Below are 113,023 nucleotides of genomic sequence, written 5' to 3'. Positions count from 1 at the left end.
GACAGATTCAGGTACCCAGCCGTGTTCTATCTGAGGAAGTATATTCTTTTCTGCTTCTTCACCGAGTCCTTCGTCTACAGCTTCTTTTAAGGATGCCAGAGCAGAGCTGGAGTCGGGACCTCTACCGTGAATACGGATGGTTTTACCGCCGGAAACGCCTAGTTTAAGCAGGGACGCAAGGCTCTTGCCGTTTCCTGAGCGTCCGTCGAATTCAACAACTATTTCAGCCTCGAACTGTTTTGCAATATCCACAAAATGTGTGGCAGGGCGTGCGTGCAGCCCATGTTCTCCTCCAATTGTTACATCTAATGATACATCGAAATCTGAGGTGTCTAATGTCGGAGCGGGACGTTTAGCGGTGGTTGAATTACCCTTAAGAGCATCAATGATTTCATTAACATCTTTTGTTTTGGCTAGTTTTCCAGCTGTTTCAGAATCATCCAGCACATTCGTCAGATTGGTTAAAACTTCAATGTGCTCGTCAGATTTGGCGGCAATACCTACAACTAAATGTACTATTTCACCGGAGTTCCAGGTTACGCCCGCAGGGATTTGAAGAACGGCAATGCCTGTTTTGTTTATTTCATCTCGGTTTTCCGGCAACCCATGCGGAATTGAAATTCCGTTACCTAAAAAAGTATTGGCAACCGATTCTCGTCGTTTCATGCTTTCTATGTATTCAGGAGCGATAAAACCATCGTGAACCAGTATGTTTCCCACCAATTCAATGGCTTCAATTTTTCCGGAAGCTTGTCCTCCAAGGACAATATTTCTTTCATTTAAGTCAATCATGGATTGCCTCCTCAACAATAAGTTGGACGTTTTAAGTTATTTTGTAATCGATTACAAATAATGCGTCAAGAGGGGTGTTCATTTAGCTTCAATGCTATATAATGACATAAGAAAACTAATTTTCCAAATTTTATATAAAATTGTTTCATCCCTTTTAATTAGTGAATTATTAGAATGGTTATTGTTGCCCATAACTGTTTAAATATTAAGTTTAGAATTGATTGTTATTGAAAATAATATTGAAATCGTTTACATTTTATAAGTAATAAAGTGTGAGGAAAATATGAAACTTAAAGATATTGCCGAAGCTGCCGGAGTCTCGACAGCTACAGTTTCCAGAGTGCTGGGAGATAAGCCCAATGTCAGACCTGAGCTGCGAAAACAGGTAATGGATGTTGTTGATCGTTTGAATTACAGGCCCAACCGCGCAGCGCAGAGACTGCGTTCAAAGCAGTCTTCGTTTATCGGGTTGATTGTTGCAGATATACAAAGTCCTTTTTTTGCATCCGTAACCCGTGCTGTTGAGGATGTTGCGCAAGCTAATGATTACAGTGTCATTTTGTGCAACACTGATGAAGATCCCGTTAAGGAAAGAATGTATCTGGAAATGATGCAAAGTGAGAATGCTGCCGGAGTTATTCTGGCACCAACACTTCGTCTGTCCGAAAATTTTACGTTAAATAAATTCGGATCATTCCCTATGGTGGTAATCGATAGGCAGATTAGCGATCACTCTGTAGATATGGTTCTTATTGATAATAATCAGGCTGCGCGGGATTTAACTGAGCACATGCTCTCTCACGGATATAAACGCATTGCCGGACTTTTCGGGGAGAGCAGTGCAACAGGTCAGCAGCGTCGGGCAGGCTTTGAACAAGTCATGAAAAAAAACGGGATACCAGCGGATGATAAATTGGTAATAAGTATGCCTGCAAAAGAAGAGGCTGCGCATGCAGTAGTGAGCAGGTTGCTTGAAATGGATGAACCGCCCGAAGCGATAATTACCAGTAACGGTTTGCTCGGGGCAGGGGCTTTCAGGGCTATCCGTGATAAGGAATTGCCTGTTCCTGAGTCTGTGGCTTTTGCAAGTTTTGATGAAACTCCTTGGAGTTCCATGACCCGTCCGGCAATAACCGTAGTTAAACAGCCCACATATGCTATAGGTCAAACAGCGTGTGAGATGCTTCTTAAACGCATAGCCGATCCTGAACGTCCAACTCGAAAAGTTGTGCTGGAAAGTAAATTAGTCGTCAGACAATCTTGTGGCGGTATTTTATAGGGTTGTTTGATGATCAGATCTTTTCCGGCTTGACCTTTCTCATATTTTTTGAATATTATTAAGTTTATATAACAACAAGGAGTTAGTATGTATCGTCAGTTTGAAGAGCTTGTGCCCCGTGTTATGAAAATAAAGGGCGATTCACAGGTTTAAACTGCTTACCGACCGCACTTTTGTGTGGTTTCATCTGGTTTTGTTAAACCTGCCTGAATATGTTTCTTTCGAAACAGGTCTATAGTCATGCCCTTATTCTCATAACACCTTCACCGTCGTATATGTTCCGTGGCCCGTAAACTCTGACTGTTTTCCGGCTACGGTTAAAGCATCACGTTCGATGTATTCCATCGACACTCAAAACTGGTGAAACACATGACTACTTTAATCAATAGAAAGCCCATTTCCGATCATATAGAACAGCTTCGCCGACTCGGCCTGGATGACCATCTTGAATCTCAGTTAGAATTAAGCGGTATTTTGCACGATAACATTGCCCGGGTTCTCAGTGTGCAACGAAACCTGTTCCTCGTTTCAAACGGACGCGATGAATGGCTTTGTACACCGTCAGGCAGAATGCTTCATCAACAGCAAGAATATCCCGTAACAGGAGATTGGGTGCTCGCTGACGATGGCGTTGTGAAACGCGTTCTTCCTAGGCGAACTTTTCTTTGTCGCGGTGAATCAGGATCGCGTGGGAAAAATAAGGTGACAGTATCGCGCGAGCAACCCATAGCTGCTAATATAAACGCGGTATTCATAGTCTGCGGCTTAGACCGTGATTATAATTTACGGCGCATAGAGAGATATCTCGCATTGGTATATAATTGTGGTATTAAACCTGTGGTTGTGCTGACCAAGGCAGATTTGCATGAATATCCTGAATCCTTTCGGGATGAGGTCGAGAGCATCGCTTTCGGTGTTTCTGTTGTGCTGACTTCCATGATTGACGGAAGCGGCACAGACGAACTTCATAGCTACCTCGGATGTGGGCAGACTGTTGCTATGCTAGGCTCTTCCGGAGCAGGCAAATCAACATTGACGAACCTGCTTTATGGCAGCGACATTCAAGCTACAGCGGCAGTCAGCCGAAGTGTCGGCAAGGGGCGTCACACAACAACAGTTCGGGAACTGATACACATGCCGCAAGGCGGGATGCTGATGGATAATCCCGGTATCAGAGAGGTTTCTTTTTATGCAGACGGAGACGGCGTAGACACAGTGTTTTCCGATATACAGGAGCTATCCGGACTATGCCGTTTTGCAGACTGCTCACACATGCGCGAGCCGGGATGTGCAGTACTTAAAGCGGTTGAAAACGGAGAGTTGCCTCTAAGTAGATTGGAAAGTTACCGGAAGATGAAACGAGAAATGGAGTATGTTTCAGCGCGCAGCGAAAAGAGTGCTGATCGTATTGAAAAAGAACGCTGGAAAGATGTGACTCTTAGTATAAAACGTATGAAGATAAGAAAATAATATAACAAGAAGGGTGCCCACAGGGCACCCTTCTTGTATGATGGAAATAAATGAGTCGTTAGCCCGTCTTGTGGCTGGCAGTTATTTTGATTTTGAAATTATTCGTTAAAATAGTGAGTTGAGAATGAAATGGGAAAAGCCGCCAATAGTTGAAAAAGATGACGGAACTCTGCGTCATGTAGGTTTTGAATTGGAATTTACCGGTGTAGACCTCACTCGCGTGGGGCACACGGTTTCTTCCTTATATGGAGGAGTGTTGAAAAGCGAATCGCCTTTTCAGCATAGGGTTGAGGGTACTGAATTCGGTGATTTTATTCTTGAAGTTGATTCCATTCAACTAAAAGAACGGAGTTATAAACAGTTTATTGAGGGACTTGGTTTAAAACTTGATGAGAAGACTACGGAAAAAGTTGATGACACCGTTTATGACATTTCAAAAATAGCTGTTCCGTTCGAGTTGGTTACGCCTCCGATTCCGATAGATAGAATCAGTGAACTCAGCAAGCTCAAGGAGGCTTTGTTTAAGATGCATTGCAAGGGAACGAGAGCCTCGTTTCTGTACGGTTTCGGAATGCAATTCAATCCGGAGTTACCTTCGCTCAAGGCAAAGACCATCCTTTCATACATGCGTGCATTCTTTCTACTTCAGGATTGGCTTAAAAGTGAAATCAATGTAGATATGACAAGACGTGTTATGCCATTCATAAATGATTTTCCTCAAACATATATAATTAAAATACTGCAACCTGACTACGATCCTTCGATGTCGCAGTTAATTGATGATTATCTGGCAGAAAATCCGACCCGTAACCGTCCGTTGGATATGACATGTCTGTTCGCACACATTGATAAAGAACGCACTTTCAGTATGGTCGAAGACTATAAACTTATAAAGCCACGTCCGACATTTCATTACCGACTACCAGATTGTCGCATTGATGAGGAAGTGTGGTCATTGGCTCTGGAATGGAATCGATGGGTTAAAGTTGAAAAACTTGCTAATGATAAAAAGGCCATTGTCGAAATGAGCAAAGCGTATCTTCAAAAAAGCAATACATTTAAAAGTTTGCTAAATTCTTTTATAGAATTTTTTAAAAATGAAAAAAGTTAGAATAGGAGTGTGTACTCCCGGCAAAGGCGGGGCGATACCGTGGCTGTTTTTTGGACTGAATGTCTTTCTGGCAGGGGGCATTCCGTTTAGAATAACGCCGGATAAACCTGCTGCGATTGACGATATGGACGGGTTGATCATCTCCGGTGGTGCTGACATTGCTCCCAAACTGTACGGCGCACAATCACATTCAAAAGAAATTGTGAAAGAGGCAAAACAGGCCGTTGAAGGGCAGTTTTGGTTTCGGAAACTGATAAGGTTTGCAACATGGGGTTGTATATATGCGTTGCGCCGTATGTTCGGGCTTAAGCATGCACCGGAGGAAGCTGTAAAAAGGGATGGTCTTGAATCTGCGCTGATAAGCTCTGCACTGGAAAAGCGGGTCCCGTTACTTGGTGTCTGCCGTGGCATGCAGCTGCTTAATGTAGTACAGGGAGGGACGCTTCATCTGGATATTGCTGATGCGTATGAGGATGTAAGCAATCCTTATACAGTGTTTCCTTACAAAGAGATCAGTGTGCAGGAGAATAGTAAGCTTGGAGCGATTCTCGGCCAAAATAAAATACGTGTTAATTCGATGCATCATCAGGCTGTGAATCGTATAGGTTCTGGACTTAAAATAGTTGCCGAAGATGAACACGGTATTGTGGAAGCGATTGAAATAGAAGGTGGTAACTTTGCGTTAGGAGTTCAGTGGCATCCTGAATTTTTAGTGCAATTCAAATCTCAGAGAAATATATTTAAAGAGTTGGTAGCTGCCTGTAAATTGAAATAAATGGACCGTCTTGTGGCGGTCGTTTATAATAGTTAATTGGTTAATATTCTAATTAGTTGCTGTCACTTATTTTGACCAGTTGCGGGGTGCACATGAATAGATTGGCCATAGCAAGAATTTCGCTTTTGTTATTCACTCCCGCAAGAATAACACTGAATCCGGCACCTTCCTTCTGATAAGACAAGGAATATCCTTTTAGCTTGTCGGAATAGATCTTTTCATAATGCGAGATTGCATGCTGTGCACTTTTGGCAGAGGCGAAGACGTCTACAATCAGTGCATAATTGGTAATAGGCTCTCTATTGTTGACAGTTTCTTGTGGTGATGGAGCCTCGTTGGTGGCAACTGCATTCGAATTTGTGTTGCCGGCTGTTGTTTCAGCATCAAGGTCTTCAGCGTTTCCTTCATTTATCTGAGTCAGCAAATTGGAAATTCTGGATTCTGTCGACATTACACTGGTTTCTTGAGGTGTATCAAGATCTGCATAGTTAAAGAATTTTTGGGCATCATCTCCCATTTTAAGTTTTGCAGTGAATTTATCTTTTAACAATGTGATAACTTTATTTTCTCCAAAAAGAAGAAAAGCATCTGAAACTATGTTTCCGTCTCTATTTATTTCAATATCATCGACAGTTGTTCCTGAAAGGACTGTTCCGGAATACGATTTTTTTTCTAAATATTCAGGATCAATGCGTAATTTATAGCGTCCCGGAAGTATTTTAGCTATGGCAAAAAAACCGTCTTGTTCAGTCCATGCATGATCAATTACTTTATTATCTTTGTCGAGAAGTTGAATCGGAACCTGGCTTCTTCCTTTGGTTTTATCATCAACAATACGGTAAGCATATCCGTCTATTTCACCGCATACATGCAATGGAAACTCAAGATCGTACACTTTCCCTTCGCGAGGAGTTATGGCAACTCCTCCTTTTGGGGCAAGGCGGATGTCTTTAAGCATGTCTTCATCCACAGAGATGTCAGTGCTATGCAAAGGAGGTAACTGGTATAAGAAAGCTCTGCCGTTTTCATCTGTGATAGTATGCTTGTTTGACTGGTATGCTTTGAGGGTGACATCTTCAAGAGGTTCATCTCCGTTATCAAAAATATTATTATAATTTTTATCGTTATATACCAGACATGCAGCTCCTCCTGAGCTGGACCCTCCGCCAGACAGTTGCGGTAAATATGTCGAAGGATCAAAATCAACACTCAGTGAAAATCCGGCATATAGAAAATATGAGTCGTCGTTATACCATGTTCCCTGTATGTATGGAGAAATTTTACCAAGTGAGTAACTCCAAGTATTTCCGACGGAAAGTAGTTCTTCTCCTGTAAGATATTTGCTTACCGTAACAGATGTGTTTATTTTTGGAGATATACGTAAATTACCAGTAGAACTTAGTGTTTTTAAATATGACTCATCTGAATCGTCCACTCCGAACTCTGCATTGGCGCGAATACTGCCATCTTTAAAGCCCCTGTAAAATGCAAAAGAACCGTACAGGTTTGGCTCTTCAGAAGAAACTTTGTTTTCGTATAGTCTGCCGCCAAGGTTAGAACTAAAATGTCCGATATCTGAAAAAAAGTTTAAAGATCCGCTAAGATCATAATATATAGAATCTTTATTAAAATTAGTATGTTGTGTTGTGCGAGCAATATTAGCACTGTAAGACATCTTTAAAAATTTGGTAAAATCTGCGGTGTCAGAAAGTCCAAATTGCAGATTGTTTTTAGTACTACTTTCTATATATTGGTCAGAAAATTGATACGATGCTCCCATATTTATACTTTGTCCGCCTTCAAGTTGTCCACGAACTGTACCTTGCAGTATTGTTGAGTCTAATGTGGAGTACCCAATGTCAAGTTGTCCAAGAAAAACATCGTATCCGCCGCTTAAACCTACAGATCCTACGGTTCGCTGCTTGCCGCTAAAAGTATCCATTGTCAGCCCTGCGCGTGCACCGAGACCATTTCCTATTCCGACATTTACACCAGATTTTACAAGTGTTGTGCCTTTCAAGGGAGTATTTGTATCGTCAACTTTGCTTATATCTTCGTTAAAAACGCCCACTCCCTGTTGTGAAAAAGAAGTGTCATATTGAACTTCACCTAATGTAAGCGGTGAACCGATTGTTACAACTTCTTCTCTGGTTTCTTGCTGTCCCTCTGTTCCGTATAAAATAAGTTTAAATCTGTTAACACCGTAATTAAGAGTGACATCTTCAAATAAGTAATTGCCGGAAACGTCAATTGTCTGGAAACCAATCAGTTGATTGTTTCGGTACAGCTCCACATCCCACCCAGGAATTCCCTTGCCTGCAAATGTTCTAGTGTCACTTGTAGACGAACTCATTGGATTTATGTTTGAAACTCTTACACCGCGTTGAAGGTTTCCTGAGGACCCAAGTGGTGTAGACGCAGGAATAATATCACCTATGGTTATTTTCTCTATATATGGGTTGTCTAGAAAAAGTCGCTCTGCCGTTAATGAAAAATCATGCAAATCAAGCTTTGATTTGTCTTTAGTCTGGTCATAGGAAACTGCGCCGTAAAGCGAGCTGGACATATAAAACAGATCCCCACGATAGAGGCCGGCAGCAGAAGTGCTTGTTGATTGTGCTTTGTTTTTATCTTGGTAACTTATGCTCATTTTTGCATCAAGACGTGGAGGAGCAATTGAAGCATAGTCCAGATCGCGTAGGGGATAGCGTAATCCGTTTTTTGCCTGATAAATTCTTCTCTCATCCTGACGCATTTTCATAAGCTCTTTGGGGAGTCTTTCTTGAGGCGTAATCCATAATATCAAATTTTGAAAATCAGGTTTCATCTCCACCGGGAAAAGGCTGTTGAATTGTTCTATTTCCATGTAAATATCACCTTCAAAATAGAAAAATTTGTCCATCGGAAGGATATAAGGTTTTCCGTTCGAAAGGGTTTCACCTGTACTTAAAGAAAATGAAAATTTTCTTCTCTCTTTTATAAACCAGCCTTCAGCTCCTTGTGGCGTAACCTCAATGGCAAATCCCAAAATATTAAAAAGTTCACCAATAGGTACAAAAAGATTTCCTCCTCGTCCTTGGCAAAATAATCCTCGATAGACCAATTGATGCCGTAAAAAGACATCAAAAATAATATCTCCTTCGGCTACCGGTTGATTTTCATTGGCGAAATTTTTGTTTGTATAAACCGGAGTATCCAGTTCAGATACCTTCGTCGGTTCTCTATCAACAGTAGTTTCTTGTGTAACAACCGGAGCTGGGACAACAGCAGGGACAACGCTTGGTGCTTCTTTCTCTGCCTTGATCGCAGGAGTTGGACGTACTGCATTTTTCTTTTTTGGTCGCGTACGCCTTACAGTCGGCGCAGGAATGACTGGACTTTTTTTCCTACTTACAGTTGTACGTGGTTTTTGCGATTTTTTTTGTGGTATCTGTTCAGTATCTTTTTTTCCGTTATTCAATGCTGCTTTTGCAAGCTCATAATTTGAGTCTGGATTAATGCCTACGCCAGAATCAGTGTCGGCCGCTGGACCGGATTCCGTTGCGGGAGAGATTGAAGGCTGAACCGTTTTGTCTGCAGCAGGCGGCATTACCGGGGTGCGAATAGATGAAGAGTCTGGACGTTTCGCCTCTTCAATCTTTTTGTCAGAATTTTGACTTGGGTTGTCACGGTTAAGAGCTTGCATCACTAATAGCGCTATACCAGCTGCTACTAGCAATCCTATTCCGCTCTTAATAAGCAATCTTGTGACATTTGTATAACGCATATAAATTTTGTTTAAAATTATTAAATAGTTCCGCCTGCATGACTCTCTAGCAAAAAATATGCCGTAAAAAAGCCCCGTGCATTTCGTGCACGGGGCATAATATAAAAATCAACTTATGGTGATTCTTTTAATTATTTTATCGTATAGCTTTTAGAATCAATAATTTTCTTATCGCGATCATTGAAGTCTGTTAATTCTACCGTAACTTTCCCATTTTTAAAAGATTTGTCCAGTTTAGGTAAAACAACAAATCTGGTCTCTTGCGGAAGATAGGTTACAATTCTCGGCTTGCTGGCAATAATCTTTTTTTCACCATTTACCATGGTATATATGGACACTCCGACATAACTTGAGCGATTTCCTTTGCATTTCAATTTTAACTCTATTGAGTCTTCAGTCTGCCCTTTGACCATTTTTAGGCCGTCGATAGTCGTCGTAACTTTTGGTTCACCCTGATAAATCATAATAGGTATGCGCATGCCTACTTTCATATCAATAATGATACCGCTTGCATCTGTGTTTAAATCAGGTGGTGAATCTTTTTTGTCTTTTTTAGCAGTATCATAAATGGGACCAACTCTCATATATGTAAAATATTCGCCTTCAGGAAGATTAGGCGGTTTGCGGATTACTACTCGTACAACTTGTTTGCCGTCCGGCTCTATCGTAGCGGTACGTGGTGAGAATTTGACCATGGACTGAGCCAACATTTCTCTTTTGGTCATTTTTTTAGGAATATAAAGTGTACCGTCTTCTCTCATGCGCATAGGCAGAGTAGATATGCTATATGTGACAGGTTCTTTTCTGGATTGGTTAAAGACAGTCACTACTGCATAGCGGTTATTACCATCAAGCTCGACGCGCATAGGGTCAATCATTATTCCACTGACGGCATATGCTGATGAAGCAAAGGAAAAAAATAAAAAAAATGATATAAAAGTTTTTTTGAGTAGAGCTGGCAAGGTGTATGTTCTCCAATATGATCTAGTAGGTTGAAATTTCGACATTGACTGTTCCTGACAAAGTCTTTCCATAAGCCTTGTAGTCAGTAATCAATTCTCCACCTAAGTATGCTTTTTGCCTGGTTCCTTCAATAAAGGCTTCTACGTCACTGAACATGTGCATGCGTTGTAACGTGGCACCCTTTGAACCGCCTTCGGTATACAAATCAACTGAAGTCGGAAAGTCCAAGCTGATATGCACATTCCCAAAATCATAAAAATAAAGACAGCCCGCATAGCCTCCTGTAACATCACAAGAGTTCGAAGGTGCACAGGCAGGTAGTTTTGAACCTAATGCATCAATAATTATTGTTAACGTTTTAGCACGAGGAATTACCCGACCAAATTCTAAGTTCTGCGCAACATATATACGAGGGTCCGCGTGTGAAGTACTAGGACAAAGCAACACGTAAACAGCTATATTCACCCACACCAGTATGGCTAAAATGAATATAGCTGTTTTATTAATTGTTTTGGAATTAAATTGCAGTAACATCAACAGTTACAGTTCCAGTATAAGTACCGGTTTCAGCAGCTGCTGGTACGCTAAGAACTGGTCCTACCATAAGTGTTGCAAATTGAGTTGCAGGAATGGCCAGACTGTTGAAGGCTGTAACATTAGTTGTGATGCCGGAAACGGTGATAGGAGTAGCTGTTCCAGTATAGAAACCTTTGTCCAGAGTAGGTGTGCCGACCAGAGAAACCGCTAGATTCACATTTGCTTGTGTTGCAACAACATAGATAATACCAGGTGTTTCGGTTGTTATTGCTACTGGAGCAGATGTTCCACGGATAATTTCTCCAGTTGTTAATGTTGGTGCAGAACCACCACCAGCGCTAACAAGTACTAATGTAGTGTCAGTAACAGGTACGATTGGAACAACATTCATTGTGATTGTTTCAGCTGAACCTGTTGTGTAAAGGGTGCCGAAGTTCGCATTCGCTGTGCTATCAATCGAGAATGGCTGGGCTAAAGTAATCGATGCCTGAAAATTAGTATTTTCAGCAAAGGCCATACTGGCACACAATAACGCAGTACAAGTTATTAACAGAATTAGTTTTTTCATTTAATTACTCCATGTTGAATATAGTTGTTTTATTATTTAGGAATTAAATTGCAGTAACATCAACAGTTACAGTTCCAGTATAAGTACCTGTTTCAGCAGCAGCGGGTACGCTGAGGACTGGTCCTACCATCAGTGTAGCAAAATCAGCTGCAGTAATAGCCAAGCTATTGAAGGCTGTTACATTAGTTGTGATGCCGGAAACGGTGATAGGAGTAGCTGTTCCAGTATAGAAACCTTTGTCCAGAGTAGGTGTTCCGACCAGAGAAACAGCTAGATCCACATTTGCTTGTGTAGCCTTAACGTAAATAATACCTGGCAGCTGTGTGGTTAATGCTACTGGAGCAGATGTTCCACGGATAATTTCTCCAGTTGTCAAGGTTGGTTTTGAAGCACCTGTACTGATAAGTACTACGGTAGCGGCTGTAGTCGGAACAATGGGCACAACGTTCATTGTGATTGTTTCAGCTGAACCCGTTGTGTACAGGGTTCCAAAGTCAGCATTAGCTGTACTATCAATCGAGAATGGTTGGGCTAAAGTAATTGACGTCTGAAAATTGGCATTTTCTGCAAAAGCCATGCTGGCACACAATAACGCTGAACAGGTTAGTAAAAAAACAATTTTTTTCATCTAATTCCTCCCCGTTGAATGTTGTTTTAAAATTTAAATCGCCTAAGTCTCTTATTTCGTTTCATCGGACATTATGTTTGGAACTTTATAGAGCTAATAAATACTTTTTAAAATAATAATAATTAACAATGGGTGTTGGGATTGTGACGTATAATACTTTTGTCAGCTGTCTCTGTCATAAAATATGTAAATATTATAATATATTAAGCTTTATAAGATACTGTAAAGATATAAAGTTTTATCCTCAGATAATAGCGTCAGTCTTTTATTTTATAGCCTCATTAAGATATAATTGCGAGTAAACATAACAAGCTCTCTTTCAAAACTACTCTCCCAAGTGTCTATACGGCTATTTCAGAGGCCGCTCTTGATATTAAACTATGTGCAGGTCATATAAATTGGTCCCAATAAGTTAGCGCACGTAGCGGCGGATGTCCATTGCGGTTGTTAAAGGATTTTGTGAGTTAAATGGTTTGACTCCCACTTCCACAAGTGCGAATTACTTCGCACTGATTCAGTAGTGTAGATAGCTTGAGTTGTGTCTTTGTATAGGAAATGAAAATGATGAATTGGAAATTAGACACAAAAAAAGGGTTACAAGTTTTAACTCGTAACCCTTTGAATTATCGGTGGTGCGGCAGGAAAGATTCGAACTCTCGGCCAACGGCTTAGAAGGCCGTTGCTCTATCCAACTGAGCTACTGCCGCTCAAGAGAAGATTCTTTTATGCGAGCTTTTAGATTCGGTCAAGTAAAAAATGAATGGTGATACCTTGAAATTTAATAATTTTTTAGAATTTAGCGATTATCTGGATAAACTGGGCCTTTTTCATATGGATTTAAGCCTAGGTAGAATGGAAGAATTTGTATGTAAATGGGGGTCTAAAGGGGATTTTCCTGTTATCCATGTGGTTGGAACTAACGGGAAAGGCTCAACCTCAACTTATTTAACAAATATAGCTATGGAGTACGGTCTAAAAGTCGGGAGTTTCACTTCTCCGCACTTTGTGACTCCTCGCGAGCGGCTGACGATTGATTGTCAGATGCTGTCAGAAGAGGAGTGGTGCCACCTTGCGAACAGGGTAATGGAAATAGGGCCTGATCTCGGGCTGACATATTTTGAACTGCTTACCTGTATGGCATTAGTAGCATTTAAAGAACACGGTGTTGACCTTGCGGTGATGGAAGCAGGGCTTGGCGGACGTTATGACGCGACTACTACTATAGATCCTGATATGACAGTGTTCACTCCTATCGGTCTGGACCATGAAAAAATACTTGGCGCGACTATCGAGCTTATTGCCGCTGATAAGGCTGATGCAATGCAACGATGCGGTCTTGCTGTTACATCTATACAGACAGATGAAGCTATGAATGTTCTGCGCTCTCGCGCCGCGCAGCTTGGGGTTAAATTCTATCTTGCCGAGAAAATGGGCGGAGTTTCTGATTTATCACCTACTTTAACAGGCGTTCACCAAATGCAGAATGCTCATTTAGCTGCATGTGCATGGTCTGTTTTTTGCGATAAAAAAGGTCTGGAGTTTAATGAAACTCATGTCCGCGAAGGTGTTAAAAAAGCATTTATTCCCGGAAGATTGCAAATTGCCAAGACTGATCGAACATATATTCTGGATGGTGCGCATAATTTCCATGCATTTAAAGCTCTTGAGCATGAATTAAAAAGATCGGAAATTGTGCTCGATGCGATTGTGTTTTCCTGCATGAAAGATAAGAATATAGCACCCGTGAAAGACATCTTATTAGGATTGACCAAAGGGCCGATCATAACTTGTGGTCTGCCTGAAAATGAAAGAGCCTGTTTGCCTGAAGATTTTACAGAGCGGCTGGGGCCGACTGTGATAACAGCAGAGTCGCTTGATGAAGCTTTATCCTTGCTGCCGTCCGGTGACGGTACGGTACTAGTATGCGGTTCCTTGTATTTACTCTCAGCTTTTTATACAAAGTACCCGAGTTTTTTAATAAAGCAGTAATATACGCCCCTTTGGACATCAAAGATTTTAGGAGTAATAATTGTCTAATCTTTTTAAATTGTTGCCGTCAGTTGACTCAGTTCTTACCAGACTGGAGCAGGAAGGGGAGATGAGTAAAGCCCCGCGTCCTCTTATTAGAGATCTGGTTAACGGTTTTCTTAATGTGTGCCGCGAAGAAATCAAATTTGCAATTATTACAGATGAGGATCAGCTCTCGCTTGATGCTCTTTTTCCGCGTTTGATTTGCCATGTTCGCGCGGGTGTACGTCCGCATTTTCGTAGAGTGCTGAATGCTACCGGCGTGGTTGTTCATACTAATCTGGGCCGCTCAATACTTGCGGACTCTGCGGTTAAAGCTGTTACGGAGGCTTGCGGAGCTTATTCAAATCTTGAATTTGATCTGAAAACAGGCGAGCGGGGCAGCCGCTACAGCCACGTTGAAAAGCTTATCTGCGATATTACCGGCGCAGAATCCGCACTGGTTGTGAATAATAATGCCTCGGCAGTTCTTATCACTTTAGAAACTCTTGCCGCGGGCCGTGAAGCTGTTGTTTCACGCGGTCAACTGGTTGAGATCGGCGGATCATTTCGCATTCCTGATGTAATGGTCAAGAGCGGAGCCATTCTGCATGAAGTAGGTGCTACCAATAGAACTCACCTGCGTGATTACGAAAGTGCAATCAACGAAAAAACCGCTCTGCTTATGAAGGTTCATACCTCGAACTTCAGGGTGATCGGTTTTACTAAGGAAGTTTCCGGCGGTGAGCTGGTAGAACTGGGTATTAAGTACGACCTGCCTGTTTATGAAGACCTCGGTAGCGGTAATCTTACAAACTTTGCAGGTCTTGGTTTAATGCGTGAGCCGACAGTGCAGGAAGTCGTTTCAGAAGGCGTGGATGTTGTTTCCTTCTCCGGTGATAAAGTCCTTGGCGGCCCGCAGGCCGGAATCATTGTCGGTAAAAAGAAATATATCGATATGATCAAAAAGAATCCGCTGAACAGAGTGGTTCGAATCGATAAAATGACTCTGGCGGCTCTGGAAGCCACTTTACGGCTTTATCTGGACCAGGAAACCGCTATGCAAGAAGTCCCCACCTTACGCATGATCATGGAAAAGCCGGAATCGCTTAAGCTTAGAGCGCAATCTTTATCCCGTGTTTTAGATAGATTTCTGGGTGACAGTGTTGCTATTGATGTTCGGGAAGGCGTTTCCAGAGTCGGAGGCGGCGCATTTCCTGAACAGGATTTAAAAACATTTCTGGTAACGGTTGTTCCGCAGGGCGATATGTCCGTGCCGGAACTGAAAGAACGGTTGCTTTCATCAGAACCGCCGCTTGTAGGGCGCATTGAAGATGAAGCTTTTTGTCTTGATCCAAGAACTCTTACACAAATTGAATATCATATGGCGGCTGAATCTATTGCACAGGCCCTTAACCTCGATAAATAAAAGGATTAGATATGAACAAATTGCTTGAACATAAAACTAAAAGTTGCTGGGAATTATATCAGGATGAAGAACATCAGCAGGGCATGAATGATCTTGCTGCGCGGTACATTGATTTTCTAAGCCGCTGCAAAACTGAGCGTGAAACTATTAAATATGTAGAAGAAGTTCTGATTGAAGCCGGATTCAGTGATTACATCGGTTCCGACAGCTGCTTCCGTTCATTTAAAAATAAGACCATCTTTATTGCACGCAAAGGTAAAAAGACTCTTTCCAATGGATTCAGACTAGTCGGTGCTCACGCAGACACTCCACGCCTTGATCTGAAACAGCATCCTATTTATGACGACCTCGGCATCGGCATGGCTAAAACCCATTATTACGGCGGAATCAGAAAATATCAGTGGCTTGCCCGTCCGCTGGCTCTGCACGGATTAGTCGTAAAAACTAACGGTGAAAAAGTTAATATTGTAATAGGTGAAGATCCCAGCGATCCAGTCCTTACAATTTTAGACCTTCTGCCTCACCTTGCTTACAAGCAGGTTGAAAAAAAGGTCACCGATGCCTTTGAAGCTGAAAAATTAAATATCGTCATGGGACATTCCCTTTCTTTCACCAAAGAAGAAGGTGACGACAGCACTGAAACTTTCGCACCGTCCGTTAAACTCAAAATGCTTGAAATTTTGAATGAGAAATACGGCATTGTCGAAGCTGATCTTTTCAGCTCTGAAATGCACATCGTGCCTGCCGGACCTGCCCGCTACGTGGGACTCGATAAGTCCATGATCGGCGGATACGGACAGGATGACCGCTCCTGCGTATTTTTAGCTCTTGAAGCATTTCTTTCCGAACCTGAGCCGGATCATGCACAGGTCGTATTGTTCTACGATAAAGAAGAAATCGGTTCCGAAGGTTCAACCGGAGCTAAATCCCTTTTCTTTGAATATTGCATGGAAGATCTCATTGAAGCATGGGAACCGGGCATGAAGATGTCCCGTATTATGATGGCGGGTAAAGCTCTTTCAACCGATGTACATGCCGCTATTGATCCAGACTATCAGGATGTGCATGAAAAGCTTAACTCAGCTTATCTCGGTTTCGGGCCGTGTTTCTGCAAATTTACCGGACACAGAGGAAAGGTCGGGGCAAATGATGCTCATGCCGAATATGTGGGCTGGTTGCGCAACATCCTCGGCGAAGCAGAAGTTCCATGGCAGATGGCTGAACTCGGCAAGGTCGATATCGGCGGCGGCGGAACTGTTGCGAAGTTCTTAGCTGTTTACGGAATGGATGTTATCGATTTCGGGCCTCCGGTTCTCTCTATGCACAGCCCTTTTGAACTGACAAGCAAAGCTGATATTTATGCAACAAAACTTGCTTTCAGTACTTTTTTGAGGAGCTAAAATGCCTGTAGTTATGGGGACAGCCGGTCATATTGACCATGGTAAGACCAGCTTGATTAAGGCTCTTACCGGAACAGACTGTGACAGACTTGCTGAAGAGAAAAAGCGCGGAATCACCATAGAACTCGGGTTTGCAAGCCTTGATCTTGGCGGCGACCGTCAGCTCAGTATTATTGATGTTCCCGGCCATGAGAAGTTTGTTAAAAATATGGTCGCCGGAGCGGCAGGTATTGATTTTGTTCTGCTGGTAATAGCCGCGGATGAAGGGGTGATGCCTCAAACCCGTGAGCATTTGGAAATATGCACTCTGCTTGGAATTGAGCGCGGCTTTGTGGTGCTCACTAAAGTTGATATGGTCGATGAAGAATGGCTTGCGCTGGTTAAAGAAGATGTTCGCGAATTTCTGGCCCCCAGCTTTTTAGCTGAGGGGCCGATTTACGGCGTTTCATCCCATACCGGACAAGGGCTTGATGAACTTAAAACCGCGCTTGCGGATTTTATGGACAGCTTTGAACCTAAAAGAAGAACCGACCTTGCGCGGCTTCCCATAGATAGAGTCTTTACCATGAAAGGGCACGGCACTGTAGTAACTGGCACGCTCATTTCCGGTCAGCTTTCAGTGGGGGATGATATAATCATCTATCCTGCCATGACAGAAACGAAAGTGCGCAGTCTGCAATCGCATGGCGGAAGCGTTGAAACCGCTCCTGCCGGACGCAGAACCGCGGTTAACCTGCACGGCGTAGAAGTAGATGACATTGAACGGGGTGAAGTGCTGGGCAGACCGAACACGCTGTTCCCGTCAACCGTCTGGGATGTCGAAATTACCTGCCTTCCGTCCTCGCCTAGGTCACTTAAGCATCGTAAAGAAGTTCATTTTCACCACGGTTCAAAAGAAACTATGGCGAAAGTTTATTTTCTGGACCGCGAAAAACTTGCCAAAGGTGACCGCACCGTCTGTCAGATTCGTTTTGATCAGCCCATGACCGGAGTTTATGGCGACAGAATCGTTATTCGCTCATTTTCGCCGCTGAGGACCATTGCAGGCGGAAGTATTATAAATCCTATGGGAAGGAAGGTTAAACGGTTCTCAGACGATGTTAAACGCTTAGAATCACTGATTGAGGCTGAACCGGAAGATCTTATTCTCACGCAGCTTGAACTTGCGGGTAACGCAGGGCTTAATTTTCAAGAACTTTCCATCATGACCGACGTGGCATCTAAGCCCCTTGAAAAGATGTTGCAGTCATTAGGCGGTCAGCAGAAAATATTCCTGTTTGATAAAGAAGAACGCAGTTTTATTTTCGGCGGTCATTATGAAAATCTTGTGAGCGGATTCATAAAATATCTCGAAGATTTTCATAAGAAAGATCCCATGAAAGCCGGAGTAACCAAAAGTGAAATCGGCTCCGCATGGGGCAAAAAGCTTTCTGCCAAGCTTTTTCATTCCATAGTTGAAAGGCTGACTAAAAAGAATGAAATTATTGTAGCGCAGGATATTATACACCTGCCCGGACATAAGGTTTCAATGGCATCCGACCAGCAGAAATTGCGGGATATCCTGCTTGAAGCTTACGAAAATGGCGGGCTGACTCCTGCCAATGTTAAAGAGATTCTTGAGCCGCTGGACCTGACATTTAAAGAGGCCGCGCCTGTATATAAACTTTTACAGAACGAAGGGCTGATCGTCAGGATCAATGACAGTTTATATTTTGCCACGTCCGCAATTGAAAAACTTAAAGCAATTCTTGAGGGTTACTTCGCAAACAATTTAGAACTGGGACCGCCCGATTTTAAAGAGCTTACGAATCTATCCAGAAAATTTGCCATTCCGCTGCTTGAATTTATGGATAAAGAAAAGTTCACCATGCGGGTGGGGGATAAGCGCAGGCTTAGAAAGCAGGTGTAGTTTTAGGTTAGGCTGTTTATGAATTGTTACATATTAATATGATCGGAATCAGGTTTAAACTTGGTTCCGATTTTTTTTGATTTTTTGCGCGGTTTTCGTTCTGGATTAGTCTATGTCTAATAGTGTATGAACCTTTAATCTTAAGAATAATAATTTAGGCAGGGGGTCATATATGGGGTGTTGTATCGGGGCGGAGCATAGTAATTGGTGTGCTGATTATGATGTTGTTTATGTTGATGGGGAGGGGGAAGAGTATTGCATTTTCCATGCTCCGGCTGATTGTAAATTTGTAGAAAAGTATGTTGAGGGCGTGGGGGAAAAGCCTGAATTAATATCTGGTGAAGAATTTAATGAGTTGGTTTTTGCTCGGATTCAGGCGGTTATTGATGCTGGGGAGGATGAGGAGCGGAATAAGTGGGGTTGGGTAGATTGGAATCCTCGTTGTAATTTTGCCGGAACTATCTTTTTTGCTGATATTTCTTTTTCTGAGTTTAATGGAGAAGAAGGTAAATATTTACCTTCGATAAATTTTATTTCTAGCCAGTTCCGTGGTTCTGCCTATTTTATTTCTAGCCAGTTCCGTGGTGATGCCTATTTTAGTTCTAGCCAGTTCCGTGGTTATGCCTATTTTCGTTCTAGCCAGTTCCGTGGTGATGCCTATTTTCGTTCTATCCAGTTCCGTGGTGATGCCTATTTTCGTTCTATCCAGTTCCGTGGTGATGCCGATTTTAGTTCTAGCCAGTTCCGTGGTTATGCCTATTTTCGTTCTATCCAGTTCCGTGGTGATGCCGATTTTAGTTCTAGCCAGTTCCGGGGGGGGGGAGATTTTAGTGATGCAGAATTACACAAGCAGATTAAATTTAATGATTCAATTTTTCATAACATGTCATTTGATAATATGGAATTTAAAGGTCCTGCGTATTTTGATAATGTCACATTTGAAGAACCTGTTTCGTTTGTTCGATCTATTTTTCATGAATATTCAAATTTTGAAAAAGCAAAATTTTTAGAAGGAGCAAAGTTTAAACATGCTTTGTTTAAGGAATGGACATATTTTAGAAATGTAGTTTTTGGTGGTAAAATTTCTTTTGCCGGAACAATTTCTAAAGAGAAGATTTTAATTGAAGCTACTAATCTTTCAAATATGTTTTTTGCCGAGACTAATATTGAATCTTTTAAATTTATAGAATGTGAATGGGACAAAGGCGAAGATGGAATTAATCTAGTTTATGATGAAGTTAATCAAGAGGAATTAAAAACTAAAAATTCAACTCTTGAAGAAATTTATCGTCGCCTTAAAAAAGTCGCCCGTGAGAACGCGGATGAAGAACAAACATCTGCTTGGCATTACAAAGAAAAGGAAATGAAAAAAAGAGAAGCGGATTCTGCCTTCTTTTTCCCTGCAATCATAACAACATTCCTCACATTTGTAGCCTTCTTAATTTGCTGCGGGTTGCTGGAGAGTACTGCTCCTTATTATTCTTTAATTGTTTTAATTCCTACGGCATTAGCTGTTCCTTTTTTGCTTATTCAAAATCAGTATAAAAAATTTGAACTTAAGTATAATGATGTTCCGAAAAGCAAAAAATGGTTCTCAAAAATTTATCTCAATATTTATTACTGGATCAGCGGATACGGAGAGAATCCTCTTCGTGCCGGAGTTCTTCTCGTTGCGCTGATCGCACTGCCATTTATGATTAATTTTTTTACAGGTTTTAAAGATGGAGCGGATTGGGTTAAACACGCAATATGGTACATGCCTTTGCTTAAAGTGCAATTAAGCGATGGAATTAGGGGAATACAGTATTTCTGGAAAGGAGTATCCGTTTCGCTTATCACCATCCAAGCCGCCTTATTCGCCTTTGCCCTGCGAAACAAGCTTCGCCGTTAATTAAGAAGATAACTTAAATTAAAAAAGCCCTCCGTTAACTTAATCATAGTTAATGGAGGGCTTTGACGTACGTAAGCACTGGTAAGACTTTTGCGAGAATATTTCATGAAATTATTGAGACAGGTAATAATGTACAAAAAAAGGGATCAGATTTAAATCTGATCCCTTGATTATTCGCTGGGGTGAGTGAGGGGACTTGAACCCCCGGCCACTTGGGCCACAACCAAGTGCTCTACCAACTGAGCTACACCCACCGTGTCGAGAAACAGTGTCTATCGAAGCCCGGGAGAATCGTCAAGAAGTTTTTGAAAAAAAATGAAAAATATTGCATAAGAGTTTTCGCCGGACGGCAAAAATAAAAAATAAGGAAATATCAATGGATAAATTAGTAATTGAAGGTGGAGTCGCATTAAAGGGGCCTATTCGCGTAAGTGGTGCAAAGAATGCGGCGTTGCCGATTCTGCTCGCGTGTCTTCTGCCCGAAGGACAGGTTAATCTGACCAATGTGCCTCGCCTTAGAGATATTCACACAACTCTTAAACTTTTAGATATTCTGGGTTGCGAAACTTCGTTCGACGGAAACAACGTCACAAGTATCGTTAAAGATCTTAAAGTTGAGGCCCCGTATGATCTGGTTAAGACCATGCGTGCCTCTGTGTTGTGCCTTGGGCCGCTTCTGGCTCTAAAGGGTGAAGGGAAGGTCGCTTTGCCCGGCGGATGCGCTATCGGGGCACGTCCGGTCGATTTACACCTATCCGCATTTGAAAAGATGGGCGCGGAGTTTGATCTGGAATCCGGTTATATTCATGGGCGTTGCGCTCATCTCAAGGGCGCGCATATTAATTTTGATTTTCCGACTGTGGGCGGCACGGAGAACGTGCTCATGGCGGCGGCTCTTGCCGATGGTCACACCACAATCGAAAATGCCGCGCGTGAACCGGAAGTTGAAGATCTCGCAAATTTCCTTATTGCCTGCGGAGCGAAAATCACAGGGCAGGGAACAAGCGTAATTGAAGTTGATGGTGTTTCATCGCTTAAAGGGTGTGACTATAGAATCATGCCGGACCGCATTGAGGCCGGAACTTACATGGTCGCCGCCGCAATGACTGACGGGGAACTGCTTATTGAAGATTGTCCGTTTCAGGAACTTGATGCAGTGGTTTATAAACTGCGCGAAATGGGCGTGTGGATTGAAGAAAAAAAAGAAGGCGTGCTTGTGCGCAGGCAGGGCGATTTGGTGGGTGTTGATATCACAACTCAGCCTTTCCCCGGCTTCCCTACAGATATGCAGGCTCAGCTGATGACTTTGATGTGCCTTTCCAAAGGGGCCGGTACTATCGAAGAAAAAATATTTGAAAATAGATTTATGCATGTTCAGGAACTGCTCAGAATGGGCGCGAATATTAAGCTCAAAGGGCGCACTGCTATGGTTCGCGGTGTTGAAGGTCTGGCCGGAGCACCTGTAATGGCTTCCGATCTGCGCGCCAGTGCCTCGCTTGTTGTCGCCGCTCTTGCCGCATCCGGCAGAACGGATATTCAGCGTATTTACCATCTGGACAGAGGATACGAACGCCTTGAGGAAAAACTTTGCGGTGTCGGTGCTAAAATCTGGCGTGAGAAAGAGTAGTTTTTTATAAATATCGATTATGAGTAAAAGTGATCTTAAATCATGTTCAGCAGGCAGGCCCGGAATTCCGGGCCTGCTTTTTTGGCAGAAGCTGGTTCCGGCTTTTGTTTTCGGAATATTATCCATCAAGTGGCTGGTTCCGTGCGTTGCCGCTTTTTTAGTTTATGTTGTAATTTTATTTTCGTTCAGACTTCAAAAGGGTGCGGTTGTCCTTTTGCTGCTGCTGTTTGCGCTGGGCAGTTTTTATGCATCGTCCGTGCTGCCGACTCCGCCGGACGGTATGCCGGACTGGATGGCACAGAAGGAAAAAGTTCATGTTAATGCGGAAATTTCCGCCATCAAGGGCGTTCCCGGTAATCGGCTGAAGATTTTACTCAAAAATGTATTTTGCACCACTTCGCATGAAACTTCCGGCAAAAATATTTCCGAAAAGATTAACGAGACAATAAAACTCGCTGGCAATTTAATCTGGACATGGGATTACCCTGATGTTTTTCCTGTTAAGGGGCAGAAAGTAAATTTTTTTATAAAAGTTAAGCCCGTTCACGGTTTCAAAAACGAAGGCGTGTGGGATTATGACTTCGATCAAAGAATTAAAAATATTTTTTATCGGTTCTATACACGCGGGGAACTAAAAAACGGTGAGTTGCAACCTGTAAATCCGGATTTTTTGGAACGGGTGCGGGCTGATTTACGCAGTAGAATTGTCCGCAACTCTCCTGATACGCAAGGCGGCGCAATTTTTCCGGCATTGCTTACGGGGGACAGATTCTTTTTATCGCAGGATACCGTTGAACTTATCCGCAGAGCCGGAATTTCGCATCTGCTGGCTCTTTCAGGTCTGCATGTGGGGTTTGTGGCTTCAATCGGTTTTGCGCTGGCTTGGTTGATCGGCCTGTTTTTTCCGCGAATTTATTTAAAAATTCCTCGTGTTAAGCTGGCTGTTATTCTGGCGTTTCCTTTTGTACTCTTTTATTTATGGCTGGGACAATTTTCGCCGTCTCTTTTGCGCGCAGTGTGCATGTTCGGATTCTGGGGGATACTGCTGCTTATGAACAGGGGCAGGGTGCTGTTAGACGGCCTCTTCTTAGCCGTAGTCGTGATACTCGGCTTTTCTCCGCTTAGTGTTTTCGATCTCGGCTTCCAGCTTTCAGTGCTTGCTGTCGGCGGGATAGCTGTTTTTTTCCCCTATTTCCAAGCTGTCATTCCTGCCGGAAAGACTTTTGTCGGCAAGGGGGTTCACTTTGTGCTGGCTGTATTGGCGGTCAGCTTCTGTGCGAATATCGCAATCATGCCGATTACAATCTGGAATTTCGGTGTATTGATTCCCAATTTAATTTTTAATGTTTTGTGGATTCCGTTTTTAGGATTTTTTCTCATGCCTGTTTGCGGAGTGGGCGGCCTTGTTATGTCTTTTGTCAGTACAGCCGTTTCGCAGAAGCTCTTTTTATTAGGAGCAAGCTGTTTCGCTAAAATGCTTGCCCTTGTGCAACTGGCCGTATCCGCTGGATTTTTACCGGAATATGCTTTTTATCGGCCGATGTGGGAAGAATTTATAATATATTATCTCATTTTATTACTTTACATTTCTGTTAATAAAAATCGGCAGGCTAGGCTTGCAATTATTTTTTTAATCATTATACTTTTGGCTGTCCGCGTAGAAGGAATGTATAAGGCCGGAGAGCTGTCCGGATTCGGGCCTGAGTTTGTAAAGGTGGATGTTCTTGATACCGGACAATCGCAGTGTATTGTCATTACAGGTCCGAAGGGAACCCGCACAGTTGTTGACGGCGGCGGAGCGTTCGGAGATTCATTTGACGTAGGCCGCGCTATTGTCGGCCCATGGCTGGCATGGGGGCATTTGCCAAAAGTTAATAATATTTTTCTTACTCATCCTGATAGCGATCATTCAGGAGGTTTGGCTTTTCTGCTCGAAAAATTTGATGTTGATCATTTTTATTCCAATGGCGATTTGCCGGATGGAATTATAGGTGAAAGGTTCCAGAAAGCGTTTGCGGAAAACAGAGTGGTTTCTTTGAAAATTGAACGGGGTGATGTAATCCAGTTGGAACCGGGGTTGACTTTACAGGTCCTTCATCCTTACGCTGATTTTAATGGAAAACAAAATGATTGTTCACTTTTTTTACGATTAGTTTGGAATGGCAAAGGGCTGATCTGCATCCCCGGCGACATTGAGAAAAAAGGGATTAAGGCATTGCTTCGCCATAATGATGATCTTTTTGCCGATGTTTTAGTTTTGCCGCATCATGGAAGTGCCGGAGCTTTTTCTCCTGCATTGTATGATAGAGTAAATCCCGAAATTGCCATTGCCGCATGCGGTTTTTTAAACAGGTATAATTTTGTTGCAGCTAAGGTTGAGCAGGAATTTCAGACCAGAAACATCAAGGTGTACAAAACGGCCGATAAGGGGCTGATTTCAATTAAATGGAATAAGTCTGACAAAATCAGTATTCAACCTTGAATTTAATTATTTTCTCTGGTTTTGATTGTTATCATAACTTGATTTTCGTGTTCAAAGGTGACAGAGTTTGCTTATAGTTTGTCGTTTTAATTTCAGCTAGCCTTAATGGAGGTCCGTCTGCATGCGAATGCTTATTGTTGACGATGATTTTTACTGCCGCAATATGTTGCATGAGATCATGAAACCTTACGCTCAATGTGATATTGCTGTTAATGGGGAAGAGGCTGTATGTGCCTTTAAACAGGCTCTCGAAGATGGAAAAGGGTATGATTTAGTCTGTTTAGATTTAGTTATGCCGGAAATGGATGGACAGCAGGCTTTACGTGAGATCAGAGCTATTGAAAAAGATTTCAATATCCATGTGGACAATGCTGCAAAGGTTATTGTTACTACAATGCTTGATGACCGTAAGGAAACACATGATGCCTTTTTCCTCGGAGGGGCGACGTCTTATCTGGTAAAGCCTATTGAAGAAGACAAACTGATAAAAGAAATGAAAAATTTAGGTTTTTCAATGTAGCTCTGGATAATTTCAGAGGCTGGATATATAAATTGATGGGTAAGATATATATTTTGTAGAATTTTTTTAGTTGAAAAAATCCTAAATCCGCAGCTTAAGTTGCGGATTTTTTTTGCGTTAAATTTTATTATGTATTATTTAAAGATGTTATAAGTGTAGAACTGAATTGAAGTTCCTTGGGAAGTGGTCTATTGTACCCTATTCAAATTAAGTTTTATCCGTCATTATTGACGATTTATATAAGGTTCTTAAATAATGTCTCAAATTTTAGGTGTTAAATTTAATGACTTCGGTCAAATATATTATTTCTCTTCCGGGCCGTTCGTTGTTCGCGAAGGGCATTCTGTAATTGTTAAAACTGAACAGGGAATGGGGCTTGGTAAAGTTTTTGTTGTTCAGCAGGATTTGCCGGAAGATGTAACTGAAGAATCAGTTAAAACCATATACAGGCTGGCTGCCGAAGAAGATCTTGTTATCGATGCCGAGAACAGGGATTTATCGCGCAATGCACTCAGGTATTGTAAAGGGTGTATCGACGGTCAAAAGCTTGAAATGAAGCTTGTTGATGTTGAGGTTTTCTTTGATCGAAGCAAGATGATTTTTTATTTTACAGCTCCTGGCAGAATTGATTTTCGCGAGCTTGTTAAAGATCTGGTTAAAGAATACAGAACTCGGATTGAACTCAGGCAGATCGGTGTCCGGCATGAAACGCAGATGCTTGGAGCAATCGGCAACTGCGGACAGATTTGTTGCTGTAGACGCTTTATGCGTAAATTTATGCCTGTTACTATCCGCATGGCAAAAGAACAGAACCTTTTTCTGAATCCGACAAAGATTTCCGGTATATGCGGTCGCCTCTTGTGTTGCCTGTCATTTGAGCAGGATAATTACGAGCAGTTTCACAAGCGTTGCCCTAAAATCGGCAAACGTTACACAACTGCTCATGGTAATGTAAAAGTTACAAGAACGAATTTTTTCAGTAATACCGTTACCATCCAGCCTGATGATGCAGAAGAAATTGAAATTTGTCTCGATGAATGGCCGGATGTTTTAAAAGCGACTTCTCCTGATCAACTCGTTAAAAAGGAACTTCCGAAAGAAGATTTGGAATTCGGAAACCGTGAACCCAGCGTTAGAAATAATTATAGCGGGCGGTCAGGATCAGTAAAAGCTGCGGATGCAGGGCAGACTAGCCGGCCCGAACGGCCTAAACCAGTTAGACCGGAACGTCCTCGCCCTGAGAAAAAGAAGCGTCCTTTCGTAAGTTGTGACAGTCTTGAACTGCTTGAGGATATTGAGCCTGAAGAAGTTTTTTCAGAACCAGTAGAGGCTCCTGAATCAGAATCGCAAGCTAAAAAGCCGTCTTCCAGAAATCGTCGTCCGTCACGGCGTAGACGCAGGAAAAAATCGTCCGGTGGGTCGGATTAAAAACACAAAAATCTAGAATTGATTATCTTCGGGTTGTCGGCTATATGGCGTTCAGCCCGTAAGCAGTGAATAATTTTGCGGCCGGTTGAAAGTATCAAAGTTCATCCGGCTGCATGTTTTTATATGTAGTGTATTTTTCAGCTTAATTTTAACGCGGAATTTTTAACACGCTGGATTTAAAGCTGTTAATTGCGCTGTTTTTGTCACCGTAACAGGAGAGATCGATTTTGGATTCGTTTTTTATTACAACTCCCATCTACTACGTTAATGCCAAGCCGCACCTTGGTCATGCCTATACGACAATTCTTGCTGACTCGATGAATAGGTTTCATAAGTTAATGGGAGACGAAACTTTTTTCCTCACCGGAACAGATGAACACGGTGATAAAATAGTTCAGGCAGCAGAGAAAGGCGGGCTGACTCCGAGCGAGTACGTTGACGAAATAAGTGCTTTGTTCAGGAATCTCTGGCCTGATTTACAGATTGAAAATGATGATTTTATCAGGACGACCGAAGCTCGCCATATCAAATGCGTTACGGAAGTTCTGCAAAAAGTTTATGATAAGGGCGACATTTATTTCGGGGAATACGGCGGTCATTATTGCTTTGGCTGTGAAAGATTTTATACCGAAAAAGAGCTTGTTGACGGCAAATGCCCTCAGCATGAAACTGTGCCTGAATATATTGCTGAAAAAAATTATTTCTTTAAAATGGCTAAATATCAAGATTGGTTGATCGGACATATTAATGCCAACCCTGACTTTATCCGTCCAGAAAGATATCGTAACGAAGTGCTAAGCCTTCTTAAGTCCGGTGAACTTGAAGATTTATGTATTTCACGTCCCAAAAGCCGTCTTGAGTGGGGAATTGAACTTCCTTTCGATAAAGACTTTGTTACATATGTCTGGTTTGATGCTTTAATCAACTATATCACCGCACTTGATTACCCGAAAGGTGATAAATTTAAAAAATTCTGGCCGGCAGCAAATCATCTTGTTGCCAAAGATATTCTTAAGCCGCACGCTATTTTCTGGCCGACCATGCTTAAAGCTGCTGAAATTGAGCCGTACCAGAATCTTAATGTGCATGGTTACTGGCTCATTAAAGATACCAAGATGTCTAAATCTCTTGGAAATGTAGTTGAACCTCTTGAGATGGCACAAAAATACGGAGTTAACGCTTTCCGTTATTTCCTGATGCGTGAAATGGTTTTCGGTAATGATTCAAGCTTTTCAGAAGAAGCTCTTGTTACCCGTCTTAACGCAGACCTTGCCAATGATCTCGGAAATCTTTTCAGCAGAACACTGTCCATGACTCATAAATATTTCGGGGGACTGGTTCCGCCGGAAGGAACCGAAGGCGAAGAAGACTGCGAAATTAAACGTATCGGACGCACCGGTATGGCAGATTTTCAGCAGTGCTTTTTGGATGCCAAATTTTCCAGAGGCTTAGAAGCTCTCTGGGAACTTGTTCGCGGTTTGAATAAGTATATTGATACGACTCAGCCTTGGACTCTTTATAAAGAAAAAAATATTTCACGTCTTGGAACCGTAATGTATGTTCTTCTTGAGAATATGCGTAAAATTGCAGTTCACTTGTGGCCGGTAATGCCTGAAGCCAGTGAAAAAATGCTGGCTGAGCTTGGAATAACTTTCCGCCCTGAGAAAATTAATCTTCAAGGTGAAGTCGATGTATGGGGACTGCTTGAGCATGGTTCAGAAGTCGCAGCATCTTCGAATCTTTTCCCAAGAGTTGAGTTTGAAAAAACTCCTCCGGTAGAAAAGAAAAAAAGTGCTAAGGCTGCAAAAAAGAATAAAGAATTAAAGACTGAAACTGAAGTTGAGGGTGTAATCGAATTCCCTGACTTTCAGAAAGTGGATATGCGGATAGGAACAGTCCTTTCCGTTTCCAAGCATCCTGATGCAGATAAATTGCTGATAGTTAAAATTGATACCGGAGACGACAAACCCCGGCATGTTGTTGCCGGACTCGCAGAATTCTTTTCTCCTGAAGAACTTGAAGGAAAGCAGGTTGCAGTTGTTACCAACCTTAAGCCTCGTAAACTTCGGGGCGAGGTCTCAGAAGGTATGATTTTAGCCGTTCGCAATGGCGAAGGGATGGAACTTTTGACCGTTACAGCCGGTGTTGCTAACGGGTGTAAAGTCTCCTAGAGTAATTAATATTATGTAATTCAGATAAATAAAAAAAGGCAGATCATTTTTGATCTGCCTTTTTTATGATCTAGAAAATTCTAGATAAAAAGATTTTTATGAAACATAAAATCAGCTGTAATGCGGCGGCGGGGCATCTTCTACATTTCCAGATGCAGAAGCCATATCTTTCAGGTCTTTCATCTGCCCGGCGAGAATATCAATTTTCTTTTCAAGTTCTGAAATTTGATTCTGCTGAGCAATGATGAAGATGTTCATTTCTTCAATTGTCCTATCCTGCATTGCAAGACTGGTTTCCAAAACTTCAATCCGGTCTTCTAGTGTGTTAGGGGTGTTCATGGGGGCAAAATGCCAGAACACTCCGTAATAGGCAATTGGGTAATAGTGATTATTTTGTATTCTGCTGAAATAATGAATTAAAATAATTGTAGAAGAAATGTTTGGTAATCAGTAGGTGATAAATTGAAAGAAAGTCGGAAGCTTGGGGAAGTGTTTAAGCTTTTTTTTCCGCAGGAAGATCGTAAGGAACTGAAGCTCCTTCTATAATGATGTCTACAAGTCTTCCTTCAGTTCTTTCAATAAATTCTTTGTAACTTTTAAGTGAATTCATGGTAGAAACAGTATCCTGAGTGTTGGACCAGACTCCCAGCGACTGTTGCAACTGGTCATGCATTTTTTTCATTTGGCGAAGATCTGCTGAAAAGGAAGAAGAATCATTGGCTAAAATTTCAACTGATCTCCATTTGGTATTTGAATCCATAATCTTCTCTCTTAATCACAACATCCGCATATCGGGATTGCCAGGATATTTTTAGCCATTTCTTTGCCGAGTGCATATTCAGAGGAGCGAATTCTGATGGTCATTCTTCCGTAATTACTAAGTATATTTATAATAGTCCCGGGAATAATCCCCATGGAAAGCAGTCGTCCACAGAAGCACCTGCCTCCGTCTAAACTGATAACTCTTACTGACACGCCTTCCTTATAACAGGAGAGTGGTCTTGGTTTTTTTGTGTCTGGAATTATGTTCATTGCAATTGAAATTTAAATTCATTTAGACCATTTGTCAATGTCAGAACTTGTATGGAACCAAAAAAGACGGAAATTAGAGACTTGCTCATCTGCAAGGAATGTTTTATGGCTTTCTGTCTCGTAACAAGTCCTAAAGATAATATCTCAAACCAATATTTGGGTGGAGTTTATGCCTAAACGCACTGATATCAAGAAAATTATGCTCATCGGCTCAGGGCCGATTGTAATCGGTCAAGCCTGTGAATTCGACTATTCCGGAACTCAGGCTCTTAAAGCTCTTAAAGAAGAAGGTTACGAGGTTATCCTTGTAAATTCTAATCCTGCAACAATCATGACCGACCCTCATCTGGCCGATCGTACATATATTGAACCGATTGAGCCGGAAACGGTTGCTAAAATTATTGAAAAAGAAAGACCTGATGCTCTGCTTCCGACTCTCGGCGGGCAGACAGCTTTAAATACTGCCCTTGCAGTTGCCGAGGCCGGCGTTCTTGAAAAGTACGGCGTTGAGCTTATAGGTGCATCCGTAGATGTTATCGAAAAGGCGGAAAGTAGAGAACTTTTCCGCGCAGCAATGGAAAAAATCAATCTTAAAGTCCCTTTCAGCGGTATTGCCCGCAATATTGATGATGTCCGCTACTGGGGTAAGAAAATAAATTTCCCGATTATTATCCGTCCTGCTTTTACTTTAGGCGGTACCGGCGGTGGTGTTGCTTATAACATGGAAGATCTTGAAAAGATCGCCATGCGCGGAATTGCAGCAAGTTTACAAAGTGAAGTTATGCTCGAAGAATCCATTTTAGGATGGAAAGAATACGAGCTTGAAGTAATGCGCGATAAAAAAGATAACTGCGTAATTATTTGCTCCATTGAAAATATTGATCCTATGGGCGTTCACACCGGAGACTCCATAACCGTTGCTCCGGCTCAGACTCTGACAGATTCTGAATATCAGACTCTTAGGGATGCTTCGCTCGCGATCATGCGTGAAATCGGTGTTGAAACCGGTGGATCAAATGTTCAGTTTGCAATCAATCCGGCAAATGGTGAACTTGCAGTCATTGAAATGAATCCCAGAGTTTCAAGATCATCTGCTCTTGCTTCCAAAGCAACCGGATTCCCTATAGCCAAGATCGCAGCTAAACTTGCAATCGGTTATACTCTTGATGAAATTCCAAACGATATCACCCGCGAAACAATGGCTTCGTTTGAACCGACCATTGACTATTGCGTAATTAAAATACCTCGTTTCACCTTTGAAAAATTCCCCGGAGCCGAAGATTATCTCACCACTTCTATGAAGAGTGTCGGTGAAACCATGGCAATCGGGCGTACATTTAAAGAAGCGTTACAGAAGGGGCTTCGGTCTTTAGAAGTAGGAATGCCCGGTTTCGGTAAAAATTTTGAAAAACCGGAAATTGAACGCGATACTTTAATCGGTCTCCTGCGTAAGCCGAATTCAAAACGTATTTTTGCTATTCGCGATGCATTGCTCTGTGGGTTCACTACAGAAGAGATATTTGAAATTACTAAAATTGATCCTTGGTATTTAGATCAGTTTGAAGAGCTGGTTCGCTTTGAAGGAGAACTTAAAAAGTTCACTCTTGAAGTCGGCATGTATTCCGGAAATGAAGAAATTCCGGCAATGCTGAGAAAAGCTAAAGAGTACGGTTATTCTGACCCGCAGTTGGCAACTCTCTGGAAACAATCCAACGAAGAGGTCAGAGCGTTCAGGAAAAGTCTTGCGATCGAACCGACATATTATCTGGTTGATACTTGCGCTGCTGAATTTGAAGCTTATACTCCTTACTTCTACTCAACTTATGAGTCCGGTCAGGAAGCTAAACCGATGGAAGGCCGCAAAGTCATGATTCTGGGCGGCGGTCCTAACAGAATCGGACAGGGAATTGAATTTGACTATTGTTGTTGTCATTCCGCTTTTGCTCTTGAAGAGCTTGGCGTTAAGTCGATAATGGTCAACTCCAATCCTGAAACAGTATCGACTGACTATGATACCTCAGATCGACTTTATTTTGAGCCGCTTACTTATGAAGATGTGCTTAATATTATCGAGTTTGAAAAACCTGATGGAATTATTATCCAATTCGGCGGTCAGACACCGCTTAATCTGGCGATTCCATTACTTAAAGCAGGGGTTAAGATTCTTGGAACTTCACCGGACAGTATTGACCGCGCTGAAGACAGAGAAAGATTCCAGGCTCTTCTTACCAAGCTTGATCTTAAGCAGCCTGCAAACGGAACAGCCCGTTCCCTTGAAGATGCTCAGAAAATAGCAACTAAACTTACTTATCCTCTGGTTCTCCGTCCTTCCTACGTTTTAGGCGGACGCGGAATGGATATTGTGTACAGTGATGAAGAATTTGAATCGTATTTCCGTGAAGCAGCGATAGTTTCTCCTGAACATCCTATTTTAATAGATAAGTTCCTCGAGAATGCTGTTGAAGTAGATGTTGATGCTCTTTCCGACGGTGAACAGACATATGTTGCAGGTGTTATGGAGCATATTGAAGAAGCTGGAATTCATTCCGGTGACTCCGCATGTGTGCTTCCTCCTCACACACTAAGTCCGGCAATCGTTAAAGAGATTGAACGTCAGACAATCGCTCTCGCCGCAGAGCTTGATATTGTCGGGTTAATGAATATTCAGTTCGCGGTTAAAGATGATGTTGTATATATCATTGAAGTTAACCCCAGAGCTTCCAGAACAGTTCCTTTTGTAAGTAAGGCGACAGGAATTCAGCTGGCAAAGTATGCAACCAGAGTTATGCTCGGTGAAAAACTTGCTGATTTGGATCCGTGGTCTCAGCGTAAAGAAGGATTCTACTCTGTAAAAGAAGCTGTATTCCCGTTTAATAAGTTCCCGAATGTTGATGTAAGACTTGGACCCGAAATGCGTTCTACAGGTGAAGTTATGGGTATGGATGTTCTGCCCGGACTTGCTTTTATGAAAGCTCAGCTCGGCGCAGGGCTGAGGTTGCCACTTGAGGGAACAGTGTTTATTTCTGTTAAAGACAGAGACAAAGAAGCGATTGTTCCGACAGCTCAGATTTTCAAAGAACTTGGATTCAAGATCCTTGCAACTGGAGGGACTGCTGAATTCCTCAATGCAAAGGGAATTGAAACTGAGAGAATTCTGAAGGTGAATGAAGGGCGACCCCATGTTGTTGACTACATAAAGAACAACGACATTGATCTTTTGATAAACACGCCATCCGACAGGAAGACGGTTTCTGATTCTAAAGAAATCAGGCAGACCACCTTGTTGTACGGTTTAGCATATACAACGACAGTAGCCGGAGCTCATGCCATGGCCTTAGCAATAAAGGATCACCGGGGCAGAGGTCTGGATGTAAGGTGCTTACAACACTACCATAACATGATTTAATAAATCGGAAATGTCGGGCCGGAGTTATACTCCGGTCCTTTCCTTTTTGAATACAAGAGCAGGAAATATGAAAAAAGACTATTGCGGCCTCTTTGGAATATACGGTCACCCCGAAGCAGCTAGAATGACTTATTTCGGTCTTTATTCTATGCAGCATCGCGGTCAGGAATCTGCTGGAATTGTTACATGGGATGGCGAAACCATTCGTGAACAGAAAGGTATGGGACTGGTAGCTGACGTTTTCAACGAGCGTCACCTTGCTAAGGAATTGAAAGGTGATATAGCTTTAGGGCATGTCAGATATTCTACTACCGGTGCATCTCTGATAAAGAATGCTCAGCCTTTTGTTGTTCATTTCGGAGGCTTACGTCTCGCTATTGCCCATAACGGCAACCTTGTGAATACAAAAGAACTTCGTGATGAACTTGAAGCTCAGGGATCAATTTTTCAGACAACAATGGATTCAGAAATTTTTGTCCATCTGATTGCAAAAAGTCTGAATGGCAATACCATTGAAGATGCAGTCATGAAAGCCTGCAAAAAGGTTAAAGGATCTTTTTCACTTTTAATTCTTGCAAATGATAAAATGATTGCTGTGAAAGACCCTCACGGATTCCGTCCGTTAGTTCTTGGTCGTGTAGGCGACAATTATGTTTTTGCCTCTGAAACATGCGCATTTGATTTGATTGATGCTGAATCCATTCGTCCGATCAAACCCGGTGAAATGGTTGTTGTAGAAGATGGCAATCTCTCATCTTATATTTATGATGATAAGACTCCTAAAAGACAGTGTATCTTCGAATTAATATACTTTGCACGTCCTGATTCCATTATTTTTGATGAAGTCGTATATGAAAGACGTAAAAAAATGGGACAGGTTCTAGCCAAAGAAATGCCCATGGATGTAGATTTTGTTATGCCTTTTCCGGATTCAGGTAACTACGCCGCCGTGGGATATTCTCAGGAATCGGGACTTCCTCTTGAACTTGCTATGATTAGAAATCACTATGTAGGCCGTACTTTTATTCAGCCTTCACAGGATATGCGCGATTTCAGTGTTAAAATGAAACTTAATCCTGTTCGCAGTATGATAAAAGGCAAGAGGATCATGATTATTGAAGATTCCATTGTTCGCGGCACAACAATCCGCGCAAGGGTTAAAGAGCTCAGAGCTCTCGGCGCACGTGAAATTCATATGCGCGTCAGTTGTCCGGCAATTCGTTTCCCTTGTTATTATGGAATCGATTTTTCATCCAAAGGTGAACTTATCGCTGCCAATAGTACTGAAGAAGAAATTGCACGTTTTATCGGCCTTGATTCTCTCCATTACCTTTCAATTGATGGACTTTTGGAGTCGGTCGAAGATAAAGATTCTTACTGTCTGGCATGTTTTAACGGAGATTATCCAATTCCTCCTTGCGCAGGTTCCGGTAAAATGTGTTTGGAAGATAAGTGCTAGCAACGTCGTAATGGAGTATTTTCGTTTATGAATGATCCTTTTGTTTGCGCACGTTGTGCCGCTAAGGGCCCTACATGTTGCGAATTAACTCCAGGCTGTGAAGAAGTCTGTTTTCCTGTTTCAGAATACGAACGGGAGCGCATCAGAGAATGCGCTCCCGATTTAGGCGGGTTCGTTTTACAACCGAACACCGCCCTTTTTATTGATAATTTATTTAGGTTGTTTCCCGATCAACGCAGAGCTGTTAAAGAGTTGTTTCCTCCGGGAGGAACTCATTATCGCTTAGCCGTTGATGAACGTGGAAAGTGTCTTTTTCTAGGACAGCACGGTTGCCTTATTCCTCAAGATGCTCGGCCATGTTATTGCCGTTTATTTCCTTTTTGGACAACTGAAGACGGCAGAATCAATGTTCTCGAAGTCGCAACCTGCCTTGCCCAGCTTGAAAATAAAAGTCCGGGAAAATTGCTTAAAGCTCTTAATGTTTCTCAGGTTACTGTTCGGAATCTTCATGAAACGCTAAGGCGTGCATGGGGATTTGATCCTCACCATGATTAGTTTTTTGAGCCGATTGATATCAGTATCTAATTTTAGATTAATTATTATCCGGAAACAGTTATCCTACTTGATAACTTACGGGATTTGTAGATGAAGAAAGTTTATAAAATAAGTCTGATTGTAATACTTGTGATGGCCATTTTCGGTGTATCTGCTATGGCAGGTCTATATTACTGGGCTTCCAGAGATTTACCCGGGTTTAAAAATATCACTGATTACAAACCGCCTTTAGTCACAACTATTTATACGCATGATAAGAAGGTGCTTGGATATTTCTATAGAGAAAAGCGTTTTTTGGTAAGAATGGATGAAATGACTCCACTTCTTCCTAAAGCTTTTTTAGCTGCGGAAGATGCTTCTTTTTACGAACATGACGGTGTTGACTTCTCAGCTATTTCAAGAGCTTTTGTGGCCAACCTTAAAGGCGGCTCCATTAAGCAGGGCGGTAGTACCATAACACAGCAGATCATTAAACGTTTGCTGCTTTCGCCTGAAAAAAGTTACAGCCGTAAAATTAAAGAAGCAATTCTTGCCTTCAGGCTTGAGCATTATCTGGATAAAAATGAAATTCTTACTATCTATCTGAATCAGCTGTATCTTGGTGCAGGTGCGTATGGTGTTGAAGCCGCAGCCCGTATCTACTTCGGAAAACATGTTAATGAATTAACTGTTGCCGAATGCGCACTGCTGGCCGGGCTGCCGCAGTCTCCGAGTCGCTATAATCCCTACAGGCATCCTGAAAAAGCAAAAGCTCGTCAGCTTTACGTTCTTGGACAAATGTACGAACGCGGGTGGATTGACAGCGACCAGTATAACACGGCTATAGATCAACCGCTCGTTTATAAAAGTATGGATGATCCATCTTGGCAGAACGGTCCATATTATCTGGAAGAAGTCAGACGCTGGCTGGTTGATCAATACGGCGAAGATGCTGTTTATACCGGTGGCCTGAGTGTTGTTACCGCTTGCGATCTTAAACATCAGGAAGCCGCTGATGCCGCAGTCAGAGCCGGACTTGAAGATTCATCAACCAGAAGGGGATGGCACGGGCCTTTGGCTCAGTTGCAACCTGCGGAATATCAGGAATTTTTAACAAACGAAATTGTTCCTGTTACGAACCTTAGGCCGGATTACTGGGTAAAGGTATTAGTTACAAAAGTTTCTAAAACAGAAGCCTCAGTGAAGTTCGGCAATTATTCTGCTAAAATATCTGTTGCAAGCATGGCGTGGTGTCGTACACCGGATATTCATAAAGCACATGAAGAAGTTCGTCCTGTTAAAGATGCAACAATAGTTTTAAAAGTCGGCGATGTTGTATGGGCTAAACTTACCAAAGCATTCTTTAAAGATGGCAGTGAAGTTAACTTCCATCAGATAAGTGCCGATTCATCTGAACTGAATGATGTCAGCTGGACTGCTGATTTGGTTCAGAAGCCTGTTGTTCAGGGAGCCTTGGTTTCCATGGACCCTAGGAACGGTGAAGTTAAGGCCATGGTTGGCGGATATTCATTTCATGAAAGTCAGTTCAATCGTGCCACGCAGGCAAGAAGACAGCCCGGTTCGTCGTTTAAACCTATTGTCTACTCAACAGCAATGGATAATGGTTTTACCCCGGCATCAATTTTAATGGATGCCCCGTTTGTATATACTGATATGTCAGTAGGTAAACTTTGGAAGCCTGAAAATTTTGAAGGCGTTTTTTACGGACCGACATTACTTCGTACTGCTCTTGTAAAATCACGAAATCTCGTGACAATCAGACTTGCGCAGAAAATAGGCATTAGTAAAATTATAGAGCGGGCGAAAGCCATGGGTCTTGAGAGTGATTTTCCGAATGACCTGTCCGTTGCGCTTGGTTCAGCATCCGTTACTCTGATGAATCTGGTCGAAGCTTACTCTGCCTTTGCGCGCGGTGGTACGACCGTTAAGGGACGTCTGGTCTTGACTGTGAATAGTGCATGGGGTGAACTTCTCTATGAATCCAAACCTGAAGTGCATGATGCAATCAGCCCGCAGACTGCGTACATAATGTGTAATCTTCTTAAAGAAGTTGTTCAGCACGGTACCGGCTGGAGAGCAAAAGTTCTTAACCGACCTGTTGCAGGTAAAACAGGAACTTCAAATAATGAACAGGATGCATGGTACATGGGATTTTCGCCGTATCTGCTGACCGGTGTTTATATCGGTTTTGACCAGTTGACCCCTATGGGCAAGTGGGAAACCGGATCACGCGCCGCAAGTCCTGTTTGGGTTGATTACCGCCTGAAAGTAGAGAACGATTATCCTTATATGGACTTTCCCCAGCCTGACGGTGTTGTTATTGCCAAGATTGATGCTGCGTCCGGCTTGCTTGCAGGTCCTTCATCGAAGGAGACTTTTTTCCTTCCGTTTAAAGAGGGGACTCAGCCGACTAAGACGGCTTCAGGAGCTGGTGAAGATTCTGAAAGTGGAGGAGGCTCCAGTGAAGATTTATTCAAGCAGACGTTCTAAAATGTTAAGATAGTTTGAAATAATATAAGTTAAAAATAATCAAAAAAAGGGCAGATCTTTAATAAAGATTTGCCCTTTTTTGTGTTCAAGATGTCCCGTTCTAGAATAAATTTATTCCGGGTAGGTTGAAATTCCGCCGTGTGCTCCAGACCATTCTACTGGATTGTTGAGGAATTTTTCTACTTCATCCAAAGATTTGGAATCGAAGTATCCTTCTTTTTTGCAGACATTGAGAATATCCCACCAAGTTGCAAGAGACAGCATTTTGAGTCCTGCGTCAGCGAGAGTCTGTGTTGTGTTAGGGAAAATTCCGTAGTGGAAAAGGACAAAGGTATGCGTGACTTCTGCGCCTGCACGGCGGAGAGCCTCAGCAAAATTAATTTTACTGCGACCGTCAGTTGTCAGGTCTTCAACAAGAAGAATTCTTGAACCGTCACTGAAATCACCTTCGATCTGTGCATCGCGTCCAAATCCTTTTGCTTTTTTGCGTACATACTGCATAGGAAGCATCAGTCTGTCGGACAGCCATGCGGCAAAAGGGATACCTGCTGTTTCTCCGCCGGCAATACAATCAATTGATTCAAAGCCTACTTCTCTGAGGATGACAGAAGCTCCGAAATCCATGAGAGTCTGACGAACACGCGGATAAGAAATAAGTTTGCGACAATCAATATATACCGGGCTGGCCCAGCCGGAGGTAAATTTGAAAGGCTCATCCGCTCTGAAGTGAACAGCCTTAACTTCGATAAGCATTTTAGCTGTGATTTCAGCTATTGTTTCCTTGTCTGGAAAACTGGTAGGACCCATTGTCTCTCCTTTGTTGTTTTATACGTAAAAAAAGCTGAACTTAAAAACAGTTCAGCCTTTATCAATCAACCAATTCCCAATAAAGGGGAGTGTCAGGGTTAAATATTTTAACCGTGTTCTCTCCCGCTTTGAAGAGCCAGTCCATTGAAACGGGTATATCTCGTTTGGCTAAAGTAATTGTGCTGCCATTGGGAGAAAGCCCGTAAAATCTGGCTCCATATATGGAAGTAAAACCTTCGAGTTTCTCGAGTGCGTTATTTCCTTCAAAAATTTGAGTTACATAACCTATTGAAGTCGGTGCATTAAAAATTCCGGCGGCCGCTCCGGCTTTTTCTTTTTTGGAACATGGGTGCGGCGCGGAATCTGTACCGAGAAAAAATTTTTCATTACCGGATGTTGCTGCGTCGCGTAATGCTGCTCGGTCATCAAACGTTTTCGCAACAGGCAGGCAGTACATATAAGGATTCATACCACCCTTAAAAAGATCGTTACGAGTCAGCACCAAATGATGCGGTGTTATGGTCGCAACTGTGAATTCATCTTCCTCAATAACATAGTCGACCGCGGTTTTGCAGGTCAAATGCTCGAAAATAATTTTCAGCTCAGGAAAATCTTTGCGGAGAGGTTTTAAAACCTTATCGATAAAAACAGCTTCACGGTCGAAAATATCAACATCCGGATCAACAACTTCACCATGTACAGATAGCGGCAGTTTAAGTTCTTGCATCACTTCAAGCACGGGGTAAACTTTCTTTATGGAAGTAACGCCGCTTTCAGAATTAGTTGTAGCTCCTGCCGGAAACAGTTTTACTGCGTTGAAAGCTTTAACTGCGCACGCTTCCCGAATATCGTCAGGGTCAGTTGTATCTGTGAGGTAGCAGGTCATAAGCGGTTCAAAACGTGAACCTTCAGGACGAGCGGCGATAATCCGTCTGCGGTATTCCTCGGCTGTCGCTACTGTGGTCACAGGAGGCGTGAGGTTCGGCATAACAAGAGCTCTGCCGTATATTTTTGCAGAGTATGGGAGAACTGCCGCAAGCATATCGCCATCCCTGAGATGAAGATGCCAGTCATCAGGTCTAATTATGGTTATTTCATCAGTATTCATTATTTGAAGTCCGTAATTGTGCGGTAAAGTACAGATGTGCCTTTGATGAAATCTGCAATATCCATTTCTTCTTCAGGATTATGCGAACCGTTGCGGTTTCTCACAAAGATCATTCCTGTGGGAACTCCTGCATTTGCGAAGAGTGACGCATCATGTCCCGCTCCGCTGGGTATAGCTTCTATTGGCAAACCTTCATCCCCACAAGCTTTATTTATGCGCTCAACAATACTTTGGTCAAGCACTGCGGGGGGAGTTTTTACAGGTTTATCGAATTCAAATTGAACTTTGCGGTCATAAGTAATTGTGGCGCATTCAGAATGTAGCAAAGCTTCAATGGCGGCAAGGGTATGTTCGTACTGACTTCTTGCTTCAAAACTGAACGTGACTAAGCCGGGAATGCGCGACATTGCATGGTTTTGAGGATTGGTAGTCAAAATTCCTGTTGTCGCAACCAGATCTCCACCGTGCTGCAAAATAGTAGTCCAGTGGTCATCTATGCGGGTAATTAAATCAGCTGTGGCAAAAACAGCGTCTTTTCTAAGCCAGCGTGGAACAGCGCCGGAATGTCCGGCTTCGCCTATACATTTAATTTTTCTGTGCCTGATGTTACCGCGAATTCCTGTGACAGCCGCAACCGGAAGATTGCGGGCAATCATAACCGGACCCTGCTCAATGTGCAGTTCAAAGAAAGCTTTGATTTTCGATGTATCAATCAGAACTTCGCCTTTAGAAATCCTATCAATGTCTGCGCCGCACTCCGCCATATGGGTTCCGAGTGTTTTGCCGTCATCGCGCTGCGGTAATGCCTGTTCTGATTCACCAAGTTTACCCAGCAGGGCTTTTGATCCCAGATAACATGCATCAAACCATGCACTTTCTTCACCGCGCAGGGCGATAACTTTAACAGGAGTTTCAGGAGATGTGCCTGTGCGTTTGTATTCAACAAGGCAGAGCAACCCTGCGATAACTCCGGCCGCTCCGTCATAGTTTCCGCCTTGCGGAACTGAATCAAGGTGTGAACCTACAAGTATATATTCCTGATCATCAGATATTTTTTCAAGCTCTATAACAAGGTTTGCAGCTGCGTCGCGTGAAGTAATTAGCCCTTCATTTTTGGCAAAGCTTTCAATCATATCAAAAGCTTTACTTTCACCTTCGCCGTACGAAGGACGGGATACGCCTATCGTATCTCTGGATAATTCTTCCAGATCGGCAAACAGTTTTTCCGCTTCATTTGTCAGATGGCTGAGACCGGGCTGAATTTCCAAAACAGGATGTGGATTCATAGCGTTAGTCCCCCCGATATTTACATTTACTGGTGCAATCATGTTCATATTTCTAATTTATTATTTAGCTCAAACTTTTAAGGTGCAACTAATCCCGGAAGGAAAGTAGCCAGACCTGGAACATAGGTAACCAGTATCAATACAAGAATATTGATGAACAGGAATGGCCATACTCCCTGAATGATTGACATTACAGGCTTATCAAGCGTTGAGGAAGCAACGAAGATGTCCAGCCCGAATGGCGGGGTGATCATGCCTATGCAGATGTTAAGGCAGACGATTTCACCGAAATGAATAGGGTCGATTCCCATGGTTAATGCTACCGGATATAAAGGCGGAACAAGAATAAGAAGTGCCGAATTAGGGTCGATGAACATCCCCGCAATAAAAAAGGCGATGTTAACAATCATCAGGAATGTGATTGGTCCTGCCTGAATATCTGTCAGGAAGTTTGTTATCAGAACCGGAACCTGAGCAATTGTTACAAAATAGGAAAGCACGCTTCCCATTGCCAGCAGAATGAAAATGATTGTTGTTGAAATTGATGCTCTTTCAGTAATGCTGATCAGTCTGGAAAAAGTTAGATTCTTATAAATGCAGGATTCAACAAAGATTGCATAAACAACAGAAATAGCGGCTGCTTCGGTAGGCGTAAACAGCCCTGAGTAAATTCCGCCTAGAATAATTACGGGTAAACCGAGAGCCCATGAGGCCGCTTTAAATGTTTTGGTAAATGGTATTTTTGATTTTTCGCCTTTGCCTACGCCTTTTCTAATGCTTTCAAACAGTACAAGTCCGCAGAAGGCAAGGCCGAGAGTAATACCTACACCCAGACCGCCTATAAACAGTCCGGTAATAGATGTGCCTGTCATCCACCCGTAAATAATCAGGGTGATGCTTGGAGGAATGAGTAACGCTGTTTCTGCGCTGGAAACTATCAACCCGAGACTGAATTTCTCGCTGAATCCGGTTTTACGCAGTTCAGGATACATGAGTTTACCCATGGCGGCGACTGTTGCCGGAGCTGATCCTGAAACAGAACCGAAGGCCATTGAGCCGACAACCGTAGTATGACCTATCCCGCCCAGTCTATGAGCAGTGAAATGTTTGATCAGATCTGTAAGTCTTTTTGCAATCTGTCCAGAGGCCATAAGTTCTGCCGCAAAAATGAAAAAAGGAATAGCAAGCAGAGTAGAAACGTTGATTCCGCCGACCAGTTTTTGAATGAGTACCGGATCAGGGATTCTTGGAAAAAGAAAAGCTTTGGTTAAAAATGCAGGCACACCTAAAACAAGCAGCATTTCAAAGCCGCAAACGAGCATTGTCAGAGCAATTAGAATTATTACAGGAGTCATCTTATCTTACCGCCTTAGTTAGCTTGATCAATAGTAATAGGTTTATTGTGGCGGTCATTTATACCGGCAAGTTCAAGTCCGTATCTGAGAGCTAAAAGTACAAAACCGATTGTCGGCGCAACGTAGAGCCAGTACATGGGCAGTCCCAGAGTCGGGCTGACCTGTCCTGTGCCCATAACAAACTTAACAAGGGCAACTCCGAGCCATGCAAGATAGCAGCTGAAGACAATGCCGGTAGTGTTGATAACAAAGCAGATAACTTTTTTAGGAATATCAGGAAGTTTTTCAAGCAGAGTTGTTACTGCTACATGTCTTCCGCGTTCCAGAGCAAGGCCGAGAGACAGGAATATAGCCCAGACCATAAGCAAGCGGGTGGCTTCATCTATCCATGCGAAAGTACTTGAATATTGTGGAAAGATCTCTCTTACCAATACATTAAAAGTATAGAGGGCGACCATGATCAAATTTATAGAAATAACAAGAAGTCGTTCAACGGCCCTGATTCCTGCGATTATGGAATTCAGTGTCTTTCGCATAATTTTCTCCTGAAAAAAAGAGGCGGGAAAGACAAGTCTTTCCCGCCTTTATTAAACTCAATTATTTTACAATACGTTTATATTCTGATTCGTATAGTTTGATGAGTTCTTCGCCTTCGCTACCTGCACGTTCAAGGTAGGCAGCTTTCGTTTTGGGGTACATAAGATTGCGCATGGTTTCGCGGTCTGCATCTGAAAGGGGGCTGACTTTTACGCCTGCTTTTTTGATTACGACAAGAGCGTCTTTCTGAGCCTGTTCTTTATTGGCTTCAACGCTGGGCATAACTTCCATCAAAGTATCAACGATGATTTTCTGATAATTTTCAGGAAGGCTGTTCCACCATGCAGGGTTAAAGAGGAAGAAATCTTCCATTGCGCCGTGTTCTGAAAGTACAAGGTATTTCTGAACTTCATAAAACTTCATGCTGGCGATGGTATCAAGAGGATTTTCTTCACCGTCAATAACGCCGTTCTGGAGTGATGTATAAAGTTCTCCGAAAGGCAGAGCAATTGCAGATGCTCCGATTGCAGCAAACTGTTCAATCAGGATTTTGGAATCCATTACACGGAAACGCTGTCCTTTATATGATTCAACAGTTGTAAGAGGCTTGTTGGATGTAAAGTTTTTACGTCCGTCAGGCCATGTTGCAACAGCTTTAAAACCACGTGAATCGAAACTTTTTAAAAGAGCTTTACCTAAAGCACCCTGACGAATTTCCTGTGCCTGAGCGCGGTCGGTAGGAAGCAGGAAAGGAAGGTCCATAATAGATACAGCAGGATTGAATCCGCCAAGAAATGCAGCCGGAGAAACTGTACCTTCAATAGTACCGAACTGAACGCCTTCGTTCATCTGACGCTGATTGCCAAGCTGTGAAGAAGGGAAAATTTTAAATTCAACGTCACCGTTGGTGCGTTCTTTTACAAGTTTAGCGACTTTTAACAGTCCTATGTTACGTGGCTGCTGAGCGGACTCGAGATGTCCGATGCGAGCTTCGTATTTTGCAGCGTTGGCAGAGATTACACCGCCGAGCAGCATGCACATGGCCATCACAATAGAAACAATACGTTTTGAAATTTTCATTTTGTAGCCTCCTGATTAAAACAGCAATGGTTTGAATAAGACAAATTGGATTATAAAAACGTTTATTGTCAAGAAAATTCTTATTTTTGATACAAATAAAAAAACTATTCACAAAAATGAGAATATGGGTAATTATTGATCACAAAGATGGCAAAAGAACTTATAATTACTTTAGCATTTGTGGCCTTATTAATATAGTATAATGGAGATATGTAATGGGTGAACTGAGCTCCACAGAAATTGGACACAGACTTAAGGCCTTCAGGCTCGGTAGTGAATACAGCGCGGAAGACATTGCTTCGAAGATAGGTATTTCCCGCGCGGCTCTTTACCGTTATGAAAAAGGAGATCCTCCTAAGCTTGAAACACTTGAAAGTATTGCTGAACTTCTTGGAGTCTCGTTGACATCATTAATGGGAGTCGGGGTTGAATACGTTTCGTCTGCAGTGAGTTTTTTTGAAAGAATGAGGCAGGCGGAGTCAGTCTCGGAACATTTATTTGTCATGTTCGGACCGGTTTCATATCTACTTACTACAGATGAATTTGATGAAGTCTTGTCGGTTGTTTTAAAAGAAGGTCTATCATCTGGACTGCCTGATTTACGTCAGGCTCGAAGAGCTGTTGATGAAATTTTAGCAATTTTGAAAGAACGCAAGAAAGCTTATCAAAAACGCAAACCGAGTATTGTCAGTTTGGTTTCTGCCGCAGAACTTGAAAGATTCTTACGAAACGGTTTTATCGGTACGTACGATTTACCGCCGGATATAATAAAAGAGCGAAAGGCCATTGCTCGCCGAGAGTTGGAAAATGTGCTCGACATGCTGGAAAAACAGCCTATCGGTGTTCAAATCGGAATACTTCGGGATTCTATACCAAGTACAAGTTTTCAAATTTTCCGGCAGCCGGGAAGTTCCACACTTGCTATCAGCCCGTTCAGACTTGGAGAATTCCCAAACGTTCGTTTAGGCGTAGCAATGATTACATCTGCTCCGGAAGCACTTGCTCTTCATGAAAAAATGGTGACCGAGCTTTGGGATAGATCTCTGAAAGGACCGGCAGCCGCCGCTTTTTTAAAAAAACTTATTCAGGAAGCAGGGTCGTAACCGGGAGGTAATATATGCCTTTTATAAGAGTTGAAACAAATCTGAAAGTTGAAACAGCTGAGGCTGATGCCTTTGTTTTGAAGCTTTCAAAATTTGTATCCGTCATACTGGGTAAGCCGGAAATTTACGTGACTGCAATACTGCATCAAAACGCAAGTATGTCTCTGTCCGGCAGTAATGAGCCGGCGGTGTTTGTTTCTCTGGCCAGTATTTCATTGCAATCTGATAAATGTTTAGAACTTTCAAGATCTGTTTGTGAATTTATCACCGCAGAATTTTCTGTGCCGGGAACTAGAGTTTTTATTGAATTTCGTGATCTTGAACGTTCCATGTTCGGGTGGAACGGGCGGACTTTTTAAGCAAAAAAATCCCGATGCGAATTTATAAATTCGCATCGGGAACAATTTTTGCTAAGCGTCAGGACGATTAGAGCAAGGACAGATCCCAATTGAAAGTACTGGTTCTGTTAGGAGTCGGAACGGCTTTAGGCCATGATTCCGTGATTTGCAGAAACATTGAATAGCCTGCGCTTTCAAGTTTCTTGGTCACAATTCCTAAGTCCAGTTCCCAGCCGGGGTAAACCCAATAGGTCTGGCCATATTTTCTGACCCAGCAGACTTCTTTTTTCTGGCTGTAGATAGGACTCATAAGCTCAGTTTCTTCAGCAACGATCCTTGAAATACCAAGCGGCCATAAGCCGGAAGTAATGATCCCCAAAGGAAGCGGGCTGTGTTCCGGCAGTGCCATATAATCCGCTTTTGAAAGCTCAGGGCTGACAAATGCAGAAGTGAAGCCCATTTCATAAAGCTCCATCAGTGCAAGCGGGTTGGACATATTACAGAACGGGCTGGCGTGAAAATGTAAATTTTCATCTTTAGGGAAAAGGCCGATCTGCCACGGTGAACCGAGAACAAATTCCGTTGCTCCGTGTCCGAGGCAATAAGCGACAAGCTGTTTGATTTCAGATTCTTCATTAGGCCAGATGACCGGAGGAAGGTGCCACCAGATCTTTGATACAAGCGGTTTAGGTGTGCGGTCGAGGGCATTGGCGGAAAGCCAGATGCCTGTTCCGTACTTATTCTTTCCGCGCGGAGGATTCCTTTGCAGAGAAAGAGTCTGAACACGTTCAGTGGAGGAGTAAGGATGTGGAAGATCCACCTGCACCGAGCTGGAAGTTTTTGCAGGAACTTTAATTTTTGAAAGAGCTGTTTCCAGTTTCTTGAGAGCGTTGACCAGACCTTCTTCGCGACGGTCAATCAGAAAAACTCTGGTTCCTGATTTTAAACGGGCGAGACCTTGAACAGGAATAGAGACTTTACCGCGCTTTGGAACAGGACGTTTGATTTTTAAGGTCTGATGTCCGGGCTGGTCCTGATAACCGATACGCAGAAAATCGCCGTTCAGAAGTTCCTGACGGCATTCGAAGTAAGGTTTTCCGTTCTTTTCCTGCTTGGTAACACCGATAAGAAAGCCGGAAGCGGTCTCATTATTAGGATCAAGCGGAATAAACGGACGCTGCGGCAGAAATGTTGAATGTGATGATGGTCTGCTGAGAGCAAGTTCCAGCAATTCCATTGCGGTTTTACGGATTTTAGCATCATTAGGATGATCGCGCAGCATGCGATAACCTGTGACAGTATAATAAACGTAGTGGGGGCCTTTTTTACGACCTTCAATTTTCCATGAAGTAACTTCAGGGATTGAAAGCAGAGGTTTGGTCAGTACGTCCAGACTTAAATCTAGGCAGGAGAACAGACGTTTAGGTTGATCTTTACGGGAAGAGGTTCCATAAAGCCTGCGGCATGGCTGAACGCAGCGTCCGCGAAGGCTGCTTTTTCCGCCGAAGTATGAGCTCCAGTAGCAGCGTCCTGAAACGCTGTAGCAAAGGGCGCCGTGAACAAATGTTTCAAGAGTAATGGATTCAGGGCAGGCGTCAGCCATCTGTTTAACTTCTTCCAGATTAAGTTCTCTTGGAAGAACAACGCGGGATGCACCCATTTCAGCGGCAACCTTAAGTGCCTCAGGGTGGCTCACATTGGCGAGAGTCGATAGAATTATTTGTCCTTCATAACCGATTTGCTTAGCAATATTAAGCATTGCAAGGTCTTGAACAATAATTCCGTCAGGTTTGACCTCCCGGGCGACACGGTCCAGCAATCTGGCTGCGGAATCTACATCGTCAGGTTTAATCAATGTGTTCATGGGGATATAGGTCTTAACGCCATTTTCCTTACCGAGCTGAACAAGAGCTGCAAGTTCGGTAGTAGAGAAGTTATCAGCTTCCATACGTGCGGAAAAATGTTTAAGTCCGGCGTATACCGCATCTGCTCCGGCTGCGATTGCAGCAAGGAAAGATGATTTATCGCCCGCCGGGGCAAGAATTTCTGGTTTATGTTTTGTCATAGTGTATCACGCTTTGCCGCATAGTGCGGACAGCAAAAATCTATAGGATTAAATCATGAGTGCAAACAATTGCAGGGCTGTAAAAGTCATTGACGTTAAGCCCCTCGGGCACTCCTCACCGGATGAGGAAATAATCGAACTCAAGCTCGAATATCCGGGCTGGGACTCCGGCTGGCGCGTTGGCCAGTTTGTTATGATCAGACCCGTTTCGTGGCCGCTTGACCTTATATGGGGACGTCCATTTTCCATTTGTAACGCAGACGACACCACCCTGACTATTCTTTTTCAAGTTGTCGGGCGTGGAACAAAACGTCTTGCGAAACTTACCACAGGCGACAACGTTAATATATGGGGTCCGCTCGGTTCTTTTTTCAGCAAACCGAAAGACCGCCCTGTACTTATGCTCGCCGGAGGGATGGGCATAGCGCCCTTTTGCGGTTATGTCGACTCCCATGATCAGCCTGAAAATTTAAAACTCTTTTTTGCACACCGTCCTCCGCTTGAAAATTATCCATATAATTCCATATCTGAGAAGATAGAAGTGGAAGATATACGCGAAAGAAAGCCCGAAGATATTCTAAATATTATTGCACGAATTGATGAACTTGTTAAGGAATATGCTGAAAAAAAAGGGCTGATCGTCGCCTGCGGTCCCACTCCTTTTCTGCGTACCGTCCGCTGCGCTTCAATTAAATACGGCGTCGAAGCAGAACTTTCGCTGGAGAACCGCATGGCCTGCGGAGTCGGCGCATGTCTTGGCTGCGTAACAAAGGACAGTACCGGACACCATACGCAGGTATGTACAACCGGACCGATCTTTAAAGCTACAGATATCAGTCTGGAGGATTAATTATGGATATGTCAGTTGATTTTGCCGGACTGAAGTTAAAAAACCCCATACTCACAGCTTCAGGCACATTCGGTTTCGGACTGGAATTTAAAAGATTCGGTGATCTTGAATCCCTTGGCGGTATCATTGTAAAAGGCCTTTCTCTTAAGCCGAGAGAAGGCAATCCCATGCCGAGAATTGCTGAAACTCCGTGCGGTATGTTAAATGCCATCGGAATTCAGAATCCCGGTGTTGAAGTGTTTTTGAAAGATAGACTGCCTAAACTGCCGTGGAAAACTTTGCCTGTATTAGTAAACCTCTATGCCACGGATGCGACCGAGTTCGGTGAACTTGCAAAAGTTCTTTCAGCCGAAGAGGGCGTTGCCGCGCTTGAAGTCAATGTATCCTGTCCTAATGTTAAAGAGGGCGGAATCGCCTTCGGTCAGGACCCGAGCCAGATTACAAAAGTTGCTGAGGCCGTTAAAAAAAATGCTGGCAATAAGCCAGTAATTATCAAACTTTCGCCTAACGTAACGGACATAGCCACTTGCGCAAGGGCCGCTGAAGCCGGCGGAGCTGACGGAATATCGCTCATCAATACACTTTCCGGGATGGCGGTTGATATTGAAAGGCGCGCGCCGCGTTTAACTAACGTTATAGGCGGTCTTTCCGGCCCAGCGGTTAAGCCCGTAGCCTTAAGATGTGTATTTCAGGCCGTAAATGCGGTTAAGATCCCCGTAATAGGGCTTGGCGGTATCTCATCAGCAGAAGACGCCGCAGAGTTTCTGCTGGTAGGTGCTACGGCTGTTCAGATCGGTACAGCGAATTTCTTAAGCCCTGATACGGCTTTTAAAATCGCAGAAGAGCTTCCGAAAGTGTTAGAAAGAATTAACGCAAAATCGCTTGATGAGTTCCGCGGAAGCTTGAAATTGCCTAAATAAGCATTTTATTTCATGTTATTTAAAATAATTGAATAAAAAGTGAAAAAGAGCTTGCCAAGCTACTCTGATTTAGCTAAACCCTTTTTCACCCAAGCGGAGAGGTGTCCGAGTACGGCTTAAGGAGCACGCCTGGAAAGCGTGTTTAGGTAACACTAACGGAGGTTCGAATCCTCTCCTCTCCGCCAGCTAGGTTTATACAGCCCCTTACAACGAAAGTTGTGAGGGGCTTTTTCGTATTTGGTTTTTAAGCTGTATATATGAAGATATAGGCTGAAGTAAGTAAAAAAGGCCAAGCTGTGAGCCTTGCCCTTGTAAAGTGTGACTTGGGTGTAAGGGCTTAGAAGGGGTCACCATTGTTGATGAGAAAATGAGAATTAGTAATAAGTGCTGGACCATCTTTTCTGTGCAACTGAACTCCTCCGATAAGGGCCTTTCTTAATTGAGGATCGTCAGACTTCCACTCTATTACAGCATATCCAATTGTATGAATCATAGCATTAGCTTTATTTAGAGCAAACATGCGTGAAGAATGGGCAGGAATCTCAAAATCACTTATACCATAAGTAGACGTCCAATTTACTCCACCTTTAATTAGTTGGCTAAAAGCAGTAAGATTATTACCGTCTCCATCGTATATAACAACTCGACATTGCACAGTATTACCAGTGATATTAGTCAAAATAATATATGGATAATTAAGTTTGTCTGGATTTTCATAGTAATACAAAATGCTAGGAACCAAGGCACTTCCTTGTGCATTGAAATTATCCACCGCCCCCGCAGCCCCGCACATCAACACCAGCATCGCCACTGACAACACACACGCCTTCATCAAACTTTTCATAATCATCTCTCCGTAATTAATAGTTAAATTACAACATTGTTATTGTAATATTAACTGCGTATATAGTGTGTGATTTTATGTCAACTACTGGTATTTTGATTTTGTAATGTGATAAGTATAATTACTTTTGACGAATTCAAACCCGTACCATAGTAGAGCTTTCGTTTCTTATTGTTTAAGGTGGGCCAATCTCGATTGAGACTGGCCCTTTTTTTATAAGATGCTAGCTGTATAGAATCCTTAAACCTTCAAAATAGACCGCAATACGAACCATAAATTACGAGGATTTTCGCCAATGCGACGCACGCTGTAAGGCCACCATTTTTCTCCGTACGGAAGGTAGACACGGACGGAGATGCCTTGCCGTATCAGTTCCCGCTGATAATCAGGGCGCACGCCTAGCAGCATTTCCACTTCCCATTGGTCCGCACTCCATCCCCGTTCACGGGCCAAATTCGCGGCAAATTCGATTATATTATGATCGTGACTGCCGATGACCGGATACACTCCGGTTTTGCGTGCCTGCTCGCTGAATATTAAATCAACAAGCTCCCTGTAATTCCGGTCAATATCTGTGCGCTAGGTTAGTGCTACGTCTTTGTTTTCCGCAAACGCTCCCTTAACCAGTCGGACCATGCCTCCTGAGGCAACTATTCCTTCAATATCCTTCTTGCTGCGTTTCAGGTATGCCTGAATGGTGATCGCAACTGGAATTTGTTGCATTTTAAGTTCGTAGTAGAGATCCAAAGTATTCTGTGTGACCGAGGAATCCTCCATGTCCACCATTAGTACTTTGCGACGATCAGACTCTATGTTCTTTACAGCTTGTCCAAGTCGAGCCGCGTTTTTTCGGCACACATCCCATGACACCATGGACCCTATCTGGGTGGGGTCAACGGAGAGGTGAGAATCAATCCCGCGTTCCACTAGCAATGGAAGTATAGCTTCCAATTCTTTGACCATGGCTGTAGCGTTCTCTTCTACATCTTCGTACTCCCCGAGCACGAACAGGGAAGAGGTGATGCCTTGCATAAACATTTCCCTTGCTCGGTCTGCAGCTTCCCGCACGTTTTTTCCGCCAGTGAATTGGCTGGAGAATCGGCTCATGAGCCGGGAGCCCTGCATAAAATTGGTCGCAGCTTCGCTGCGGGCCAAGCCAGTCATAGTCTGTTGCCATAACCGCATGAAATTACTCCTTATCAAACTGAATAAATGCAGACTATGACTCTTCATAATATGGCGTATTGTAAAAAATTGCTGCTTAAGTCTTTATATAATTAAAATGGTGTTTAATGATTATGTTATGCAATTGGGGACTATTTCGTATTTAAAAATATTTTAAAAATTGAAAATTTTCGCTTCTGCGGCCATGTCGATCAGATGAGGGCCGCCGTCTAGCAGCATATTCGAATGGAAGGTTGCTTCATCCAGTCCGCGATTGTTAGCACATGGTGTGCATACGCCGACCTTAACTTCATTTTCCACCAAGTATGGCAAGTAGTCTTGAGGGCAATCTCCGGTAACAGTCTTCTGGGTCAGGTCTTTGCCGGAAACAGCCCAGTCCACACCGCCATCAATGAAAAACATATCAACATGATGTCCTTTACTGTGAGCAATTTTTGCAAATTGGAAACAGCGTGTTGCCGCTTCGTTGTCATTTTTGCTCAGTACAAATAGAAAATTAGGCATAATATCTCCTTATGATTCGTGTTGGTTATTCATAAACATATTTAAAGAATCATTAGCTTGCAGTGTATTAGCACAATTGATTGAGCAGGAACAGTGTTGATTAAATTGTCGAAAAAGGAATGGGGATGTTGTTGCGGCGGTATATTTACTTTTATATCTTAGAATAGCCCTCCAACCTTGTGACCACCAACCGTTTCATGATATTTAAAGAAGATTGAATCAGCAATTACAGTGACGATCACTACTTGCTTTCATCCAAGTTAACTACGAATTAGACGAACCGGAGTTTTTGATGAAAATGAAAGGTATGCGTGTTTTGATGTTTGTGGAAAATGTTTTTGAGGACATGGAACTTCTGTATCCTTACTATCGGTTGATAGAGGAAGGAGCGGAGGTTGTGGTTGCCGGACCTGAAGCTGGAACCGTTTATAAAGGTAAAAACGGTTATCCTTTCCGTTCTACCGCCGCCATTGCGGATCAGCAGGCAAAGGATTTTGACTTGCTTGTAATTGCAGGCGGTTTTGCTCCTGATAAACTGAGGCGTGATCCTAAAGTTCTGGAACTTACCCGTGAGATACACGAAGCCGGTAAAGTTGTAGCGCATGTCTGCCATGCTGGGTGGATTCCTATTTCCGCCGGAATAATGAAAGGTTTTACCTGTACCTCAACCCCCGGGATAAAAGATGACCTTATAAATGCCGGAGCAACTTGGGTTGATGAGGAAGTAGTGGTTGACCGGAATCAGGTGTCATCACGCAAGCCGGATGATCTGCCTGCCTTCTGCCGCGCCATTATAGATTTGGCCACAAAGTAATTTTAGCCCCTCACAACATCGATTGTGAGGGGCTAAAATTAATCTAAATAATTTGAGCTATAATTCTGTTTTTCTTAAGTACCAGCGTAAGGCCCCAGCAAATAATTATTGAAGAGATGAATAAAATAGGAGCCTTTACAAACGGAGAAGCGTCCATATTCAGCAGGAAATATGCTCCGTAATAAACTGGAATTGAATGGAAAAGATAAATTCCATAGGAGCAGGATGAAAAGGATTTCCAGAGCGGGCTGTCGCTGTTGAAAAAATATTTGAATATGGCAAAACACGCCATCATTGTTGTGAATGAGAATATATTGAATCCAATTGAGTTTCCGGCCTGAATCGCAAGTTCCGTGCTTCGGGTTGCCATCAGCATTTTAAACTGGATATATACTATGGCGGAACAGACAGAAAGCACTGACCAAGGGATAAGTTTTGGTGTGAATCCTGATGTTTCAAACCATCTGCGTTTCCATGCAAGAACTCCAAGTCCGAAGTAGAGCAGATAAATAAAAATCCGTACAGGCTGGAAAATGATAATATAGTAGTCAGTAACCCACGTATCAACAGGGTAAAATCGGTTCATTCCCAAGAAAATAGCGGAAGTGACAGCTATGAATAAAATCGGCAGCATCACGTTCGGTTTCTTTGATGTTCGCCTTAGACTTCTTAAACTAAAAAATTTGGTGTATGAAATAGTTAAAATCAGGTGACATACAACAAGAATCCCCAAAAACCAGAATACGGATTGACTGAACATAGTCGTCCAGAAATTTCCAAACCAAAAGCCCATATAGCCTGAAGCCTTACCTCTTGAAAGAAGAATCATATACATAGAGGGCGGTGCCAGAAAAAAAACTCCAAGCACCCATGGTATAATTAGCCGCCGAAATTTTCCTGCCCAAAAATCGTACACACCGTACTTTTGCAGAGATGGCAGAGAAAAATATCCGGCAATAAAAAACATAATCGGCATGAGCGGTACATCTATCAAGATAACGCCGTAAGTAAAAAACATACTTTGCTGCGGATCGATAACATACCACCAGCTCGGAGCATATTTCATATAACAAAGGTAAACATGGAGAAGTACAACCATTAAAATAGTGATTCCACGGAGATTATCGAGGAAGTAAAGTCTTTTATTCATGAGCAATTTCCACTTTCGTATTATTTATGATGAATATTCAAAAATTCCTCATTTTCGATATTATTCTCAAAGTTACAAGTCAAATCAAAAATAGTTGATAAAAAATGGATAGTTTAGACGAAAAGACTGATAGCGGATTATAATCTTCAAATTTATATTGACTATAATTGTCGCTGTAAATATTAATAAATATTGATTTCAAATCACAGCAACACACTGAATACTGGGGAATTCGTTATGAAAAAAAAGATACTTTATTATGCTTCCACAGTGTGTCTGACACTGATTCTTTTGATCCCGGCCGTATCACAAGCCTCGTCATTCAATCCTCTCGCAGATTCAACCATTTCTTTGAATGGCTTTTTTATGAAAGGTGACAGTTCCTTGTTAACGGATGGTCAGGTTAAGGAGGGAACTCAATGGAGCACGAAATCAGTTGCGTGGTTGGGGCTTAATCCCTCTATTGAAATAGATTTACATGGGGTGACGAAGATAAGCTCCCTTTCTATACAGGCTGACAGTAATGATGCGTATCAAGTTGATTACTGGGATAAAGCTTCAAGCTCATGGCAACATGCTTGGACCGTAGCTAATGTAAAAGATAAAGAGCATAATTATGTGCCCGGGCTTGTTCTTCGCGAATCAGGTTCTGATTTGAATATTGTCTCTGATAAACTTAAAATCTCCGCACTTTCCGGTGATGGTATGTATTCAGTTTCTGAAGTACAAGCTAAAGGCAGTCCAACACCTCTTCCTTCCGCTTTGCTTTTGCTTGGAAGCGGGCTTGGCGGGCTAGCTTTTCTTAGAAAACGATTCAATATGTGATGAGTGTTTGACTTTCCTCCGCACACTACTATGATGCCGCATAAACATTAAAAATTGCGAGGAAAGATAATGATTCTACCATGTATGGCTAAAGATATTGTTACTCTGGTTAAAGAAAACGGTGAAAAGTTCGAAGGAATTAAGTCTGTAATCTCTACCCAGAGAATTATTACATTTGAGATTGATTTGAATATTGAACCTAAAGATACAATTATACATGAACTGGCAAGCGGAACAGTGAATACATATCTTGTAATTGATTCTGAGCGTATCCCGAAACTTGACGGAGTTGATGCTCACTACCAGCTTTTGATTAGAAAAATTGCTGCATAAGCTTAATCAAACAAGTTTAGATAATATGTAAGTAAATATTTGCTCAAAAAAAGAAGCCTTATACCTTATTTAAAGGTATGAGGCTTCTTTTTTTGTTTGAACTGTTCTGTTTGGTGCCGTCGCTGTTGTAGGTAAAATTAGCAAATATGTAGACTCTTAGTAAGTAATTTACATATTTGTAATGTTTTTTTGGGTGGCTAAAGTGTAACATGTTTAAATAACATACTATTGCAAAACTGAAACATGGCACTTTGTTTGCTTAGTAAGGGTATGTATCCACATTTACACGGACTGAAACTTTCGGCGTTACTGGCCATTTGCCAAGCCATCGACCAAGCACTTAATCTTGAATCTGCTTTAGATGGAGTTCTTTGCATTCTGTCCGAGAAATTAAGTATGCAGCGAGCGACGGTAACGTTGCATGATCCTGAAACCGGACAGCTTTCCATTAATGCGTCATACGGTTTAACTCATGAGGAGAAACAGCGCGGTGTCTATCGCCTTGACGAAGGTGTCACCGGACGAATTTTTCGAACTAAGGAACCATATTATGTACCTGATATAACAAAAGAGCCATTGTTTCTGGATAAAACAGGTTCCCGTAAAATCCGGCGCGGTCTGATCTCTTTTCTGGGCGTTCCTATTCTTTTGCACGGTGAATCTATAGGTGTGCTTAACGTTGACAGGTTGTTTGAAGATGAAGTTGCTTTTGAGGAAGACATAGATTTTCTTAAAATTGTCGCGACTCTCATAGGACAGTTTATAAGTCTCAATGAAAAGATTATGGAACGGGAAGCAGTCCTTAAGCGTGAAAATACTTCGCTTAAGTACCAGATAGCTAAGAATAATAAAGGGCCGTATATCGTTGGGCAAAGTTCGGCGATGGTGGAGGTTCAGAGGCAGATTGAAAAAGTGTCTCCTACCCGTGCAACAGTTTTGCTGCTTGGTGAGTCCGGTGTCGGTAAAACATTAATTGCGCGCATCATTCATGAGCTGTCTGATAGAAAAGGTCATCCTTTTATTAAAATTAACTGTGCGTCTATTCCGGAAAATTTGTTGGAATCTGAATTGTTCGGTTACGAGAAAGGTGCTTTTACAGGCGCGACAGGATCTCGTAGCGGGCGATTTGAAGAAGCTGATTGCGGTACTATCTTTTTAGATGAAATCGGCGAGTTTCCGATGATTCTGCAGGCTAAACTGCTTCGCGTATTGCAGGAAAAAGAGCTTGAAAGGCTCGGCTCAAATCGTACCCGCACTATTGATGTCCGCATTCTGGCGGCAACAAACCGAGATCTAGGCGAACTGGTTGAGCGCAACGAATTCAGGCTTGATTTGTACTATCGCTTAAATATCTTTCCGATTCTGGTTCCGCCTTTAAGGGAGCGCAAGGAAGATATTACAGGTTTGCTCAATCATTTTCTCCAGAAAATGTCAGAAGATTACGGTCGGCAGATGTTTTTTACGCCGGCTGCTCTGGACGCTCTGATCAAATATGATTGGCCGGGCAATGTTCGTGAGATGCAGAATCTTATTGAGCGGCTCGTAATCATGTCCGACAGCGAGTATATTACTTTGGAATTTTTGAAATCATATCTCGCACCGGGGCAGAGTCCTGTGCAGAATGGAATTTCACACGATGCTCAAAAAAACAGTGACGAACCTCCTCACTGTACTTCACTTAAAGAAGTTGAACGTAATGAGGTTGTTGCAGCACTCGAAAGAAGCGGCTGGATTCAGTACAAGGCGGCGGATACTTTAGGTTTGTCTGCCCGTCAGATGGGGTATCGAGTCAAAAGATACGGCCTTGAATCCATGATCGCAGAAGGGCGCGCGCGGCTTAGACGGATGAAAGACGGTGAATAAGTAAAATTTTATAGCAAGTTATATGTATTTTTAAATCCGGCTGGAATATCTCCAGCCGGATTTTTTTAGTAATTTGCTATTATTAACTCAGAATATCTACAAAAATTAACCCCGCCGAATATTAATTCCGGCGGGGTTATTCGCTAATATATTAATTGTTTTGATCAGCCCTAGCCGCAGCTTGTACCTGTTCCGGTGCAACAGCCGCCTGCGATTCCGCCTCTGCGACCGCTTAATTTACTTAGATCACCTGAAGTGTAGACAGCGGTTAATCCATCTTCAACAAACCCGCTTACGACATGGCAGTCGATTCCGTTTTCTTCAAGGGCGAGCTGCGGTGTCTGGCCTACTGCGGCGCATAAAACTGCGCGGCAATCTTTAAGTGCCGCGGCAAGGTCTGCCCAGCGTTTCGGACCGCAGCCGGATTTAGGTGCCTGACGTTCTTCTATAAGACGATAGGTTCCATTTTCGCCTTCACCCCAGATATAAAATGATTTAGCTTCACCTAAGTGCTGATTAATCAGCATTCCTTCACGGCTGGCAACAGCAACGTAGGGACGCGCAGCTTTAGGTTCAATCGGAGTAAGCTTAGAACATGCCTGAAGAGTTCCGCAAAGAGATGCGGACTGATCATCACCGAGAAGTCCAACAGCGTCAGCGCGGCAACGCTTGCAATGCGTCATCTGATCGATGACTTTACCTGCTTCTTTGCGCAGAGGTCCGATTATTTCATGCCCTGGCTCTTTCACGTCTGCAAAAAGAGTATCTGCTGTCGGCTTAAGGGGAATCATGTTCTGGATGTCCGCTCCTAGCTCTGAAACGACTTTTGCAACTTCAACCAGATGGTCTTCGTTAATACCGGGAACAACGATAGAGTTTATTTTAACGATAATTCCGCGTTCCTTAAGTCCTTTGATTGCTGCAAGCTGGCGTTCTAAGAGTACTTCAGCACCTTGTTCGCCGCGGTACACAACATTTCCGTCTTTAACCCATGCATAAAGTTTTGCACCGATTTTAGGGTCTACTGCGCTGATGGTAATAGTTACGTGTGATACTCCAAGTTCTTTGATGTCATCCAGATAAGGCAGTATGCCCATGCCGTTGGAGGACAGACAGAAAAGAAGATGCGGATGTTTTTTGTTGAGCAGACGCATCGTCTCAAGTGTTTCAGCAGGGTTTGCAAAAGGGTCACCGGGGCCGGCGATGCCTGCAACCGTGATACGCGGTTCTTTTGTAAGAACCTGATCCATATATTCTGCGGCCTGAAACGGCTTCAGCACTCCGCTGGTTACGCCCGGGCGTGATTCATTTACGCAATCATATTTTCTATTACAGTAGTTGCACTGAATATTACACTTAGGTGCGACGGGGAGATGTACACGGCCGCATGAGCCTGCTGTTTCCTTGTTGAAGCATGGGTGCTTGGTTGTATCTTTCATTGTCTTGGCTCCTACTGTGAAATTCCCGATTATTTTACTGATTAAACTTTTTTACAGGTATCCGTAGCCGATATCGCTGTCGCTCTGTTTCTTTTCAAGTACGGAGTTTACGATTTTATCGAAAAGTGAGAGTGCTCCGCTGTATCCGATATGAAGAATGCGCTGACCTCCGAAACGGTCATGAATCGGGAAACCTACGCGGATAAGCGGGATATTCCATGCTTTTGCGTATTTATAACCCTTGGAATGACCGATCATCAGGTCCGGTTTCAATTCTTCAGCCTCGTCAGCTATGTCGTGAAAGTCTACGCCTTCGCGAACTATAGGCATTTTTCTGGCTACGCCTTCGGTTGCAGCAGCAATTGCTTTTGCCAGACCTTTGCCGCGTGCTCCGGTTCCGGCGAGCACAACTTCGACTCCTATTTCACTCAGGAAAGAGCAGAGTCCTGTCACCAGATCTTCTTCGCCGTAAACAATTGCGCGCTTTCCAAAAACATATTTGTGTCCATCGACATATGCGTCGATCAAACGACCGCGTTCCAGTTCATAACGACGCGGAGTAGGGGTTCCGGTTATTTCTTCAAGTGTATCAAAGAGTGCGTCTGTTTCACGCAGCCCCATAGGAATGCCTATGCGATAATTTTTGACTCCGAATTTCTTTTCAAGAGCAACACCGCCGGTTTTATCTCCAAGGCAGCGACCGAATTCGATTGTCGCACTGGCTCCTGACATTTCTTTAATGCTCTTAATCGGGGTTCCGCCTGTAGGAATTTTTACATAATCCTCAAGTGCCGGAGCGTCCAGAGTTTCAGAAATGTCAGGTAAAATAGTAGCTTCTACATCAAATCTTTCACAAATATCGCGCAGTTCACGAATATCTTCACAGGAAATCATGTTCGGAAGAATGTTCACACTGCCGTCTTTTTCAGCCTGCTCTGTGCAGAGCTGTTCGACTAATGAACATACAGCTCCATGCCAGCCGTCCATGTGCGTTCCGTTGTAACTCGGGGTCGAAACACTGACTAATTCAGGCAGGTTAAGATCACCGAATTCCTTGCGGAATTCAAATAGAATTCTTGGAACGTCATCGCCGATGGTTTCGGTAAGGCAGGTTGTTGCGATACCGATAAGCTGCGGATCGTACTTTTTCATGACATTCAAGATGCCTTTTTTAAGATTCGGTCCGCCGCCGTAAATGGCATTTTTTTCGCCGAGTGCAGACGAAGCAATATCAACCGGTTCGCGGAAATGACTGATAATATATCGTCTCATATATGTTGAGCATCCCTGTGAACCGTGCTGGAACGGGATGGCTCCTTCAACTCCGCGGAAAGCCAGTGAGGCCCCGAGTGGCGTGCAAAGCTTGCAGGCGTTGGTGGTGGAAACAAAATTAGCTCTTTCCACTTTAGTTTTAACGTTACTCATTGCCTGCCTCCTTTACTATCTTACTTCTGCGGTTGGAGCGTCTCGGTACAAATGACCATACCGGACTCATTACTGAGGAATGAATTTCACGGGCAAAATTTAACATTCCTTCGAACCCTTCAAGTGCTTCTTTGCGTTCATGGTTATGATCGCAGAAGCCGACACCCATTTTGAATGCGATAGGGCGTTCTTTTACGCCGCCGACAAAGACATCCACATCTTTTTCCTTGATAAATGCGGAAAGTTCCAGCGGGTTGGCATCATCGACTAAAATTGTGCCGGGGTCAGCAATCTGAGCCAGCTCTTCATAATCTTCCTTGGTTCCGGTCTGCGAGCCTACCATAACGACTTTCATTCCAAGGTGCCGAAATGCTTTGAGCAATGAGAATGCTTTGAAAGATCCACCGACATACATGGCAACTTTTTTGCCTTCAAGATCTTTGCGGTAGCGGGCAATCTCCGGCATGAGCTTTGAAAGTTCATCTTTAACAAGGTCCTGAGTGCGTTGAACAATGTTCGGGTCGATATCCTTAAAGAAATCAGCCACCTGATAAAGAGACTCAGCCATATCTTCAATGCCTAGGTAGGAGACACGGATGAATGGTTTGCCATACTTTTCTTTTATCATTTTTGCCAAATCGAGAGTCGCACCCGAACATTGAACTAGATTTAAAGCCGCACCATGACTGCGACCGACATCTTTAACTCGTCCGTCACCGGTGATATTGGCAACGACTTCTACGCCCATGCGTCTAAAGTATTCTCTTACAATCCAGATTTCTCCGGCGAGGTTGAAATCACCTAAAATATTGACTGAAACCGGTGATATATCGGATACATCTTCTGTTCCGACAAGTTTAAACATGGCTTTACACGCAGCAAGATAACCTTCGCGTTTACTGCCTTTAAATCCTTCAGACATGACAGGAAGAACAGGGATTCCTTTCTTCTCAGTCATTTTTCTGCATACAGCTTCAAGGTCATCACCGATTATTCCGACGATGCATGTGGAATAAACGAATGCCGCTTTGGGGCTGTGCCTGTCTATGAGTTCGTCAAGAGCAGCTTCAAGCTTTTTCTCTCCGCCGAATATGACATCAACTTCCTGAAGGTCTGTTGAAAAGGACATTCTGTGCAGTTCCGGTCCGCTTGAAAGAGAGCCGCGAATGTCCCATGTATAAACTGCACAACCGATGGGGCCGTGCACCAGATGCAGTGCGTCAGCAATGGGGTAAAGAACAACGCGGGAACCGCAGAAAACACAAGCACGCTGACTGACAGCTCCGGCAAGAGATTCACGGTTACAGGCTATATCAATGTCGCCCTGTCCTGTTCTATGTATCTGATCTTTTCTTTCTTCTAATATGGCACTAGTCATGGCTTCACCTTTATGAATGACGCTTTCTCAGACAAATGAGCCGGGTAGGTTCCCACCCGAGATTTTTATAGAAGTTAAGTGCCGGAATATTTTCGCTGTCTGCAAGCAGTTGCAAACGTGATGCGTTGTTGTCTTTCGCATATGTTCCGATACTGTCCATTAGCATTCTACCTATGCCGCGCCCCTGCCAGTCTTTGTGTACAACCACATCTTCCACCAGTACTGATAATCCGCCTTCAGCAGTGGAAATCATAAATTGTCCAGAGCACATGCCGACCACAATATTTCCAGCCTCAGCGACCAGAATACATCCCCGATTGGTTTCAAGCAGCATTGCAAGTCCGCGCAGTTGTCTTTTTCTGTCTGCGCAAAAGTCTGCTTCAATGGAAAAGAGCATTTCCAGCAGGTCAGCGAGACTGCTTAGATCTTCGCGAATTGCGGTTCGTATTTTAATTGTGCCCGGCATGAGTCTTCTCTGGATTAACTAAGTAAATATTTTTCGCAGGGTTCGCCGTCTTCAAGGCTGTCGAGAATCTCATCAATTGCGCCTTCGGATTCAACTCCTTTGAACCACCAGTTTTCAGGCTGAACAACCATGATCGGGCCTGATTCACACTGTTTAAGGCAGGTGGTAGCAACGACTATTGCATCAAGACCGCGATCCAGCAGCTCTTCTTCGATATATTGGAGAAAGCCTTCAGTTGATTTGTGACAGATTCCTTTGGGGCTTCCTGATGTGCGAAAACTCTGACAGCATATTATCATTCTTTCCGGTGTAGCCATTTTTAAACTCCTTTTGGTGTTGATTCTCGATTTTTGTTATCGATTATTTCTTGCACTTTTTTTTCTTGCCACCACCGTAGAGTGAATCAACGGTGCCTTCGATTTCGCCGTCTGTAACTGCGACATATAAGCCGTGTCGGCTCAAAATTTGTTTTGGACTGTCTCCGGCACTGGCAGCAAGGATGATAAAACAGTCGCTGAGAGTTCCTGCCAGTTCTTCCCATCTTGCTGTGCCGCCACCGGCTTTCGGGGCTGTGCGTGTTTCAAGCAGGCAGGCTAAGCCGTCATCACGCGGTCCGTAGATTAAAATCTTTTCTGCGTGTCCAAGGTGCATGTCCACTTCCATACCGTTGGAACTTACAGCCGCAACATTCGGTCTTGATTTTGTCGGTTTCGGAAGAAGTGAAGTTGTTTCAGTCTTTACTGCTGCGCCGCACTCTTCCCATTCCGGCATAAGTTCCATGTGTCTTGCCGCCAGATCACGGGCTGCTGCCATTGTGATGCTGTCAGTTTTTTTAAGCAGAATTTCCTGTTCGTCATCTTTAGGTATGAAAGGAATAATTGCCATAATGTCTGCGCCGAGAGCTTTCATTGTTTCAGCAATTTCACCTACATGGTCAGCATTTGAAGGGTATACTGTCGTGTTGATTTTTACAGTGATACCTGCGGCTTTAAGAGCTTTGACCGCTGCGGACTGTTCGCTGAGCAGGATTGAAGAAGCATCTTCCAAAGGAACATTTTTCTTGGAAGGTCTGATCCAGGCGTAAAGTTCTTCAATTACTGATCTGGATACGGCATCCACTAAGAGCGTAACGTGGGATACACCAATTTTTGCAAGTGTCTCTGCATGATTAGCGGCTCCGATTCCAAGAGTGGTTACGCAAAGAGACATACTTGGATACTTTGCTTTGACCAGTTCCAAGGTGCGGAAAGTCAGGTCCGGCAGAACTAATGGATCGCCGGGGCCGGTGATTCCGACAACATCAATTTTGCGTCCTTCGGCGATGACGTCATCCAGCCATGCTAAAGCCGCTTCAGGCTGAATAGCTTCCTGCATGATCTGCATAGAACTGTATTTGATGCGTGAATTTGCCCTTGGAGCTACAGGCAGATGTATCCGGTCTACTGTCTTGCGGGCAGCTGACCCGAAGCAGGGGTGCGATGAATATGTTGAACTTGACTCTGTCATGGCTGTTTTCAGTTCCTGCTTTAAAAGTTCTTTTGCGGTGGAGCCTAATAAAATTTTTTTAAGGGCCCGGGGGAACTTTTTAAAAAAGTTCTCCCGGACGCCGGAGGTCTTGTTTTTTTAAAGAACTAATTCGAAGCTTTCTTCAGGTTCGTCACGATCTTTACGATCCAGAAGCAGGCCGAGAATCTTTTCAAGAAGGCGAAGTCCGCCTTTGTAACCGACTGTCGGGAAGTACTGATGTCCCTGACGGTCGAGGATCGGGAATCCCCAGCGAAGGAATGGAATGTCTTCGTCACGGGCAATATACTTTCCGTATGTGTTGCCGATGAGCAGATCGACAGGCTCATTTCTGATCCACTGGTGAAGCAGGAACATGTCGCCTTTGGCTTTAACGTTAACTTCACAAGGCATGTCGGCAGTGATTTCTTTGATGCGTCTTTCAAACTCTTTACCCGGTGTTCCTGTGATGACATGCACTGGCTGCATATCAAGGGCACGAAGGAATTCACACATGGAAATGAGCTGATCAGGGTCACCGAAGATAGCTACTTTCTTGCCGTAGAAGTACTGGTGCATGTCAGAGATCATATCAACGAGCTGACCGCGTTCAACGTCAATTGCTTCAGGGACGGTTACGCCTGCTACTGTGCGAAGAACATCAATGAAACGGTCTGTTGCGTTAAGTCCGAAAGGCATGTCCAGAACGGTGCAAGGGACTTTACACTTGGAATCAAGCCAGCGGGCGGCATCTGCGGAACACCATTCGCCTAAAGCGAGTGTTCCCATGGCTCCGCCTGTGTTCATCAATTCCTTCATTGTTACTCCGCCGTCGGGGAACATTTTGTATTCTCCGGTCAGAGGAGCGTTGAGAACTCCGGAAGTGTCAGGGAAGAGGGTGATATCAACGCCGACAACAGATGCGAGGCGTTTGATTTCTTCCATGTCTGAAGGTTCAACCCATCCGGGAATGACGTTCACTTTACCGTTCTTTTTGGTGCCGGGTGTTGCAAGCTGGGCCATTGCTTTGACCATGTTGCTGAATCCCGTAACATGAGAACCGACGTAACTTGGAGTAGGTGCTCCGATGACAAATTTGCCTTCGGGAATTTTGCCTTCTTTCTGAGCTTTGTCGGCGATCTGCTTAAGGTCGTCACCGATTGTTTCAGATAAGCAGGTTGTGTGCACAGCAATTACTTCCGGTTCGTAAACAGTGAAGATGTTATCAATTGCCTGAAGCAGGTTTGCCTGTCCGCCGAATACTGATGCACCTTCGGTGAAGGAGCTTGTTGCAGCAGAAATAGGCTCTTTATAATGTCTTGTTAAAGCTGATCTGTGGTAAGCGCAGCAACCCTGTGAACCGTGACTGTGAGGTAGACATCCGTGGATGCCCAGAGCCGCATACATGGCGCCGATAGGCTGGCATGTTTTAGCCGGATTGATCATCAGGGCCTTACGTTCAGTAATTTCTGTGGGGGTGTGTCTGAGTAACATATTAATTCTCTCTTCTGGTTATTCCCACACGAACGTAGCGGTGAGTTCGGGGTTCTTCTGCCAAGGAGCTTTCATGTAGCTCCAGACCTTGCTGCCGACGAGGCGGTCGATTTCTTTGTAGAAGTTAACCGCTCCCTTGAATCCTGCATAAGGTCCGCCGGAGTCATAGCTGTGCAACTGCTTCATAGGCACGCCCAGTTTCTGTATTGAGAATTTCTCTTTAATACCGGCGCAGAAAACATCAGGTTTAAGTATTTCAACAAGTTTTTCGGCTTCATACTGGTTAAGGTCATCAACAATGATGGAACCGTTATCCATGTCTTTATTAAGACCTTCGTAATGCTTGAACTTGAATCCTGCTTCTTCAAGGGCTTTAACTTCGTCAGGAGTTTTACGCGCTTTAAAGAGTTTTTCATCAGCTTCAACAGTTAATTCTTCAATGTTACGTGAATCAGAGTCTACTTTCAGGCTTGGTATTACTTCACGTCCTTCGTAGTCATCACGATGAGCGAATTCATATCCGGCAGAGATGGTTTTCATACCCATTTCAGCGAACAGATCCTGATAGTGATGTGCACGTGAACCACCTACGAAGATCATAGCAGTCTTGCCGTTGGTACGGGTGCGTACTTCTTCTGCTACTGCTTCAACTTCAGGCATTTCTTCAGCGATTACATCATTAATTCTTTTGATGAGTTTAGGGTCGCCGAAGTATTCACCAATTTTGCGCAGAGACTTAGCAGTGCTTCGTGCGCCGATAAAGTTAACTTTGATCCATGGAATGCCGTATTTAGTTTCCAGCATGTCCGCTACGTAGTTAATAGATCTGTGACACATTACGCAGCTTAGGTCGGCATGCTGAGCAGAGGCAAACTGGTCGTATGTTGAGTTACCGGAGAAGGTTGAGATGTTTGTGATGCCGCATTTTTTGAAAATACGGTCAATCTCAAAACCATCACCGCCGATGTTGTATTCACCGAGAAGGTTGATTTTATATTCACCTTCAGGAGATTTTTTATTTTCACCTACAAGGTGAGTGAAGACCTGGTTGTTAGCAATATGGTGACCGGCTGACTGAGAAACACCTTTGTATCCTTCGCAGGAGAAAGCAAAAATGTTACAATCTTCATACTGGGCAGACAGCTTTCTTGCTACAGCGTGAATGTCATCACCGATCAGGCCGACAGGACATGTTGCGAAAATACAGATACCTTTAGGGTGGAACAGTTCGTAAGCTTCAATAATCGCTGCTTCGAGCTTCTTTTCCCCGCCGAAGATAATATCCTGATCCTGCATATCTGTTGAAAAACAGTATGGAATATAGTTTTCGCCGTCTTTTCCAGCATCAGTCTGGTTACGTCTGGTAAGCCATGCGTAAAAGCTGCAACCGATAGGACCGTGGACGATATTTACGATGTCACGGGTCGGTCCCATGATAACGCCCTTACAACCTGCGTAAGTACAGCCGCGCATTGTGATGATGCCTGGAATGGTACGAACGTTGGCTACGATTTCAGGGGATGTATCAGCGCCGACCGCTTCATTAATCATTATCTGTTTGGCGCGTTTGCGGGCCACTTTAGGAGGATACTTCTTGAGAAGCTCGTCCTTAATATCAGTGGGGCTCCACTGCACCATTTTTGTCGTTTTTGTCATCTTGCAATCTCCTTGGAACTAAACGATAGCTTTTTTGCCTTTTTCAGCGGTTCTGACGCGTACTGCATCTCCGAGAGGAGTTACAAAGATTTTGCCGTCACCGGGTTTTCCGGTCTGGTTAGCTTTGATGATAGCTTCAACAATGTCATCGACGAGGTCATCTGGAACGACAACTGTTAATATGCGTTTAGGGTAAAGCTTACCTTTTTCACCGAGAACAGCTGCGGCTTCTTCGTATCCGCTTTCTGCTCCTTCAAGGACCGCTGAGTTAACGAATCCTTTTCCCCGGCCTTGAGCTTCGTGAGCGAAGTAGGCATCTACGCCTGCTTCATCAAGTGCTGCTTTGGTGCGGTTCATCATGTTCATCCGCACAATGGCGATGATTTCCTGCATTATGCCTCTCCCTCTGCAGCGCCTTCCTTTACGCCGGAACTGATAGTGTAGACATCGCCAACTTCTGAAACGAAAATCTTACCGTCTCCGAAAGCTCCCTTGGTTCCTGATCTTGCAGCGTCCATGATGGTGCTGATGACGAAATCTTTATCTTCAGCCTTAACAACGCTCATGAGCATGGTTTTAGGAATTTCGTCGTAGGTAACTTCGCCGATTTTGATACCGCGTTGTTTACCGCGACCTGCTACTGAATATTTTGTTACAGCCGGAAATCCGTTGTCCATGAGTGCTGCCAGAACTGCGTCTGCTTTTTCCGGTCTAACTATTGCTCTTACCATGATCATCATTTGGCTCTCCTATGGTGCGATTTGAATATAATGTTTTTTAAAAGGGGTAAGTGTTAAGCTACTTCCAGCAGACCGAAGTCGAGCAGGAGCTGTTCAAGTTCTTCAATTTCAAGAGGTTTAGGTACAACAAACATTGTGTTGTCATCGATAGCTTTAGCAAGACCGCGGTATGCATCAGCCTGAGGAACTTTATCATTCCATTCGATAACAGTTTTACGGTTGATTTCTGCACGCTGTACGTCGTTGTCACGAGGAACAAAGTAGATCATCTGTGTGCCGATCTTTTTAGCAAGTTCTTCGATCATCTCTTTTTCGTTATCAACGTTACGTGAGTTACAGATAAGACCGCCGAGACGGACGCTACCGGACTGAGCATACTTCATAATACCTTTACAGATGTTGTTGGCTGCATACATTGCCATCATTTCACCTGAACATACGATGTAGATTTCTTCTGCTTTACCGTCACGGATAGGCATTGCGAATCCACCGCAGACAACGTCGCCGAGAACGTCATAGAATGCGTAGTCGAGTCCTTCAGACTCTTCGTAAGCACCGAGATTTTCGAGCATGTTGATGGAAGTGATGATACCGCGACCGGCGCAACCTACTCCTGGTTCAGGACCACCGGATTCAACACACCAAGTGTCGCCGTAACCGGGCTTGCGGATATCCTCGAGTTCTACGTCTTCGCCTTCTTCACGAAGAGTATCGAGAACTGATTTCTGAGCTAGACCACCAAGAAGAAGACGGGTGGAGTCAGCTTTAGGGTCACAGCCTACAACCATTATTTTACGTCCCATCTGTGCCAAACCGGCAACAGTGTTCTGAGTAGTTGTAGACTTGCCGATACCGCCTTTTCCGTAAATTGCGACTTTTCTCATCTTTTTCATGATACTCCTCCAAGGGTTTATATTTTAAAATTTACGTTGATGCTGATTCACATAAGGCAATTGGCGTGCCAAATTAGGTTTTGCAAGTTAACTATCTAATATAACGGTATTAATTCATTCAACGGGGCCTAGAAAGAATCTACATAAAACGTGGGTAGCGACATAAACTACATACGTTAGTGTAGTTTCCTACAAAAATGTATGTAGATTGAAGTAGGATGTGTTTTTAAAATAAGCGTATTATTACAAGATAATATACGAATGGCGCCCATTGGCATTGATTGTGCTTAGTAATGATTATCTACTAACGACAAGGAGCCATGACATGTTGATAGATACAACACTCAGAGAAGGCGCACAGTTGTTCGGCGCATATTTTAATATTGATACTCGTAAACGCATTGTCGCAGGGCTTGTAGCTCTTGGAATAGATGAAGTAGAACTGGGCTGGGTAGGGCAGGAAGATTTGCAGGAACTTGCAGAATATGGACGCTCATTAAACGGTAATACAAAATTCAGTGTCTGGAGTCCCTGCCGCGAAGAAGATGTTATTACAGTTTCAAAGCTTCCTGTTGACCGCATTAATATAGGTGTTCCGGTTTCAGACCTTCATATAGAGAAGAGGCTTGGCCTTGATCGGGCAGGATTACTCAAAAAACTAACTAAAACGGTTGAGACGGCTAAGAACCACGGTCTTAGATATGTTTCTATCGGACTGGAAGACCTTTCAAGAGCTGATGAAGCTTTTGCTCTGACCGTGGCGTTACTTGCAAAAGTGTCGGGAGCTTCGCGCATTCGTCTTGCGGATTCACTCGGGCAACTTACTCCGAAAGCTACTGAAAATCTGGTGCAGTTGTTCAGCAGTCAGATCAATATTGATTTTGCCGTCCACTGCCATGACGATTTCGGTATGGCGACCGCAAATGCGGTAACTGCCCTTGGGGCCGGTGCAAAATATGTGGATGTAAGCGTGCTGGGAATAGGTGAGCGGTCCGGCATCTCCGCCACGGAAGAGTTGATTGCATATCTTTCGCTTAATAATGAGAACCATCCATATTCTACAGAAGGGCTTGTGGATCTTTGCAGCTTTGTTTCCAGCGCGGCCGGAGTGACTATCGCGCGGACTAAAGCGGTAGTTGGAACTGATATTTTCGCCTGTGAATCCGGTTTGCACGCACATGCATTAAGTAAATCACCTGAACTCTTTGAACCATATAATCCTGAGCTTGTAGGGAAAACCCGTAAGCTCGCAGTCGGCGGTAAGAGCGGTAAGTCAGCAGTCGCTTCGGCATTAAGCGACGGTGAAATTGCGCCGCTTGTAAAAGATTTTTCTGAGCGTAATCTTTCCGCTCTTACGCAGGCTGTGCGAAAACTTTCATGTGAATTAATGCGTCCGCTCACCAAAGGAGAGCTCGTTGAGTTGACCTTGAATTCTGAAAAATAGAAATAAGCATGAGTGAAAATAGCATGTAAACATTTAAATGTAATATCTCATATAGTGTATTTTAACTAATTCAGCATAATTTTTAGTTGTTAGAAGGGAGATTGGACATGGATTTATGCAAAACAAGATTAGGTGATGTTCCTGTTGCAGGGCCTATAGAAATGTACGCGAATGGATCTGTCCATATTTGTTCACCTTCCGGAGCATGTGTTCTTGAAACACCTGTAGGTAAACTTGTGCCTCAGTATTCGACCGATGATCTCAGACGAAAAACTGTTCAAGCCTTATCTTTTTATGAGTCAGGACTTCCCAAATCTGTGCCTTTGGAAGAAAAGACCTTAGTTAAAACTCCGATAGGTGATATTGTTGTAGAGTTGGTTACTTTTCATCCAGGTGGCGGAATCAGCAGAGTTTTTCCTTTAAACGGCAAGCTTTCCGGTTATTGGAGTCAGGAAGATGAAGCCGGTTTAGCTGATCCGATTGAGTTAATGACTCCAATCGGTTTGATCCGCACTAAAATTATCGGGATGAGTTTTTATGAAAATGAAGCCTTGCGCAGTGTTACCTTGTGGCCGGGCGAGATTGTTGAAGTTCCTACCCCTGTCGGAATAGTTAAATCGCGGGTAGGGTTCAGTTTTTCTCCGGAGGGTAGATTAGAGTCTGTTGAGCCGGGTGTTCCTTCATCCATAAAAACTTTTGCAGGAGAAATTCTTGCATATGATTCTGATGCAGTAGGAATTCATGCAGATCATAATTCACTTGTCTTCGGAGAAGACGGATCGGTCACTCATATTGCAACTACTTTAACCAGCATAATAGCAACGGATAAGGACGGCAAAAAAAGTGTATTCACTCCGCTGCACCGCGAAAGCATTTGCGGTGAAGGTGAAACAGAAGTCGTTCCCATGCATATTGATTTTACTGATGAGTATGTGAAAATAACTCAGAATCCGGATTTGCCGGGTGTCAGTGTTCCTGTTGCTGGGCATAGCTTTATGAGTAGGCCATGTTTGCCTGGTTTGGCCAGCCCTCTCGGTATTATCCCTTGCTCTGTATAATATCTTTACAGGTTTAGATAGATTACATTGATAAAAAAATAAATGTAATCAGTATGTTGTCGTATGTGGCATGGTAGCTGATTTCCTTGAATTGTTTGGAATATAGTTTGCATTAAGTTTTGTTAATAGAAAAAACGGCATATATTGCCGCTATTAATGCAGACATATTTTGAACAAGGATGGGAAATTATGAGTGTTTCAAGTATCGGCAGTTATATGAATTCAGAAGGTTCTTCTGATATGATAGCCCAGATGCAGGAGGCTCGCAAAGAGGGGGGCAACGAAGAGTTCGTAAGCTCCATGATTCAAGAGAATGATGGAGACGGTGACGGCTTCCTCAGTGCCAAAGAGACCGGGCTTAACGGTAGTTTATTCAAATCCATTGATACAAATGGAGACGGACTTGCTTCGGCAGAGGAGCTGTCTAAGGGAATAGAAAAACTGCAACAGCAAAAGGGCATGATGGGCGATCTTGCAGTGCGTATGCAAGATGAAAGTGGCAGCCCGCAAGTTAATGTCAGTGCAAAAAAATCCTCTTCTGATAAATCAGGTTCTCAGGATGATGAAACAAGCTATGATGTTTATGATCTGAATAAAGATGGCATTGTTACCGGAAATGAATTTTTGCAGGCTTTTGAGGCCGGTGATCAGAGCCTTGCGGAAGTAGTCGGAAAGCCGAAAGAATCAGGCAAAAACAGCGGCAAATCGGCTCTAATGCAAAGGGCAGTCAGTGCATATCAAGCACAGAGTGCAGCCGCAGGGAGAAGTCCCTTAGGCGTAGTTGTATAATTTTGCTGTCTTAAATATATTTTTGTTGTTCGCAACACGCAAAAAAACTCATGCATGCTATATGTATGAGTTTTTTTGCGTTTAAAAGCTGACTAAGTTTTTCGTATGATTTTAAGCCGAATTTTTATCGGTAAAACAGTAATAGCTTATGTAAGTATGTCTTTTCTGCCGACTCTGGTCAGTTCTTTTTATTTTAATCCAACATTTGTGTAATGATTTACATGTTATTAGATGATGCATCTTTTTGAAATTTCAAACAAAAAAAATAGCGTAATATTTACATATAGATACTTAATTTTTCTTAATATTGTTTGGGGCATAACTTGCTGCGGAATACGCAAAGGCAAAAAACGGCACATATTGCCGTTGTTCACAGCAAGGTTTTGAACAAGGAGGAAAAAGCTATGAGTATTTCCGGTGTTGACAGTTCTATGATTTCAGGAGCTAATTCTGATATTATCGCACAGATGCGCGAGGCCCGCAAAGGAAGCAGCGCGGAAGATTTTGTAAGCTCCATGGTTGCTGATAATGATGGAGATGGTGATGGATTGCTCAGTCTTAAAGAATCTGGAATGTCCTCTGATCTGTTTAATACTATCGACGCTGATAGTGACGGTCAGGCTTCGCAAGAAGAGCTGCTCGCAGATCTTGAGAATCAAGGTATGATGGGCGAGCTTAGCGTGTTTATGCAAGGTGGCGCAAACAGTGGGATGAGCCTTACTGAAACTTTAATGAATAACATGGATATTGATGGAGACAGTCTTTTAAGTCAGGAAGAAACCGGACTTAATGATGAATTGTTTTCAGTACTTGATGCAGATAGTGATGGCAGCATTTCAGGTGAAGAGCTTGATGCCGCTATGACTCCGCCTGATGCGACTGAACAGGCTTCCGTTGCTACCGCGGCATCCTCTGCCTCATCAGGATCGGAAGTTTCCGCATCTTCATCAAGCTCTGACGAAGATGAAGATGAAGAAACTTATGATGCTTATGATCTGAATGAAGACGGTGTTGTAACTGCTGACGAACTTTTGCAGGCGTTTAATAATGGTGATGAGAGCCTGGCTGATGTGGTTGGAAAATCTTCTGAGTCAGAAGGGCAGAACGGGCAGTCTCCACTTAGTCGCATGGCTATGAAAGCTTATCAGACTCAGAATGACGGTACTGGCATGAATCCGTTGGGAGTCGTGGCATAGTTCGAAGATAGAAAAGTTTTTGTTGTTTTCGAAATGTGAAAAAACTCATGCATATTATATGTATGAGTTTTTTTGTTTTAAAATAAAAAAGCCACTGAATTATCAGTGGCTTAGTAGGGATTTTTTTTAATCGTGGTCGGGATGAGAGGATTTGAACCTCCGGCCCCTTGAACCCCATTCAAGTGCGCTACCAGGCTGCGCTACATCCCGACTCGAGTTATGAGGATTTATTCCCATTTCTGGTCACTGTCAACTTAAAATGTGATATGCTATTGTAATCTCATAGTTATTGTGGTGAGTTGTGTTTTTTAAACTATATCTGCTTGGGATGAAATGAATAATTTATTCAATCGGTTGAAAAGAGTCTGAATCAGGAATAGCATGTAAGGCAGTACAGGAGGTGTTTTGAAGTACATTGCTGCCATGCTGTCTATTTTTGTGCATGTTTTAATTGTGCTCATACTTTGCAATAATATTTTTCCGATACCGGAAAAGATTGTGAGCATGATTAATATTGAATTAGTCAGTCCGGCAGTTCTTAAGAAAGTTAATCCGGAACCGAAGTTGAAAGAACCTGTTCAGCCTGAAGAAAAGAATCTAAAACCTGTAAAGCAGACAAAATCCACAAAGCACGCAAAGCATCCCGTATCCCGTCGAAATAAGTTTTCGACAAAAGATATTCCCGATAATTCGCAAGTTAAGGCGAAAGCTAAGCCTTCTCATACGTCTGCAAATACCGCTGAATCACTGCAATCTAAAACTTCATTGCCTAAAAACAAGCCGCCTGTTGCCGTATCTTCTGCAATTGAAAGTAATGTCGCTCAAAATAAAAATGCCATTGTGCTGAAACAGGGTAAGCTTGTTACGGTCGGTAATGAAACTATAGTCTTAAAGCGCGGTTCAGAAGGACGCACATTTGATAAGTTGGCGGCGTATTCATTTAATGAAGATGACTTCCGTGGACATTATGAAACTGAAACAGGAAGAAATATTTCTATTATTGATGCTCGGCAGGAGCAGGGGAGGCTTGTTTTACATGATCAGAAAACAGGACTTACCCGTAAGCTAAAAAAGGCCGGCTACGGAGATTTTATCTATACTTACGGTCCATCGTTTGATGAGGATTTTCCTGTCGAAGGATCAGTGGTATTTTTGCCGGGAGATGAACATTTCATAAACCGTTTTATGTGGCTTCCAGCCCACGCCGCAGCGGAATATCCGAATAAAGGGCGTGTAAATGAAGTCAGGGTATCTAAAAAAGTAAAAACGGATAGTTTATTTATTCCGGAATCTGAAGGAGTGTTTCCGGCCATTGTTATTGTAAGGTTCGGTGCAGCAATACCGGATGATCAATTCGATGAGGTTGCACGCCATTTGGCAGGTAAAGGCGTAGTTGTTCAGATCGTGTACCTGCGTAGCAGTCCGGACAACGAAGAACTTAACGCTATAGCTGAAAAATTGCGTCATACAGCAAAGGTTGATTTCGGTCGTGTCGGGATCTGGTTTAGAGGGTATAAACCGCAATCAATTCCCAAAATGCCGAGGTCCTTGCAAATGTTTGATTTTGCGTTGCTGACCATTGATACGCCGGACAGATACTTTTATCCTGAAATGGTCGCAGCCGTTATACCGGAAAATATCCCACTGTTTATCGGGCTTAGAAATGTCAGTCGCAGTTGGGAAGATAAGGTTTCGATAATGCTTTCCGGCATACAGTCTGCCCCCCATCAGCTTGTTATGCTGGATAAAGCCTCTTCGTTTGAGGCGGGGACAGACCTTGAATCTATTGATTCATTGTCCGGGGATTTTGTCAGCAGTATATCCGCGTGGCTTGATTCTCATTAATGCACGCTGAAATTGATTACGGGTGCGGATGCGAGAACTGCTATTTTGTTATTCGGAAAGTGAGATAAGAATGAGGCAGATGCTTAAACTTCTTCTTGGTCAGAGTCTGATTTCAGAGAGTCGGCTTTTTCCTGATCATCCAGAGATTTGACCATGGCAGCAATGTTGTTGCTGATTGAACGAAATTTAAAAAGATCGTTCTTTTCCATTTTCTTGAAAGGGTCGGATTTTTCTCTTGTTCCTGTGTCTTTATTCATAAAAACCTCCATTACGTTTTGGCGTTAGCTACTTTCGTTTTGAGATTTTCCAGCCGGAATCAACAAAGATACTATACACTAAATATAAATTTTGTCTATAGCCCATTGCTGAAAGTTACTGAGTAAGATTACAGTCATGTTACATTAATATTTTACATTTATAAATATGAAGATATTAAAAATAAGTAAAAGCAAAAATTAAAATACACAATGCAGTGATAGTTATTTTTTTCACTAACAATGTTTATACGTTCTTTTAACAGAAATGATTATATGTAATATTTGTCTAGTTGCTTTAAATTACACTGTGTAATAATAAATAATAAATTAAAAATTCTACTAAGTAGTATTTTTAAAGTTTATTATACTGTTTGTTATCGTTTGTATGGTTTTGCGTTTTAGAAAAGTTTTGCACTCCTGAAAAAAAATATGGTAAAGAATAATCAGAAATTAATAGAATGATTCGTGATTGTGAACTTGATGTTTTTTAGTTATTGAATTGGAACGAAATCGCACACACGCTCAACACTGGAGGAAACAAGTGAGTAATCCTAAAGAATTCATTTTATATAGCGGCGGAGCTCCCGGCACTGAGAGTGAATTTGGAGTCAACGCTGAAAAATATGGACTTCAAGAAGTAAGCTTCAGTTTCGATGGGCGGCAAATCGCTCGTCAGCGCGGATTGCGGGTTCTCACCGAAAAAGAACTCGAAAGTAAAGATGTCAGCCTTACATATGTTTCAAAGCTGATGAACAGAACTTTTACCCGCGCGCCGATTTTTCGCAAAGTCCTTCAGAGTATTTGCTGGCAGGTTAACAGCGGACATGAAATTTTTATTGTCGGTAATATTTTAGAAGACGGCACCGTTAAAGGCGGAACAGGATGGGGGGCTGAATTTGCTAAAATATGTAATAAGCCTCTTTATGTATTTTCGCAGGATAAAGAATGCTGGTTTACATGGCAGAAGGAACGCTGGGCCGAGTGTAATGCTCCTGTGATCAGGCATAGACATTTTACCGCAACCGGAACACGCTTTCTTGAAGATTGCGGTAAAAAGGCTATAGAAAAGTTGTTTGCTGATAGCTTTAAATAGATTTTTTCGGGAATAAACTTAAAAAGTCCTGCTTTTCACGAAGCAGGACTTTTTTTATAGATATTTTTTTATACTATTTGATTTTAAAAAACATCATTGCTGCATGGAGTTCCTGCGCCTGACTTGAAAGTTCTTCTGAAGTGGCGGCAACTTCTTCTGAAGCAGATGCATTCTGTTGAATGACTGTATCCAGCTGAACAGAAGATTTCTGGATAAGTTTAATCCCTGAATTCTGTTCTTCACAAGCCAGTGCTATCTCTTTTATCAGCTTGGCTGTTTGTTCAATCTCAGGAACTAATGCATCTAACTCTTCATGTGTTTCTTGCGCGATGGAGAGGGTGCTGGATGATAACTCTCCGATTTCCGTTGCCGCAACCCTGCTTTTCTCAGCCAGTTTTCTAACTTCCGCAGCAACTACAGCAAAACCTTTACCATGTTCTCCTGCGCGGGCAGCTTCAATTGCCGCATTTAGCGCAAGAAGATTTGTCTGGCGGGCGATTTCTTCTATGATGCTTATTTTTTGAGTAATTTCAGTCATAGCTGCAAGGTTCCGTTTAACATCTTGGCTGCCTTTCTCTGTGTTTTTTGCAACGGTGTTTGCAATCAGCTCTGTTTTTCTTGTGTTTTCAGCATTGCTTCGGATGCTGACGCTGATTTCTTCAATTGATGAGCTTAATTCTTCAACCGCAGCAGCCTGATCGTTTGCACCTTGTGACAGATTTTCCGCAGATGCCGCCAGCTCTTCACTTCCGGCAGAAACATTTTCAGTCGCCACCTGAACTTCGTTGACAACATTTTTTAAATTTTCAACCATATTTTCCATTGATGCATATGCACCGCGCGGAGTGTCTGATAATTTTTCAAAATCCAGATACCCGTTGGACATCTGTCCAGCAATGCCGGAAAGTTCTTCCGGTTCAGCGCCGATGGTGGCGGTAATTTTATTAGCGAAGAAAGTTGCTGCCACAGTAACAATAACTCCAAGCAGCAGAGCAACCGCAACGATTAATATGATCATACTGTGAATGGTCTTATTCAGCTTGATTTGTTTATCGTGCAGAGCTCTGTCGATGTCATCGGTGTATATTCCCATGCCGATTATCCAGTTCCACGGCTTAAACAATTTAACATATGACAGTTTGGGGAAATCGCCGCTTTTTCCGGCTTTTGTCCACCAGTATGAGATAGTCCCTTCTCCTTTGCTTTTGCAGATATCAACAATCTCTTTGAATATAAGTTTACCCTTTGCGTCTTTTAAGTCAGCAACGCTTTTGCCATTTAAAGATGGAGTTGCCGGGTTCATAATCATATTCATGTCAGTGTCATTTACCCAGAAATAGTTTCCGTCTCTCAGCCGCATTTCTGCAAGTTGTGCAAGAGCTTTTTCCTTCATTTCGTTAGTAATATCATCAAGCCATGCTCCGGTGCCGATTATCCAGTTCAGCTGCGGAATAAGCTTAACATACGAAATTTTTTGAGTATCCTTCCCCGTATCCTCTTTTTTCCATATATATGAAACAGCCCCTTCGCCGTTTTGGCGGCAGACTTCAACCATTTCTCTAAAAAGATGTTTTCCGGAACTGTCGGTCATGCCGGAAAGATTTTTACCCTCAAGCTCCGGAGAGATTGGATGCATGATGATTTTTGCCTGCATATCATTTATCCAAATATAATTATTGCCGTCGTAACGAATGGCTCTAACTAATTCTTTAATTTCTTTTTCCAGTTCAGTTGCGGAAAGCTTATTGTGATTTGCTAAGTAAAAAGCGGATAACTGACTCGCGATAGAATCAATAGTGTCTTTTAGAGATTTTGCCTGAGTCTTTTTAAGCAGTTCTATGTTTTGCGATTTATCATAATCTGACTGAACTGTCTTTTCAGCCATGTTTACAAGCTCTGTTAATTCATAAATTTTTTGATTATACATTACAGTACGATACTCATTCATTTCATTAAGTGCATATTTATTAATCTGATAAATAAAAATTATGCATAATGTGGCAATTGAAATTATCAGTGCTGTAATTTGAAAAAAAGTAAGCCGCGTTTTCAATTTTAGCATGCGAATTGCCTTGTAATAAAGTATAGTTTTTAAAACAATCTTTCTTACTATTTTTAATACATAAATTAATTTTTCATGTACACATTTTTATAAGTCTTTTGAGTTTCATATCTTTTTTTGAAAAAAATGTATGGTTTCATTGACTAATCGGCTGATCATATTATAAAAGGACTTTGTTAATTCTCAGGGCGGGGTGCAATTCCCCACCGGCGGTGATTCTTTAATCATATTTAAAGAAAGCCCGCGAGCGCTTTTCTCGTTGTGAGAAAGGGTCAGCAGATCTGGTGTGATTCCAGGGCCGACGGTTACAGTCCGGATGGAAGAGGATGCGACAGTATAAAACCCGTCATAACTCACATAGAGTCTATGGCGTGGCTGCTTTCGTCTGTAAAGCAGCTGTCATTCTTACGCCCTGATTCTGGTACCTAATTACGGAGATTTACCATGAATCAGAATCTATTATCTCAATTCGGAAATTCCATTCAAAGAGTAGAAAAGGGACTTTTAGCCTTGAAAGAGGGTAAAGGTGTACTTATCACAGACAATGAAGACCGTGAAAATGAGGGAGATCTTATTTTTTCGGCTGAACATTTGACTGATACCCAAATGGCTATGCTCATCAGGCAGTGCAGCGGTATTGTCTGCCTGTGTCTGACTGAAGACAAACTAAGTCAACTTGATATCCCCATGATGGTTACTGACAATACCTGTCGTAACCAGACCGGCTTTACTGTCACTATTGAAGCTGCTGAAGGGGTTACTACCGGTGTTTCCGCCGCTGACCGTGTTGCTACTGTTAAAGCCGCTATTGCCGATAATGCAAAACCTTCCGACCTGCACAGGCCGGGGCATGTTTTTCCTTTGCGCGCTAAATCAGGCGGAGTTCTTGAAAGGCAGGGACATACCGAAGCAACTGTCGATATGATGACTTTGGCAGGGCTTAAACCTTGCGGAGTTCTTTGCGAAGTTACTAATTACGACGGTTCAATGGCCAGACTTCCGGAAATCGTAGACCTTGGTAAAAAGTTCGGGATTCCTGTTTTGACCGTTGATGACATCATTGAATATCGCTTACAGTTTGAGCAAAAAGCCTGTTAGTATCAGGCTTTCCTTTCTGGAATAGACTTTATATTTGATTCAAAATCGGCACCTGAATCAACACCGACGATTAATATAAAAGCCTGCCGGATTTCCGGCAGGCTTTCTACATACAAAGACTATTCATAAACATTACAGATGCAGCACAGAAATGTTGCAGATTCTGTTTCGCTTATATTCTTCATGCCGTGCGGCTCCATGCTTTCTGCATATACCCAGTCACCGGGGCCGCAAATTTTACTTTCCGCAACTTCATCTGTTTCAGGATCATAGCTGAAACATTCAAAATTTCCTTTTTCTATATATACGGTCTGTAAATAAAAGTGGTTATGTGCCGGAATCTCTCCGCCTGGTTCAACCGTAAAGTGTCTGAGGCCGTATTCAGGCTGTCCATTGGCATCTTTTCCGGATTTAGAGAGCCAGCGGATGGTAACACCTTTTACTTCGTAATCTTTACCTTTGTATGATGCCTTATCAACCTTAACGCCTTCAACGTCTTTTACATTCTTAGCTTTCATTTAAAATCTCCATGATATTGAATGTTAGTTATTTTATTAACTGGAGAAAGCAGTTTAGTTTTTATGGTTGTAAGAATCAAGAACCTAAAAATATTATTGATCAGAATCTTAAATTTTTTGTTGATATCACTTGACAATTTGAGACCAAGTCAATAGACATTTTCTTCGTCCTTGAGACGAATTGTTTTTACAGAGAGGCCAGACGGCGGGTGCGCTGTGAACCCCGTCAGGTCCGAAAGGAAGCAGCGGTAACGGTTTATCCCGGGTGTCTGGTCTCGCTGGAAGAAAGGCGTGTTCGTAACGAACACGCCTTTTTTTATTGTTAAAAGAACACTGCCGGACTACTCTGTCAGAGATAATTATCCGGCGATAAATCTTGCTTTCGATTCAGGATATTTCCAGATGGCGTCCAACATTTGCGGATTTATATGCTTCGCAGGCTCTTTTATTACTTTATTTTTGAAAGGTTCTGTACGATGTTTATCCGCAGAACAAAATTACCAAGTTGAGACTGTTAGAAATTCAAGTCAAAGTTAAATTTATAAGGTTTATTTAATGAAAATAGGAAAGAAAACAGCTTTTATCTTAAAGATACTTTTAATTTGCGGGATATCAGCAGGGCTTGCGTGGTCATTTAATTATTCACGTCCGGTTCCGGCAGATAATAACAGCACAGTGATGCAGCAACCGGAATTAACTGAAATTGACGGTGAGCAGGCTATTAAATATTTTGATTCCGGCAACGCTTTTTTTGTTGACGGGCGCAGCGATTCAGAATTCGCAATGGGCCACATACCCGGAGCGTACAACCTGCCTTACTGGGCGGTTCATGAAGAACTGGACGGTTTGATAACAGGCATTCCCAAGGATAAAACGATAGTTGTATATTGCGACGGAGCGTTGTGCGGCAAAAGTATAATAGTTGCGCGCAAGCTGATTGAAAAAGGATTTGATAACGTTTTTGTTTACACTGACGGGCTTGATGGATGGCTCAGTCTCGGTAGAGATCTGGAGGGCAATTAAATGATGAAATCTTTACCGCGCATAATCTTAGGGCTGATCTTTATTGTAGCATGTGTAGATAAAATTATCGATCCTGTTGCGTTTGGCGATATAATAAAAAATTATCAGATATTACCGGATATCTTAATCGTGCCGGTAGCTCATTTTCTGCCGTGGCTGGAATTTGTGTGCGGCGCACTGCTGGTGTGCGGGGTGCTGACTGAAACAGCATTAGCAATCATCACAGCTCTGTTATTGCTCTTCATAGCGTTCCTTTCCGCCAACCTCTACCGTGGCATAGATGTAGCGTGCGGTTGCTTCTCAACCGATGCAAGCATAACATCTGACATGGTGCGGACAATAGCACGAGATGTAGTGTTTTTAGTGATTGCTGCACTTTCATTCAGGTTTAGAAAAAGTTAAATTTATATTATATTTTTACGTAATCTGATGCTCAAGGTTACAGCTGTTAATTATTATAAAATTAAAAGAGCTTAGCCGCGTAATTAGACTTTAAATATAAGCTTTGAAAGCGTTTTTCCTTGACAGCAAGTGGTGCTGATGTATATCAAACCAATCGCTGAGGGCAATTAGCTCAGTTGGATAGAGTGTCAGCCTCCGGAGCTGAAGGTCGCAGGTTCGAATCTTGCATTGCCCACCAATTATTTCAATAGGTTAGAGTTAAATAGTGAGTTCGTTGTAAGCCTTACTCACCTTTTTACTCACTTTTTTTCAAGCCTTCGCTTTTGCGGAGGCTTTTCTTTTGCTCTTCAGCGGAATAACTTTTCCTGTTCCAAACACTTCATCCAGTGCCACTTTTGCGCCTCTAATTGAATGGATATACCTTGCGGTTGTTTCCGGTGACTTGTGACGCAAGATTGCTTGAATGTCTGCCATAGGAACCATTTTATTATCCAGAATAGAGGCGGTGAGGTGGCGGATAGCGTGAAATCCGAAAGGCTTTACTCCTGCCTGTTTACACATGCGTTCCATCATCTTGTTTACGCTTGAATAGTTCCGTCCAGTTGCCGGATTAACAAATACATATTCAGTAAACGGGAAGTTAACCTTTTGCCGTGCAAGATGTTTTATAAGTTCATCATGCAGAATCTGAGTCATAGGAATCCAGTCATACTCAACGCCTCCATCACGCTTGGCAGTCCATAGACGTATTTTACGGGCTGAGAAGTCGAGGTCTTCTTTTTTCAGATTCAGAATTTCGGATTTTCTACCCGCAGTATGCAGGAAGGTAAGCAAAAGCGTTTTGCGGTGCGGCTCCAGTTGGTAAATACCTGTTGAATGGGTAGAACCATCTGAAACATGATCCGCTGATTCGTAGAGTTTCCAGAAATCGTCTTCTGTAGGGATATAGCGAGGGTTTCGTATTTCCTTATACCTTTCTACTTCCCAAGGGCAGTCACCCTTAGTCAGTCCCGCCTTGCAACCCCATGCCCACATTCTAAGAATATGGCGGCGGTATCTGTTGGCTCTATGTCCACTTTTAAGAGAGGCGATTTGATCAAGGAATTTGCGGACGGTTTCGTGATCCAGATTAACCGCAGGTTCAAGCGGCTTTACTCCGGAAGCGTTAAGAAGCTCCTTAAGCACCATTTTTTTATCCTGAAACCAGCGGGGGCTGATTCCCTTGGCAAGTTGTGCTTCAAGGTGCCTAGTGGTGAGACTGTGTAAGGAGATTGAAAGGGTCGGGGTTGTCGATAATTCGCTTAACCTCTGCCTCATCATACATTCCCAATCTAAGGCTTCCTTTTTGGTCGTAGTTTTCTTTTCTTTCTGCTTTCCATTCGGCAAGGTTATCCTTGCAAACCATTCCTTCTTCTCTGTGGTCTTGTTTTTTCGCTGTATTGGCATCGTCTGTTCCTCTGGTGAGGCAATTGACCATGTTTATTTCAAAGAACACCCATTCTTTTCCCATGCGAACGCCGCCGATAGCGGCAGCATTTCTATAAACCCAGTTTTTGGATTTCGCAAATGCAATTGCTACATCTTCGGTAGAGTAGCGGCGGCCTAAGTGGGATTGAAGGGTGCTTGTTAATGTCATTTGAATTGCTCTTGTTTTTTTATAAAACTTCTTGGAATATACACCGCAAACCGCATTCGGTCATAACGGCGGTTACGTCTTTTGATTTGAATAGTCGCAACCAGCTTCGGTCTATACGGCCATTTACTATTTTAAATCCTATCCAGAAGCCGCGCGAATCAAAGCGGTCAATTTCAACCACTGCCGGATGTTTATACTTGCGTTTAATCTGCACTCGCATTCCGGGTTTCAGCATTGATTGCCTCCTGAATTTCTTGTGCACACAAGGATTGTTCAAACTCCGCTTCATAAAGCTTATTACAGGCTTCGTGGTCATGGGTGAACTTGGTCACAGCTTCCGCACTGGTTAACCATTCGTGCGCTCCGCAGTAAGTACATTTCGCTTCAAAAGTTACCTTGCGGTGAAAGATTACATGTAGAGACATACTGTTATCTCCTTTTTCTTTTTCGAAGCCTGTGAGGGGGCCGGAAAGGGGAGTTCCGGCACACCCAAGTTGTGGGAGGTGTCTATATCCATGTAGCCCTTCACAGACTTCGAAAACTATTTGACTTTCAGTTATTTTGGTTAGAAGTTTCAATAAAAGGAGATAAGCATATGTCTACTAATATTGAACTTTTTAATCAGTATACGGCCAAAATTTTTACAGAACTTTACGAATCTTTCCCTGTTCCCATGTGGCTCGTTGATGTTCGTCTTTCCGGTGGAAAGCTCATAGAAAACGAGCAAGGATTTGAAGAACCTGATTTCGAAACCAAAATAGCTGGGAGTACTATTTTATGGTTAGTTGAAGCAGGATTTATTAATGCTTCTAAAACTGATGCTAGAAGTGCATATAATGCTACCCTTTCCGCTAAGGGGCTTGAGCTTATGAAGCTAGTTCCTTCTTCAATTGATGGGAAAATGTCGGTCGGAGACAACTTGCTTAAAATTTTAAAAGACGGTTCCGCTGATGCGGGAAGAGCTCTTATAAGCAAGGCTCTGACAGATTTTTTCCCTATCATTTATCAAACAATGATTTCTTGATGTTACTAAGGCCGTGATGACCGCAGACCATAATTATTACGAGAAGACATATATTCTCTCTTGTGAAGGAACATGTCACATCTTCATCTTTAAGGACTTTGACCATTTTTAAGGCAATGCTACATGCCCTGTGAGTTGGTGCAGGGTCGAATTCTTCACTCATTTTAAACACTCCTAATTTGCCATTATTAACAATTAACACGCTGATTCAAGGCGTACTTGCTCCGGATGTTTCGCGCGGTGCGTTCGGGCTTGTGGTCGTTGTGTTAGAAATGATGGTGGTGCAAATTGCTCTATATGTCAATATAAAAATAGTGTAAATTGCACTATTGTGTAGGAGTGGTGTTATTTTGTTGTTAAAGCGGTGGTTTATAGATGATGATTTTTGAACAAAAAAAACCCCGTTTTAACGGGGATAATTTTTTTAGAAGTTATATTGATACTGGCGTGGGCATTTGATCCCAAGTTGTCCCTTCGAGTTTTCTGCCAGTTTTCTTTTTGTTTTTTCCGCCCCATTGCTTAAAAAAGAAATGAGTTTTTTGAGCTAAGCATTGGTTTTTAATATCAAGAACCCAAGCTTCTTCCATTGGTCGTGAATTGGGTCCGGATTCTCCACCAACAATAACCCAATCAATGCCATCAAGGTTCAATTCACCTATTGGGCCTAATAGGGGTTCTAATGATAGAAATTTTGTTTTTGCAGGTGTTTCTCGTAGGTTGTCAATTCGATGTTTATATTCAGCAGATTCGACTGTAACTCCCATCCAAATATTGTTGGCCCAAGATAGCTTTGTGGCTAGTTGTTTGAGCCTACCTGATCGTTTAGTAAGTAGTTGGTATGTGTGCCAGTTAGCCATGTGCATTGTGGCGAATATGCTTTTTATGAATTCAAAAGGAGCATTCTCATGAAAAATGTCGCTCATCGAATTTACAAATATCATTTGAGGTTTTTTCCATTCAAAAGGTTTAAGTAAAACATGCTTGTGCATTGTTAGATCAAATCCATTTGAATAGTTGTCACTACCCATTGCTTGCAGCCTTAAAGCCATGCGTTCTGCATAACAGTTTTTGCAGCCTGCACTTATTTTGGAACAGCCCGTCATTGGGTTCCAGCTTGCTTCTGTCCATTCTATTTTAGTTAAAGCCATACGACTCTCTTAAGATATAAATTCTAGGTCCACAACCCCCTTCATGACGCTCGCATAGGAAAGTCCAAATCTTGTTAAATTATTATTTATAATTTTATTGTTTTTGAGCGTTTTTAGAGTAGATTTAATATGTTTTGATGGAGGGTGAAATCCAGCTTTTAATGCATAATCAAATATGTCTTTATTTGATTTTATTTTTTTTGCTTTAATTAGATTTTCTAAACTTTCTTTAAAATTTTTAACTTTTTTTGAACCAGCTAATTCTGGGATTATAAGGCACTCACTTGTTTTTAAATCTCCCTCAAAAGCAAAGTTTGATTCTCCATTTTCTTGATCTTCTTTCCAGCAAGTTTCAATAAATTTATATACTCCTAATTGGTTGCTACTTCCGAAGATTAGACAGTGTCTATTGCCAGTCTCTTTTTGAATTGCAAACGCGTGTAAATAGTATCCACTGTCAGCCCAATTTTCTTGCATATAATCGCAGAGTTTTCGATGTGCAGTTTTGGGGTTTTCAAAATGAGACCTTTTTAATCCAGGGAAATGATTTGCGAAGCCGTCTTGTTCGCAAAATCTTTGTACATTTGTTACTGGAGTGAATAAAATAAAATCAGTTCGTTTTAGAGAAGAGATTTGCTGGAAAAGTTTTTTTGTTAAGGCTAAACCAAAGGGGTCAATGAAAAGAAAGTTGGCTACATCTGGTTTTTGTAATTGAGGTAGAAGCTCGTAAAAAATATCTTGGAAAGGCTTAGTTGAAATACTAATGTCTAGATAATCTGGAGTTGTTTTTAAAATTTCATTTAAGTGAGCCTTAAGTGCTGAAGTAATTATAGGCTTATCGTCATTTAGATGGAGTTTTATCTTTAAAGGTGAGCTTCGATTTCTTATTAAATTTTTGTATGATTTGATTGTATCCAGTACTTTTAGAGGGCTTCCCTTTTTGCCTAAAGAATCCTTACCTTCACCTGCGAAAAAATCTATAATATTAATAGTGGTGATATAGTTTTGGCTTGTGAATACAGGGATCCATGATTTGATAGTTTTTTCAAATAAATCAAGTTTAAGTTCAGTTCCTTGATCAAATTTATTAAAAAATGTTTTTGTTTTTCGCTTGTTAACATTCTTTTTTTTTGAAGTGGTGAAATTGCAAAGATCAAGTAATGGTGAAGTCTTTTTCATTGTTTCTCCCCCTTTAAATTAGAACGCTATTATTCGAATATTAGTTGGGTGCAGTTTTTAGCACGTTTTTAGATTGAATATTTGGCGAGGTTTGCTTCATTTTAAATCGTTCACTAGCTCTAAACATTAATGTTCCTAGTTCAATACCTAGTCCCTCACATAATCTATATGTATCTGCCACTGTCAGAGCTTGAGGTTTGCCAGTGGTCTTTCTCGGAAGCCTAATCTGCCTCCATCTAGTTATTGATTTTTCCGCATCACCAAATGCAGCTTTTGCAAGCTGGCTATGGTTGATTTCTTTTTCGTCCGCAATGCGGCAAATTTCCTCAACAACTGTTTGTTCAAATAGTTCTGCGCTCATTGTTTATGATTAGGCGAAAATCGCCTAAGTAGTAAGTTTGAAAATTGCACTTGGCAATCTAGTGTAAATTGCGCTAGAATGTCCCCATGAAACGAAGCGAACCATTCTCACAAGATTTAATCTCCCAGTTAGAGGAAAAGTTAGGCAAGGGTAATGTAGCCGATGCGCTATCAATCCATCCTGCATCCTTTCGCCGTATTAAATCCTCAAATCGAGCTGATTCTACAGTTGTTCGCTTAGCTCAGCATATAGCATATCCCGAAAAATTTCCTTTGCCCGCAAATCCTCCACCACCGGAGGCTCCATAAAAAATATCATTAAGCAATAAACCGGACCTGACTCGGCTTACTCATGTCCGGCATCTGGATATAATTAAACTTATGATTGTAGGGCGCGTATGCCCAGTTAAAAGTAAAGGAGAAAGTCACGATGCATATTTTTACAGCCATTGATGGACAAGTTCTTGAACTGAAAAACGGTGGTTATATTATTACTCTACCCTCAGATGCGACTAAAGGGCAGGTAGTGCTGTTAGAAACGGCTCTTTACGCACTGCATGCCAAGTTTCATTCAGAGTTTGTGGAAAAGGGTAAAACACAGGCCTTCACCAAAAGCGAAAGCCTGCGTGAATCTACCAGTGAACGAGAGCTACCAGAAGAGTGTGCGGAATTCAAAGCAAAGCTTGAAGGATATATCCGTGTTTTCAAAGAGGTCGGCTTTTCTGAAGAAGATGCTTCTCTCCATGCTCTATCTAAGCTCGAAGTAAGAAATGACTATTTTTAGGGTTATCTAAGTTTGTGTTCAATACCATCGATTTGTGACTTCATACGTTTATCCAACACGTATGACCGAAATAAAACGCAAATTCTACCAATGTTATTTATATAAACGTTGAATTTGCAATTTTCATGGTCACAGCTGTCTGGTTTTTCGCCATCTTCATTGATGTCTTCACCGAGTATTGGACAGAATTTTTTATTAGCCATTTGGGAGTCTTCCTTCTGATTAAAGGTTTAAGAATTAGTGTTGTTAAATTCGATATCAGAAGGAGGCTCCGAAAGGCAATGTCAAAGATCGGATTAACAATAGCAAAGACAGAATAGCACCGGAGTAACGCTCTATCTACTACAGATAAAGATTTGCTTTGGAAGACATAAGGGGAAGTCATGAATAATTCACGTAAAAGCGTAGCCTTAGAAATTCAAAATATGGTGCTACGGCATCGGACTTTATCGGTTGAGCAAATAAGCGAACAGACTTTCGGGTCTGCTAAAAGCCATTGGACTTTATACAAGGAACTGAACCCCGAAGATTCTACCGCAAAAATGGGTGTTTTGGACCTTGTGCCGCTTATGAAAACATGCGGTTCAATTACGCCGCTTGAGGCAATTGCCCACCAGATGAATATGGTGGTTTTTCCGTTGCCGGAAGCGGGCATTTTTACAGGGCACTTGGAAAACGACATGAACCGGACAACTAAAGAGTTCAGCGATGCCGTGGTTAAGTTTGCCTCAATTATGGAAGATGGACGGATTGAACCGCATGAATTTGCAGAATTTGAAAAAGAAATGATGGAGTTCATTTCTGCGGCTCTGCATTGGCGTAACGGCATCAAAGCACTGGTTGAGGAATAACTATGGGCTGGGCCGGAACAAATCTTTCTGCAGAAGAACGAGCGAGCATTGCTCGTACTCTTTTTGAAGTCTCGGAAGAATCAGGCGACTGGCTGAATGGCAAGTGTCCTCTTCATTCAGATGATAATCCATCTTTCGGGTATAATTTTACAGAAGATTATTTCAAATGTTTAGCAGGATGCACCGACTGTGGCGACCTGATTAAGCTTTATAGTCTGGTTACAGGTTTGCCTAATGAGCTAGCCTTTAAAGAATTTAAAGATAAATACGGGCATGGCGTTAATGATGCGCCAAAGGTAAAGCAGACGGTTCAAGCAAAGCGCAAGGAATCTAAGCGTGGCGGTGGTGCTGTTATCCCCGAAGATATTTGGGGTTACATGCACCTGTTGCCGGATGATTGGTTCAAGCTGTTGCAAAAAGAGCGTGGCTGGAATCCTGATATCATCAAGCGGCTTGATTTGCGTATGCAGATGGTGTTCAGGGACAAGGAGAACAAGGTTCGCCCAATCAACGGTCAATCCATGCGTGTTGCTATTCCTATTCGTGACAATAACGGTGAGCTTCATAATATCCGCTTGTATCGCAAGCCCGGCACTAATCTGCAAAAAAAGATTATGTCATGGGGCAGGGGATACGGAAACGCTCGTTTGTTTCCGGCTCCTGCTTTGCTTGGTAAGTCCGGCCCTGTGCTTTTGTGCGAAGGGGAGCCGGATACTATTTGCGCTCTGTCTTACGGTTTCAATGCCATTACTCAAACATCAAAGACCGCCAGATGGTCAAATGAGCATTTACAGCCTTTTAATGGGCGTGATGTAATTATTGCTTATGATGCGGATCAACCGGGGCAGGAACATGCAGATAATGCGGCTCGCTGTCTGGTTCAAGTCGCAAGGTCTGTCCGCATAATCGAATGGCCGGACTTCATGGGCCGCAATCAAGATGGTTCATTGCCCGAAAAAGAAGGGATGGACCTGACAGATTACTTTGTGAAGTTCAAGCAGAATGCAAAAGCTCTACAAGCGTTGTTTGCATCTGCTCGCAAGGTTGAGGTTGCAAAAGCGGGTGAAAGTGGCGGAGAATGGGCGTTTTTTCGGGAGCGTACTTTCAAGCCTCGGCTTTTGGCGGATCAACTGCTTCAGGATCAGCCTTTGCTTTATGACGACCTTACAGGATTGCTCTATCGCTGGAACGGCAAATACTGGGAACAAATTTCACGGGGCAACCTGCAACAGGCGGCTACCAATTACCTCGGCATAGAAGCCACAACCGCACGTGTGAACGATGCCACGTCGTTAGCCATTAACCTTGCGAATCTTCCGCATGGTCGGGAAGTTAATGACCGTGGTGAATGGGTGTGTCTGCAAAACGGCATGCTCAATTTAAAAACGCTTGAGCTTAAATCGCATGAACCTGATTACTATTCTACAATCTGCCTCGGTGTATCGTTTAATCCGGATTCAGCTTCTAGGTGTGACCGTTGGCTTAAGTTTCTTGATGAAACGGTTCAGACTCCCGAACCTATTGCTCAGCTCCAAGAGTTCATGGGCTATTGTCTGACTCGTGACGTGCATTATGAAAAATGTCTGTTGCTTCTCGGTGACGGTTCGGATGGTAAATCAACATACCTGAAAATTGCGCGGGAGCTTGTTGCCCCTGCAAACTGTTCGGCGGTGGCGTTTCAGGATTTGGAAGATCAGTTCCGACGCGCCAGCCTCTATAACAAGCTTCTCAATATTTCTACTGAAATAGGCTCTGCCGCTATGGAAACACCTACCTTTAAGGCTGTTGTTTCCGGTGACACTATTCAGGGCGCATTTAAGCATAAAGATTCATTTGAGTTCCCGCCGTTCTGTAAGCTGGCATTTGCGGCTAATAAACTGCCTCGTGTTCTGGATAATACGGACGGCTTTTTCAGGCGCATGTTGCCTATCAAATTTAAGCGGCAATATCTCGAAGGTGATCCTGATCGCAATCCAAATCTATTCAAAGAACTCAAAGAGAACGAGCTGTCGGAAATATTTCATTGGGCGTTGGTCGGTCTGCATCGTCTGTACGAGCAGGGGCGGTTTACGGCATCGGATGAAACAATTGATCTGCTAATGGATTACAGACGGCTCAACAATCCTGTTCAGGCATTTGTCGAGGATACCTGCGAGATATCAGACGGGGTTAAGGAATCGAAGGACTCGCTCTATAAATCCTATCGTGATTACAGCGGTAAGAATGGCTATCAGCCCATGCATAAGGAGAACTTTTTCAGAGAACTCTATTCAGCGGTCAAGACTCTCAGAGAGACACGGCCACGTGTAGATGGTCGGCGTTGTCGCATGATTACTGGCATTAAAACTAAGTTTGAGTTGACGGCTTCATGATGTCTGTTTTCCCCGCACCCCTTTCAAATCGGCAGCGTGGCCGCGCCTCGTTTGCCGGACATTTTGATTCATGTATGCAAATATCCGCTCCCTTGGCGAGACGGTCCATGTGTCCGGTCCATTCGGTCCCGCATGTAATTTTGCAAACCCGCATGAATACTGGCTCTGTCCACGTGGTACCAACGGTCCACGTCAATTCAGAAATCTCCTTACGTGCGTGTGCGCGTATATGTACCCGCACGCGAGACTCTGAGCATTTGGTTTTATGGTCTGGTACACGGACCACTTGGACAGATGTTAAAAAAATAAGAGTTATCAATTGTTTTCGGTTTTAATCGACCCGGGACAAGACTTGGACATGGTACCGAAATGAATGCACTGGCAAAGCTTCAAAGCAAATACAAAAAGGGTGAACCGGAAACAGCTTTCAATAAGTTCAAACGGTTATGCCAACAGGAAGAAGTTGAACCTATATCCGAAGATGAATTCAATCGGCATTGGCAGTCATTTGAAATCGGACACAAGGCAATGAAGAAGCTAGGCGTATTGATTCGGGAGCATCGGCAGATGTTTATGGTCAAACGAAACAAGGCGGATGAGCTGGTCGTGGTGATTGATGAAGCATGGGGCAAGGCGAATGGTGAAACCGTGTGGCAAATGTGGGAGCTGTTTGAGCAAGCCGCGCCGTTGATCTGTTTATGCTACCTGAATCGCTTACCTTTTCACGGTGACGAACCACCAAAGAAAATTATCAGCACCATGTTGCCTTTAGGTACTCCCCAGCGATCCCCGAAACACGGGTAACGTGAGGCTCGAGTCTTTTGCACACGGAATGTTTTAAAAAATATGCACACTGCACAAACTGTATCAAACGTGTCACTTTCACAATTCAGGTGCTACTTAAATGGCTGAAAAATTTTACAATTCTATAAATCAAGCTTGGATTAAGTTCGGGCAGGAAGGCTGGCAGATTTCGCGGCGTACGTTCTTCAATTACGTCGGGAAGGATAAACAGGTGAAGCCCATTGGCGGCAAATATTACGAAAGTGATATCTCAGAACTTGCCCTGCAACTCGGCTGGGTTCCCGTTGGTAAAAAAGTGGAAGCGGAACAGCCGGACGAGGAAGGATTAACTGGTGATGCGGCAAAGCGTTTTCAGGAAGCGAAAGCCAAGGACAAGGAATACGAAGCGGAGCTTAGGCGGCTGAAACTTGAGCAGACACAAGGCAAGCTCATTGACCGTGAAAGCGTGGAAATGCTTATGGCGGGTAAAACTTCGGTACTGGATACGGGCCTTCGCCAACTGTTTTTGATGAAAGGGCGTGAATTAATCCATGCTGTTGAAGGGAATCCGGAACATGAAGACGCTTTCATTCAGCTTTTGAATGACGAGCTAGACGAATTACTGAGCGAGTTTGCGCGTACTGATGAAATCACAATGGAGTTTGTAAGTGGAAACCAGTTCGATAGTTAAAAATCTGGTAGGTAACGGAAGGGCTGTACCAGTTCCGGTCGGTCGCTTTTCAATATCGCCGGAAATGATTGGGAAGCGGTTCACCTTTTCATTCAGCAGGGGTGAAAAGCAGATTTTGCGGAAGCGTAAAAAGATCAAGGTAAGCAGATGGGCGGAGCAGTCGCGCATTCTGGTTCCTGAATCCAGTTCCTTACCGGGCATGTGGCGCAATGATGTAACGCCTTACCTTACCGACATAATGGACAGCCTTTTCCATAGCGGAGTTCAAACCGTTGTTGTCTGTGCCGCTCCGCAGGTTGGTAAAACCGAAGTGCTGCTTAATGCGCTGGGCTATGCCGTGGATCGTGAACCGAGTCCGGCAATGATTATCTATCCCGATATGACAGCGGCGAAGGATTCGAGCAGGGATAGAGTTCTGCCCATGCTCAAAACTTCACCGAAACTTACAAAGTATCTGACTGGCTCAACGGATGATGAAGCCTCGCTCCGCATAAATTTACGGCACATGCCGATCTATATGGGCTGGGCGCACTCTGCATCCCGTCTGGCATCCAAGCCTATCCGGTATGTTTTCTTTGATGAGATTGATAAATATCCCACTTCCACAAACAAGAAAGAAGCCGATCCGCTCAGTCTGGCGGAAAAGCGCGGGCGTACTTATCGCAACCGCAAATTTTTGAAAATTTCTACACCGACAAATGAAAGCGGCCCTATCTGGACGGCTCTGAATATCGAAGCGCAGGTTGTTTTCGGCTATAAGGTGCGTTGCCCGATTTGCGGTTATGAGCATGAAATGAATTTTGACCAGATTAAATGGCCGGAAAGAGAAAAGGCCGATCCTTCCCAACATGCCGAACGGGTCGAGGCCGAAAAGCTGGCGTGGTATGAATGCCCGAACATGGGTTGCAAGTGGGATGATGGAACACGGGATAAGGCCGTAAGTTTTGGCGCATGGTTTGATCGTGTTTCCGGCACTCCGCTTGAAGCTTACCTTAAATCGAAGCGGCCTAAGAAAATCGGCTTTCATATTCCTAGTTGGCTGTCGAGATTCGTTTCTCTATCCGAAGTAGCCGCCGCATTTTTGAGGGGTCAGAAGTCCGGCCTTAATCCTGAATGGCGTGAAAAATTAAAGGACTTTATGAACTCTCACAAGGCGGAACCGTGGGTTAACTATCAGCAGGAACGCAGTGAAGATAAGGTTCTTGCGCTTAAAGATGATCGCCCTCGCTTGCTTGTTCCGAGTGGTGACGTGGTGGCCTGTCTCACTGCCGCCATTGATACGCAGTCCGGCAGGGGCGGATATTTCCCTTATGAAATTCGTGCATGGGGTTACGGCATGGTGCATGAATCGTGGCTTATTGCTGATGGTGAAGTAGACAGCTTTGAAGCACTTGCTGAGGTTCTTTGGGAACGGGAATACAAGGACGCAGAAGGCAATCCTTATATTGTGCGCTTGGCTCTAATAGATGCAATGGGGCATCGGACAGATGAAGTTTACGATTTTTGCCGACTTAATCGGGGGCGAATACTGCCGTTGAAAGGTGAACAGACAATGGCCCGCCCGTTTTCATACAGCCAGATTGATATTTACCCCGGTTCAAACAAACCGATTCCCGGCGGCCTTAAGCTTTTGCGGGTGAATGTGACGCATTACAAGAACGCTTTATCCAATCGCCTTGCCATTAATCCCGCTGATCCGGGAGCGTATCACCTGCACAGCGAAGTTTCGGATGCGTGGGCGCGGGAAATGACCGCTGAATACGTGAATGAAAAGGGGTTTTGGGAGTGTCCGAAAGGGCGGCCCAACCATGCATGGGATATTGCCGGATACAACCTTGCGGCTGCGGATTTGCTGGGCGTTAAGTCTTACAAGCAAGCGGGTATGAAAACTAAGATGCAAGCCCCTAGAAAGAAAGTTAATCCTTACACTAACGGTGGTAGATAGTATGTCAGCCAAGTTAATAGCGGCGGCAATGGCTAAAGCGAAAGAGGGCGTAATATTCAGCCCCAAGGATGGCGCGGTGTGTCCGTGGTGTGGAGCTGTGCGGATTCCGGTTACTTCATCGCCTAAGTGGGATGGGGGGATTAAGATTCGGTATCATAAGTGTAAGGAGCATGGGTGCTTGTTGGCTCAGATGGGGCAGGGGGTTAAGAGTATTCAGGGGGAATAGAAAACCCCGCCGAAGCGGGGTATATTAATGTTCTGTTGGGTGTTGTGAGTCTATGCGGTTTGCAATCCATGTTTTGATTACAGCCTGTCTATTTATACCAAGTCTTTCAGCTTCACGATCCAAAGCTATTATCATCCATGCGGGGAAATCTACGTTCACCCGTTTAATGTCTTTATTCGGTCTGGTGGCTTTGGATAAGTCCAGTTGTTCAGTTATGTCCTGATCTGATTCAAAAGCATCATCAAATTCTTTAGCTTTCATAAAGTTCCACCTCCTTTTTTCTGGAACGGCGCACTGATATAATGCGGGTAACTCCATTGCGTGGAGTTGTTACGGCTGACCAGTGTTTGCCGTTCATAATTCCAATAAAGAAAATACGGGGTTCGTCTTGAGTACGTGCCGGAATTTCCAGCAAGTTAGGATCATTCCAAAGGGCTTGCGCCTGTTTGAAGTCAATCCCATGTTTTTCTAAATTGGATGCACTTTTGTTTTCATCGTATTCAAACTGCATACCTGTATTGTATATTTTTGTTGTTTGTTGTCAAGAGGGAGTAGCGTAGTGTATCTTAATTTTTCGAATTAGATCTTGCTTATCTAAAAAAAGTGATTAATGTGATTGAGTCTTGGATTGTCCAAGATATCTTAACCCTTTATCCTAGGAGGAATTATGAAAACGATAGCCGTTTTTCCAAATTCACTTGATTCTCGAGAAAAGATTGTATTTTCATTCCCTGAATTAGATTCTAGTTTACCAACAGATGAAGCATTGGAAAGTCTTCCACATGGAATTTATAGCTTTGAAACTGAATACGAAAACAAGAATTGTTATTTAGAAATTGAATTTGGTTTAGGTAAACCGGATGCAATTGAATTTAGAATTGATGATGTAAAACATGATTCAATCGTCTTTAGCATCCTCGACAACTAATTCGTTGATTTTACTTTATGCTGTAGCACACTTGATATACTTATAGATAATACATTGATATAATTTTATAGAAAATATATAATACAATTTTTAGATGACATTTACTTCATAAGAAATCTCTAAAAAAGCGCAATGCTACAGCCCGCCCTCCGGCGGGCTTTTTCATGCCTAATCTTCAATCCTGCCTTGATCCTCTTATATATTTTATATAACACTCTCATTAACAATTTCAATAATGGGGGTGCTTGATGAATAATTTTGATGATCGTGACGAGGCGTTGATTTCACGTTTTAATATTGCCATGCGCGACGACCGTGATGCTGATGAGCTTATCGGCTTGTGCCGTGGACTTTTAGCTGATGGCGTTGTGGTCGAAGCCGAAGCTCGTTTTTTACTGAATTGGATTGATGAGCATGATACTTGCCTGTGTCATTGGCATGGTCGGATTCTTAAAGAACGGCTTGAAGAATATCTTGCTGATGATGTTTGGACAGAAGAAGAACAGGAAAACTTTTGCGAGTTGGCTAGAAAGGTTGTGGGTGTGGAGTCCGTAGAGGGGGAAGCTATACCCCGTTCCGGTGCAACAACGTTGCCGCTTACAATTCCAGAACCATCTATGGTTTTTGAAAATGAAATTTTTGTAGTCACTGGTAAGTTTGCAACTGGAGTCCGCAATAAGGTTGCGGATATGATTACAAGTCGAGGTGGTGAAGTAAAAAGTGGCGTAAGTAAGCTTGTTGATTACCTTGTTATTGGTGACCTTTCCAGCCCGAACTGGAAGCATTCTTCTTATGGGCGCAAGATTGAGAAGGCTATCGATTTGCGGGATCAGGGCAGTGAAATTTATATTGTTAGTGAGGAACATTGGTTTACTCAATGTGCTGATTGTGAACCCATCGAATAGGCCGTTAAGAACTAATCGAATTTAATTTTGTATGTATCTAGATTAGATAAGTAATTGGAGACTTTTGAATGGAATCTATTGCGATCATAAAAGCAGCACAGGCAGGAATTAAAACTGCGATTGATATTACTAAGAAAATTAGCGAAGTTAGTGATGCAATTAAACAGGCAGATTTGAAGTTGCAGTTAGCAAATTTGATTGAAGCTTTGGCGGATGCAAAGATACAGTTTGCTGATGTGAAAGACGTTCTTTTAGAAAAAGATAATAAGATTAAAGAGCTTGAAGATCGATTAAAACGGGACAGTGAGCTTACATTTAATGAAAACTATGGCGTTTATGAAACTGAAATAGAAGGTAAATTTGTTAGGTATTGTTTAAAATGTCATACTGAGGGTAAATATATACCTCTTCAAGTTGAAGATCGTAGGTTTACTTGTAATAACTGCAACCAACAGTATCAGAGGCCTGAATACTATAGAGCTATACAAACTAACCGAAAAAGAAAAAAACGATCCTTATAGTTTATAAAAAGCCCGCCTTCTGGCGGGCTTTGTTGTTGCGTTTTTTAAATTTCGTTTTAGTTTTTATGTAAGGAGTAAGTATGGAATTTGGTGAAGCTATGGGTATTGCTTCGGCAGTTGTAGTCTCATTTGGTGGCGGTGCTGCAATCATAGCAGCTTGTTCAAGTTGGTTGGGGAAAATTTGGGCTGATCGACTGATGGAAAAAGAGAAAGCTCGCTACAATAAAGATTTAGAAGTTTTAAAAAATGATTTAGTTCAACAGACTGAAGATTTTAAAAACAACTTAATTCAACAGACAGAGTCTGTAAAAATGAAATATCAGAAGTCTGAAATTTTGTTCCGACTGGAATTAGAAGCTGCTTCAGCATTTATTGCTTTGAGTATTAAAGTTAACCCAAGGAATGATTTCCCTGGTAAAGACTGGGGAGAGGTTTGTTCTGAAACTATCCAAGATTTTCCTCGTATAGAGGACATGCTTCTTAATTATATGTCGACGTGGGGAGCTATTTTGTCAGGTGAAGCTAAAAATGAATTTGATGAAGCATTAAGTTTGATTTTTAATCATAAATTTGGAGACGATACTTCTTCACGTACTGCAGATGAAGCAGTCAGAGAGTTTTTTGAAAGACTAGATAAAGTGGAAAGTATAATGAAAGATCAAATACGCACTCAGGTGACCGTATAATGGGAAAAATATTTTAGACTTTAAGGATGGCTCAATTCTTAGCCGTCCTTTTTTTTGGGAAGCGATATATTTTTCAACCCATAAATATAATCCCCACTTGACATTTTTATGTATGCGTGTACATGTGTACTTATGGCGAATGAAACAACAGCGTTTAACATTAGAATAGATAAGGCAGACCACAAGCGTTACAAACTATACGCCGTGGAGCATGAAATAACTTTTAAAGAGATATTCATAGAGGAAATGGAAAGAAGAATAGCCGAAGCAGAAAAGAAAAAGAAAGAAGAAAAGTAGCCCATAAAAACGGCCCGGAACGGTGCGACAACACCAGAACCGAGCCTAACCACAAACGACCTTACTGGAGGTGCGTTATGGCTGAACAGAACTTAGCCAATTCAATCACTTCTGACAACAGTTCAGTTGTCGGTTCCCCTACGCTTATCATTACGAATGGTAAGCCCGTTGTTTCGTCTCTTACAATTGCCGATCATTTTGGCAAACAGCATAAGAATGTTTTACAGTCCATTGATAAACTGGAAGTTCCGGTTAAATTTAACGAGCTGAATTTTCAGCCCGTTGAATATTTAGATGCCAAGGGCGAAGCCAGACCCGCATACAACATAACCCGTGACGGCTTCACCCTGCTAGTAATGGGCTTCACCGGAAAGAAGGCCATGCAATGGAAGATTCGCTATATCGAAGCTTTCAATGCAATGGAGCAGGAACTTTTGCGTGTGCGGAACAGGCCGATAGAAAATGAAACCATTCAAGCAATCTCGGATTGCCTGATCCGTGACAACTCGGTGCATGCTTTTATTGAAGAAGCTTGCGAAGTGGCCTCATGGGGCAGAGTATCAAAAACTGAGCTTTACGAAAGTTACCAGATTTATTGCAAACGCACACAATGCCGAGCTGTGCATCGTGCAAGATTTTTTACTGACCTGTACGCCATGATAAGAAGCGTTAAAGAAACCCGCCCACGTGTAAACGGAGAACGGCCCCGTATGCTTTGGGGCATTGCGCCATACAATCCGCTTCCGGCAGGATCGGAGCCGTTAGAGCTTCCTGCACCCGCAAATCCTGATTATAGCCAGAATTCTCCAGAATCCTGCATTGCCACCGCCAAAGAACTCCTGCTTAAAAACTTGTCCAGCCTCCCAAGGCCGGAAAGACAAGCCATGCTTTTAGCTTATGATGCCCTGATCGAAGCGGAACAAGGGCTTTGCGGGGAGGTGCGTCATGCTTAAAGATGATTTATGTCACCATGTTTCGGATATGATGTCGGCGGCCTGTACGCTTGAGTACTTGCAAGAAAAGCTGGAAGATGATCACCGTTATGGCGAAGCTTTTATGTTGGGCTTAATCAAAAAGACAATTTCAGAAGGGGCCGAAGCTTTCAGTATGTATGAAGTGGAAGTGCAAAAGAAGAATGCGCGGAGGGGGAAGCCTGCGGCGGTTTTGGAGTTAGTGCGGAAGTAAGGAAGTAGATACGAAGGACATAAGAGAAGCCCCGCTTTAGCGGGGCTTATTTGTCTTTGATCACATCCGTAGAGATGAATATGATAAGAAAAAATACACTGACAGTAATTCCTCCTGCCAATAAGGACTCCGATAATACAAGCATAGCTATCGCTGTTGGTACACTAATGTATCCACATACCATAAGAAAGTAAGCGAATTTATAGTATTCAGTCTTAAATAATACTTTTTTATCAAAGTTTATTTCTCGGAAAAATAAAACATATGATAATGGCCCAAAAATACCTAAAGATAAGGCAAATAGAAGTGCTGATGCCTCAATAAGAAAGTTTCCTCCCCCTTGCTTAAGACCCATTATTACTAAAAAAAATGTTGCAGAAAATAAGGTTAATGGTGCGAATAGATATTTCTCTTTAGATAGGCGTTTAATTACCTTTTCTCTGTTGGCTTTCTTTTTCATGTATTGTGCTTTTTTTATTTATATTTTGGCATGTTGTAAAGTTAATCAATCTCATATATTTCAGCAATTTTAACCGCATTTAAAATTCGTGTAGCTTTGTTTATATTTTTTTGGCTATCACAATGACTAATATATGTTTCAAGGCTTTGAATAATCTGATTTTTTGTTTTTTGCATAAGACGTGTTTGTCCTCCTATAAAATCAGTGAAAATTTGATAATCAATTTGGCTAAGCCAATTTTCTAACTCTTGATCGTTTGAATCAAAGAGTTCGATTATGAGATGAGGAGCATTAATTAGAGCTGTCTCAAAAAATATTCCAATTTCTCCAGACACTGCACCATCTCTTTTATTCCATGCTGTCCTTAATTTGTTGATTGCTTCTTTGCATTTTTTAGAATTTCCTTCTTTGAATAAGTTGATAACATTGTTCCTATTGTACATGAGCCAAGTAAAGGCGTCAGCATTAGGTATTGATTCTAGTTTTGTAATTAAAATTGTAGAAATATGTAGAATGTTATTTGCAGTTTCTTTGTCGATTGAGTCTATATAGTGGGCAGATGCGTTTCTTTTACCGCGAATATCATTAAGTAAATTAATGTCTACTTGATCAAGTAGGTTTCGTTTTCCGCATTCTTTTAAAAGATTCATGAAGTTCTTTTGTGGAGGAATTCCATACGCCTCAGTTAATCTTTGTAGGGTGGATTCAACTACTTTGAATGCTTCAAGAACTGATAAGTCGTACATTTCAGATTTAAATAAATTTCGTGCTCTATTTAGTTGTTCGAAGCTTTCTTTTCTTTCCTGTGTGATGTCTATTTTAGAAAGTCTTTTGTTAAAATTGTGTATTAAGATATAAGTGAGAAGTGAAGCCGTAACTCCAGAAAAGGTTCCTGAGATAAAATTTAAAAGTTCTGAAGAAATCAGAGGCAGATGGCTGGTTATCCAATTAAATGTAAGAGTAGTACCCCAAAGAAAACAAAAAATAGGGGGGTACTTAACGCAACGGCATAAAAGGTGTTAATCAGTTTAGGAAGTAATACACTTGCAGGGACTAAGAACTGGAGAGAAATACAGTATACTGATAGGCATAAAAATAAAGCAAAAGTATTATATGCGTAACTTATTGTTATAGCAGAATCGAAAATCGTAAACCCTAAAGAGGCTTGTTGGTCGATAAGTGGTTTTATTGTGAAGATTACCGCTAGTAGAGTAACAGTAAATCCAACTTTAGTTTTGAATATTTCGTCCATTGTAACTTCTTGTTTTGATAATGTTTATAAATTATTTTAAAGCTAATTATTCGAAATAGACTTGTAAAGAAATAATTTTTTCAACCCAGTAAATTTTACACCCCAGTAAACAACCCCATTCCAAAATAACCACCTCGATTGTTATGATTGTCCCAACTTGAAGGACAACCATAATAATCGAGGTTTTTTAATGCTCCAGAAACGGCTGGACTCTCTAAATAAGGCAATCGAAGCAATTGAAGGCGGCGCACAGTCCTATACCTTGAATGGTCGGACTCTCACCCGTGGTTCTTTGCAGTCGCTTTATTCTGAGCGGGAGAAAGTGGAAATGCGCCTTGCTTTTGCTGGTAACGGCGGCAAGGGGTTTATTGCCCGTGCTTCGTTTCGGGGGCGTAGATGAACGTCTATGATGGCTGGACTTCCTTTGTTGCTCAGTGTGTCGGTGCAATTTCGCCCGATGCTGCGGCAAGCTGGTGCCGTAGCCGTGCAACTCTTTCCGCTTACTCTGCGGCATCCCGTCGTGGGCCTAATTCCAGTTGGCGACCTACCAGCCGTAGTGCCGATACTCTTTCACGAAATGAACATGCCTTAATTGTGGCTCGTGCTCGTGATCTGGTGCGTAACTCGGCCCATGTTTCCGGTGCGCTGGAACGCATAGCAAACAACGTTATCTATACCGGAATCAAACCGCAGGCCGCACAGCTTAATGCGGATGGTGATCTTGACCACACCTTTAACCGCAAAATTGAACAGCACTGGAAAGACTGGGCGGAAGCGGATGAAGTCGGTTTTGAAGATAAGCAACGGCTTATTATGAATCACCTTTGGCAGGACGGTGAATGCCTTCTCCGTTTCTATCCTGATCCTGACCTTATGAAGCATGGGCTTGCTCCTTTGGGCGTTGAACTTTTGGAGTGCGACTATCTGGACAGCTCCGTTGATGGGCCTTTAGCGGGTGGCGGTTACGCCATGCGTGGCGTTGAGTTCAATCGCAAAGGGCATCCTGTTGCTTACCATTTATACAGCGAACACCCCGGTGATATGCGCCGCTTGTTGAGCCGTGAATCTATTCGTGTTTCTGCTCAGTGGGTGCGTCATATTTTTCGGCCTGTCCGCTCCAGTCAGAACCGTGGCATTTCTTGGATGGCTCCGGTGGTTATGGAAATGCGCGATTTCAGCGAATTTCAGGACTCGCACCGTATTGTTGCACGGCTTATGGCGGCTTTCGGATTCTTTGTTGAAACTCCTTATGCGGAAATGATGAATCCGCTAGGCGGCGAAATGATGAATCAGGCCGAGGGCGTGGAAGGGTACATTCCAGATTACGTTGAACCGGGGCAGATTGTGACCTTGCCGCAAGGAACTAAGGTTCATGAAGCCCAGTTCACGCACCCCGGCCCGACTTATGAACCGTATGTAAAAACAAGTTTGCGCGGCAGTTCTACAGGCTTCGGCATGTCTTACGAAGCTTTTTCAAACGATTATTCAGATGCCTCCTTTGCGTCCGCCCGTTCCGCCACTCTGGAAGAACGGCGCGGTTATCGTGTTCAGCAAAATCTTATGGGCCGCAAGGCCATAATGCCAACATGGAAAATGTTCTGCCGCATGCTCTGGCTGGGCGGGCTTGAACCTTTACTGACTGGCCCTAGTGTTCCGGCAAGCTGTCAGTTCCCCGGCTGGTCTTGGGTTGATCCTGTTAAGGATGCGAAGTCCGCAGAGTCATTGCTCAATATGGGCTGTACTACCCGCCGTAAAATCTGTGCGGAGCGGGGCGAAGACTATGACGAAGTGGTTGAACAGTTGGCCCGTGAAAATGACGACCTCAAGAAACGGGGTTTAACGGAGACTAAAAGTGAATAAGTTTTTCCCCTTAAACCTTGCGGAAAATGAAAATGCGCCACTGCAATTAACGGCTGGTCTGAACCTCTCAGAACAGGAAGAAGGCAAGCCGCGCCGTTTTCACATTGTCGGTTACACCGGATCAGTTGTTCAGCGGTTCATGGGTAGTTTTGTAATTGAGCTTTCCGGCATCCGTACAGAAAACCGCATTCCCATTTTAGAAGAACACGATTCTGACAAAAAGATCGGCATTGCGGATTCAATCAGCGTGGAAGAATGCGGCTTGGTGCTGGAAGGATTCTTTTTGGATACGGACGATGCCAAGGAAGTTATTAAACTTTCTGATCAAAAATTCCCGTGGCAGGCATCCATTGGAGTATGGCCCGAAGCTGTTGAAGAAGTGAAAGCAGGCGCAACCGTTATTGTTAACGGTGAGGAGCTTGCCGGACCTTTATACGTGTGGCGCAAGTCGTTTGTGCGTGAAACTTCCTTCTGCGTTCTTGGCGCGGATGGAGCTACCGAGGCCGTGGCGATGAATGAACGGCCAAAACCTAAACCGGAGGAATCAGTCATGAAAAAATGGTTGAAACTTTTCCTGCGGGCTAATGGCCTTGAAAATGTCACTGAGGACTCTGCCCGCACTCTATTAAAAGAAATGGGGCTTAATTATGAAGCCCTGAATAACCTTGAAGATGCACCTGCATGGATGAGCGGGGTTGTTGCTTCGAAAGTAGAACCAGTAATTCCAACCCCGCAAGCTCTGGCTAACCAAAGTGAACAGCCGCAACCATTGCAGGTTAATGAACAGCAAGTAGCCCTTGCGGAACGCCAGCGCATTAATTTTATTGATGAGCAAGTTGGAATGTTCGGACTGTCTGCGAATTTCCGTAAAAAGCTGGTTGATGGCGGAAAAGGGACAAGTGATTTGAATAAGTTGATTTTGGCGGAACTGAGTTCCCAGCACCAGCCGCTTGCTCCGGCAGGGCATATTCTTGCCGGACGTACTGAAGGTGAAAAATTGCATGATGCGGCTGTGTCCGGAATGCTTTTCCGTGCTGGCATAAGGGAAGAAAAACCCGCACCGGGCTATGAAGATTTCAGAGTTATGCGTCTTACTGATCTTGCAAGGGATATCCTTGAAAGAAGCGGTGTTTCAACTCGTGGAATGTCACAGGCAAAGCTTGCTTCACAAGTACTTAGGCCTCAGCAATTCGGAGCTTCCACTAGCGATTTTCCGTCAATATTTGCGGCAATAACTAATAAAGTGTTGCTCAAAGCATATGCCGAAGCTCCGGCAACGTGGCGGCCTTGGGTAAACATAATTCCCGCTACTGATTTTAAAGAGATACACGGCGTAAGCCTTTCCGAAGCTCCTGATCTGGAACTTATCAACGAACATGGTGAATACAAAACAGGTTCGTTCAGCGATTCCATGGAAAGCTACCGTATTGCCCGTTACGGCAAAAACGTGCGCTTGACTCGTGAAATGATGGTTAATGATGATTTGCGAGTCTTTACCCGTATTCCGCAATTGTTCGGTAATGCTTCGGCCCGCAAGGTTGCAGATATTGTTTATGGTTTGCTGCTTTCTAATCCTAAAATGAGCGATAATTACAACCTGTTCCATGCCAAGCACAATAACCTTGAAGACACTGTTAAAGGGCGTGTCTCTGCGGCCACTTTAAATGCTGGCCGTAAGGGTATGCGTATGCAGAAAGGGCCGAATGGTGCGCGTCTTGATTTGCGTCCTCGTTTTCTGCTGACTCCAGTCGCACAGGAAACCGAAGCTGAGGTGCTTATCCGTTCTGCGGCTCTGCCGGATGCAAACATGTCTTCCGGTGTTCACAATCCTTGGGCCGGAAAACTTGAACCAATTTCCGAACCACGCCTTGATGATGTCGACCCCGATGCTTTTTACCTGATCGGCGATCCCGCACAGGTGGATACCATCGAAGTTGCATTCCTTGACGGCATTGAATCCCCATTTGTTGATGAAGAACCTGATTTTGATTCAGACGGCCTTAAAATCAAGGTTCGTCTCGAAGCTGGTGCAGGGCTTATGGATCACCGCGGATTCCAGAAGAACCCCGGCAAATAAGGAGAACTATCATGGCAGGTAATTACATTCAGATTGGTAAAACCATGACGTGGACGAACTCAACCGGAGCAGATGTTCTGTCCGGTTCAGCCGTTGTTGTAGGCGCTCTGGTGGGCGTGGCTCTGATTGATATTCCCAATGGAGCAACAGGCGAACTTGCAACCGAGGAAGTTTGGGAACTTCCCAAAACTGCGGCGGCAATTGAGCAGGGCGCACAGGTTTATTTAACACCGGGAAAGAGCATCACAGCGACAGAAGGTGGAAATACGAAAGCGGGCGTGGCCTTTGTTTCAGCTGTGGCTGAAGATGCAACCGTAAGAGTAAAGCTTAACGCTTAATTATGAATTCAGGTCCGGATTCGGGCTTATCCGGTTCGGACCTGAAAGAAGAATTCGAGACAGATATGAATCAACTTTTCGACAATATCACAATCAAAGCCTGCCTAGCCAGTTGTTGCACTGCGGCCTCATGGCTGTTCGGCGGGTTCGATAAAGCTCTTCTGGCTTTAGCGATTCTTTATCTGTCTGATTTTGTGCTTGGGCTTTTTAGAGCCTTGCAAAATGGTTCATACAGCAGTGTGAAATTCAGACACGGATTAAGCAAGTTTTTCGTTTATGCCGTGGCAATCATCATGGCGAATATGCTTGATATCACCCTTGATGAATCCTTGCCTTCTGTCTTTGCTTATATCCGTGAATTTCTGGTTATGTATTTAGCTTCAAATGAATTTTTAAGTGTTTCAGTTCACCTTGCGGAAATGGATGTGCATGTCATTCCGCGCCAACTGACAGACCGGATTAAGTCATTCAGAGACGAATTTGATCCGATTCAAAACAGGAGTCGTTATGGAACGTCTAGTGGACATGGTAGTGATCCATTGCTCGGATTCAACTTGGGGGGACGCGGCAGTAATCAACCAGTGGCATCTGGAGAGAGGGTGGAGCGGGATCGGGTATCATGGGGTGTTCCTGAACGGCCACCGCACAAGCCGCGCAGAATATAATCCTGCCGAAGACGGCATACTTGAATCAGGCCGTCCGCTTGATGTGGTGGGAGCGCATTGCAAAGGACATAATAGCCGCTCAGTCGGACTTTGCCTTATCGGGACGGATTCTTTCACCAATGCTCAGATGGATGCGGCTTGTCAGAAAGTGCAGGAGCTTTTGCGACATTTCAATTTAGACCCTGATGCCGTTTATGGCCATTACGAACTGGATGACCACAAGACGTGTCCCAACATAGACATGGATATATTCAGAGAAAAGCTTTGGGAGCTGAAGTCATGATTCCCGTATCGTTGATTTTAGGTTTCTTCAGCGGTGGCAAAGGCAAGCTCGTAATCGGGCTTGTCGTTGCCCTTATTCTGACCGTTGCGATTGCGGGTGTGGCTATGTGGATTTCATCCCTTAACACCGACATTGCAAAGCTTGAAAAAGCGAACGCTGAACTTAATGCGGACATAGCCGGTTACAAATTGGAAATAAGAACAGGGCAAACGGAAATCACCTTGCTTAAACAAAGTCGCAGTCAGTCCACGCGGGTGGTTCAAAGTTTACAGGGGCAACTTGCAAAGGTTCAAAACTCGGCAAAGTGGTTTCGTGTTCAAAGGACCAAAGCTTTGAAGCTTTTAAATTCTGCCCGCAATTATCCCGTGACCAATTCAACAGGAGTTATCAGCAATGAAGACAGTCGCCTTGCTACTGAGTTTATTAACAATACTCTCGGCTTGCACTCACAAGCGAGTCAGTAAAATTGATGAAGTCCGTCGGGTTGAAGTCGTAGCAAAATATGAAAAATGTCCTGCCCCTGAAGAACCGGAACTTAAACCGTTACTTGAAGAATTGCATATCGGATCAAAGGAAAACATAAACCGCATCATGGAAAATACAGTTGAAAACAAGGCTTATATCAAAGGGCTTAAAAGCACTATTGAGTGCTACGAATTTCAAGCAGGCACAGGTGAGTAATGGATATTCATGATGATTTAGATATCTTTTTTATAGGTCTTGATGCTGTTGAAGTGACTATTTTCGGGCGGGAAGAACCATTCAAAGCATATAAAGATACTGACATGGATGAAGCCGTATTAGGGCGCGCAATGATCTTTAATCCTGATGAGCCAGTACTAACATGCAAAGAAGTTGACGGAACCGATCTTGAACGGGGCGATTCCGTGATTTTGGAAGGTAAAACCTACGATGTTTTAAGGTTTTTGCCCGACGGTTCCGGACTTGGAAAACTTGAACTCTCTTTGGCTCAGTAAAGAGGCTTTCAATGTCGAATAATCACATAAGGGTAGATGCAAATAAGTTGGATATGATTGCCGCTGATTTTGCCGCAACTGAAAAGCAGATTGATATTGCATGTAAAAGAGCCATAGCCAAAACAGCACGACATTTAAGAGTTGTAGCACTTCGCAGTGTTTCTCAACTTACAGGTATAAAACAAAATATTCTTAAAAAACGAATTAATGTCTCTGTATGGGGAAAGAAGAAAAAAACCGGAAGTATTTGGTTCGGGCAAATGCCTGTTCCATTGCGTGAGATGAATCCAAAACAGGACGGAAGCGGGGTAACAGCTGGTGGAGTTCATAGGAATCACGCTTTTATTGCAAATCGTAAAAGTGATGGGAGAAGTGGTGTTTATAGGCGCGTTCCCAAAAGGCTTTATGTAGAAAAGGTTTTTCATGAAAGCGAAGCTTACGGCAGGATTAGCCGATTGCAACTTGGATTTTCAGATAGCAGTTTTCCGCAATATCCCATTGTTCCTCAGTATGAAAGCATTGATCGGATTATGGAGTATGTCATTCAAGCTGATGTTCTTAAGGCTTTTGAAAATAAATTTTACACATTTTTTGAACGGGAAATTAGATGGGAATCAAAGAAATAAACATAGTTGATGCACACGAAGCAATTGTCCAAAAGCTTAAAGAAGCTTTTCCAAAATGCACAGTTGGTGATTATCGCTGTGAAACTGGAAAGGTTGTTGCCCCTGCACTGGCTCTTGAACTTTCAGAGATTGAACCTAGCGACTCTGACCCCGGCACAGGCCAGCTTGAAATTAATATGCGTTGGGTTGTCTATCCTCTTATACATTTCAGAGTGAAGAATGCGGCCCGTGAAGTTGCCGCCATTGTTTGTGCTTTGGCTAAATTTATTGATGGCAACCGTTTCGGGCTTCCGGTTTCAGCGGCAAAGTTTGTAGGTGGATATCCTGAAGATTTTAAACCCGCAAAGGACGGATACGAAGAATGGCGGGTTGAATTTGAGTTTAGCGGCATGCTGGGTGAATCCGTTTGGACTGGTGAGGGAATAACTCCTGAAACGGTTTTTCTTGGCTACACCCCGTTAATCGGAGCTGAAAACATAGAGGAGTATGAGGATGTCACAGGGCAACCCTTACCTGCTAGCAGAACTTGACCGCCGCTTATCAAACGTAGTTCGCATCGGAACCGTTGCCGAAGCTGATTACAGCAAGGCGCGTTTACGTGTGTCCTTTGGTGAGGCTGTTTCGGATTGGCTTCCGTGGGTTACTTTCCGCGCTGGCGGCGACCACACTTGGTGGGCACCGGAAGTTGATGAACAGGTTCTTGTTCTTGCTCCATCCGGTGAAATTTCCGGTGGCGTTGTCTTGGGTTCTATTTTTTCAACCAGCCATCCGGCCCCGGCGGACCGTCCTACTATTCACCGCACTACATATGAAGACGGCGCAATAATCGAATATGACCGTCTGAAACATATTTTACATGCTTATATCCCCGGCGATATTAACCGCGAAATTGATCAGGATATAAACGAACAGGTTCACCGTGATACTATCCGTGAAATAGATCGGGATATGAGTTTGCAGGTTCATCGTGATGTTTTCTTTAGGGTTGACCGTGATGTTTTGCATGATATCGGCGGGAATTTTACCAGTACAATAGGCGGCAATGTTTCAAAAGATGTTGGCGGTGATGTTGATCACACTGTCGCTGGAAAAGTCGTGCTTGATGTACAGGGTGAGGTTGTCATTAACAGCGCAACCCGCATAACTCTTTCCGCTCCTTTACTTGTTCTTGATGGCCCGTTTGTTCAGGGCAACAGCAACCACGGTGGCGGTGGTGAAATTTACGGCGAAGTTAATCAGCATGACGGTGATTTTATTTCCGATGGTATTTCCCTGCAACATCACGTTCATGTTGAAAACGGGGATGTAACCGATGAACCCACTGGCGGTGCATTATGAAAGGTGTATGCGCCAGTACAGGCAAACATTTAGACGGTATTGCACATCTTAGGCAGTCCATTACGGATATTCTTACAACTCCAATCGGCTCAAGAATTATGCGCCGTGAGTATGGCAGTCGCTTATTTCAACTGGTTGATAGGCCGTATAGTGCTGACCTGCTTGTTGAATATTATTCTGCCGTTGCCGAAGCCCTCCAAAAATGGGAGCCGCGCTTTAAACTTACCAAAGTTGCCGCCGCTGACTTCAAGGCTAATGGACAAATTATTATTGATTTGGTGGGCAAGTATCTGCCGGAAGGAAAGGAAATAACCTTAGACGGGATTGTAATATCATGAATGGTTTTACATCCATTGATATGTCCAAGGTTCCGGCCCCTGATGTTGTCGAGACGCTTGATTATGAAGCAATCCTCGCTGATATATTAGCAGACCTTCGCGCGCGTGATGCTGAGTATTCCGCGCTTGTTGAATCTGATCCTGCCTATAAAATTTTAGAGGTTGCCGCATACCGTGAACTCAATTTGCGCCAGCGCGTTAATGATGCCACCCGCGCGGTCATGGTTGCGTATGCTTTGGGTAATGACCTTGATAATTTGGCGGCACTTGCTCCGGTTGAGCGTAAAATAATTGATGCTGGCGACTCTGAAGCGCGTCCGGTTATCCCGCCTACTTATGAATCAGATGAAGAATTTCGCAAGCGTACTCAAATGGCCCCGGAAGGGTTTTCCGTTGCCGGCCCTGATGGAGCGTATGTTTTCCATGCCTTAAAAGTTCCCGCTGTACGTGATGCCTCGGCTTTAAGTTCTGTGCCGGGGGAAGTTGAGGTTTATGTTTTGGGTCGCGTGGGCGACGGAACCCCGAATGCGGAAACTCTTATAGCTGTAAATGATGTAATCAACGGACGCGAAGTCAGACCCTTAACAGATCATGTGACTGTAAAACCTGCTGAAATTGTAAATTTTGAAGTTAACGCAAAACTTTTTATTCAGCCCGGCCCGGCTCCTTCATCCGTAATTGATTCCGCCCGCTCCGCTGTAACTAAATATGTAAGTGAACGGCATACATTAGGCTCAACTGTTCCGCTTTCCGGTATTTATGCCGCTTTGCATGTTGAAGGCGTGGCAAAAGTTGAACTTGCTTCTCCGGTTACGGATTTGGCTATGCAGCTAAATCAAGCCGCTTTTTGTACTGCGTTTGTAGTGGAGGAAGGCTAATGGCTGACCTTTTACCTATTAACGCAACCAAGCAAGAGCGTGATTTATCAAATTCTGTTGCACGGATTGAAAACATTCCGGTTGATATCCGCGACTTGTGGAACCCTGATAAATGTCCGGTTGTTTTTCTGCCGTGGCTGGCGTGGTCGCTTTCCGTGGACCTTTGGAAAGACTCATGGCCCGAAGAAACAAAGCGCGCGGTTATTAAGGCAAGTATAGAAATTCATAGCCATAAGGGTACGCCTTGGGCCGTTGAAAAATACATGGAAGCAATAGGCATATCTGCCGAAGTGCTTGAATGGTTTGAATACAACGGCGATCCGTACAAGTTCAAGGTTCGTACCGGAATAGGCGCGAGTGAAACCGCTTATCTGGATATGCTTGAAGCTGTAGCTGTTTCTAAAAATACCCGTTCACACCTTGATTCTGTGGTTTTCCATTCCACACTTGAAAGCCCTGCATTTACTGGCGGGGCTGTTCGCTCCGGCTCAGTTCAGCATATCCCTGTTCACTTTAATGTTTCGTCTGAACCTTCCCGTTTCTATTTAGGCGCAGGAGTCAGACAAGCGGATATTATTCACATAAATTTACCTGATACGGAGCTTTCCGTTGAACCCTTGGGGCTGTTTTTTGGCGGAGCCGTACAGGTGACGGATATAATTACTATAGGAGGCACGAATGCCTAATTTTACAGGTATGAGGCTTACCCGGCTCGGCATGGAGCTTTTAGGGCTGACCGGGGCGGGAGCCGTTCTTGATTTTACCCGTGTTGCTGTCGGTTCCGGCCTTTGGAGTGAAGCACAGCAAAGTGCGCCCGCAGAGTTGACCGGACTTATCCGCGAAGAAATGAGCCTTGATATTGGCTCAATTGCTCCGACTTCTGTGCCGGAAACAGACGAAGCCGCAGGAAGCTACACTATTTTTACTATGCTGACTAACAGCGGGCTTGAATCCGGCTTTACCCTGCGGGAACTCGGCATTTTTGCAACTCACCCGTCGCGCGGTGAAATTCTTTATGCAGTAGTTTATTCGGGAGACGATCAATACGATTATATTCCGCAACTGCCCGCCGGGGCCGCGCCGCTTGAAAAGCAGTTCCGCATTGATGTTGTAACGGGAAATGCAAAAGAAATTACAATCAAGCAATCGCCTGTCCTGTTGGCTACGCATGACGATATTAGCGAACATGATGTTAATCCTGAAGCGCATCCTGATTTGCTGGCTAGGCTCGCAACCGGAACGCCAGAAATTTTAAACCCCGCGGACGGGGCAACCAATATAGGCGAAACGCCGATTATTACCGCCCGCGAGTTCGTGCCTGTTTTTGCAAATACTGAGCATCAAGCAAGCCAGTGGCAGGTTGACCTTCTATCTGGCAATTTTTCCAATCCTGTTTTTGATTCCGGTCCTAGTTCTGTAGCCTTGAATAGCTTTGAACTTCCTGCCGGATATTTGCAGGTAAGCACAATTTACAAGGTGCGGACTCGACGCCGTTTGAATACCGGGCAATGGTCTCCGTGGTCTGAACCTAAAACTTTCATGACTAAGGATATTTTTAATTATGTAGAGCGTCCGGCAAATGCTGAACCAATCAGTGGTGCAACCAATGTAGGGGAATGCCCGACTTTAAAATCAAGTCCGTTTGCCGTTGTCGGTGATGAACCGGATACACACGCCGCAACTCAGTTTAGAATCCGGCAGGGCGATACCATTTTGCATTTGTCGCCTGAACTTGGCGCGGTGCTGGAATATCTGATTCCTGCAGGACTGCTTCAAGTCTCAAGCGATTATGTTTTTGAGTGTCGTCATAAGGGCGCGGTGCTTGGCTGGTCTGATTGGTCAACAGCAACAGCGTTTCGTACAGCTTCCGCTTTTATAACTGGTGACGAAGCAGTTTATCCTAGTTCGTGGGTTGGGCATGATGATGCAAGTGCGGCAGGGGTTGCGCTGGCTGATGATGCCGCGCTTCGCAGTAATGGGATAGATCAAGGTGAAGGCGAGGCGGATTGGGCGGAATACTCGGTGCGTGCGAAGGTGCGTAGTGAAGGACTGAATATCATGTCTAACAGCTCTGCACAAAAATTGTATACAGATACAGCAATTGTTGGCGTGACTGTTGATGTCTCAACCGAGTTGGGTTCAGTTAAAAAAGCACCTGTTAGTGGGAAAGATTCTACAAACGTATTGGATATTTTTGGAGATAAATCATGTGTTGATTGTTTCCCATTTAATGAAGGGTCACCTCTTGGGTTAGCGGATGGTTGTTCAGCACCGACAAGCTTGGTTGAAATTGATGGTAAATGGGGTGGTGGTGCCCATATACCGGAGTGTCACGGCCACGCTATTAATCCAGCCGCGACAGTCAGCTTTAGAGGCACCACTGCAATTAATACTAATAACTTTGCATTTTCGTTGTGGTCAAAAGATAAGAATTGGCTACATATCATGTTTAGACAATCTTTTTCCGTAACGAGTGCGGACATTTCTAGGCTTATCGGTTTTGGCGGTTCGAATAAAATTATTTATTTGGGCCAGAATAGCACTGCGTATGTGACTGATGCACAATATAATTATATTAATTCAAAAATTATGGACGGTAAATACCATCATTGGTGCATAACGGCTGGTGGGGTTAACGGTAATAATGTCCGAAAATTATATATTGATAGTGAATTGATACACTCTGTGACACTGCCGGGTTATTCAAATTTAGTGTTTTTGGGCATGTTTCATTATACACAGTATGTTGATCAAATCCGAGTGTTTAATAGAGGAATTAGTGCTGATGAAGTCCAATTGCTTAAAAACGAGAGGTTATTTGAAATCGATACTTCCGCCGCCGGATACACAGAACCCCCTACTCGCGCTCACATAATCCCTAAACTTACAGCCGCAACTGGCCCCGCCGGGGCTGCTTTCGCTCAAGCAGATTTTGCCGAAATTGATATTGAAAATGCCACCCTCGGCACGGATTCCGATCCAGACCGCCCTGATTTCATTTTACTTGAATCGACCAAACAAACCCCGGCTGAACCTTTCCGCCGTGTGGCCCTTGGCGTGTCTGGATTATCTAAGGATAGCGAATGCCGCGTTGCTGAAACTCAAATCGATACTTGGAAACAAGGAGCATAGCCCATGAGTATAAATATAAATGATATGACGATTGCCGAAAAAAAGAGACTGGCGGCGGAGCTTGCGCCGTTCATCCTTAATGAACTCGGTAACTCTTCTGAAATTATTCTGCCGGGTACAGAGAAGTCGGTAAAACTTTCGGTACGCCTTATTGATAGCGGCAAAATATCGAATCAAACCCGTAGTGCTCTTGACGCGGCAGAAGCCGCTTACGAAGCCGCAACAAATGTCGAAACTCGTAAAAGTGCACTTAAAAACATCTTCGGAATTTTCCGCATAATTTTGATGGGTCGTAATAACTAAACAGGAGAAAAAAATGCCTGAAACTTTTTTACACGGCGTTGAGGTTATCGAAATTGACGATGGCCCGCGCACTATTCGGACTGTCCGGTCTTCGGTAATCGGCATTATAGGCACGGCCCCTGATGCTGATGAAGCCGTTTTCCCGCTTAATAAACCTGTTATGATTGCAGGTAATCGTACTGAGGCCGCAAAACTTGATACAGTGGGTAACGGAGCAGGTACTTTGCCCAATGCGCTTGATGCAATCTTTGACCAGATCGGGGCCGTGGTGGTTGTGATCCGCGTTGAAGAAGGCGCAAACGATGCCGAAACCATGACGAATGTAATCGGCGGAGTTGATCCGATAAACGGCAATTACTTAGGCGTTCAAGCCTTGCTTGGTTCAAAGTCCGCTTTAGGCTTTACCCCTCGCATTCTACTTGCGCCGGGCTTTACCCACCAGCAAGAAGAGGATTCCGAACATCCTGGTATTTTCTTTAAGAATCCGGTTGTTGCAGAACTTGAAGGAATAGCACCGCGTCTACGGGCTACTAT

General features: G+C 43.2%; 114 protein-coding genes, 5 tRNA genes, 1 other RNA gene, 1 pseudogene and 1 riboswitch (2 of these 122 cut by a window edge). Of the genes and pseudogenes, 71 read left to right on the top strand and 50 right to left on the bottom strand.

What is annotated here, in order from left to right; translation table 11 throughout:
* Positions 1-792: the 5' portion of a phosphoenolpyruvate--protein phosphotransferase gene (ptsP, locus tag B9N78_RS04905; protein WP_085099150.1), read on the bottom strand. It extends 1,680 nt beyond the left edge of the window; 792 of the gene's 2,472 nt are visible here — the first part of the coding sequence; the start codon lies at positions 790-792; the stop codon falls past the left edge of the window.
* Positions 793-1,075: 283 nt separating this feature from the next.
* Between ptsP and B9N78_RS04900 the strand changes: the two genes are divergently transcribed.
* The 4 genes from B9N78_RS04900 (at position 1,076) to B9N78_RS04885 (ending at position 5,427) form a co-directional block, all read left to right on the top strand.
* Positions 1,076-2,071, top strand: coding sequence for a LacI family DNA-binding transcriptional regulator (locus B9N78_RS04900; protein ID WP_085099147.1), 996 nt, complete (start codon positions 1,076-1,078; stop codon positions 2,069-2,071).
* Between the two features lie 369 nt (positions 2,072-2,440).
* Positions 2,441-3,541, top strand: a complete 1,101-nt coding sequence (gene rsgA, locus B9N78_RS04895) for a ribosome small subunit-dependent GTPase A (protein WP_085099143.1) — start codon at positions 2,441-2,443, stop codon at positions 3,539-3,541.
* 124 nt (positions 3,542-3,665) lie between these two features.
* Positions 3,666-4,652: an amidoligase family protein gene (locus B9N78_RS04890; RefSeq protein WP_085099140.1), complete on the top strand. Its 987-nt coding sequence runs from the start codon at positions 3,666-3,668 to the stop codon at positions 4,650-4,652.
* Positions 4,639-5,427: a gamma-glutamyl-gamma-aminobutyrate hydrolase family protein gene (locus B9N78_RS04885; RefSeq protein WP_085099137.1), complete on the top strand. Its 789-nt coding sequence runs from the start codon at positions 4,639-4,641 to the stop codon at positions 5,425-5,427. Before B9N78_RS04890 ends, B9N78_RS04885 begins: the two co-directional genes overlap by 14 nt.
* Positions 5,428-5,479: 52 nt before the next feature.
* Here the strand turns inward: B9N78_RS04885 and B9N78_RS04880 are convergent, their stop codons facing one another.
* From B9N78_RS04880 to B9N78_RS04855, 6 genes are all read right to left on the bottom strand, one after another.
* Positions 5,480-9,145, bottom strand: coding sequence for a hypothetical protein (locus B9N78_RS04880; RefSeq protein WP_137982486.1), 3,666 nt, complete (start codon positions 9,143-9,145; stop codon positions 5,480-5,482).
* Positions 9,146-9,324: 179 nt separating this feature from the next.
* Positions 9,325-10,200 (bottom strand): fimbrial biogenesis chaperone, encoded by an 876-nt coding sequence (locus B9N78_RS04875; protein WP_137982485.1) that lies wholly within the window; start codon positions 10,198-10,200, stop codon positions 9,325-9,327.
* Positions 10,178-10,690, bottom strand: coding sequence for a DUF4402 domain-containing protein (locus B9N78_RS04870; RefSeq protein WP_085099128.1), 513 nt, complete (start codon positions 10,688-10,690; stop codon positions 10,178-10,180). The genes B9N78_RS04875 and B9N78_RS04870 overlap by 23 nt, the downstream gene beginning before the upstream one ends.
* Positions 10,674-11,261: a hypothetical protein gene (locus B9N78_RS04865; RefSeq protein WP_085099125.1), complete on the bottom strand. Its 588-nt coding sequence runs from the start codon at positions 11,259-11,261 to the stop codon at positions 10,674-10,676. Before B9N78_RS04865 ends, B9N78_RS04870 begins: the two co-directional genes overlap by 17 nt.
* A 43-nt stretch (positions 11,262-11,304) precedes the next feature.
* Entirely contained in the window at positions 11,305-11,889 is a 585-nt protein-coding gene (locus B9N78_RS04860) for a hypothetical protein (protein ID WP_085099122.1), read from the bottom strand.
* 630 nt (positions 11,890-12,519) lie between these two features.
* A tRNA-Arg gene (locus B9N78_RS04855) sits at positions 12,520-12,596 on the bottom strand.
* Between the two features lie 64 nt (positions 12,597-12,660).
* On the opposite strand from B9N78_RS04855, the gene B9N78_RS04850 reads away from it, so the two are divergent.
* The 5 genes from B9N78_RS04850 (at position 12,661) to B9N78_RS04830 (ending at position 20,525) form a co-directional block, all read left to right on the top strand.
* The gene (locus tag B9N78_RS04850) at positions 12,661-13,878 is read left to right on the top strand and encodes a bifunctional folylpolyglutamate synthase/dihydrofolate synthase (RefSeq protein ID WP_245805459.1); all 1,218 of its coding nucleotides are present in this window, start codon (positions 12,661-12,663) and stop codon (positions 13,876-13,878) included.
* Between the two features lie 40 nt (positions 13,879-13,918).
* Positions 13,919-15,325, top strand: a complete 1,407-nt coding sequence (gene selA / locus B9N78_RS04845) for an L-seryl-tRNA(Sec) selenium transferase (protein WP_085099120.1) — start codon at positions 13,919-13,921, stop codon at positions 15,323-15,325.
* An 11-nt stretch (positions 15,326-15,336) separates the two neighbouring features.
* Positions 15,337-16,725: an aminopeptidase gene (locus tag B9N78_RS04840; protein WP_085099117.1), complete on the top strand. Its 1,389-nt coding sequence runs from the start codon at positions 15,337-15,339 to the stop codon at positions 16,723-16,725.
* 1 nt (position 16,726) lies between these two features.
* Positions 16,727-18,634: a selenocysteine-specific translation elongation factor gene (gene selB, locus B9N78_RS04835; RefSeq protein WP_085099114.1), complete on the top strand. Its 1,908-nt coding sequence runs from the start codon at positions 16,727-16,729 to the stop codon at positions 18,632-18,634.
* A gap of 172 nt (positions 18,635-18,806) precedes the next feature.
* The gene (locus B9N78_RS04830; protein WP_085099111.1) at positions 18,807-20,525 is read left to right on the top strand and encodes a pentapeptide repeat-containing protein; all 1,719 of its coding nucleotides are present in this window, start codon (positions 18,807-18,809) and stop codon (positions 20,523-20,525) included.
* Positions 20,526-20,703: 178 nt separating this feature from the next.
* Here the strand turns inward: B9N78_RS04830 and B9N78_RS04825 are convergent.
* Positions 20,704-20,779, bottom strand: a tRNA-His gene (locus B9N78_RS04825).
* A gap of 122 nt (positions 20,780-20,901) precedes the next feature.
* On the opposite strand from B9N78_RS04825, the gene murA reads away from it, so the two are divergent.
* The 5 genes from murA (at position 20,902) to metG (ending at position 28,753) form a co-directional block, all read left to right on the top strand.
* The gene (gene murA / locus B9N78_RS04820) at positions 20,902-22,152 is read left to right on the top strand and encodes a UDP-N-acetylglucosamine 1-carboxyvinyltransferase (RefSeq protein WP_085099108.1); all 1,251 of its coding nucleotides are present in this window, start codon (positions 20,902-20,904) and stop codon (positions 22,150-22,152) included.
* 19 nt (positions 22,153-22,171) lie between these two features.
* A complete protein-coding gene (locus B9N78_RS04815) occupies positions 22,172-24,634 on the top strand; it encodes a DNA internalization-related competence protein ComEC/Rec2 (RefSeq protein ID WP_085099105.1) in 2,463 nt (820 codons plus the stop codon).
* A gap of 121 nt (positions 24,635-24,755) precedes the next feature.
* On the top strand, positions 24,756-25,154 hold the full coding sequence (locus B9N78_RS04810) for a response regulator (protein ID WP_085099103.1): 399 nt from the start codon (positions 24,756-24,758) through the stop codon (positions 25,152-25,154).
* Between the two features lie 255 nt (positions 25,155-25,409).
* The gene (locus B9N78_RS04805; RefSeq protein ID WP_085099100.1) at positions 25,410-26,582 is read left to right on the top strand and encodes a PSP1 domain-containing protein; all 1,173 of its coding nucleotides are present in this window, start codon (positions 25,410-25,412) and stop codon (positions 26,580-26,582) included.
* 227 nt (positions 26,583-26,809) lie between these two features.
* Positions 26,810-28,753: a methionine--tRNA ligase gene (metG, locus tag B9N78_RS04800; RefSeq protein ID WP_085099098.1), complete on the top strand. Its 1,944-nt coding sequence runs from the start codon at positions 26,810-26,812 to the stop codon at positions 28,751-28,753.
* Positions 28,754-28,864: 111 nt separating this feature from the next.
* Here metG and B9N78_RS04795 read toward each other — a convergent pair whose 3' ends face one another.
* From B9N78_RS04795 to B9N78_RS04785, 3 genes are all read right to left on the bottom strand, one after another.
* Positions 28,865-29,092: a SlyX family protein gene (locus B9N78_RS04795; protein WP_085099095.1), complete on the bottom strand. Its 228-nt coding sequence runs from the start codon at positions 29,090-29,092 to the stop codon at positions 28,865-28,867.
* A gap of 154 nt (positions 29,093-29,246) precedes the next feature.
* Entirely contained in the window at positions 29,247-29,513 is a 267-nt protein-coding gene (locus tag B9N78_RS04790) for a hypothetical protein (protein ID WP_085099092.1), read from the bottom strand.
* 11 nt (positions 29,514-29,524) lie between these two features.
* On the bottom strand, positions 29,525-29,785 hold the full coding sequence (locus B9N78_RS04785) for a FeoA family protein (RefSeq protein ID WP_085099089.1): 261 nt from the start codon (positions 29,783-29,785) through the stop codon (positions 29,525-29,527).
* Positions 29,786-29,954: 169 nt separating this feature from the next.
* On the opposite strand from B9N78_RS04785, the gene carB reads away from it, so the two are divergent.
* The 4 genes from carB to B9N78_RS04765 all read left to right on the top strand — a co-directional run bounded on the left by carB (position 29,955) and on the right by B9N78_RS04765 (position 37,695).
* On the top strand, positions 29,955-33,191 hold the full coding sequence (gene carB, locus B9N78_RS04780) for a carbamoyl-phosphate synthase large subunit (RefSeq protein ID WP_085099085.1): 3,237 nt from the start codon (positions 29,955-29,957) through the stop codon (positions 33,189-33,191).
* 67 nt (positions 33,192-33,258) lie between these two features.
* A complete protein-coding gene (gene purF / locus B9N78_RS04775; protein WP_085099082.1) occupies positions 33,259-34,650 on the top strand; it encodes an amidophosphoribosyltransferase in 1,392 nt (463 codons plus the stop codon).
* 27 nt (positions 34,651-34,677) lie between these two features.
* Complete coding sequence (locus tag B9N78_RS04770) at positions 34,678-35,205, top strand: YkgJ family cysteine cluster protein (RefSeq protein ID WP_085099079.1); 528 nt, start codon at positions 34,678-34,680, stop codon at positions 35,203-35,205.
* A 90-nt stretch (positions 35,206-35,295) separates the two neighbouring features.
* On the top strand, positions 35,296-37,695 hold the full coding sequence (locus B9N78_RS04765; protein WP_085099077.1) for a penicillin-binding protein 1A: 2,400 nt from the start codon (positions 35,296-35,298) through the stop codon (positions 37,693-37,695).
* 111 nt (positions 37,696-37,806) lie between these two features.
* Here the strand turns inward: B9N78_RS04765 and B9N78_RS04760 are convergent, their stop codons facing one another.
* The 6 genes from B9N78_RS04760 to B9N78_RS04735 form a co-directional block, all read right to left on the bottom strand.
* Positions 37,807-38,502, bottom strand: coding sequence for an orotate phosphoribosyltransferase (locus B9N78_RS04760; protein WP_085099074.1), 696 nt, complete (start codon positions 38,500-38,502; stop codon positions 37,807-37,809).
* Positions 38,503-38,563: 61 nt separating this feature from the next.
* Positions 38,564-39,610, bottom strand: coding sequence for a dihydroorotase (gene pyrC, locus B9N78_RS04755; protein WP_085099071.1), 1,047 nt, complete (start codon positions 39,608-39,610; stop codon positions 38,564-38,566).
* Positions 39,610-40,938: a Zn-dependent hydrolase gene (locus B9N78_RS04750; RefSeq protein WP_245805457.1), complete on the bottom strand. Its 1,329-nt coding sequence runs from the start codon at positions 40,936-40,938 to the stop codon at positions 39,610-39,612. Before B9N78_RS04750 ends, pyrC begins: the two co-directional genes overlap by 1 nt.
* Before the next feature lie 35 nt (positions 40,939-40,973).
* Positions 40,974-42,251 carry a TRAP transporter large permease gene (locus B9N78_RS04745; protein ID WP_085099064.1) on the bottom strand — a complete coding sequence of 426 codons (1,278 nt, stop codon included), beginning with the start codon at positions 42,249-42,251 and terminating at the stop codon, positions 40,974-40,976.
* Positions 42,252-42,265: 14 nt separating this feature from the next.
* Positions 42,266-42,787 (bottom strand): TRAP transporter small permease, encoded by a 522-nt coding sequence (locus B9N78_RS04740; RefSeq protein ID WP_085099061.1) that lies wholly within the window; start codon positions 42,785-42,787, stop codon positions 42,266-42,268.
* A 61-nt stretch (positions 42,788-42,848) separates the two neighbouring features.
* Positions 42,849-43,868: a TRAP transporter substrate-binding protein gene (locus B9N78_RS04735; RefSeq protein ID WP_085099058.1), complete on the bottom strand. Its 1,020-nt coding sequence runs from the start codon at positions 43,866-43,868 to the stop codon at positions 42,849-42,851.
* Between the two features lie 215 nt (positions 43,869-44,083).
* On the opposite strand from B9N78_RS04735, the gene B9N78_RS04730 reads away from it, so the two are divergent.
* Positions 44,084-44,971 carry a helix-turn-helix domain-containing protein gene (locus B9N78_RS04730; protein ID WP_085099055.1) on the top strand — a complete coding sequence of 296 codons (888 nt, stop codon included), beginning with the start codon at positions 44,084-44,086 and terminating at the stop codon, positions 44,969-44,971.
* A 14-nt stretch (positions 44,972-44,985) separates the two neighbouring features.
* Positions 44,986-45,330 (top strand): phenylpyruvate tautomerase MIF-related protein, encoded by a 345-nt coding sequence (locus tag B9N78_RS04725; RefSeq protein ID WP_085099052.1) that lies wholly within the window; start codon positions 44,986-44,988, stop codon positions 45,328-45,330.
* A 67-nt stretch (positions 45,331-45,397) separates the two neighbouring features.
* Here B9N78_RS04725 and B9N78_RS04720 read toward each other — a convergent pair whose 3' ends face one another.
* On the bottom strand, positions 45,398-47,374 hold the full coding sequence (locus B9N78_RS04720; protein WP_085099049.1) for a peptidase U32 family protein: 1,977 nt from the start codon (positions 47,372-47,374) through the stop codon (positions 45,398-45,400).
* A 55-nt stretch (positions 47,375-47,429) separates the two neighbouring features.
* Here B9N78_RS04720 and B9N78_RS04715 point away from each other — a divergent pair, with 55 nt between their 5' ends.
* The 3 genes from B9N78_RS04715 to B9N78_RS04705 all read left to right on the top strand — a co-directional run bounded on the left by B9N78_RS04715 (position 47,430) and on the right by B9N78_RS04705 (position 49,329).
* Positions 47,430-48,224: an iron-sulfur cluster-binding protein gene (locus B9N78_RS04715; protein WP_085099046.1), complete on the top strand. Its 795-nt coding sequence runs from the start codon at positions 47,430-47,432 to the stop codon at positions 48,222-48,224.
* A 2-nt stretch (positions 48,225-48,226) separates the two neighbouring features.
* Entirely contained in the window at positions 48,227-49,144 is a 918-nt protein-coding gene (locus B9N78_RS04710) for a dihydroorotate dehydrogenase (RefSeq protein WP_085099042.1), read from the top strand.
* Between the two features lie 95 nt (positions 49,145-49,239).
* Positions 49,240-49,329 (top strand) — tRNA-Ser (locus B9N78_RS04705).
* A gap of 152 nt (positions 49,330-49,481) precedes the next feature.
* Here B9N78_RS04705 and B9N78_RS04700 read toward each other — a convergent pair.
* The 3 genes and pseudogenes from B9N78_RS04700 to B9N78_RS04690 form a co-directional block, all read right to left on the bottom strand.
* Positions 49,482-49,988 (bottom strand): hypothetical protein, encoded by a 507-nt coding sequence (locus B9N78_RS04700; protein WP_085099039.1) that lies wholly within the window; start codon positions 49,986-49,988, stop codon positions 49,482-49,484.
* A gap of 240 nt (positions 49,989-50,228) precedes the next feature.
* Positions 50,229-51,095: pseudogene (locus B9N78_RS04695) on the bottom strand (proline dehydrogenase family protein).
* 231 nt (positions 51,096-51,326) lie between these two features.
* Entirely contained in the window at positions 51,327-51,677 is a 351-nt protein-coding gene (locus tag B9N78_RS04690) for a DsrE family protein (RefSeq protein ID WP_085099037.1), read from the bottom strand.
* A gap of 292 nt (positions 51,678-51,969) precedes the next feature.
* On the opposite strand from B9N78_RS04690, the gene B9N78_RS04685 reads away from it, so the two are divergent.
* Positions 51,970-52,491: a type 1 glutamine amidotransferase domain-containing protein gene (locus B9N78_RS04685; RefSeq protein WP_137982484.1), complete on the top strand. Its 522-nt coding sequence runs from the start codon at positions 51,970-51,972 to the stop codon at positions 52,489-52,491.
* A gap of 43 nt (positions 52,492-52,534) precedes the next feature.
* On the opposite strand, the gene B9N78_RS04680 is transcribed toward B9N78_RS04685, so the two are convergent.
* Positions 52,535-53,641: an acyltransferase family protein gene (locus tag B9N78_RS04680; RefSeq protein WP_085099031.1), complete on the bottom strand. Its 1,107-nt coding sequence runs from the start codon at positions 53,639-53,641 to the stop codon at positions 52,535-52,537.
* 237 nt (positions 53,642-53,878) lie between these two features.
* On the opposite strand from B9N78_RS04680, the gene B9N78_RS04675 reads away from it, so the two are divergent.
* The 3 genes from B9N78_RS04675 to B9N78_RS04665 all read left to right on the top strand — a co-directional run bounded on the left by B9N78_RS04675 (position 53,879) and on the right by B9N78_RS04665 (position 56,662).
* Positions 53,879-54,466 (top strand): hypothetical protein, encoded by a 588-nt coding sequence (locus tag B9N78_RS04675; RefSeq protein ID WP_085099028.1) that lies wholly within the window; start codon positions 53,879-53,881, stop codon positions 54,464-54,466.
* A gap of 69 nt (positions 54,467-54,535) precedes the next feature.
* Positions 54,536-54,799 carry a hypothetical protein gene (locus B9N78_RS04670; protein ID WP_085099025.1) on the top strand — a complete coding sequence of 88 codons (264 nt, stop codon included), beginning with the start codon at positions 54,536-54,538 and terminating at the stop codon, positions 54,797-54,799.
* A 270-nt stretch (positions 54,800-55,069) separates the two neighbouring features.
* Positions 55,070-56,662, top strand: a complete 1,593-nt coding sequence (locus B9N78_RS04665) for a sigma 54-interacting transcriptional regulator (RefSeq protein ID WP_085099022.1) — start codon at positions 55,070-55,072, stop codon at positions 56,660-56,662.
* Positions 56,663-56,832: 170 nt separating this feature from the next.
* Here B9N78_RS04665 and B9N78_RS04660 read toward each other — a convergent pair whose 3' ends face one another.
* The 11 genes from B9N78_RS04660 to nifH all read right to left on the bottom strand — a co-directional run bounded on the left by B9N78_RS04660 (position 56,833) and on the right by nifH (position 67,647).
* Entirely contained in the window at positions 56,833-58,101 is a 1,269-nt protein-coding gene (locus B9N78_RS04660; protein ID WP_085099019.1) for a radical SAM protein, read from the bottom strand.
* Positions 58,102-58,152: 51 nt separating this feature from the next.
* Positions 58,153-59,526: a nitrogenase component 1 gene (locus B9N78_RS04655; RefSeq protein WP_085099016.1), complete on the bottom strand. Its 1,374-nt coding sequence runs from the start codon at positions 59,524-59,526 to the stop codon at positions 58,153-58,155.
* A complete protein-coding gene (gene nifE, locus B9N78_RS04650; RefSeq protein ID WP_085099013.1) occupies positions 59,519-60,904 on the bottom strand; it encodes a nitrogenase iron-molybdenum cofactor biosynthesis protein NifE in 1,386 nt (461 codons plus the stop codon). Before nifE ends, B9N78_RS04655 begins: the two co-directional genes overlap by 8 nt.
* Positions 60,905-60,914: 10 nt before the next feature.
* Positions 60,915-61,370 carry a GNAT family N-acetyltransferase gene (locus B9N78_RS04645; protein ID WP_085099010.1) on the bottom strand — a complete coding sequence of 152 codons (456 nt, stop codon included), beginning with the start codon at positions 61,368-61,370 and terminating at the stop codon, positions 60,915-60,917.
* A 14-nt stretch (positions 61,371-61,384) separates the two neighbouring features.
* Positions 61,385-61,687, bottom strand: a complete 303-nt coding sequence (locus B9N78_RS04640; RefSeq protein WP_085099007.1) for a (2Fe-2S) ferredoxin domain-containing protein — start codon at positions 61,685-61,687, stop codon at positions 61,385-61,387.
* Between the two features lie 43 nt (positions 61,688-61,730).
* Positions 61,731-62,876, bottom strand: a complete 1,146-nt coding sequence (locus tag B9N78_RS04635; RefSeq protein ID WP_085099004.1) for a NifB/NifX family molybdenum-iron cluster-binding protein — start codon at positions 62,874-62,876, stop codon at positions 61,731-61,733.
* 117 nt (positions 62,877-62,993) lie between these two features.
* Positions 62,994-64,367, bottom strand: a complete 1,374-nt coding sequence (gene nifK / locus B9N78_RS04630) for a nitrogenase molybdenum-iron protein subunit beta (protein WP_085099001.1) — start codon at positions 64,365-64,367, stop codon at positions 62,994-62,996.
* Positions 64,368-64,385: 18 nt separating this feature from the next.
* Complete coding sequence (nifD, locus tag B9N78_RS04625; protein ID WP_085098998.1) at positions 64,386-66,023, bottom strand: nitrogenase molybdenum-iron protein alpha chain; 1,638 nt, start codon at positions 66,021-66,023, stop codon at positions 64,386-64,388.
* Between the two features lie 18 nt (positions 66,024-66,041).
* Positions 66,042-66,416: a P-II family nitrogen regulator gene (locus B9N78_RS04620; RefSeq protein ID WP_085098995.1), complete on the bottom strand. Its 375-nt coding sequence runs from the start codon at positions 66,414-66,416 to the stop codon at positions 66,042-66,044.
* Positions 66,416-66,763 (bottom strand): P-II family nitrogen regulator, encoded by a 348-nt coding sequence (locus B9N78_RS04615; RefSeq protein WP_085098992.1) that lies wholly within the window; start codon positions 66,761-66,763, stop codon positions 66,416-66,418. Before B9N78_RS04615 ends, B9N78_RS04620 begins: the two co-directional genes overlap by 1 nt.
* A 53-nt stretch (positions 66,764-66,816) precedes the next feature.
* Positions 66,817-67,647 carry a nitrogenase iron protein gene (gene nifH / locus B9N78_RS04610; RefSeq protein ID WP_085099290.1) on the bottom strand — a complete coding sequence of 277 codons (831 nt, stop codon included), beginning with the start codon at positions 67,645-67,647 and terminating at the stop codon, positions 66,817-66,819.
* A gap of 334 nt (positions 67,648-67,981) precedes the next feature.
* Between nifH and B9N78_RS04605 the strand changes: the two genes are divergently transcribed.
* The 4 genes from B9N78_RS04605 to B9N78_RS04590 all read left to right on the top strand — a co-directional run bounded on the left by B9N78_RS04605 (position 67,982) and on the right by B9N78_RS04590 (position 72,143).
* Positions 67,982-69,100, top strand: coding sequence for a LeuA family protein (locus B9N78_RS04605; RefSeq protein ID WP_085098989.1), 1,119 nt, complete (start codon positions 67,982-67,984; stop codon positions 69,098-69,100).
* A 107-nt stretch (positions 69,101-69,207) separates the two neighbouring features.
* Positions 69,208-70,158, top strand: coding sequence for a hypothetical protein (locus B9N78_RS04600; RefSeq protein WP_137982483.1), 951 nt, complete (start codon positions 69,208-69,210; stop codon positions 70,156-70,158).
* A gap of 189 nt (positions 70,159-70,347) precedes the next feature.
* Positions 70,348-70,947 carry a hypothetical protein gene (locus tag B9N78_RS04595; protein ID WP_085098985.1) on the top strand — a complete coding sequence of 200 codons (600 nt, stop codon included), beginning with the start codon at positions 70,348-70,350 and terminating at the stop codon, positions 70,945-70,947.
* 404 nt (positions 70,948-71,351) lie between these two features.
* A complete protein-coding gene (locus B9N78_RS04590; protein ID WP_085098982.1) occupies positions 71,352-72,143 on the top strand; it encodes a hypothetical protein in 792 nt (263 codons plus the stop codon).
* A 133-nt stretch (positions 72,144-72,276) separates the two neighbouring features.
* Here B9N78_RS04590 and B9N78_RS04585 read toward each other — a convergent pair.
* A tRNA-Pro gene (locus B9N78_RS04585) sits at positions 72,277-72,353 on the bottom strand.
* Between the two features lie 195 nt (positions 72,354-72,548).
* Between B9N78_RS04585 and B9N78_RS04580 the strand changes: the two genes are divergently transcribed.
* Complete coding sequence (locus B9N78_RS04580) at positions 72,549-73,988, top strand: dienelactone hydrolase family protein (protein ID WP_085098979.1); 1,440 nt, start codon at positions 72,549-72,551, stop codon at positions 73,986-73,988.
* A gap of 83 nt (positions 73,989-74,071) precedes the next feature.
* Here the strand turns inward: B9N78_RS04580 and B9N78_RS18125 are convergent, their stop codons facing one another.
* Positions 74,072-74,245 (bottom strand): hypothetical protein, encoded by a 174-nt coding sequence (locus tag B9N78_RS18125; protein WP_170921373.1) that lies wholly within the window; start codon positions 74,243-74,245, stop codon positions 74,072-74,074.
* A gap of 541 nt (positions 74,246-74,786) precedes the next feature.
* On the opposite strand from B9N78_RS18125, the gene B9N78_RS04575 reads away from it, so the two are divergent.
* Complete coding sequence (locus tag B9N78_RS04575; protein WP_085098976.1) at positions 74,787-75,338, top strand: hypothetical protein; 552 nt, start codon at positions 74,787-74,789, stop codon at positions 75,336-75,338.
* 73 nt (positions 75,339-75,411) lie between these two features.
* Here the strand turns inward: B9N78_RS04575 and B9N78_RS04570 are convergent, their stop codons facing one another.
* On the bottom strand, positions 75,412-77,400 hold the full coding sequence (locus tag B9N78_RS04570; RefSeq protein WP_085098973.1) for a methyl-accepting chemotaxis protein: 1,989 nt from the start codon (positions 77,398-77,400) through the stop codon (positions 75,412-75,414).
* Between the two features lie 175 nt (positions 77,401-77,575).
* Positions 77,576-77,732, top strand: a riboswitch (FMN riboswitch).
* Between the two features lie 112 nt (positions 77,733-77,844).
* On the opposite strand from B9N78_RS04570, the gene ribB reads away from it, so the two are divergent.
* Positions 77,845-78,498: a 3,4-dihydroxy-2-butanone-4-phosphate synthase gene (gene ribB, locus B9N78_RS04565; protein ID WP_085098969.1), complete on the top strand. Its 654-nt coding sequence runs from the start codon at positions 77,845-77,847 to the stop codon at positions 78,496-78,498.
* Positions 78,499-78,617: 119 nt separating this feature from the next.
* Here ribB and B9N78_RS04560 read toward each other — a convergent pair whose 3' ends face one another.
* On the bottom strand, positions 78,618-79,016 hold the full coding sequence (locus B9N78_RS04560; protein WP_085098966.1) for a cupin domain-containing protein: 399 nt from the start codon (positions 79,014-79,016) through the stop codon (positions 78,618-78,620).
* A gap of 189 nt (positions 79,017-79,205) precedes the next feature.
* On the opposite strand from B9N78_RS04560, the gene ffs reads away from it, so the two are divergent.
* The 4 genes from ffs to B9N78_RS04540 all read left to right on the top strand — a co-directional run bounded on the left by ffs (position 79,206) and on the right by B9N78_RS04540 (position 80,679).
* Positions 79,206-79,303: signal recognition particle sRNA small type (ffs, locus tag B9N78_RS04555), an RNA gene on the top strand.
* A 268-nt stretch (positions 79,304-79,571) separates the two neighbouring features.
* On the top strand, positions 79,572-80,039 hold the full coding sequence (locus tag B9N78_RS04550) for a rhodanese-like domain-containing protein (protein WP_085098963.1): 468 nt from the start codon (positions 79,572-79,574) through the stop codon (positions 80,037-80,039).
* Positions 80,040-80,441 (top strand): MauE/DoxX family redox-associated membrane protein, encoded by a 402-nt coding sequence (locus B9N78_RS04545; protein ID WP_085098960.1) that lies wholly within the window; start codon positions 80,040-80,042, stop codon positions 80,439-80,441. It abuts the gene before it with no gap.
* A 161-nt stretch (positions 80,442-80,602) separates the two neighbouring features.
* Positions 80,603-80,679 (top strand) — tRNA-Arg (locus B9N78_RS04540).
* Positions 80,680-80,750: 71 nt separating this feature from the next.
* On the opposite strand, the gene B9N78_RS04535 is transcribed toward B9N78_RS04540, so the two are convergent.
* Genes B9N78_RS04535 through B9N78_RS04525 form a run of 4 tightly spaced genes read right to left on the bottom strand, consistent with a single transcriptional unit; the run spans position 80,751 to position 82,502 of the window.
* On the bottom strand, positions 80,751-81,758 hold the full coding sequence (locus tag B9N78_RS04535; RefSeq protein WP_170921372.1) for a tyrosine-type recombinase/integrase: 1,008 nt from the start codon (positions 81,756-81,758) through the stop codon (positions 80,751-80,753).
* Entirely contained in the window at positions 81,688-82,077 is a 390-nt protein-coding gene (locus tag B9N78_RS18120; protein ID WP_170921371.1) for a hypothetical protein, read from the bottom strand. Before B9N78_RS18120 ends, B9N78_RS04535 begins: the two co-directional genes overlap by 71 nt.
* 19 nt (positions 82,078-82,096) lie before the next feature.
* The gene (locus B9N78_RS04530; protein WP_085098954.1) at positions 82,097-82,312 is read right to left on the bottom strand and encodes a hypothetical protein; all 216 of its coding nucleotides are present in this window, start codon (positions 82,310-82,312) and stop codon (positions 82,097-82,099) included.
* Positions 82,281-82,502 carry a hypothetical protein gene (locus tag B9N78_RS04525; protein ID WP_085098951.1) on the bottom strand — a complete coding sequence of 74 codons (222 nt, stop codon included), beginning with the start codon at positions 82,500-82,502 and terminating at the stop codon, positions 82,281-82,283. Before B9N78_RS04525 ends, B9N78_RS04530 begins: the two co-directional genes overlap by 32 nt.
* Before the next feature lie 170 nt (positions 82,503-82,672).
* Here B9N78_RS04525 and B9N78_RS04520 point away from each other — a divergent pair, with 170 nt between their 5' ends.
* Complete coding sequence (locus tag B9N78_RS04520; RefSeq protein ID WP_085098948.1) at positions 82,673-83,101, top strand: hypothetical protein; 429 nt, start codon at positions 82,673-82,675, stop codon at positions 83,099-83,101.
* Here B9N78_RS04520 and B9N78_RS04515 read toward each other — a convergent pair.
* From B9N78_RS04515 to B9N78_RS04500, 4 genes are all read right to left on the bottom strand, one after another.
* A complete protein-coding gene (locus B9N78_RS04515; RefSeq protein WP_085098945.1) occupies positions 83,076-83,264 on the bottom strand; it encodes a hypothetical protein in 189 nt (62 codons plus the stop codon). The genes B9N78_RS04520 and B9N78_RS04515 overlap by 26 nt on opposite strands.
* Before the next feature lie 268 nt (positions 83,265-83,532).
* Positions 83,533-84,249 carry a DUF5131 family protein gene (locus B9N78_RS04510; protein ID WP_085098942.1) on the bottom strand — a complete coding sequence of 239 codons (717 nt, stop codon included), beginning with the start codon at positions 84,247-84,249 and terminating at the stop codon, positions 83,533-83,535.
* A 9-nt stretch (positions 84,250-84,258) separates the two neighbouring features.
* The gene (gene tcmP, locus B9N78_RS04505; protein ID WP_085098939.1) at positions 84,259-85,428 is read right to left on the bottom strand and encodes a three-Cys-motif partner protein TcmP; all 1,170 of its coding nucleotides are present in this window, start codon (positions 85,426-85,428) and stop codon (positions 84,259-84,261) included.
* A gap of 40 nt (positions 85,429-85,468) precedes the next feature.
* Complete coding sequence (locus B9N78_RS04500; RefSeq protein WP_085098936.1) at positions 85,469-85,789, bottom strand: hypothetical protein; 321 nt, start codon at positions 85,787-85,789, stop codon at positions 85,469-85,471.
* Positions 85,790-86,218: 429 nt separating this feature from the next.
* Here B9N78_RS04500 and B9N78_RS04495 point away from each other — a divergent pair, with 429 nt between their 5' ends.
* The 3 genes from B9N78_RS04495 to B9N78_RS04480 all read left to right on the top strand — a co-directional run bounded on the left by B9N78_RS04495 (position 86,219) and on the right by B9N78_RS04480 (position 89,795).
* Complete coding sequence (locus B9N78_RS04495) at positions 86,219-86,572, top strand: hypothetical protein (RefSeq protein ID WP_085098933.1); 354 nt, start codon at positions 86,219-86,221, stop codon at positions 86,570-86,572.
* 383 nt (positions 86,573-86,955) lie between these two features.
* The gene (locus B9N78_RS04485; protein WP_085098927.1) at positions 86,956-87,423 is read left to right on the top strand and encodes a phage regulatory CII family protein; all 468 of its coding nucleotides are present in this window, start codon (positions 86,956-86,958) and stop codon (positions 87,421-87,423) included.
* A gap of 2 nt (positions 87,424-87,425) precedes the next feature.
* Complete coding sequence (locus B9N78_RS04480; RefSeq protein ID WP_085098925.1) at positions 87,426-89,795, top strand: phage/plasmid primase, P4 family; 2,370 nt, start codon at positions 87,426-87,428, stop codon at positions 89,793-89,795.
* Here the strand turns inward: B9N78_RS04480 and B9N78_RS17985 are convergent.
* Positions 89,770-90,036: a hypothetical protein gene (locus B9N78_RS17985; protein WP_137982481.1), complete on the bottom strand. Its 267-nt coding sequence runs from the start codon at positions 90,034-90,036 to the stop codon at positions 89,770-89,772. The two genes, B9N78_RS04480 and B9N78_RS17985, sit on opposite strands and share 26 nt — an antisense overlap.
* Positions 90,037-90,164: 128 nt before the next feature.
* On the opposite strand from B9N78_RS17985, the gene B9N78_RS04475 reads away from it, so the two are divergent.
* From B9N78_RS04475 to B9N78_RS04460, 4 genes are all read left to right on the top strand, one after another.
* Entirely contained in the window at positions 90,165-90,599 is a 435-nt protein-coding gene (locus B9N78_RS04475) for a hypothetical protein (protein ID WP_085098922.1), read from the top strand.
* 100 nt (positions 90,600-90,699) lie between these two features.
* The gene (locus tag B9N78_RS04470) at positions 90,700-91,269 is read left to right on the top strand and encodes a hypothetical protein (protein ID WP_085098919.1); all 570 of its coding nucleotides are present in this window, start codon (positions 90,700-90,702) and stop codon (positions 91,267-91,269) included.
* Positions 91,247-93,214, top strand: a complete 1,968-nt coding sequence (locus B9N78_RS04465; RefSeq protein WP_085098916.1) for a terminase gpA endonuclease subunit — start codon at positions 91,247-91,249, stop codon at positions 93,212-93,214. Before B9N78_RS04470 ends, B9N78_RS04465 begins: the two co-directional genes overlap by 23 nt.
* A gap of 1 nt (position 93,215) precedes the next feature.
* Entirely contained in the window at positions 93,216-93,440 is a 225-nt protein-coding gene (locus tag B9N78_RS04460) for a transcriptional regulator (RefSeq protein ID WP_085098913.1), read from the top strand.
* A gap of 24 nt (positions 93,441-93,464) precedes the next feature.
* Here the strand turns inward: B9N78_RS04460 and brnA are convergent, their stop codons facing one another.
* Positions 93,465-93,701: a type II toxin-antitoxin system BrnA family antitoxin gene (gene brnA / locus B9N78_RS04455; RefSeq protein WP_085098910.1), complete on the bottom strand. Its 237-nt coding sequence runs from the start codon at positions 93,699-93,701 to the stop codon at positions 93,465-93,467.
* Positions 93,691-93,951 (bottom strand): BrnT family toxin, encoded by a 261-nt coding sequence (locus B9N78_RS04450; RefSeq protein ID WP_085098908.1) that lies wholly within the window; start codon positions 93,949-93,951, stop codon positions 93,691-93,693. Before B9N78_RS04450 ends, brnA begins: the two co-directional genes overlap by 11 nt.
* A 156-nt stretch (positions 93,952-94,107) precedes the next feature.
* On the opposite strand from B9N78_RS04450, the gene B9N78_RS04445 reads away from it, so the two are divergent.
* From B9N78_RS04445 to B9N78_RS04420, 7 genes are all read left to right on the top strand, one after another.
* Entirely contained in the window at positions 94,108-94,368 is a 261-nt protein-coding gene (locus B9N78_RS04445; RefSeq protein ID WP_085098905.1) for a hypothetical protein, read from the top strand.
* 248 nt (positions 94,369-94,616) lie between these two features.
* Positions 94,617-95,273 (top strand): BRCT domain-containing protein, encoded by a 657-nt coding sequence (locus B9N78_RS04440; RefSeq protein WP_085098902.1) that lies wholly within the window; start codon positions 94,617-94,619, stop codon positions 95,271-95,273.
* Between the two features lie 68 nt (positions 95,274-95,341).
* Positions 95,342-95,794: a hypothetical protein gene (locus B9N78_RS04435; protein WP_085098899.1), complete on the top strand. Its 453-nt coding sequence runs from the start codon at positions 95,342-95,344 to the stop codon at positions 95,792-95,794.
* 80 nt (positions 95,795-95,874) lie between these two features.
* Complete coding sequence (locus tag B9N78_RS04430) at positions 95,875-96,480, top strand: hypothetical protein (protein ID WP_085098896.1); 606 nt, start codon at positions 95,875-95,877, stop codon at positions 96,478-96,480.
* 132 nt (positions 96,481-96,612) lie between these two features.
* Entirely contained in the window at positions 96,613-96,777 is a 165-nt protein-coding gene (locus tag B9N78_RS18115) for a hypothetical protein (protein ID WP_170921370.1), read from the top strand.
* A gap of 77 nt (positions 96,778-96,854) precedes the next feature.
* Complete coding sequence (locus B9N78_RS04425; protein ID WP_085098893.1) at positions 96,855-97,730, top strand: Rha family transcriptional regulator; 876 nt, start codon at positions 96,855-96,857, stop codon at positions 97,728-97,730.
* A complete protein-coding gene (locus tag B9N78_RS04420; RefSeq protein ID WP_085098890.1) occupies positions 97,723-97,962 on the top strand; it encodes a hypothetical protein in 240 nt (79 codons plus the stop codon). Before B9N78_RS04425 ends, B9N78_RS04420 begins: the two co-directional genes overlap by 8 nt.
* A gap of 46 nt (positions 97,963-98,008) precedes the next feature.
* Here the strand turns inward: B9N78_RS04420 and B9N78_RS04415 are convergent, their stop codons facing one another.
* Entirely contained in the window at positions 98,009-98,422 is a 414-nt protein-coding gene (locus B9N78_RS04415; RefSeq protein ID WP_085098887.1) for a hypothetical protein, read from the bottom strand.
* Between the two features lie 41 nt (positions 98,423-98,463).
* A complete protein-coding gene (locus tag B9N78_RS04410) occupies positions 98,464-99,168 on the bottom strand; it encodes a DUF4145 domain-containing protein (protein WP_085098884.1) in 705 nt (234 codons plus the stop codon).
* A 696-nt stretch (positions 99,169-99,864) separates the two neighbouring features.
* Between B9N78_RS04410 and B9N78_RS04400 the strand changes: the two genes are divergently transcribed.
* The 18 genes in view from B9N78_RS04400 to B9N78_RS04315 are tightly spaced (at most 13 nt apart) and all read left to right on the top strand, a layout consistent with a single transcriptional unit that may run on beyond the window.
* Entirely contained in the window at positions 99,865-100,074 is a 210-nt protein-coding gene (locus B9N78_RS04400; RefSeq protein ID WP_085098878.1) for a hypothetical protein, read from the top strand.
* Entirely contained in the window at positions 100,071-101,534 is a 1,464-nt protein-coding gene (locus tag B9N78_RS04395) for a phage portal protein (RefSeq protein WP_085098875.1), read from the top strand. Before B9N78_RS04400 ends, B9N78_RS04395 begins: the two co-directional genes overlap by 4 nt.
* Positions 101,527-103,611 carry a phage major capsid protein gene (locus B9N78_RS04390; RefSeq protein ID WP_085098872.1) on the top strand — a complete coding sequence of 695 codons (2,085 nt, stop codon included), beginning with the start codon at positions 101,527-101,529 and terminating at the stop codon, positions 103,609-103,611. Before B9N78_RS04395 ends, B9N78_RS04390 begins: the two co-directional genes overlap by 8 nt.
* A gap of 11 nt (positions 103,612-103,622) precedes the next feature.
* Positions 103,623-103,949, top strand: a complete 327-nt coding sequence (locus B9N78_RS04385; RefSeq protein ID WP_085098869.1) for a DUF2190 family protein — start codon at positions 103,623-103,625, stop codon at positions 103,947-103,949.
* A gap of 2 nt (positions 103,950-103,951) precedes the next feature.
* Positions 103,952-104,614 carry a phage holin family protein gene (locus B9N78_RS18250; protein ID WP_085098866.1) on the top strand — a complete coding sequence of 221 codons (663 nt, stop codon included), beginning with the start codon at positions 103,952-103,954 and terminating at the stop codon, positions 104,612-104,614.
* Complete coding sequence (locus B9N78_RS04375; protein ID WP_245805467.1) at positions 104,523-104,897, top strand: N-acetylmuramoyl-L-alanine amidase; 375 nt, start codon at positions 104,523-104,525, stop codon at positions 104,895-104,897. Before B9N78_RS18250 ends, B9N78_RS04375 begins: the two co-directional genes overlap by 92 nt.
* Positions 104,894-105,361: a hypothetical protein gene (locus B9N78_RS04370; protein WP_085098861.1), complete on the top strand. Its 468-nt coding sequence runs from the start codon at positions 104,894-104,896 to the stop codon at positions 105,359-105,361. The genes B9N78_RS04375 and B9N78_RS04370 overlap by 4 nt, the downstream gene beginning before the upstream one ends.
* Positions 105,291-105,578, top strand: a complete 288-nt coding sequence (locus B9N78_RS04365; RefSeq protein ID WP_137982480.1) for a hypothetical protein — start codon at positions 105,291-105,293, stop codon at positions 105,576-105,578. Before B9N78_RS04370 ends, B9N78_RS04365 begins: the two co-directional genes overlap by 71 nt.
* On the top strand, positions 105,578-105,874 hold the full coding sequence (locus tag B9N78_RS04360; RefSeq protein WP_085098855.1) for a head-tail joining protein: 297 nt from the start codon (positions 105,578-105,580) through the stop codon (positions 105,872-105,874). Before B9N78_RS04365 ends, B9N78_RS04360 begins: the two co-directional genes overlap by 1 nt.
* A gap of 11 nt (positions 105,875-105,885) precedes the next feature.
* The gene (locus B9N78_RS04355; protein WP_085098852.1) at positions 105,886-106,500 is read left to right on the top strand and encodes a hypothetical protein; all 615 of its coding nucleotides are present in this window, start codon (positions 105,886-105,888) and stop codon (positions 106,498-106,500) included.
* Positions 106,482-107,030, top strand: a complete 549-nt coding sequence (locus B9N78_RS04350; RefSeq protein WP_085098849.1) for a hypothetical protein — start codon at positions 106,482-106,484, stop codon at positions 107,028-107,030. Before B9N78_RS04355 ends, B9N78_RS04350 begins: the two co-directional genes overlap by 19 nt.
* Positions 106,993-107,838: a phage baseplate assembly protein V gene (locus tag B9N78_RS04345; RefSeq protein WP_085098846.1), complete on the top strand. Its 846-nt coding sequence runs from the start codon at positions 106,993-106,995 to the stop codon at positions 107,836-107,838. Before B9N78_RS04350 ends, B9N78_RS04345 begins: the two co-directional genes overlap by 38 nt.
* Positions 107,835-108,176, top strand: coding sequence for a GPW/gp25 family protein (locus tag B9N78_RS04340; protein ID WP_085098843.1), 342 nt, complete (start codon positions 107,835-107,837; stop codon positions 108,174-108,176). Before B9N78_RS04345 ends, B9N78_RS04340 begins: the two co-directional genes overlap by 4 nt.
* Entirely contained in the window at positions 108,173-109,054 is an 882-nt protein-coding gene (locus B9N78_RS04335; protein WP_085098841.1) for a baseplate assembly protein, read from the top strand. Before B9N78_RS04340 ends, B9N78_RS04335 begins: the two co-directional genes overlap by 4 nt.
* Positions 109,054-109,740 (top strand): phage tail protein I, encoded by a 687-nt coding sequence (locus B9N78_RS04330; protein WP_085098838.1) that lies wholly within the window; start codon positions 109,054-109,056, stop codon positions 109,738-109,740. Before B9N78_RS04335 ends, B9N78_RS04330 begins: the two co-directional genes overlap by 1 nt.
* Entirely contained in the window at positions 109,733-112,186 is a 2,454-nt protein-coding gene (locus B9N78_RS04325) for a hypothetical protein (protein ID WP_085098835.1), read from the top strand. The genes B9N78_RS04330 and B9N78_RS04325 overlap by 8 nt, the downstream gene beginning before the upstream one ends.
* Positions 112,187-112,189: 3 nt before the next feature.
* Positions 112,190-112,489 carry a hypothetical protein gene (locus B9N78_RS04320; RefSeq protein ID WP_245805455.1) on the top strand — a complete coding sequence of 100 codons (300 nt, stop codon included), beginning with the start codon at positions 112,190-112,192 and terminating at the stop codon, positions 112,487-112,489.
* Between the two features lie 13 nt (positions 112,490-112,502).
* Positions 112,503-113,023: the beginning of a phage tail sheath C-terminal domain-containing protein gene (locus B9N78_RS04315; protein ID WP_085098832.1), read on the top strand. The gene runs 682 nt beyond the window's last position; the window shows 521 of its 1,203 coding nt (coding positions 1-521); it begins with the start codon at positions 112,503-112,505; its stop codon lies beyond the right edge, outside the window.

It is taken from the genome of Desulfovibrio gilichinskyi (assembly GCF_900177375.1).
GTDB lineage: Bacteria > Desulfobacterota > Desulfovibrionia > Desulfovibrionales > Desulfovibrionaceae > Maridesulfovibrio > Maridesulfovibrio gilichinskyi.
Note: the sequence above shows the minus strand (reverse complement) of the source record. Positions and strands in the feature narration are given on the sequence as shown.

What these genes read in the sequence shown, in the direction of transcription:
- B9N78_RS04745 (WP_085099064.1), bottom strand. Translation starts at nt 42,251, where the DNA reads ATGACTCCTGTAATAATTCTAATTGCTCTGACAATGCTCGTTTGCGGC.
- B9N78_RS04480 (WP_085098925.1), top strand. Translation starts at nt 87,426, where the DNA reads ATGGGCTGGGCCGGAACAAATCTTTCTGCAGAAGAACGAGCGAGCATT.
- B9N78_RS04675 (WP_085099028.1), top strand. Translation starts at nt 53,879, where the DNA reads ATGAAAAAAAAGATACTTTATTATGCTTCCACAGTGTGTCTGACACTG.
- rsgA (WP_085099143.1), top strand. Translation starts at nt 2,441, where the DNA reads ATGACTACTTTAATCAATAGAAAGCCCATTTCCGATCATATAGAACAG.
- B9N78_RS04515 (WP_085098945.1), bottom strand. Translation starts at nt 83,264, where the DNA reads ATGAGTGAAGAATTCGACCCTGCACCAACTCACAGGGCATGTAGCATT.
- B9N78_RS18120 (WP_170921371.1), bottom strand. Translation starts at nt 82,077, where the DNA reads ATGACATTAACAAGCACCCTTCAATCCCACTTAGGCCGCCGCTACTCT.
- B9N78_RS04435 (WP_085098899.1), top strand. Translation starts at nt 95,342, where the DNA reads ATGGAATCTATTGCGATCATAAAAGCAGCACAGGCAGGAATTAAAACT.
- B9N78_RS04645 (WP_085099010.1), bottom strand. Translation starts at nt 61,370, where the DNA reads ATGCCGGGCACAATTAAAATACGAACCGCAATTCGCGAAGATCTAAGC.
- B9N78_RS04325 (WP_085098835.1), top strand. Translation starts at nt 109,733, where the DNA reads ATGCCTAATTTTACAGGTATGAGGCTTACCCGGCTCGGCATGGAGCTT.
- B9N78_RS04600 (WP_137982483.1), top strand. Translation starts at nt 69,208, where the DNA reads ATGGATTTATGCAAAACAAGATTAGGTGATGTTCCTGTTGCAGGGCCT.
- B9N78_RS04330 (WP_085098838.1), top strand. Translation starts at nt 109,054, where the DNA reads ATGGCTGACCTTTTACCTATTAACGCAACCAAGCAAGAGCGTGATTTA.
- B9N78_RS04475 (WP_085098922.1), top strand. Translation starts at nt 90,165, where the DNA reads ATGAATGCACTGGCAAAGCTTCAAAGCAAATACAAAAAGGGTGAACCG.
- B9N78_RS04720 (WP_085099049.1), bottom strand. Translation starts at nt 47,374, where the DNA reads ATGACAAAACATAAACCAGAAATTCTTGCCCCGGCGGGCGATAAATCA.
- pyrC (WP_085099071.1), bottom strand. Translation starts at nt 39,610, where the DNA reads ATGAATACTGATGAAATAACCATAATTAGACCTGATGACTGGCATCTT.
- B9N78_RS04890 (WP_085099140.1), top strand. Translation starts at nt 3,666, where the DNA reads ATGAAATGGGAAAAGCCGCCAATAGTTGAAAAAGATGACGGAACTCTG.
- B9N78_RS04665 (WP_085099022.1), top strand. Translation starts at nt 55,070, where the DNA reads ATGTATCCACATTTACACGGACTGAAACTTTCGGCGTTACTGGCCATT.
- B9N78_RS04690 (WP_085099037.1), bottom strand. Translation starts at nt 51,677, where the DNA reads ATGCCTAATTTTCTATTTGTACTGAGCAAAAATGACAACGAAGCGGCA.
- selB (WP_085099114.1), top strand. Translation starts at nt 16,727, where the DNA reads ATGCCTGTAGTTATGGGGACAGCCGGTCATATTGACCATGGTAAGACC.
- B9N78_RS04560 (WP_085098966.1), bottom strand. Translation starts at nt 79,016, where the DNA reads ATGAAAGCTAAGAATGTAAAAGACGTTGAAGGCGTTAAGGTTGATAAG.
- B9N78_RS04410 (WP_085098884.1), bottom strand. Translation starts at nt 99,168, where the DNA reads ATGTACGACTTATCAGTTCTTGAAGCATTCAAAGTAGTTGAATCCACC.
- B9N78_RS04385 (WP_085098869.1), top strand. Translation starts at nt 103,623, where the DNA reads ATGGCAGGTAATTACATTCAGATTGGTAAAACCATGACGTGGACGAAC.
- B9N78_RS04495 (WP_085098933.1), top strand. Translation starts at nt 86,219, where the DNA reads ATGCATATTTTTACAGCCATTGATGGACAAGTTCTTGAACTGAAAAAC.
- B9N78_RS04400 (WP_085098878.1), top strand. Translation starts at nt 99,865, where the DNA reads ATGCTCCAGAAACGGCTGGACTCTCTAAATAAGGCAATCGAAGCAATT.
- B9N78_RS04710 (WP_085099042.1), top strand. Translation starts at nt 48,227, where the DNA reads ATGGATATGTCAGTTGATTTTGCCGGACTGAAGTTAAAAAACCCCATA.
- B9N78_RS04535 (WP_170921372.1), bottom strand. Translation starts at nt 81,758, where the DNA reads ATGAGGCAGAGGTTAAGCGAATTATCGACAACCCCGACCCTTTCAATC.
- B9N78_RS04335 (WP_085098841.1), top strand. Translation starts at nt 108,173, where the DNA reads ATGAATGGTTTTACATCCATTGATATGTCCAAGGTTCCGGCCCCTGAT.
- B9N78_RS04440 (WP_085098902.1), top strand. Translation starts at nt 94,617, where the DNA reads ATGAATAATTTTGATGATCGTGACGAGGCGTTGATTTCACGTTTTAAT.
- B9N78_RS04485 (WP_085098927.1), top strand. Translation starts at nt 86,956, where the DNA reads ATGAATAATTCACGTAAAAGCGTAGCCTTAGAAATTCAAAATATGGTG.
- B9N78_RS04545 (WP_085098960.1), top strand. Translation starts at nt 80,040, where the DNA reads ATGATGAAATCTTTACCGCGCATAATCTTAGGGCTGATCTTTATTGTA.
- B9N78_RS04520 (WP_085098948.1), top strand. Translation starts at nt 82,673, where the DNA reads ATGTCTACTAATATTGAACTTTTTAATCAGTATACGGCCAAAATTTTT.
- brnA (WP_085098910.1), bottom strand. Translation starts at nt 93,701, where the DNA reads ATGAAAGCTAAAGAATTTGATGATGCTTTTGAATCAGATCAGGACATA.
- B9N78_RS04595 (WP_085098985.1), top strand. Translation starts at nt 70,348, where the DNA reads ATGAGTGTTTCAAGTATCGGCAGTTATATGAATTCAGAAGGTTCTTCT.
- B9N78_RS04735 (WP_085099058.1), bottom strand. Translation starts at nt 43,868, where the DNA reads ATGAAAATTTCAAAACGTATTGTTTCTATTGTGATGGCCATGTGCATG.
- B9N78_RS04420 (WP_085098890.1), top strand. Translation starts at nt 97,723, where the DNA reads ATGCTTAAAGATGATTTATGTCACCATGTTTCGGATATGATGTCGGCG.
- B9N78_RS04685 (WP_137982484.1), top strand. Translation starts at nt 51,970, where the DNA reads ATGAAAATGAAAGGTATGCGTGTTTTGATGTTTGTGGAAAATGTTTTT.
- B9N78_RS04750 (WP_245805457.1), bottom strand. Translation starts at nt 40,938, where the DNA reads ATGATTGCACCAGTAAATGTAAATATCGGGGGGACTAACGCTATGAAT.
- B9N78_RS04900 (WP_085099147.1), top strand. Translation starts at nt 1,076, where the DNA reads ATGAAACTTAAAGATATTGCCGAAGCTGCCGGAGTCTCGACAGCTACA.
- B9N78_RS04765 (WP_085099077.1), top strand. Translation starts at nt 35,296, where the DNA reads ATGAAGAAAGTTTATAAAATAAGTCTGATTGTAATACTTGTGATGGCC.
- B9N78_RS04680 (WP_085099031.1), bottom strand. Translation starts at nt 53,641, where the DNA reads ATGAATAAAAGACTTTACTTCCTCGATAATCTCCGTGGAATCACTATT.
- B9N78_RS04525 (WP_085098951.1), bottom strand. Translation starts at nt 82,502, where the DNA reads ATGTCTCTACATGTAATCTTTCACCGCAAGGTAACTTTTGAAGCGAAA.
- tcmP (WP_085098939.1), bottom strand. Translation starts at nt 85,428, where the DNA reads ATGAAAAAGACTTCACCATTACTTGATCTTTGCAATTTCACCACTTCA.
- B9N78_RS04570 (WP_085098973.1), bottom strand. Translation starts at nt 77,400, where the DNA reads ATGCTAAAATTGAAAACGCGGCTTACTTTTTTTCAAATTACAGCACTG.
- B9N78_RS04445 (WP_085098905.1), top strand. Translation starts at nt 94,108, where the DNA reads ATGAAAACGATAGCCGTTTTTCCAAATTCACTTGATTCTCGAGAAAAG.
- B9N78_RS04700 (WP_085099039.1), bottom strand. Translation starts at nt 49,988, where the DNA reads ATGAAAAGTTTGATGAAGGCGTGTGTGTTGTCAGTGGCGATGCTGGTG.
- B9N78_RS04615 (WP_085098992.1), bottom strand. Translation starts at nt 66,763, where the DNA reads ATGATGATCATGGTAAGAGCAATAGTTAGACCGGAAAAAGCAGACGCA.
- B9N78_RS04510 (WP_085098942.1), bottom strand. Translation starts at nt 84,249, where the DNA reads ATGGCTTTAACTAAAATAGAATGGACAGAAGCAAGCTGGAACCCAATG.
- B9N78_RS04810 (WP_085099103.1), top strand. Translation starts at nt 24,756, where the DNA reads ATGCGAATGCTTATTGTTGACGATGATTTTTACTGCCGCAATATGTTG.
- B9N78_RS04345 (WP_085098846.1), top strand. Translation starts at nt 106,993, where the DNA reads ATGTCACAGGGCAACCCTTACCTGCTAGCAGAACTTGACCGCCGCTTA.
- nifD (WP_085098998.1), bottom strand. Translation starts at nt 66,023, where the DNA reads ATGACAAAAACGACAAAAATGGTGCAGTGGAGCCCCACTGATATTAAG.
- B9N78_RS04785 (WP_085099089.1), bottom strand. Translation starts at nt 29,785, where the DNA reads ATGAACATAATTCCAGACACAAAAAAACCAAGACCACTCTCCTGTTAT.
- B9N78_RS04670 (WP_085099025.1), top strand. Translation starts at nt 54,536, where the DNA reads ATGATTCTACCATGTATGGCTAAAGATATTGTTACTCTGGTTAAAGAA.
- B9N78_RS04715 (WP_085099046.1), top strand. Translation starts at nt 47,430, where the DNA reads ATGAGTGCAAACAATTGCAGGGCTGTAAAAGTCATTGACGTTAAGCCC.
- B9N78_RS04815 (WP_085099105.1), top strand. Translation starts at nt 22,172, where the DNA reads ATGAGTAAAAGTGATCTTAAATCATGTTCAGCAGGCAGGCCCGGAATT.
- B9N78_RS04730 (WP_085099055.1), top strand. Translation starts at nt 44,084, where the DNA reads ATGGGTGAACTGAGCTCCACAGAAATTGGACACAGACTTAAGGCCTTC.
- B9N78_RS04370 (WP_085098861.1), top strand. Translation starts at nt 104,894, where the DNA reads ATGATTCCCGTATCGTTGATTTTAGGTTTCTTCAGCGGTGGCAAAGGC.
- B9N78_RS04530 (WP_085098954.1), bottom strand. Translation starts at nt 82,312, where the DNA reads ATGCTGAAACCCGGAATGCGAGTGCAGATTAAACGCAAGTATAAACAT.
- B9N78_RS04415 (WP_085098887.1), bottom strand. Translation starts at nt 98,422, where the DNA reads ATGAAAAAGAAAGCCAACAGAGAAAAGGTAATTAAACGCCTATCTAAA.
- B9N78_RS04640 (WP_085099007.1), bottom strand. Translation starts at nt 61,687, where the DNA reads ATGGCTACACCGGAAAGAATGATAATATGCTGTCAGAGTTTTCGCACA.
- B9N78_RS04740 (WP_085099061.1), bottom strand. Translation starts at nt 42,787, where the DNA reads ATGCGAAAGACACTGAATTCCATAATCGCAGGAATCAGGGCCGTTGAA.
- B9N78_RS04460 (WP_085098913.1), top strand. Translation starts at nt 93,216, where the DNA reads ATGTCAGCCAAGTTAATAGCGGCGGCAATGGCTAAAGCGAAAGAGGGC.
- ribB (WP_085098969.1), top strand. Translation starts at nt 77,845, where the DNA reads ATGAATCAGAATCTATTATCTCAATTCGGAAATTCCATTCAAAGAGTA.
- B9N78_RS18125 (WP_170921373.1), bottom strand. Translation starts at nt 74,245, where the DNA reads ATGAATAAAGACACAGGAACAAGAGAAAAATCCGACCCTTTCAAGAAA.
- B9N78_RS04790 (WP_085099092.1), bottom strand. Translation starts at nt 29,513, where the DNA reads ATGGATTCAAATACCAAATGGAGATCAGTTGAAATTTTAGCCAATGAT.
- B9N78_RS18115 (WP_170921370.1), top strand. Translation starts at nt 96,613, where the DNA reads ATGGCGAATGAAACAACAGCGTTTAACATTAGAATAGATAAGGCAGAC.
- B9N78_RS04355 (WP_085098852.1), top strand. Translation starts at nt 105,886, where the DNA reads ATGTCGAATAATCACATAAGGGTAGATGCAAATAAGTTGGATATGATT.
- nifE (WP_085099013.1), bottom strand. Translation starts at nt 60,904, where the DNA reads ATGACTAGTGCCATATTAGAAGAAAGAAAAGATCAGATACATAGAACA.
- B9N78_RS04875 (WP_137982485.1), bottom strand. Translation starts at nt 10,200, where the DNA reads ATGTCGAAATTTCAACCTACTAGATCATATTGGAGAACATACACCTTG.
- B9N78_RS04805 (WP_085099100.1), top strand. Translation starts at nt 25,410, where the DNA reads ATGTCTCAAATTTTAGGTGTTAAATTTAATGACTTCGGTCAAATATAT.
- B9N78_RS04350 (WP_085098849.1), top strand. Translation starts at nt 106,482, where the DNA reads ATGGGAATCAAAGAAATAAACATAGTTGATGCACACGAAGCAATTGTC.
- nifH (WP_085099290.1), bottom strand. Translation starts at nt 67,647, where the DNA reads ATGAGAAAAGTCGCAATTTACGGAAAAGGCGGTATCGGCAAGTCTACA.
- purF (WP_085099082.1), top strand. Translation starts at nt 33,259, where the DNA reads ATGAAAAAAGACTATTGCGGCCTCTTTGGAATATACGGTCACCCCGAA.
- B9N78_RS04605 (WP_085098989.1), top strand. Translation starts at nt 67,982, where the DNA reads ATGTTGATAGATACAACACTCAGAGAAGGCGCACAGTTGTTCGGCGCA.
- carB (WP_085099085.1), top strand. Translation starts at nt 29,955, where the DNA reads ATGCCTAAACGCACTGATATCAAGAAAATTATGCTCATCGGCTCAGGG.
- B9N78_RS04430 (WP_085098896.1), top strand. Translation starts at nt 95,875, where the DNA reads ATGGAATTTGGTGAAGCTATGGGTATTGCTTCGGCAGTTGTAGTCTCA.
- B9N78_RS04320 (WP_245805455.1), top strand. Translation starts at nt 112,190, where the DNA reads ATGAGTATAAATATAAATGATATGACGATTGCCGAAAAAAAGAGACTG.
- B9N78_RS04655 (WP_085099016.1), bottom strand. Translation starts at nt 59,526, where the DNA reads ATGAGTAACGTTAAAACTAAAGTGGAAAGAGCTAATTTTGTTTCCACC.
- B9N78_RS04365 (WP_137982480.1), top strand. Translation starts at nt 105,291, where the DNA reads ATGAAGACAGTCGCCTTGCTACTGAGTTTATTAACAATACTCTCGGCT.
- B9N78_RS04620 (WP_085098995.1), bottom strand. Translation starts at nt 66,416, where the DNA reads ATGCAGGAAATCATCGCCATTGTGCGGATGAACATGATGAACCGCACC.
- murA (WP_085099108.1), top strand. Translation starts at nt 20,902, where the DNA reads ATGGATAAATTAGTAATTGAAGGTGGAGTCGCATTAAAGGGGCCTATT.
- B9N78_RS04725 (WP_085099052.1), top strand. Translation starts at nt 44,986, where the DNA reads ATGCCTTTTATAAGAGTTGAAACAAATCTGAAAGTTGAAACAGCTGAG.
- B9N78_RS04660 (WP_085099019.1), bottom strand. Translation starts at nt 58,101, where the DNA reads ATGAAAGATACAACCAAGCACCCATGCTTCAACAAGGAAACAGCAGGC.
- B9N78_RS04635 (WP_085099004.1), bottom strand. Translation starts at nt 62,876, where the DNA reads ATGACAGAGTCAAGTTCAACATATTCATCGCACCCCTGCTTCGGGTCA.
- nifK (WP_085099001.1), bottom strand. Translation starts at nt 64,367, where the DNA reads ATGTTACTCAGACACACCCCCACAGAAATTACTGAACGTAAGGCCCTG.
- B9N78_RS04470 (WP_085098919.1), top strand. Translation starts at nt 90,700, where the DNA reads ATGGCTGAAAAATTTTACAATTCTATAAATCAAGCTTGGATTAAGTTC.
- B9N78_RS04760 (WP_085099074.1), bottom strand. Translation starts at nt 38,502, where the DNA reads ATGGGTCCTACCAGTTTTCCAGACAAGGAAACAATAGCTGAAATCACA.
- B9N78_RS04870 (WP_085099128.1), bottom strand. Translation starts at nt 10,690, where the DNA reads ATGTTACTGCAATTTAATTCCAAAACAATTAATAAAACAGCTATATTC.
- B9N78_RS04770 (WP_085099079.1), top strand. Translation starts at nt 34,678, where the DNA reads ATGAATGATCCTTTTGTTTGCGCACGTTGTGCCGCTAAGGGCCCTACA.
- B9N78_RS04590 (WP_085098982.1), top strand. Translation starts at nt 71,352, where the DNA reads ATGAGTATTTCCGGTGTTGACAGTTCTATGATTTCAGGAGCTAATTCT.
- B9N78_RS04795 (WP_085099095.1), bottom strand. Translation starts at nt 29,092, where the DNA reads ATGAACACCCCTAACACACTAGAAGACCGGATTGAAGTTTTGGAAACC.
- B9N78_RS04395 (WP_085098875.1), top strand. Translation starts at nt 100,071, where the DNA reads ATGAACGTCTATGATGGCTGGACTTCCTTTGTTGCTCAGTGTGTCGGT.
- B9N78_RS04550 (WP_085098963.1), top strand. Translation starts at nt 79,572, where the DNA reads ATGAAAATAGGAAAGAAAACAGCTTTTATCTTAAAGATACTTTTAATT.
- B9N78_RS04830 (WP_085099111.1), top strand. Translation starts at nt 18,807, where the DNA reads ATGGGGTGTTGTATCGGGGCGGAGCATAGTAATTGGTGTGCTGATTAT.
- B9N78_RS04340 (WP_085098843.1), top strand. Translation starts at nt 107,835, where the DNA reads ATGAAAGGTGTATGCGCCAGTACAGGCAAACATTTAGACGGTATTGCA.
- B9N78_RS04885 (WP_085099137.1), top strand. Translation starts at nt 4,639, where the DNA reads ATGAAAAAAGTTAGAATAGGAGTGTGTACTCCCGGCAAAGGCGGGGCG.
- B9N78_RS04360 (WP_085098855.1), top strand. Translation starts at nt 105,578, where the DNA reads ATGGATATTCATGATGATTTAGATATCTTTTTTATAGGTCTTGATGCT.
- B9N78_RS04450 (WP_085098908.1), bottom strand. Translation starts at nt 93,951, where the DNA reads ATGCAGTTTGAATACGATGAAAACAAAAGTGCATCCAATTTAGAAAAA.
- B9N78_RS04865 (WP_085099125.1), bottom strand. Translation starts at nt 11,261, where the DNA reads ATGAAAAAACTAATTCTGTTAATAACTTGTACTGCGTTATTGTGTGCC.
- B9N78_RS04500 (WP_085098936.1), bottom strand. Translation starts at nt 85,789, where the DNA reads ATGAGCGCAGAACTATTTGAACAAACAGTTGTTGAGGAAATTTGCCGC.
- B9N78_RS04860 (WP_085099122.1), bottom strand. Translation starts at nt 11,889, where the DNA reads ATGAAAAAAATTGTTTTTTTACTAACCTGTTCAGCGTTATTGTGTGCC.
- B9N78_RS04840 (WP_085099117.1), top strand. Translation starts at nt 15,337, where the DNA reads ATGAACAAATTGCTTGAACATAAAACTAAAAGTTGCTGGGAATTATAT.
- B9N78_RS18250 (WP_085098866.1), top strand. Translation starts at nt 103,952, where the DNA reads ATGAATTCAGGTCCGGATTCGGGCTTATCCGGTTCGGACCTGAAAGAA.
- B9N78_RS04425 (WP_085098893.1), top strand. Translation starts at nt 96,855, where the DNA reads ATGGCTGAACAGAACTTAGCCAATTCAATCACTTCTGACAACAGTTCA.